This is a genomic window from Streptomyces sp. NPDC058198 (assembly GCF_042882605.1).
Lineage (GTDB): Bacteria > Actinomycetota > Actinomycetes > Streptomycetales > Streptomycetaceae > Streptomyces.
In genome coordinates this window covers 380,989-490,259 of the sequence record NZ_JBHVVP010000005.1, presented here as the reverse complement: position 1 = coordinate 490,259, position 109,271 = coordinate 380,989, and the positions used below count along the sequence as shown (strand labels likewise).

Genomic DNA, 109,271 nt, shown 5'->3' with positions numbered 1-109,271 from the left:
ACGCCCGGTTACATTCCGAACCCGGAAGCTAAGCCTCACAGCGCCGATGGTACTGCAGGGGGGACCCTGTGGGAGAGTAGGACGCCGCCGAACAACCTTTATGGGAATGCCCCGCACCGTATGGTGCGGGGCATTTCTGCGTTCACGACTCTTTTCATGGCCACGGTGAATGGGGAGTCCCGGCCGAGGTCAGGCCGGGGCTCCCCATTCGTCAGTTCTCAGAGACGCCCCGCCGCCTTCAGCGCGAGATACGCGTCGGCGAGAGCCGGGGCCAGCTTCTCCGGGGTGGCATCCACGACCGTGACGCCGTGACGCTGAAGCTTTTCTGCTGTACGGCGGCGCTGGGCCTGCGCCTGAGTGCCGGCGGCAGCCTCGTACACCGCGTCCACTGTGCCGCGCCCCGTACTCATCTTTTCGATGTACGGATCGGCGACCGACGCCACGACGACCGTGTGGCGTCGGGTGAGCTGGGGGAGGACCGGGAGCAGCCCCTCCTCGACAGGGGCCGCGTCGAGGCCGGTGATCAGCACGATCAGAGACCGGCGGGGGGCGCTCTTCAGGATGGCCGCGCTGAGGCCGCGGGCATCCGTTTCCACCAGCTCGGGTTCGAGCGGGGCGAGCGCGTTGACCACGGCCGGGAGGACGTCGCCTGCCGAGCGGCCCTGGACCTGGGCGCGTGTGCGGCGGTCGTAGGCGAGAAGGTCCACCCGGTCCCCGGCGCGTGAGGCGAGGGCGGTGAGGAGCAGGGTGGCGTCCATGGCCGCGTCGAGACGTGGCACATCGCCGACCCGGCCGGCCGAGGTCCGGCCGGTGTCGAGGACGACGAGGATGTGCCGATCGCGCTCGGGGCGCCAGGTCCGTACGGTGACGGTCGACTGGCGTGCGGTGGCCCGCCAGTCGATGGACCGGGTGTCGTCGCCGGGCACGTAGGCGCGGAGGCTGTCGAATTCGGTGCCTTCGCCGCGGGTCAGCACGCTGGTGCGGCCATCGAGCTCCCGCAGCCGGGCGAGCCTGGACGGGAGGTGCTTGCGGCTGGAGAAGGGTGGCAGCACGCGCACGGCCCACGGGACGTCGTGACTGCCCTGACGGGCTGCCAGGCCCATCGGTCCGAACGAGCGTACGGTGACACGTTCGGCGTGCCGGTCGCCGCGGCGGGTGGGGCGCAGGAGCGTGGTGATCCGGCGGCGTTCGCCCGCTGGGACGGTCAACGCGCGCCGGGACGAGGCCTCTTCGCTGCCGCTGCCCCAGCTGCTGGGCGGCCAGGCGTCACGAAGGTGCGCGCGGAGGGGGCGGCCCGAGGGGTTGGTGACGGTGAGGTGGACCGCGGCTCCCTCGCCGAGTCGAACAGACGTGTCACCACTTCGGGTGAATTGGAGCTTTCGCACTGGTGCGGCCAGGGCGTAGTCGCACAGAATTGCTACGGAGAGCGGTGCGTTGACGGCAAGGATCCCCGCCCAGCTGGGGCCGAAGACGCCGACGGGGAGCGAGCCGAGGGCGGCGAGGAGTGCGGTTCGTCCGGTGAGGGCCACAGGTCACCGTCTCATCGGGGGACGGGGACGTGGGCGAGGATCGCGGTGATGACGGAGTCGGCGGTGACTCCCTCCATCTCGGCCTCGGGCCGGAGATGGAGGCGATGGCGGAGTGTGGGGAGGGCCAGGGCCTTCACATCGTCCGGGATGACGTAGTCGCGGCCGGTGAGCCAGGCCCAGGCACGGGCGGTGGAGAGCAGGGCGGTGGCGCCTCGTGGGGAGACGCCGAGGGCGAGTGAGGGGGATTCACGAGTGGCACGGCAGATATCGACGACATAGCCCGCGATCTCGGGCGAGACGGATGTCTTGGCCACCGCGGCGCGAGCTGCTTCCAGGTCGGCCGGCCCGGCGACGGGTCGCACCCCCGCGGCCCGGAGGTCACGCGGATTGAAGCCTTCCGCGTGGCGGGTCAGGACATTGATCTCGTCGTCGCGGGACGGCAGCGGCACGGTCAGTTTGAGGAGGAAGCGGTCGAGCTGGGCCTCAGGGAGGGGATAGGTGCCCTCGTACTCGACCGGGTTCTGGGTGGCGGCGACCAGGAACGGATCGGGGAGCGGACGCGCGGTGCCGTCGACCGTGACCTGGCGTTCCTCCATCGCTTCCAGAAGCGATGACTGGGTCTTGGGCGGCGTGCGGTTGATCTCGTCGGCCAGCAGCAGATTGGTGAACACGGGACCGGGCTGGAAGGAGAACTCGGCGGTCCTGGAGTCATAGACAAGAGAGCCGGTGATATCGCTCGGCATCAGGTCCGGGGTGAACTGGACGCGCTTCGTGTCGAGTTCGAGGGACGCCGCGAGTGCCCGTACCAGGAGGGTCTTCGCGACGCCGGGGACTCCTTCGAGGAGCACGTGGCCGCGGCAGAGAAGGGCGACGACAAGCCCGGTGACGGCGGGGTCCTGGCCGACCACCGCCTTCGCGATCTCGGTGCGCAGGGCCTCCAGGGAAGCGCGGGCGCTGTCCGAGTTCTCAGCGGTCTCTGTGGTCAGGGCACTCATGAGGTGCGTACCTCTCTTTCGAGGGCGTCGAGTTGGTCCGCCAGGCGGATGAGAGCGGTGTCGTCGGCCGGGGCCGGGCCGAAGAGCAGAGTACGGAGGTCCTGGGGGGTGTCCTGGAGGCGGGCGGAGACCGCGGGGACGAGGGTCTCGGGGGAGTGGGCCCCGGCGGGAGGGACGCCCAGGAGAAGAGCGAGACGGTCGCGGGTCGCCGAGCGCAGGACCGCGCCGGCGTGGTCCCGGGCGTTCGCGTTGCGGTAGAGGCGGGCGCGGCCCTCGGTGGACTCCGAGGCCCGGATGGCGACGGGGAGCCGTTCGGCCACCAGGGGGCCCAGTCTGCGGGCGCGCCAGAGGGCGGCGAGCACCGCGGCGAGGAAGAGCTGGAAGGTGCCCCAGAGCCAGCCGGAAGGGATCAGATCAAGGAAGCCGCTGTCGCCGCTGTCGGAGGCGGAGGCATCACCGAGCGAAGGGAGGTACCAGACGAGATGAGGCCGGGATCCGAGGAGTTGGAGGGCGAGCGAGGCGTTGCCCTGCTTGTCGAGGCGTTCGTTGTAGAGGAGAGCGGGGGAGCCGAGCAGGACGGTGTCACCGGCGTCCGTGTCCGGGGCCGCGTCCGTGGCGGCCACCTTGAGCAGGGTCGGCAATCCGTCGCTCGGGTAGCAGGCGTCGGCGCCCGGCGCGTCGGTGACGTATCGCTCACCGCCGAGGTCGACGGTGCCCGCTCGGTCGGCGGCGGTCAGCGAACACCGCGGGGCGCGTGCGGAGACCGGTGCCGGGGTGTCCGTACGGACGCCGGGGGCCAGGATGTCGACGGAGGGCGGGCCGGCGCCGAGCAGGACGGTGCGGCCACCGGAGGGCGCTGTCGCGTCGTGCAGGGACCGCTGCTGGTGGTGGGTCAGCAGGTCGGGGTTGGTGACCAGGAGCGTGGTGTCCGGGCCGGTCGCGGCGGTGGCCTCGTCCAGGGTGGTCACGACATCGACGGAGACTCCGCTGTTCTTGAGCAGTTCGGCGGCGGCGCGGCTGCCGTGCGCGTCGGCGGAGCGCGGATCGAGGCGGCCGTGCTGGTCACCGGAGCGCAGGGCGGCCATCGCGATTCCGGCCAGCAGAAGGATGACGAGCGCGATGACCAGTCCGCGCCCCCGGTTCCAGACCTGGCGGGCGGTGGGGGAGACCGAGGTGGAGCTGATCGTCGAGGTCACTCGGCGGTTCCTCCGGCCGTGGTGCTCAGCTGCGGCTTTGTCCGCTCCAGGTCGAGGTCCAGTTCCCTCAGACGCAGATACGCCGACCGGTCGGCGGTGCGGCCTCCGTATGCGACGTCGTCGAACTCCCTGGCGGCCGTGCGCAGCCGGTCCGCGTGGCCGGGGAGCGGGCGTCCGGCTTCGGAGGCGGCTTCGTCGGCGGTGCGGCCGGGGCGCGGGTCGAGCAGGGCCCGTTCCTCCAGGGAGCAGACGAGGGCGCGCATCCGTTCCTGGACCGCCTGGTTCCAGCGGCCGGCGGCGGCGTGTGTTTCCGCGGTGGCACGGTGTTCCGCGGCGCTGCGGGGGCCCTCGTCGAAGAGCGAGCCGACCGCGCCCGGTATGCGGCTGGGAGTGCCCAGCCGCCACCAGAGGGCGGCGAGGAGGGCCACGACGACCAGGACGATGACGACAAGACCGAGCGGGCCGCCGGGGGCCGCGCCGGAGAGGGAGTTGAACAGATCGTCGACCCACTCCCAGAAGCGGTCGAGCGCGCGTTGGAGCAGGTTCGGGTCGTTCTCGTGGTACATCGGCTTGGACAGCTCCCGCTCCGCCGCTTCACGGGCGGGGGCGCGGGGGGTGTCCACCGGTATGTCGCTGCTGACGCGGATCGTCAGCCGCGTTGTTGTCGCGCCCCCCGTGATGGACACCGCATCAGCTCCGGGAGGTGTCGGGGCCCGGCTGAGGGGGGCCGTAGCCCGACACGCCCGCGGCCCGCGCCAGTTCGAGGTCGAGGGCTTCGCGGCGGATCCGCTGGTCCACGTAGAGGAGCACGGTCACGCCGGCCGAGATCGGGTAGGTGATCGCGGAGGCGATCACCGTGCCGATGCCGGTGATGATCAGGAAGGGCCAGCCGACGTCCGGGCTGCTGCCGGAGAGCAGCCCGCTGAGACCGTCACTGTCCACCGCGGCCGCCAGGACGGCGAACGGGATGGCGATGACCATCGACACCACGAAGGTCAGCAGCAGGGTGAGGGCCAGCACGCCGAAGGTGCGCCACCAGGCGCCCCCGACGAGCTTGGCGGAGCGGCGCATGGACGGCAGTACGCCCTGCCGCTCCAGCATGAGCGCGGGGGAGGCGAGGCTGAAGCGGACCATCAGCCAGATGATGACCGCGAAGGCGGCAAGGCCGCCCACCAGGGCGAGCGCGATCCCGGGGGCGGAGCCCACCAGCAGGCCGGGGAGGATGCCGACGGTCATGACGGCCGCGCTCATCAGCGGGAGCAGCAGGGTCAGGCCCAGCAGCTGGGGGAGCCGGGGCCGGGCCTCGTGCCAGGCTTCCGAGAGCGTGACGGGGCGTCCCAGCACGGAGCGGCTGATCACCACGGTCAGTACGGCCGTGGTGAAGAGGGTGCCGATCACCGTGATCAGCAGCGACGGGGCGAGGCCGATGAGGCTCGACTGCGCCGAGTCGGCGGCCTGGCTCAGGGCTTCCGAGGGATTCGCCTCGGGATCGAGGGCCACCGGCTCGGGGAGAAGGTAGCGCTGGACGAGGATGTCGCCGATCTGGGAGATCACGGCGACGGCGATGGTGACGCCCAGCACCGTGCGCCAGTGGGCGCGCAGGGTGGACACCGCGCCATCGAGGATCTCGCCGACGCCGAGCGGGCGGAGCGGGATCACACCCGGCTTGGCGGCCGGCGGCCGGCCCCAGCCGGGTCCTTGTCCTCCGCCCTGGGCGTGGCCTCCCCAGCCCGGTGCGGGCCGGGGCGTGGCGGGTCCGGCACCGGGGGCGCTGGGCGGGGACCACTGTCCGGCCGGGGGCTGGGCCTTGGTCCACTTCGAGGGGGAGCCGGTGTCGTCGACGGGCTCGGCGGGCCGGGGCACGGTGGCGTCCTGGCCGTCGGACGGGGCGGATCCGGGCGAGGCCCAGCCCGGAGTGTCGTTCACGGTCGTCCACCTCGTGGATTGGTTGGGTGGCCGACTCGGTTAGCCGGCGCTTCAACAGTGCCTGTCCGCACAGCGGGACGGCGGGCTGGCAGCCATCGTGCCACGCGTAGCGCCGCAGCGGGCCGGGGGCCGTGTCTCCTACTCGCCTTCGTGCTTACCTTCATTGTCCGTGCCGCAGCGGGCAGACTGGGCGGATGGCTGATCAGTACGCACAGACCGCGGCCGGCGCGGAGCCGTCCATGCTCCCCTCACTTCGCTGGGACGAGCCGCCGGAAGGGCCCGTACTGGTACTTCTCGACCAGACGAGACTTCCCGTCGAGGAAGCCGAGCTGGTCTGCACCGATGTGCCCGCTCTGGTCCAGGCGATCCGGACTCTGGCGGTGCGGGGGGCGCCGCTACTGGGGGTCGCGGGCGCCTACGGGGTGGCGCTCGCCGCGGTGCGGGGCTTCGACGTGGAGGACGCGGCGGAGCAGCTGGCGCGGGCGCGGCCCACCGCGGTGAACCTCGGGTACGGGGTCCGGCGGGCGCGAGACGCGTACCGGGCGGCGGCCGACAAGGGGGCGGACCTGGAGCAGGCAGCCGCTGCCGCGCTCGCCGAGGCCAGGCTGCTGCACCGGGAAGATGCCGAGGCCAGCGCGCAGATGGCCACGTTTGGGCTTACGCTCCTCGATGAACTGCTGCCGGGTGGCGGCCACCGGATCCTGACCCACTGCAACACCGGGGCGCTCGTCTCGGGCGGGGAGGGCACCGCGTTCGCCGTGGCGTTGTCGGCCCACCGGGCCGGCCGGCTGCGGCGCCTGTGGGTGGACGAGACGCGTCCGCTCTTCCAGGGCGCCCGGCTGACGGCGTACGAGGCGGCTCGCAACGGGATGGCGTACACATTGCTCACGGACAACGCGGCTGGTTCGCTCTTCGCGGCCGGGGAGGTGGACGCCGTCCTGATCGGGGCGGACCGGATCGCCGCCGACGGCTCGGTGGCGAACAAGGTGGGCAGCTACCCGCTCGCCGTGCTGGCCAAGTACCACCATGTCCCGTTCGTCGTGGTGGCCCCCACCACGACGATCGACCTCGACAGTCCGGACGGGGCGTCGATCGAGGTGGAGCAACGACCGGGGCAGGAGGTGACGGAGCTCACGGCGCCGCAGACTGCGGTGGCGGGAGTGGAGGCGGGAGGTGGGATGCCGGTGGCGCCGCTGGGAACGCAGGCGTACAACCCGGCCTTCGACATCACGCCTCCGGAACTGGTGACGGCGATCGTCACCGAATACGGCGCGCTGTCCCCGGTGACCGGGGGCGGAATCGCGGAGCTGTGTGCCAGGTCACGCCAGGTAACGATTAAGTAATGGGATGATGTCGATATGAAGGGACGTGTCCTTGTCGTCGATGACGACACCGCACTGGCCGAGATGCTCGGCATTGTGCTGCGTGGTGAAGGTTTCGAGCCGTCGTTCGTAGCGGACGGTGACAAGGCGCTCGCCGCGTTCCGTGAGGCCAAGCCGGATCTGGTGCTGCTGGATCTCATGCTGCCCGGACGGGACGGCATCGAGGTGTGCAGGCTCATCAGGGCCGAGTCCGGGGTGCCCATCGTCATGCTCACGGCCAAGAGCGACACGGTCGATGTAGTGGTGGGCCTGGAGTCGGGGGCCGACGACTACATCGTCAAGCCGTTCAAGCCGAAGGAGCTGGTGGCCCGTATCAGGGCGCGGCTGCGGAGGTCGGAGGAGCCGGCGCCGGAGCAGCTCGCCATAGGCGATCTGGTCATCGATGTGGCGGGTCACTCGGTGAAGCGGGAGGGGCAGTCCATCGCCCTGACGCCGCTCGAGTTCGATCTGCTGGTCGCGCTGGCCCGCAAGCCGTGGCAGGTGTTCACCCGTGAGGTGCTTCTGGAGCAGGTGTGGGGGTACCGGCACGCGGCGGACACGCGGCTGGTCAATGTGCATGTCCAGCGGCTGCGCTCCAAGGTCGAGAAGGATCCGGAGCGGCCGGAGATCGTTGTGACCGTCCGAGGTGTCGGTTACAAGGCAGGACCGAGCTGACATGCCGGGCGGCAGCGCTGCTCCGAAGCCCGGCGAGCCGGGAGTCCGTGCGGGGCGGGCTGCCGGCCCCGGACGTGTGCTTTTCCGGTTCGGCCGGCTGTTCCAGAGCGGCCGGCTGCTCCAGGACGGCTCGCCCGGCGGGCCGGTGCTGCGGCTCCTGGTGCGCTGGGTGAGGCGGCCGCTGCTGCCCGCCGTACGGCTGTGGCGGCGCAACATCCAGCTGCGGGTCGTCGCGGCCACGCTGCTGATGTCGCTCGGCGTGGTGCTGCTGCTCGGGTTCGTCGTCATCGGCCAGGTGCGCAACGGCCTGCTCGAAGCCAAGGAGAAGGCGGCCCAGAGCCAGGCGGCCGGCGGCTTCACCGTGGCGAAGGAGAAGGCCGACGCACCGGCGGCGCCCGGCGGGCGGGACGGTGACGGGACGAGCGGCAGGTCGGGGAGGAACTCCGTCAACTGGCGGTCCGACCTCGTCGAGCAGCTCGCCAGTGGCGGCCCCGGTGCCTTCAACGTGGTGGCGCTGAGTCCCGCCTCGGAGGACGCGGCCTCGACCAACCGCGCGCCCCGGGTCTCCGGCGGGGTGGACTTCGCCAGCGTTCCCGTGGATCTGCGGACCCAGGTCGCGAAGGGCACCGGAGCGTTCGAGGCATATGCCCTGATCAAATACACCGGTGCGACCGAGGACCGGGAGCCTGAGCCGGGGCTGATCGTCGGCAAGCGGCTGAACGACATCGACCGCAACGCCTACGAGCTCTACTACATCTTCCCGCTGACGCAGGAGGAGCAGTCGCTCAATCTGGTCAAGGGCACGCTCGCCACGGCCGGGCTCTTCGTGGTCGTGCTGCTGGGAGCCATCGCCTGGCTGGTGGTGCGCCAAGTCGTCACGCCCGTACGGATGGCTGCGGGGATCGCCGAGCGGCTCTCCACCGGCCGTCTCCAGGAGCGGATGAAGGTCACCGGTGAGGACGACATCGCCCGCCTCGGTGAGGCCTTCAACAAGATGGCGCAGAATCTGCAGCTCAAGATCCAGCAGCTGGAGGAGCTCTCCAGGATGCAGCGGCGCTTCGTCTCCGACGTGTCGCACGAGCTGCGCACCCCGCTGACGACCGTGCGGATGGCCGCCGATGTCATCCATGAGGCACGCAGTGACTTCGACCCGGTGACGGCGCGCTCCGCCGAGCTGCTCGGGGACCAGCTCGACCGCTTCGAGTCGCTCCTCTCGGACCTGCTGGAGATCAGCCGGTTCGACGCGGGCGCGGCGGCCCTGGAGGCCGAGCCGATAGATCTCCGCGAAGTCGTCCATCGGGTGATCGGCGGCGCCGCGCCGCTGGCCGAACGCAAGGGCAGCCGGATCCGTGTCCTCGGCGCCGAGCAGCCCGTCGTCGCGGAGGCGGATGCCCGCCGCGTCGAGCGGGTGCTCCGGAATCTGGTCGTCAACGCCGTCGAGCACGGCGAGGGCCGGGATGTCGTCGTACGGATGGGGGTGGCGGGCGGGGCCGTCGCGGTCGCCGTGCGCGACTACGGCGTAGGACTCAAGCCCGGCGAGGCGACCCGGGTGTTCAACCGCTTCTGGCGGGCCGATCCGGCCCGCGCCCGTACGACCGGGGGCACCGGACTCGGCCTGTCGATCGCCGTCGAGGACGCGCGGCTGCACGGCGGCTGGCTGCAGGCCTGGGGTGAGCCCGGAGGTGGCTCCCAGTTCCGGCTGACGCTGCCGCGCACGGCGGACGAGGCGCTGCGCGGCTCGCCGATACCCCTGGAGCCGGAGGATTCCCGGCGCAACCGTGAGCGCTCCGGCCCGGAGGATCTCAAGGAGAGCGCCCACCGGCTGGCGAGCGTGCCGGTCCAGCCGCGCGCGGACCGGTCCGCGCTGTCCGTATCGCCCTGCGCGCCCCCGCCGCCCCGTACGGCGGCCGCGGTGGATCCGACGGCGCTGCCGGGCAGTGGCTCCCGGGTGGTGGCGCGCCCCGCGGGGGAGCGGCCCCCCGGCGCTGAATCACACGACTCTGCACGCCAGGCTCCGGAGCGGGAGGACACGATTCGTGGGCGCTGACCGCCGGCGGTACGGCCAGGGACGTGCGGTGAGGGCGCCGGCCGTGCTGGGGACGCTCGCTCTGCTGCTGACCGGGTGCGCGTCCATCCCGAGCAGCGGCGATGTCGAACCGGTCAAGGCCTCGCCGCCCGGTGAGTCCCAGGTGCGGGTGTATGCCGTACCGCCCCGGGACAAGGCGGAGCCCGACGAGATCGTCGACGGTTTCCTCGAGGCCATGACCAGCGACGATCCCGACTTCGCGATGGCCAGGAAGTATCTGACGAAGCAGGCGTCGCGGAACTGGCAGCCGGAGGCCGGCACCACCGTGCTGAGCGCCGCGCCCGACCCCGCGGGCCCCACGGAGCCGTCAGGCACCGACAGCACCGGTCTCACCTATCCGCTGTACGGCGACCGGATCGCCGACGTGGATTCCACGCACGCGTATGAGCCGATCACGCCGATCCGGTACAACGGCGCCATCCATCTGGTGCAGCAGAGCACCGGGTCGGACAGCAAGGAGTGGCGCATCGACCGCCTGCCGCAGGGGCTGGTGCTCGGTGAGTCGGACTTCCAGCGGAATTACCGCTCCGTGAATAAGTATTACTTCGCGTCCGGGGAGAACTGGCTGGTCGCCGACCCCGTCTACATCCGCCAGCGAATAGATCCCACGACGCGGATGGACCCGGTCACGCAGGCGGTCAAGGTGCTGCTCGACGGGCCGACGAACTGGTTGACGCCGGTCGTCGATTCGCCCTTCCCCGCCGGTACGGCGCTGCAGAAGGGCACCACGTCGCTGGAGTTCGACGACCGGAACGCTTTGAAGGTGCCGCTGAACGGGAAGGCGGCCGGGGCGGGGCGTGAGCAGTGCCGCAAGATGGCCGCGCAGCTGCTCTTCACTCTGCGGGATCTCACCTCCACTCCGGTCGGCCAGGTCGAACTGCTGGCGGACGGATCCTCGCTCTGTGTGCTCAGCGGGGACCAGGCTGAGGAGTTCGCGCCCGACCGCACCACGGGCCGGCTCGACCATCCGTACTTCCTCGACGACCGCGGACGGCTGTCGCTGCTGGAGGCCCGCAGCGACGAGAGCGTCGACCGGACGCGTGTGATCGGGCCCTTCGGCAACGGGGACGTGAAGCTGGGCACGGTCGCGGTGGCCCGCGACGAGAAGCACGCGGCGGGCGTCGCGGACGCCGCCAAGTCGCTCTACGTGTCGTCCATCACCTCGGACAGCGAGCTGGGCGATCCGCTGGTGACCAGCAACGGCGCGCGGGCCGAGGACAGGCTGTCCGCGCCGAGCTGGGACGGACACGGCGATCTCTGGGTCGCCGACCGCGATCCCGCGAAGCCGCGGCTGCTGCGGTTCGCGCAGGGTGTCGGCGCCCCGCGCGAGGTCACGGTCGACGGACTCGACGGCGCGCGGATCGAGGCCCTGCGGGTGTCGGCCGACGGCGTACGGATCGCGCTGCTGCTGACGCGGGACGGGCGGACGACCCTGCAGATCGGCCGGGTGGAGCGGCACGGCTCCGCGGCCGATCCGAAGGTGTCCGTGGCGGAACCGCAGTCGGGGGCGCCGCAGATGGAGACGGTGACGGCGGTGTCCTGGGCCGGACCGAGCCGGCTCGTGGTGGTCGGCAAGGAGGAGGGCGGCGTGCAGCAGGTGCGCTACATCCAGACCGACGGGTCGACCTCGGCGGCCGGTGTGCTGCCCGGACTGAACCAGGTGACGGCCATCGCGGCGGCGGGCGACGACCGGCAGCCGCTGGTGGCCGACTCCGAGGACGCGGGAATCGTCCGGCTGCCCACCGGCGCGAACTGGCAGACGATGGTCGATGTGGGCTCGTCGCCCGTGTACCCCGGATGACCCGGATACCGGCCGGTCGGATCTTTGCCTGAACTAGTTGTCCACAGGGGTGGCCGGGGTGCCTCGGTGGTTGGCACAGTGTGGGGCATGCGGGTGTGGTGGCGAGAGATCACCGGGCTGGTGCTGCCGGTTGCCTGTGGCGGCTGTGGCAGTGCCAGGACTCCGTTGTGCGGCGACTGCGGCCGGGCGCTGTACGGCACGTGGCCGTGCCGGGTGCGGCCGGTGCCGGAGCCCGCGGGGCTGCCGGCGGTCCATGCGGCGGCGCCGTATGAGGACGCCGTACGGGCCGTACTGCTGGCGCACAAGGAGCGCGGCGCGCTCGGGCTGGCGGGGCCGCTGGGCCGCGCGCTGGCCGGGGCCGTACAGGCCGCCGCGCCGCCGGGTACGGGTGTCGCCCCGCTGCTGCTCGTGCCGGTGCCGTCCACGCGCCGTGCGGTCGGAGCGCGCGGGCATGACGCTGCCCGCCGGATCGCGCTGGCCGCCGCCGGTGAGCTGAGGCGTACGGGCCGGCCGTGCCGGGTTCTGCCGGTGCTGCGGCAGCGGCGTACGGTGGCCGACCAGTCGGGCCTCGGTGCCCGCCAGAGGCTGGCGAATCTGTCCGGGGCCCTGGAGGTCGTCGTGGGGGGCGCGCGGCTGCTGGAGGGCGGCCGGGTGGTGCTGGTGGACGATCTCATGACGACCGGCGCCTCGCTCGCCGAGTCGGCCAGGGCACTGCGTGCCGCCGTCAGGCCCGGCATTCCGGGATTCGTACAGGTGAGCGCGGCCGTGGTGGCCGCACCGCCTCTCTCCTTCGAAATAAACCGGAACTGATCGCGATCTTGCATCGTTGGACGGGAACCGGGAAGGAAAACACCTGAACAGGGGTACGCGCCGGTAGCGGGTGCCGACACCCGCCCGGGAGGGCTATGTTCGGTTGTAAGGAATGGCGGAAGCCGTGACTCGCTGAATGCATTGCTCTGCTTCGGGCGTTTTTCAGAACCTCGGAAGTTCGGGGGAGTGGGGAACTCCCCGACGGGGGAGGAGGAGGTGAAAGTCGCCAAGTCCGAGGCCCCTGTGACTACTGGGGTCTGGTGCAACAGGGAGTAACTCCGCAGCGAGGCGGAGTGATCCGGGAACGGAGTTCTGCGTGGACATCGTCGTCAAGGGTCGCAAAACAGAGGTACCAGAGCGGTTCCGCAAGCACGTGGCCGAGAAGCTGAAGCTGGACAAGATCCAGAAGCTCGACGGCAAGGTGATCAGCCTCGACGTCGAGGTTTCCAAGGAGCCCAACCCGCGGCAGGCCGACCGGTGCGACCGGGTGGAGATCACGCTCCACTCCCGCGGCCCCGTGATCCGTGCGGAGGCGGCGGCCGCCGATCCGTACGCGGCGCTCGACCTGGCCACAGGCAAGTTGGAGGCGCGGCTGCGCAAGCAGCACGAGAAGCGCTACAACCGGCGTGGCAACGGTCGGCTGTCGGCAGCCGAGGTCGTCGATGTCGTTCCTGGCGTGGCCCAGTTGAACGCGAACGGCGAGACCGCGGCTCAGGAGGCGGCCGAGGCCGTCCCCACCACCATGATCGGCTCGCTGGAGGTACAGGGTGAAGGACCCCTGGTGGTCCGGGAGAAGACGCACGTAGCCGCGGCGATGACCCTCGACCAGGCGCTCTACGAGATGGAACTGGTCGGGCACGACTTCTACTTGTTCGTCGACTCCGACACGAAGGAACCGAGCGTCGTCTACCGGCGCCACGCCTATGACTACGGCGTGATCCATCTCAGGACCGACCCGCTGGCCGGCTCGGAAGCGGGCGGCGCCGGCGGCGCCCTCGGCGGCTGAGAGCCTGTCGGGTGACCTTCGATCGGAGAGCGGACGCGGTCTGGTGCGTGCGATTCCAAGGCGCCGGGATGTCCTCGTAGCGGAGCTACTAGGGCATTTCGGCAACGCGGGAAGCGTGCGTGCCAGGGCGTGGCCGCCCGATCAGAGGTCACCCGACAGGCTCTGAGAAACGGCTGACGTCCTGCCGGGGTCCTGACACTGTTGGGATCCGTGCTCCGGTGGTGCCCCTGAGCGCCCTCTGTGCCCTCAGGGGCACCATCGCGCGGCCGCAAGGATCCCCGTTGTGCCGTCCGGGCATGAAATCATGGAGTCGCAGGCCAACAGGTGGTCTGCGAACTGCGGTTGGCCGGCCCACAGGAACGTGGGGCCAGGGCCTTCAGGGGGAGAAAAGATGGCGGACAGCTTCGGACCGGTGCACAGCGCGGGCGGTGGAGACGACACGCTCGGTGGCGCCGGATCCGACGCCGACGCGGAGCGGGACGGTTCGCGCAAGGAGCCGATCCGGGTCCTTGTCGTGGACGACCACGCGCTCTTCCGCCGCGGCCTGGAGATCGTCCTCGCCCAGGAGGAGGACATCCAGGTCATCGGTGAGGCCGGTGACGGCGCGGAGGCCGTCGACAAGGCCGCCGATCTGCTTCCGGACATCGTGCTGATGGACGTACGGATGCCCAAGCGCGGCGGTATCGAGGCCTGCACCTCCATCAAGGAGGTGGCCCCCAGTGCCAAGATCATTATGCTGACGATCAGCGACGAGGAGGCCGACCTCTACGACGCGATCAAGGCGGGCGCCACCGGTTATCTCCTCAAAGAGATCTCCACCGACGAGGTGGCCACCGCGATTCGCGCCGTGGCCGACGGGCAGTCACAGATCAGCCCGTCCATGGCGTCCAAACTGCTGACCGAGTTCAAATCGATGATCCAGCGCACCGACGAGCGCAGGCTCGTGCCCGCGCCGCGCCTCACCGAACGCGAGCTGGAAGTCCTCAAGCTGGTGGCCACGGGAATGAACAACCGTGATATCGCCAAGGAGTTGTTCATCTCCGAGAACACCGTGAAGAACCACGTCCGCAATATCCTGGAGAAGCTGCAGCTGCACTCCAGGATGGAGGCCGTGGTCTACGCGATGCGGGAGAAAATTCTTGAGATCCGCTGACGGGTCCGCGGTTTGCGGTTCAGACGCGGGCGAGCGCCTCGGCGAGAGGGGCGCGTAGTCCGGGCGCGTCGACCCGTTCCACGCGGACGTCCGAGCAGCCGACCCACTCCGCCGCCTCCCGCAGCGCCTGTGCCATCGGGAGCACGGCCTTCGGGGTGTCCAGGGACACCTGTTTGGCCACCAGTGTCGTGCCCTCGCGCGCCGGATCGACCCGGCCGAGCAGCCTGCCGCCGGACAGCAGCGGCATCGCGAAGTAGCCGTATACCCGCTTGGGCTTGGGGACGTACGCCTCCAGGCGGTGGGTGAATCCGAAGATCCGCTCGGTGCGGGCCCGCTCCCAGATGAGGGAGTCGAACGGCGACAGCAGCGTCGTACGGTGCCGGCCCCGCGGGGTGGTCGCCAGCGCCTCCGGATCGGCCCAGGCCGGCTTCCCCCAGCCCCCGACCGTCACCGGCACCAGCCCCGAGTCCGCGATCACGGCGTCGACCTGCTCGCCCTTGAGGCGGTGGTAGTCCGCGATGTCGGCGCGCGTGCCGACGCCGAGCGACTTGCCCGCGAGCCGCACGAGCCGGCGCAGACACTCCCTGTCGTCCAGGTCGTCGTGGAGGAGTTCGTCGGGGACGGCGCGCTCGGCGAGGTCGTAGACCCGCTTCCAGCTGCGCCGGCCGGTGCACACGACCTCGCCGTACATCAGCGCGCGCTCGACGGCGACCTTCGCCTCGGACCAGTCCCACCACGGCCCGCCGTTCTTGGCGCCGCCCAGTTCCGTGGCGGTCAGGGGCCCCTCCGTACGCAACTGCTTGATCACCGCGTCGTACGAGCCGTCCGCCAGCTCGTGGTACCACTGCGGACGGGCCCGGTAGGCGCGGCGGCGGAAGGCGAAGTGCGGCCACTCCTCGATGGGCAGGACGCAGGCCGCGTGGGACCAGTATTCGAAGGCGTGCGGCCGCGACGGCGACGCGCCGGGAGGCGAGGGCGTCCAGTAGGCGTCCTCGACCGTCTTGCGGCCGACGGCGCCGAGCCGGGCGTACGGAATCAGCTCGTGCGAGCGCGCCAGGACCGAGATCGTGTCGAGCTGGACGGCGCCGAGATGGCGCAGCACGCCACGGACCCCGCCGCGCCGGTCCCGCGCCCCGAGGAGGCCCTGGGCGCGCAGCGCTATACGGCGGGCTTCGTCGGCGGACAGCTCGGTGGTGGCGGGCGGCAACGTCGTCATGGTCCGCACGATAGACCGCGGCACTGACAGCCGGACCGGGAGAGCGGAGTCCCGGAAAGGGGTGCCCCGGAGATCAGAGGCGTGCGGGCAGATACGGATGGTGGCCCGGCAGGCCCAGGTCGGACGGGAGCAGCGCGCCGACCCAGGCGTCCCGCAGCGTGTCCCTGCTCAGCGGCGCCGCGCGCAGGACGCCCTCCACCACGAAACCGGCCTTCTCGGCGACGGCGCGCGAGCCCGCATTGCCGACCTCGGCCCGCCACTCCAGCCGCTCCGCGCCCAGCACCGTGAAGGCCCAGCGGGCCACCGCCGTCACGGCCTCCGTCGTGTAGCCGCGGCCCCGGTACTCCTTGGCCGTCCAGTAGCCGATCTCCCAGGTGCCCGACTGGCAGTGCGCGTTGACGGCGCCCATCACGGGGCCGCCGCCGAGGGGCACGACGCCGAAGGTGCACATGGTCGAGGTCCGCCAGCCGTCCGGGGCCATCCGCTCGATGAAGTCTGCCGCGTGCCGGCGTTCGTACGGCGAGGGGAACGACGTCCAGCGCTGGATGTCCGGATCCTGGCAGGCCGCCCGGACGTCGTCGGTATCGGCCGGTGTCAGTGAGCGCAGCCGCAGACGCTCGGTGGTGAGAGTGACGGGTTCCATGGACGGATTCTGCTGAACCGCGTCTTGTAGTACGAGTGCTTTTCCTGCCGTACCGGCACCTTCCACGGGTTCCGCGCGTTCTGTTTGTGGGTGACAGCGGGCCCGCGTGACGGCAGCCCTCCCGGCGCGGGCGGGTCCTCGCTTACGATGGCCGTTGCGGTGGGGCCCGCCTGCCGTGCCCGCGCCCGTGTCCGTATACGACCCACGTGCCAGGCCCGACCGGCAAGGAGACCAGCCTCAGTGTCCGTCTTCAACAAGCTCATGCGTGCAGGCGAAGGCAAGATCCTGCGCAAACTGCACCGCATCGCGGACCAGGTCAACTCCATCGAAGAGGACTTCATGACCCTCTCCGACGCCGAGTTGCGGGCGCTCACCGACGAGTACAAAGAGCGGTTCGCCGACGGTGAGAGCCTGGACGACCTGCTTCCCGAGGCCTTCGCGACCGTCCGTGAGGCCGCCAAGCGCGTCCTCGGTCAGCGTCACTACGACGTACAGCTGATGGGCGGCGCCGCGCTGCACCTCGGCTTCGTCGCCGAGATGAAGACCGGTGAGGGCAAGACCCTCGTCGGTACCCTGCCCGCCTACCTCAACGCACTGTCCGGCAAGGGCGTCCACCTGATCACGGTGAACGACTACCTGGCCGAGCGCGACTCCGAGATGATGGGCCGCGTCCACAAGTTCCTGGGCCTCGACGTCGGCTGCATCCTGGCCAACATGACGCCGGCCCAGCGTCGCGAGATGTACGCCTGCGACATCACGTACGGCACGAACAACGAGTTCGGCTTCGACTACCTGCGCGACAACATGGCGTGGTCCCAGGAAGAGCTGGTCCAGCGTGGCCACAACTACGCGATCGTCGACGAGGTCGACTCGATCCTGGTCGACGAGGCCCGTACGCCGCTGATCATCTCCGGCCCCGCCGACCAGGCCACCAAGTGGTACGGCGACTTCGCCAAGCTGGTCACGCGGCTGACCAGGGGCGAGGCCGGCAACCCGCTCAAGGGCATCGAGGAGACCGGCGACTACGAGGTCGACGAGAAGAAGCGCACCGTGGCCATCCATGAGCCGGGTGTCGCGAAGGTCGAGGACTGGCTCGGCATCGACAACCTCTACGAGTCGGTGAACACCCCGCTCGTCGGTTATCTGAACAACGCCATCAAGGCCAAGGAGCTCTTCAAGAACGACAAGGACTACGTCGTCATCGACGGCGAAGTCATGATCGTCGACGAGCACACCGGCCGTATCCTCGCCGGCCGCCGCTACAACGAGGGCATGCACCAGGCGATCGAGGCGAAGGAAGGGGTGGACATCAAGGACGAGAACCAGACCCTCGCCACGATCACCCTGCAGAACTTCTTCCGCCTCTACGGCAAGCTCTCCGGCATGACCGGTACGGCCATGACCGAGGCCGCCGAGTTCCACCAGATCTACAAGCTGGGCGTCGTACCCATCCCGACGAACCGGCCGATGGTCCGCATGGACCAGTCCGACCTGATCTACCGCACCGAGGTCGCCAAGTTCGCGGCGGTCGTCGACGACATCGCGGAGAAGCACGACAAGGGGCAGCCGATCCTGGTCGGCACCACCTCGGTCGAGAAGTCCGAGTACCTCTCGCAGCAGCTCAGCAAGCGCGGCGTCCAGCACGAAGTGCTCAACGCCAAGCAGCACGACCGGGAGGCGACGATCGTCGCCCAGGCCGGCCGTAAGGGTGCTGTCACCGTCGCCACGAACATGGCGGGACGTGGTACGGACATCAAGCTCGGTGGCAACCCCGACGACCTGGCGGAGGCGGAGCTGCGGCAGCGCGGCCTGGACCCCGTCGAGCATGTCGAGGAGTGGGCGGCGGCCCTGCCGGCCGCGCTGGAGAAGGCCGAGCAGGCCGTCAAGGCGGAGTTCGAGGAGGTCAAGGACCTCGGCGGGCTCTATGTCCTGGGCACCGAGCGGCACGAGTCGCGCCGTATCGACAACCAGCTGCGTGGTCGTTCCGGACGTCAGGGCGACCCGGGCGAGTCCCGCTTCTACCTGTCGCTCGGCGACGACCTGATGCGGCTGTTCAAGGCGCAGATGGTCGAGCGCGTGATGTCGATGGCCAACGTGCCGGACGACGTGCCCATCGAGAACAAGATGGTGACGCGCGCCATCGCCTCCGCCCAGTCGCAGGTCGAGCAGCAGAACTTCGAGACGCGTAAGAACGTCCTGAAGTACGACGAGGTCCTCAACCGGCAGCGTGAGGTCATCTACGGCGAGCGCCGCCGCGTCCTGGAGGGCGAGGACCTGCACGAGCAGGTGCGCCACTTCATGGACGACACGATCGACGCGTACATCCAGGCGGAGACCGTCGAGGGCTTCGCCGAGGAGTGGGACCTGGACCGGCTGTGGGGCGCCTTCAAGCAGCTCTACCCGGTGAAGGCCACCGTCGAGGAGCTGGAGGAGGCGGCCGGCGACCGCGCCGGGATCACCGCCGAGTTCATCGCGGAGTCCATCAAGGACGACATCCACGAGCAGTACCAGGACCGCGAGGACTCGCTCGGCTCGGACATCATGCGTGAGCTGGAGCGGCGCGTGGTGCTGTCCGTCCTGGACCGCAAGTGGCGTGAGCACCTCTACGAGATGGACTACCTGCAGGAGGGCATCGGCCTCCGTGCGATGGCGCAGAAGGACCCGCTGGTCGAGTACCAGCGCGAGGGCTTCGACATGTTCAACGCCATGATGGAGGGCATCAAGGAGGAGTCCGTCGGCTATCTGTTCAACCTGGAGGTCCAGGTCGAGCAGCAGGTCGAGGAGGTCCCGGTGCAGGACTCGGCCGAGCGCACCTCCCTCACCAAGGAGGACGCGGTGCCCGCGGGCGCCTCCCGTCCGGAGATCCGCGCGAAGGGCCTGGACGCTCCGCAGCGCCCGGACCGGCTGCACTTCTCCGCTCCCACGGTGGACGGCGAGGGCGGCATCGTCGAGGGCGACTTCCAGAACGCGGACGGGCCGACGCGGTCCACGTCCGACGGGCTGACGCGCGCCGAGCGCCGTAAGGCCCAGAAGGGCGGCAACGGCGGACGCCGCCGCAAGAAGTAGGGCGCCGGAGTTCCGGATCGTCTGATCGCCGGGGTACGGGCCGGGGAGCGCACTCGCTGTGCGCGCCCCGGCCCGTCCTCATGTCCGGCGCCTTATGTCCCGTGGCTCATGTCCGGTGCCTCATGTCGTGATCCGTGCCGGCCGTGATCCGCTCGCCGCCGAGCTCGACCGCGGCGCAGCGCCAGCGCAGATCGGCGCCCTGCTCCAGGCGGAAGGCCATGGCACGTACCTGTTCGCCCGCGGCGATGCTGGCGGACGCCTCGACCACGCCGGGGCGTGGCTGGAAGCCGCGGCAGGTGCGGATGACAGGGCGCACGCCCCTCGCCCTGAGCGGGGTGCCGGGCGCGAGGCGGACGAGCTGTTCGTACGCCTGCCCGACGGTCTGGCCGAGCATCCAGTGCACGGGGCGATGGCCGCTGAGGACGGCGAGCAGACGCTCCGCGAAGAGTTCCTGCGGCGGGATGTGCGGGCGCCGCCGCGGGCGGCCGGTGCCGGGCCCGCGCTGGTCACGCCGGCCCGGGGGCCTGGCCCCGGCGATCGTCCTGGCCGCGGCTCGGTCGGTCGCTGCGCCGTCCGTGGCGCGGGTGGAGGTGGTGGTGCCCGTGATGGTCATGCAGATCGCCCCCGTTCTGCCCGTCCGGTCGGATACCGGGCGGTAACTTCTGATGGGGGATCTTTTACGGGCCTTTGGGGCACCGTCGCAAGGCGGGTACGCCGTCGGAGCGCGGGCCGACGGAATCACCTATCCGGGTGGTCCCCGCCCCCTGCCGGGCCCGGCAGCGAGGTGGGGCGGGGTTCTCGGTGGACGCCTGAGGGCTTCCTGAGCGTCACCCCGAAGAGGGACTCCCGCACGTATCCTTAGGTGTTTTCCGACTACGAAAGCGGCCTGCCCATGCGCGTCTACGTCCCCCTGACCCTTCCTGGTCTCGCCGAGGCGCACAAGACGGGCGAGCTGGGGCCAGGGCCGCTGACCGCGTACGCCGTGACCCCCGGACTGCGTGAGTGGTACGTCTCCGACGACATCGAGGAGCTGGAGTACGCGGCGCTCAACCGGGCCGCGGCGGGCTCGCTCCGGCTGCTCGCCGCGGACCCGGGTGCCGCCAGGCGCCGGGTGGTCCTCGCGCTCGACGTACCGGACAAGGACGCGGTCGCGGACCCCGACCGGGGGATGGACGCCGGCGGGGTGGGTGAGGTGCGGATCGCCTCGGCGGTCGCGCTGACGAAGGCGGCGGCGGTGCACGTCGACTCCGACGACGCGGACGGCGATGTGTCGGCCGCGGCGGCCGCGCTGGGGGCGGCCGACCACGGCGACGACGACGCGCAGTTCACGGTGGACGGCGCGGAGGATCATGAGCTGCTCTGGTACGGCGTCCAGGAGATCCCCAACCTCATCGACTGACGCCGCGTTGTCAGACCCGGCCGGTACGGTTCTCGGCATGGGGAAGCGGAACACGCATCTGGTCTGGGACTGGAACGGCACCATCCTCGACGACATCCAGGCGGTCTTCGGCGCGACCAACGCGTCCTTCGCGGAGATCGGGATCGAGCCCATCACGCTCGAGCGCTACCGCGAGCTGTACTGCATACCGATCCCGGTGTTCTACGAGCGGCTGATCGGCCGCGTGCCGAGCGACGCGGAATGGGCCGTCATGGACGAGTCCTTCCACCGGCACTACACGGAGCGGCGCGTCGCCTGCGGGCTGACGGAAGGCGTCAAGGAGCTGCTGGCGCAGTGGCAGCTGGCGGGCCGCAGCCAGTCGCTGCTGAGCATGTACGGGCACGAGCAGCTGGTCCCGGTCGTGCGGGGGTACGGGATCGAGAGCCACTTCATCCGGGTCGACGGGCGGACGGGACCGTCCGGCGGCAGCAAGGCGCTGCACATGGAGCGTCATCTGGCCGCGCTGGCCCAGGCGGGCGCGATATCGGCCGAGCACACGGTGGTGATCGGCGACGCGGTCGACGACGCGGTGGCGGCGGCGCACGTGGGCGCGCGTGCGGTGCTCTACACCGGGGGCTCGCACAGCAGGGCCGCCCTGGAGGCGGTGGGTGTCCCGGTCGTGGACAGCCTCGCGGAAGCGGTCGCCCTGGCGCAGAGCCTGCCGGCCTGAGCTGCGGAGCCTGCCGGCCTGAGCTGCGGCGCAGAGCCTGCTGCCCCGAGCTGTGGCGCGGGCCGGCTTCCCGGGTGCGTACCGCTCAGGTCAGCGGTGCCTTCGCTCGCAGGATCTTCAGAAATTCGCGCATCCAGGCCGAGTGGTCGGGCCAGGCGCGGGCGGAGACGAGGGTGCCGTCCACCACGGCCTCGGCGTCCTGGAAGGTGGCGCCGGCCGCCTGCATGTCGAGCTCCAGGGCCGGGTAGGCCGTGACGCGGCGGCCGGCGAGTTCGCCGACGGCGGCCGTGAGCAGGGGGCCGTGGCAGATCTGGGCCACCGGCTTGTCCGCGTCGAAGAAGGACTTGAGGATCTTGCGGAGTTCCGCGTCGCCCCGCAGATACTCGGGGGCGCGGCCGCCCGGGATGACCACCGCGGCGTACTGCGTGGGTTCGACCTCCGAGAAGGCCAGGTCGGCGGGCCAGGTGTAGCCGGGCTTCTCGGTGTACGTGTCGAAGCCCGGTTCGAAGTCATGGACCACGAACCGGAGCTTCTTGCGCGTGGGGGCGGCGATATGGACCTCGTACCCCTCCTCGCGCAGGCGCTGGTACGGATAGAGGACTTCGAGGGACTCGGCGGCGTCGCCGGTGACGATCAGAATCTTGGCTGCCATGACTGCTCCCGGGAGAATGTGCCGGTCTGTCCCCCTGTCGACCAGTGTGGTCCCGGTCCGCACCGGTCGGCGAGAGCTGAGGGAGGGAGGTGTCCGCCCGTGAGTACGTGCGAGGGCTTCGTGTCGCTGTCCAGAGTGTCAAACTTCCACCCCCGCTTTTGTACACATACGGCTCATGACGGGGCCCGGGTGGAGGGCGATAGCCTTGGGCCCGTGATCAGCGCGATATGCCGTGGGGGCAGCGAAGCCCCCGGCCTGCGCCCGGAGCGCCATAGCGCCCGGGCCATCGATGATCCTCACAGCCCGGGCCGACCGTCAAAATTGGCCAATATGGTCCCGGACATCTCTCATCGCGGCATAACGTCGACTGCGACCGGAAACCCCGCGTCGTGGCGTTGTGTCGCTTCCTTCACCTACGTCACGCAACGGCGCGCGACAGGAGCCAGAGGACATGCAGACCAAGCTGGACGAAGCCAAGGCCGAGCTGCTCGAAAAGGCGGCCCGGGTCGCTGAGAACAGCCCGGCGGGGGGAACCGGGGGTCCGGGGGGTCTCCCCCGGAAGGACGAGGCCTCGGCCGGGTCCGACAGTTCCGACCGCGCGGAGCGTCCCGACCGGGACACGCTTCTCGCGTACCTCCAGCGCTACTACCTGCACACCGCCCCCGAGGACCTGGCCGACCGCGACCCGGTCGATATCTTCGGTGCCGCGCTCTCCCACTACCGGCTGGCCGCGAACCGCCCCCAGGGGACGGCCAATGTACGGGTCCACACGCCCACGGTCGAGGAGAACGGCTGGACCTGCAGCCACTCCGTGATCGAGCTGGTCACGGACGACATGCCCTTCCTCGTCGACTCCGTCACCAACGAGCTCTCCCGCCAGGGCCGCGGCATCCACGCCGTGATCCATCCGCAGATCGTCGTACGCCGTGATGTCACCGGCAGGCTGATCGAGGTGCTCCCCGAGGGAACGGCCACCACGGACCGCCCGCACGACGCGGTCACCGAGTCCTGGATCCATGTCGAGGTCGACCGCGAGACCGACCGCGACGACCTCAGCCAGATGACCGCCGCCCTCCGGCGCATCCTGTCCGACGTCCGGGAGACCGTCGAGGACTGGGACAAGATGCGCGAGTCCGCGCTGCGCATCGCCGAGGAACTGCCGGGCGAGCCGACCGCCGACGACCTCCCCGCCCAGGAGCGCGAAGAGGCCCGTGAGCTGCTGCGCTGGCTCGCCGCCGACCACTTCACCTTCCTCGGCTACCGCGAATATCAGCTGACGGACTCCGACTCCCTGTCCGCCGTGCCCGGCACCGGCCTCGGCATCCTGCGCTCCGACCCGAAGCACAGCGAGGACGACGATCACCCGGTCAGCCCGTCCTTCAGCAGGCTGACCCCCGACGCCCGCGCCAAGGCCCGTGAGCACAAGCTGCTCGTCCTGACCAAGGCCAACAGCCGCTCCACCGTCCACCGGTCCGGCTATCTCGACTACGTCGGCGTCAAGAAGTTCGACGACAAGGGCAATGTCGTCGGAGAGCGGCGCTTCCTCGGGCTCTTCTCCTCGGCCGCGTACACCGAGTCCGTACGCCGGGTTCCGGTCATCCGGCGCAAGGTCGCCGAGGTCCTGGAGGGCGCCGGCTTCTCGCCCAACAGCCACGACGGCCGCGATCTGCTGCAGATCCTGGAGACCTACCCGCGCGACGAGCTGTTCCAGACGCCCGTCGACGAGCTGCGCTCGATCGTCACCAGCGTGCTGTACCTCCAGGAGCGCAGGCGGCTGCGGCTCTATCTGCGCCAGGACGAGTACGGGCGCTACTACTCCGCCCTCGTCTATCTGCCGCGCGACCGCTACACCACCGGGGTCCGGCTGCGGCTGATCGACATCCTCAAGGAGGAGCTCGGCGGGTCCAACGTCGACTTCACCGCGTGGAACACAGAATCGATCCTCTCCCGTATTCACTTCGTCGTCCGGGTTCCGCCCGGCACCCAGCTGACCGGGCTCACCGACGCCGACGCCGACCGGATCGAGGCCCGGCTCGTCGAGGCCGCCCGCTCCTGGACCGACGCCTTCGGCGAGGCGCTGAACGCCGAGTGCGGCGAGGAGCGCGCCGCCGAGCTGCTGCGCTCCTACGGCGGAGCCTTCCCCGAGGGCTACAAGGCCGACCACTCCCCGCGGGCGGCCGTCGCCGACCTGGTCCACCTGGAAGCCCTCGGCACCGCCGACAAGGACTTCTCGCTCTCGCTGTACGAGCCGGTCGGCGCGGGCCCCGGCGAGCGCCGCTTCAAGATCTACCGCTCGGGCGAGCAGGTCTCCCTCTCCGCCGTCCTCCCGGTGCTCCAGCGGCTCGGTGTCGAGGTCGTCGACGAGCGGCCGTACGAGCTGCGCTGCACGGACCGTACGCACGCCTGGATCTACGACTTCGGCCTGCGGATGCCGCTGGGCGGCGCGGACAACGACTATCTCGCCGACGACGCCCGCGAGCGCTTCCAGGAAGCCTTCGCCGCCGTCTGGACGGGCGCCGCGGAGAACGACGGCTTCAACTCCCTCGTCCTGCGGGCCGGTCTGAACTGGCGGCAGGCGATGGTGCTGCGCGCGTACGCCAAGTACCTGCGCCAGTCCGGCTCCACCTTCAGCCAGGACTACATGGAGGACACCCTCCGCATCAACGTCCACACCACCCGGCTGCTGGTCTCCCTGTTCGAGGCCCGGATGTCGCCGGGACGCCAGAGCGCCGGTACGGAGCTGACGGACGGGCTGCTGGAGGAGCTGGACGGAGCACTCGACCAGGTCGCGAGCCTCGACGAGGACCGCATCCTGCGGTCCTTCCTCACCCTCATCAAGGCCACGCTGCGCACCAACTTCTTCCAGAGCGCCGACGGGGCGAGCGGAAAGAGCGGCAAGGGAGGCAAGAGCGGCGAGCAGGCGGCGGGCAACAAGCACCACAGCTATGTGTCGATGAAGTTCGACCCGCAGGCCATCCCGGACCTGCCCGCGCCCCGCCCGGCGTTCGAGATCTGGGTCTACTCCCCGCGCGTGGAGGGCGTGCATCTGCGCTTCGGCAAGGTCGCTCGCGGTGGTCTGCGCTGGTCGGACCGGCGTGAGGACTTCCGTACGGAGATCCTCGGCCTGGTCAAGGCGCAGATGGTCAAGAACACCGTGATCGTGCCGGTCGGCGCCAAGGGCGGCTTCGTCGCCAAGCAGCTGCCCGACCCGGCCGTGGACCGGGACGCCTGGCTCGCCGAGGGCATCGCCTCGTACAAGATCTTCATCTCGGCGCTGCTCGACATCACGGACAACATGGTCGCGGGCGAGGTCGTGCCGCCGGCCGATGTGGTCCGGCACGACGAGGACGACACGTATCTGGTCGTCGCCGCCGACAAGGGCACCGCGAGCTTCTCCGACATCGCCAACGAGGTCGCGGTCTCCTACGACTTCTGGCTCGGGGACGCCTTCGCCTCCGGCGGCAGCGCGGGCTACGACCACAAGGGTATGGGCATCACCGCCCGTGGCGCCTGGGAGTCCGTCAAGCGGCACTTCCGCGAGCTCGGCCACGACAGCCAGTCCGAGGACTTCACGGTCGTCGGAGTCGGGGACATGTCCGGTGACGTCTTCGGCAACGGCATGCTGCTCTCCGAGCACATCCGGCTCGTCGCGGCCTTCGACCACCGGCACATCTTCCTCGACCCGCACCCGGACGCGGCCACCTCGTACGCGGAGCGCCGCCGGCTGTTCGAGCTGCCGCGCTCCTCCTGGGCCGACTACGACAAGCAGCTGCTGTCACAGGGCGGCGGGATCCACCCCCGTACCGCCAAGTCGATCCCCGTCAACGCGCATGTCCGTGAGGCACTCGGCATCGAGCCCGGTGTCGCCAAGCTGACGCCCGCCGAGCTGATGAAGGCGATCCTGCACGCCCCGGTGGACCTGCTCTGGAACGGCGGCATCGGTACGTACGTCAAGGCGTCCACCGAGTCGAACGCAGACGTCGGCGACAAGGCCAACGACGCGATCCGCGTCAACGGCGAGGATCTGCGGGTCAAGGTCGTCGGCGAGGGCGGCAACCTGGGTCTGACCCAGCTCGGCCGGATCGAGTTCGCCCGGCGCGGCGCCGGCGGCGAGGGCGGCAAGATCAACACCGACGCCATCGACAACAGCGCCGGCGTGGACACCTCCGACCACGAGGTGAACATCAAGATCCTGCTCAACGGCCTGGTCACGGACGGCGACATGACCGTCAAGCAGCGCAACAAGCTGCTCGCCGCGATGACCGACGAGGTCGGCGCGCTGGTGCTGCGCAACAACTACGCGCAGAACACCGCGCTCGCCAACGCCGGCGCCCAGTCGCCGTCCCTGCTCCACGCCCACCAGCGGTTCATGCGCCGGCTGGAGCGGGACGGGGACCTCAACCGGGCGCTGGAGTTCCTGCCGACCGACCGGCAGATCCGCGAACTGCTCAACTCCGGCAAGGGTCTGTCCCAGCCCGAGGTCGCGGTGCTGCTCGCCTACACCAAGATCACGGTGGCGGACGAGCTGATCCACACGGAGCTGCCGGACGACCCGTATCTGCGCAAGCTGCTGCACGCGTACTTCCCCCAGCCGCTGCGCGAGCAGTTCGCCGAGCAGATCGACACGCACGCGCTGCGCCGCGAGATCGTCACGACGCTGCTGGTCAACGACACCGTCAACAGCGGTGGTTCGACCTTCCTGCACCGGCTGCGGGAGGAGACGGGGGCGTCGATCGAGGAGATCGTACGGGCGCAGACCTCGGCCCGCGAGATCTTCGGTCTCGGTGCTGTCTGGGACGCCGTCGAGGCCCTGGACAACAAGGTCCCGGCCGCCGTCCAGACCCGGATCCGGCTGCACTCGCGCCGGCTGGTCGAGCGCGGTACACGCTGGCTGCTGGGCAACCGGCCGCAGCCGCTGGAGATCGCCGGGACCATCGAGTTCTTCTCGGCGGGCGTGGAGCAGGTCTGGGCCCAGCTGCCCACGATGCTGCGCGGCGCGGAGCTGGAGTGGTACCAGGCCATCCTGAAGGAGCTGACCGGCGCGGGGGTTCCCGAGGAGGTGGCCCTGCGGGTCGCCGGCTTCTCGTCCGTCTTCCCGACGCTCGACATCGTGGCCATCGCGGACCGTACGGGCCAGGACGCGCTGTCCGTCGCCGAGGTGTACTACGACCTCGGTGACCGGCTGCGGATCGCCCAGCTGATGGACCGGATCGTCGAGCTGCCGCGGGACGACCGCTGGCAGTCCATGGCCCGCGCCTCCATCCGCGAGGACCTGTACGCGGCGCACGCCGGCCTGACGGCGGACGTCCTGTCCGTGGGTGACGGCGGCTCGACGCCCGGGGAGCGGTTCACGGCGTGGGAGCAGAAGAACGCCGCGATCCTCACCAGGGCGCGTGCCACGCTGGAGGAGATCCAGGGCTCGGACGCCTTCGACCTGGCGAACCTGTCGGTCGCGATGCGGACGATGCGGACGCTGCTGCGTACGCACAGCTGACCGCGCCGCAGCGCAGCAGCTGACCGGACATGAGGGGCGCCCGGCTCACCGCGAGCCGGGCGCTCCTATTTCTTGCTGCCCGTGAACTGCTCGTACGCCGCGACGACCTCCGCCGCGGGACCGTCCATCCGCAGCGTCCCCGACTCCAGCCACAGCGCCCGGTCGCAGGTCTCGGTGATCGTCTTGTTGCTGTGGCTGACGAGGAAGACCGTGCCGGCCTCCTCGCGCAGTTCGGTGATGCGCTCCTGGCTGCGCCGCTGGAACCTCGCGTCACCGGTGGACAGCGCCTCGTCGATCAGCAGGACGTCATGGCTCTTGGCGGCGGCGATCGAGAAACGCAGCCGGGCGCCCATGCCCGAGGAGTACGTCCGCATCGGCAGGGAGATGAAGTCGCCCTTCTCGTTGATTCCGGAGAACTCCACGATGTCGTCGTAGCGGGTACGGACCTGCTCGCGCGACATGCCCATGGCGAGCCCGCCGAGGATGACATTGCGCTCGCCGGTCAGGTCGCCCATCAGCGCCGCGTTGACCCCCAGGAGCGAGGGCTGCCCCCGGGTGAAGACCTTGCCCTCCGTAGGAGGCAGCAGCCCCGCGACGGCCTTGAGCAGCGTCGACTTGCCGGAGCCGTTGGAGCCGATCAGACCGATCGCCTCGCCCTTGTACGCGACGAAGCTGACGCCCTTCACGGCGTGCACCTCACGCACTCCGGGCGCCGCCCGCCGCGAGACGATCCGGCTGAGGGCGGAGGTGGCACTGCCCCGGCCGCCGCGCGTGCCGTGCACCTGATAGGTGATGTGGACCCCGTCGACGACGACGGTGGGGATGCGGTCAGCCACGTCCGTACTCCTCCTCGGCCTTCCAGAAGAACAGGAATCCGCCCACCCCGACGAGCAGCGCCCAGCCGACGGCGACGGCCCAGATGTGCGGGGGCAGCCGGCTGTCGGTGAAGCTGTCGATGAGGGCGAAGCGCATCAGGTCGATGTAGACGGCGGCCGGGTTGCACTCCAGGGCCACCGCGACGGCATGCGGCAGCCGCCCGCCGCCGACGACCTTGTCGACGCTCCACATCACGCCGGACACGTACATCCAGGTGCGCAGGACGAAGGGGGTCAGCTGGGCGATGTCAGGGGTCCTGGCGGCCAGCCTCGCCACGATCATCGAGAGCCCGGTGTTGAACAGCGCCTGGAGGGCCAGGACGGGCACCACCAGCAGCCAGCCGGGTCCGGGGTACTGCCCGAAACAGACCAGGATCACGGCCAGCGCGCCCATGGAGAACAGCAGCTGCTGGAGCTGCTGGAGGGCGAGCGCGACCGGCAGGGCGGCGCGCGGGAAATGCAGTGCCCGTACGAGCCCGAGGTTGCCGGAGATCGCACGGGTGCCCGCCGTGACGGAACTGGAGGTGAAGGTCCAGATGAAGACGCCCGTCACCAGGAACGGGATGAAGTCGGGGACGCCGTCCTTGGTGCGGAGCAGCACACCGAAGATGAAGTAGTAGACCGTCGCGTTGAGCAGCGGGGTCATGATCTGCCAGATCTGGCCGAGCTTCGCCTGGCTGTACTGGGCGGTCAGCCGGGCGGTGGCGAAGGCGGTGACGAAGTGCCGCCGCGACCAGAGCTGCCGGACATAGACGGGCAGCGAGGGACGGGCTCCGCTTACGGTCAGTCCGTGCCGGGCGGCGAGGGCGCCGAGGTCCGTCACGGATGCCGGCGCGGTCACGGGCGCGGGCTCCACGGCCGGTGGGGGCTTTGCGATCTGGCTCACAGGTGGCCCTTTCGACGGTGGCCGGTACGGCGCCGAGGATGGAACGGGTCCGTATCGTCGCTACGTCGAGGGTAGATCTGTCCCACGTCGAAACGCAACCGTGTCGTCGTGACGTCGGCGTGCGGCTATGCTCGGTGCCCATGACCACGGACCCGCGCACCTCACGCCGCGTCCCCGCGGGAGCCGCCGTGCTCCGGGAGGACGTGACCGACGCCATCCGCACGGCCGTCTTCGAGGAGCTGGCCGCGGTCGGCTTCGCCCGGATGTCCATCGAGGGCATCGCGCGCCGGGCCGGGGTCGGCAAGACCGCCGTCTACCGCCGCTGGAAATCCAAGCTGGCGCTGGTCCTCGATCTGGTCTCCGCCTTCGCGGCCCAGGGACTGCCCGCCCCCGCGACGGGTTCGCTGTACGGCGATGTGCGCGCCCTGCTCGAAGTGGCCTCGCACGCCCTGCGCCACCCGGTGGCCTCGCAGGTCATCCCGGACCTGCTGGTGGAGGCGGCCCGTAATCCCGAGATCTCCGACGCGATCAAGGCGGCGCTGCTGGACGGGCAGCGGGGCATCGCCGCCGTGATCGTCCGCGAGGCGGTCGAGCGCGGTGAGCTTCCCGAGGGCGCGGACCCCGACCGGGCCCTGGATCTGATCGTCGGACCGCTCTACTGGCGGCTGGTGGTCGTGCGGAGCGACCTGCCCGAGGGGTATCTGGACGATCTGGCGGCCTCGGCCGTCGCGGCGCTCGGCCGAAGCTGAGGGTGAGGCTGAGGCTGAGGGTGAGGGCCCGCCGTCACCGAGGCCGAGGGCCCGCCGTCACGCACAAAGCCGGAGAGGACCGGCCGTCACGCGACCGATCCTCCCCGGCTGTTCCCACAGGCTGTGCCGGATGGCTACTTGACGGCTCCCGCCATCGCACCCGTGACGAACTGCCGCTGGAACGCGAAGAACACGACCAGCGGAATCACCATCGAGACGAAGGCGCCGGGCGCCAGGACATCGATGTTGTTGCCGAACTGCCGTACCTGCTGCTGGAGTGCGACAGTGATCGGCGGGTTCTCGGAGTCCGCGAAGATCAGCGCGACCAGCATGTCGTTCCAGACCCAGAGGAACTGGAAGATGCCGAGCGAGGCGATGGCGGGACCGCCGAGCGGCATCACGACACGCGTGAACAGCCGGATCTCGCCCGCCCCGTCGAGCCGGGCGGCCTCCAGCAGCTCCCTCGGGATCTCCGCGAAGAAGTTCCGCAGCAAAAAGATCGCGAAGGGCAGACCGAAGGCGACGTGGAAGATGACCACGCCGAAGGTCGTCTCGAAGATGCCGATGGAGCCGAACAGCTTCGAGACCGGGACCAGTGCGACCTGTACGGGGACCACCAGCAGCCCGACGACCACCAGGAACCACCAGTCGCGGCCGGGGAACTCCATCCAGGCGAAGGCGTATCCGGCGAGCGAGCCGATCACCACGACCAGGAGCGTTGCGGGGACGGTGATCATGATCGTGGAGAACAGCGAGTTGGTGATGGTTTCGTTGTCGAGCAGCCGCGAGTAGTTCTCGGTGGTCAGCTGGGCGGGGGCGGAGAAGACCTTCCACCAGCCGCTCGCGCTGATGTCCGAGGGGTCGCGCAGCGAGGAGACCAGCAGTCCGAGTGTCGGCATCAGCCAGAAGAGGCCGACCAGGATCAGGAAGACCTGCATCGCACCGCCGCCCAGACGGGCCGCGATCCGGCCCGCCAGGGACTGCTTCGCCTTGACCGCACCGTCGTTCGTGGTCATCGGCGAGTCTCCCTTCGCATCCTGCGGACGTTGAACAGCATCACCGGAATCACCAGCAGGAGCAGCAGTACGGCGATGGCGCTGCCGACCCCGAGATCCGCGTCCGTGCCGAACGACGAGCGGTAGAGCTGGAGCGCCAGCACATTCGCGTCGTCCTGGGACGACCCCGGCGCGATGATGAAGACCAAGTCGAAGATCTTCAGGACATTGATCATCAGCGTGACCATGACGACCGCGAGAACCGGTGCCAGCAGCGGCACGGTGACCCGGCGGAAGACCTGCCACTCATTGGCGCCGTCCATCCGGGCGGCCTCCATGAGTTCACGCGGCACACTCGCCAGACCGGCCGCGATCAGCACCATCGCGAACCCTGCCCACATCCACAGATAGCTGCCGATGATGGCCGGGGTGACCAGCGAAGGGCCGAGCCAGTCCACGCCGTTGTACGGCTCGCGGAAGTTCTCCGCGGGCAGTCTGAGCTGGGCGCCGTCGGCCGCCGCCGGCAGGCTGAACGTACCGTCCGCGCCCGCCGTCGCGGAGGCCACGACCTTGCCGTCCTTGACCGCCTCCACCTTGATGCCCTTGAGACCGAGCTCCTTGGCGTCGACGACATTGGGCTTTCCGCCGCCGCCCTTGGTGAAGTCCAGCCAGGCGGTACCGGTGACCCGGCCGTCCTCCGGCTTCGCGGCCTTCGCCGGCTGCGCGTCGGACGGCATCAGCGCCGGCGCCACACCCACCAGCGGCAGCTGGACCTCGGTGCCCGCGCTCACGGGCTCCTTGGTGACGAACGCGCCGCCGCCCTCCGCCTTGAGCGGATGGACGGGCAGCGGGTGCGCCTTGGGGTAGCCCGCCGACTCGTTGAACGTGTCGTGCACGCTCACCGAGACCGCGTTGGCGATACCGCGCTCCGGGTCCTGCTCGTACACCAGCCGGAAGATGATGCCCGAGGCCAGCATCGAGATCGCCATCGGCATGAAGACGATCAGCTTGAAGGCCGTGCCCCAGCGCACCCGTTCGGTGAGCACCGCGAAGATCAGACCGAGCGCCGTGGCGACGGTGGGCGCCACCACCACCCAGATCGCGTTGTTCTGGACCGCGGTGAGGATGGTGTCGTCGGTGAAGATCTCGACGTAGTTGTCGAGCCCGGCGAAGCCGTCGCCCGACTTGTCGAAGAAGGACCGGTAGACCGAGAACCCGATCGGGTAGACCACGAGCGCGCCCAGCAGCACCAGCGCGGGCAGCAGAAAGCCGGCCGCGATGTACTTACGTGTGCCCGTCACGCTCTTGCGTTTGCCTGTGTTGACGGGGGACACCGGTCCGGTGCCCCCCGTGGCCGCCGACTTCACCCGTCAGCTCTGGTACGCCTTGGCCGCGGCCTGCTCCAGCTGCTGCTGGGCACCCGCCACGTCCTTCGGGTTCTTCAGGAAGTCCTGGAGCGCCTTCCACTCGCCCTTGCCGGGCGTACCGCCGAACGACTGCGGCATCTGGTCCGACATGTCGAAGCGGAAGTCGTCGCCCGCGGCGATCAGCGCCTTGGCGATGTCACGCTGGACGTCGTTCGGGTACGAGGCGACGTCCAGGGACTTGTTCGGCGAGACGAAGCCGCCCGCCTCTGCCCAGATCTTCGCGGCGTCCGTGGACGCCAGGAAGGTCAGCAGCGCCTGCGCGCCCTTGGTGTCCTTGAGCGCCACGGCCGCGTCGCCACCCGTCACCACGGGGGAGTCGGTGCCGACCGCCGGGAACGGGAAGACCTTGGCGTCCGTACCGATCTTGGCCTCGGTCTGCGCGATGTTGACGCCCACGAAGTCACCCTCGAAGACCATCGCGCCCTTGGGCTGGTCGCCGCCGGTGAAGGTCTGGGTGACGGACGCGGGGAACTCCGTCTGGAGCGCGCCGTCGGCGCCGCCCGCGATCAGGCTCTGCTTGCCGAAGAGCTGGCCGAGCGTGGTCAGGGCGTCCTTCACGGAGCCGTCGGTCCACTTGATCTCGTGCTTGGCCAGCTGGTCGTACTTCTCCGGGCCCGCCTGGGAGAGGTAGATGTTCTCGAACCAGTCGGTGAGGGTCCAGCCGTCCGCGCCGCCGACCGAGACCGGGGTGACGCCCGAGGCAGAGATGGTCTCGGCCGTCGTCAGGAAGTCCTTCCAGGTCTTCGGGACCGCGGCGCCCGCGTTCTCGAACGCGGCGTTGTTGTACCAGACCAGCGACTTGTTGGCGGCCTTGAAGTACACGCCGTACTGCGTGCCGTCCACCGCGCCGAGGTCCTGCCAGCCCTTGCCGTAGTTCTTCTCGAGCTGGGCCTTCGCCTCGGCTCCGGCCGGCTTGGCCCACTTCTTCGCCACGGCCTGCTGGATGGCGCCGACCTGCGGGAGCATCGCCACGTCGGGCGGGCTGCCACCAGCTATTTTCGTGCCGAGGAAGTTGACGATCGGGTCCTGCGCGGGGACGAACGTGACCGTCGCTCCGGTGCGCTTCTCGAACTCGGTCAGGACCTTGGTGAAGTTCTCCTGCTCGGGTCCGGTCCAGACGGCCGCGACCTCGATCTTCTCCCCGTTCAGTTTGGGGAGCTGGACGCTGGTCGCGGGCTCTTTGCTCGCGCCCGCGTCCTTGTCCTTGGTGTCGTTCGAGTCGCCACCGCAGCCGGTGAGGGCCATGGCACCGACGGCGACGATCGCCACGGCGGCCCTACGGGAGCCGAGCGCTGCCCTGCCGTTACCAAGAGCCTTACCTGCTGTGCGAGTTGTGCGCATTACTGCCCCGTCTCTTCCCGTGCGCGTACGGATCTACGCATGCGGGACCGGCGACGCGGCCGTGACGTGGCGGCGCTGCTCTCGTCCCGTGCGCACAGTCCTACGCCGGGTACCCGGGTGCCGCAATACCGTTTTAGGTGTCAACTCAATGATCGTGATGGGCTCGTGACGTGGCACGACGGGACGTAAGGGGATCTTCAGGGGTGAGCCGGGGTCAGCGGTGCAACCGGTACGGCGTCGACGGAACGGGCAGCGCGCTCCAGCGCGCTGGCGAGCAGTGCGAGATCCGTCGGGCCGTTGCCGAGCTCCCGGACCGGGCGGCGGGCCGGCGGATCGCCCATCCGCTCCCACTCCAGCGGCACCACGGTGGGCCGCAGGGTCGCCGTACGCGGAATGCGGCCCGTGACGCGGCCGCCCTGGAACGGGGTCACCCGGCCGTCCGGATGGCCGAGACGGCCCCGGCCGGGCGCCGGGTCGTCCGGGGCGGGCGCGGCGGCCGGCGCGTCCAGCACGACCCGCAGCCGGGCGCCCTGTGCCAGCTCCGTGTCGACCGTACGGTCCGGGCGGGCCGAGGTCGCCACCAGATGCACGCCCAGGCGCTCACCCTCGCGGGCAACGGCCTCCAGGGCCCGTACGACGGAACCGGCCGCCGGCCGCCCCGGACTGCCGAGCGCCGGCGCGACTAGCGCGTCGAAGTCGTCGACGAGCACGACGAGCCGGGGGAGGGGCGCGGGCCCCTGCTCCTGCTCCGCACGGGCCGAGGTGGTCCTGAGCCTGAGGGTGCCGCTGATGGGCGACTCCAGGTCGCCGCGCTGCTCGCCGCGCCGGTCGCCCGGCTGCTGGTCAGCGCGGGACTGATCGGGACGGAGCTGGTCCGTGCGGAGGTGGACGGTGCGTGACTCGCCCCGCCGGCCGGCCCGTTGCTCGGCGGCGCTCGGCGGGCGCTGGCCGATCATCCGGTCCGACACCTCCTGCCGGCTGTGCCACTCGGCGAAGTCGAGCCGCCCCAGCAGCTCGGCCCGCCGCTTGAGCTCGGCCCCCAGCGCCTGGGCGAACTGCCGCATCCTGACCGGGTCGGAAGCGATCAAATGCTCGGTGACATGCGGCAGTTCCGTACAGGCGGACAGGCCCTCGCCGCGCTCGCCCCCGGCGCCGTCGACCAGCAGCAGCCCCAGCCGGTCGGGCCGGCCCGCGGCCGCCAGCGAGGCGGCCACGGAGCGCAGCAGTTCCGTACGGCCACTGCCCGCGGGCCCCTCGATCAGCAGATGCGGGCCCTCTTCCGTCAGATCGACGCTGACCGGGCCACGCGGCCCGGAGCCGAGCACCGCCGTGCAGTCCCCGGTACGGTCGGCGACGGACGCCCAACGCGCCATCAGGGACGCCGGGGTGGCCCGGGCAAGACCCAACTCGTCGAGCAGCCTGGCCGATTGCGGCAGCGCGGCGGCGGGACGCCCCTGGCTGCTTCCCGCGGCGGCGGTGCGCAGCGGCGCCAGCGCCCGCCCGAAACGCTCCGCCCAGGCCGGCGAGACCGCGTCCACCACGGCGACCGTGCCATGCCCGGCGGGCTGTCCCACCGCCGTACGCAGCAGCCGCAGCGCGGTGGCCACATCGCCGCTCAGCAGGGCGACGGCCCCGCACTCGCGGAAGGGGAGCGAGGCCGCGCACGCCGCCTCATAGGTCGCGGCGACCGGGGAGAGGGGGGAGGCGGCCGGGGTCTCGGCGAGACAGAGGAGATGGATGCCCGCGGCGGCGCCGACGCCGGCCAGCCGCGCCGTCGTCTCGCGCAGCGCGGCGGAACCGGGATCGCCGTCGACGATCACCACCGTGTACGGCCCGTCGTGGCGGGCGGCGGCCTCCGCGACGGCCGCGGGCGCGGCCGAGGCCCAGCCGGGGCCCAGCGGTCCGTCGTCCAGCCGGCGGGTCAGCTCGGCGGTCCTGGCGCCCGCCTGGTCCCGGTCGTAGGCGAGCAGCAGCCGGCAGTCCTGGCCGTGGGCGGGCCGCACCTGCGGCAGCCAGCCGAGCCAGCCCCACTCCTGCCTGCGCTGCTCCAGGCTCCTCGCCCGGTCGGAACTGATCAGCACGATCTCCAGATCGGCGGGGGAGTGCAGCGCGGCGAGCTGGGCCACGACCGATCTGGCCAGCCCGGCCAGCCGCTCCCTGGGGCCGGCCAGACCGAGTGAACCGGCCTCGCGCAGTCCGACCGTCACCGGCACGGCGGGCAGCGCTCCCGCGCCGCCGGAGGCCGGGCGGTCCGCGGTGCCCAGCCGGACGACGAGCGCCTCGGCGTGCGAGCGGTCCCGCTCCCACAGCCGGGGGCCGGGACCGAGGGCCGTCAGCAGCACCGCGGCCGGATCCGGCCAGGTGTCCGGGCGGGGGGCGCGGCCGGCGCCCCCGGCGGCGTGCCGGGGGCCGGGGAGGGTCTCGGGGAGGTCCTCGCCACGGCTTCCGGTGAGCCGCCGCGCCCAGGCGCCTATGCCGCCCCGCCGCCGGGCCGCGGCGTCGAGCGGCTCCGGCCCGTCGGAGGGCGTCCCGTGCGCTCGCGCTCCGGAGGTCCTGCTGTGCGGCTGGGGGCCGTCGTCGGCCGGTCCGCCGCCCGCGTGTGACGCGGCGCCGTCCGCCGGATCCTGCGCGGCCGTCCTGGTGTGTATCCGGTCAGGGTCGCCGGCCACGGGCGAGCGGCCGCCGAAGTGCGTGTCGGCGATATTCCGGGAATCGGCGCTGCGGGGGTCGGGCACGCGCGGCGGGCTGCCCGGCGTGCTGCTGCCGTACTGGAGGCCCGGGGCGGGTCCGTACGACTGGACCGTGCGGCCCTCGGGGCGGCCCTGGGCCTCCCCGGCCGGGGCCGTACCCGGTCCGCCGGCGCCCTGCGCGCCCGGCCCGTGGGCGGCGCTGTCCGTGCCGTACGCGCCCGCCGTGGAACCTCCGGTGCCGCGGTCCCGGTCCTGGGCGCCGCCCTCGGTGGCGTACGGGACAGGCCCCGGGCCGTCCGCGCCCGGCCGGACGATCCGCAGATGGCCCTCGCCGTCCGGGGCTGTCGCCAGCGCGGCCGTACGGTCGCCCGCGGTGAGCCGGAGCGCGGACTCGCCGAGCCGCAGCAGCGCGCCGGGGGCCAGGCGGACCGGCCTGTCGCCCACCTCGGCGCCCTCCAGCACCGTGCCGTTCGTGGAGCCGAGGTCCGCGACCGAGACCCGGCCGTCCTCGGCGACCGTCACCGCGCAGTGGAGCCGCGAGACATCGGGGTCGTCCAGGGGGACATCCGCGTCGGCGGAGCGGCCGATCCTGATCTGCCCGCCGTGCAGCAGATGGACACCGCCCGCGTCGGGGCCCGCGACCACATGGAGCTGGGCCGGGGCGTCGTCCTCGGCGGGAGCGTCGTCCTCGCCGGGGACCTGGAGGGAGAGCACCGCTCCGTCGAGCAGCGGCGGCTCGCCCAGGGCGCAGCGCTGTGCGTCGAGCCGCTCCCGGCCGGCGTACAGGACGACGGCGCTGGAGGCGTCAGGTCCCGAGGCGGCGGTGGCGAGGCCGGAGGCGACGGCGGCGAGCGCCGTCCCGGCCGGGGCGGTGACGAGCACGTCGCACGCGCGCCCGGCGGCATGGCCGCTGCGCGGCGCGAGGACGGTCAGCCGGATCTGCATCGCCGTCAGCGGTCCCTTCATGCGCGGGGTGCCCGGCAGAGGAAAAGCCCTGTGATTCCCCCCACCACGCACCGACGCGTCGTCCGGTACAGGTCGGCACGGACGGTGCGGCCCCCCACCGCACACCTCCCGCGCTGGGGGCATCCTCGCACCTGACACTGACAACACGCCCGGGGGTTCTCAATAAATGATCTTGAATGGTCGGCTGTGGGGGTAAAAGTGCCTGCTTGGGTTCTGCTTCCACGCGCCTCGGGACCGTCCGGGACGCCCCGGACGAGGCCGTTCGGCAACCAACCGCACGACGCGGGCGTCTTTCTTCCGAACCCGACCGGCGTGTACCTGAAGATGACAGACCGGTGTTTCGTCCGGCCGGTCTACAGTTGGTCGGGGATCCCGAGCCCGGGACCATGAGGAGACCACGACCAGCAGGGAGCGCATGACGTGCGGCCGGTAGGCAGCAAATACCTGCTCGAGGAGCCGCTCGGACGCGGCGCCACGGGCACCGTCTGGCGAGCCCGCCAGCGCGAGACCGCGGGCGCCGAGGCGGCCGTGGCCGGTCAGCCCGGCGAGACCGTCGCGATCAAGGTCCTCAAGGAGGAGCTGGCGAACGACGCGGACGTGGTGATGCGCTTCCTGCGCGAGCGCTCCGTCCTGCTCCGCCTCACCCACCCCAATATCGTGCGTACCAGGGACCTGGTCGTCGAGGGCGATCTCCTCGCGCTCGTCATGGACCTGGTCGACGGTCCCGACCTGCACCGCTATCTGCGCGAGAACGGCCCCTTCAGTCCGGTCGCGGCGTCCCTGCTGACCGCGCAGATCGCGGACGCGCTCGCCGCCAGCCATGCCGACGGCGTCGTGCACCGGGACCTCAAGCCCGCCAACGTCCTACTGAAGAACGACGGCGAGCGGCTGCACCCGATGCTCACCGACTTCGGTATAGCGCGCCTCGCGGACTCCCCGGGCCTGACCCGTACGCATGAATTCGTCGGTACCCCGGCCTATGTCGCGCCGGAGTCCGCCGAGGGCCGCCCGCAGACCTCCGCCGTCGACATCTACGGCGCCGGCATCCTGCTGTACGAGCTGGTCACGGGGCGCCCCCCGTTCGCCGGCGGGTCGGCTCTGGAGGTGCTCCACCGCCATCTCAGCGAGGAGCCCCGCCGCCCCAGCACCGTGCCCGAGCCGCTGTGGACGGTCATAGAGCGCTGCCTGCGCAAGAACCCGGACCAGCGGCCCAGCGCCGAGAACCTCGCCCGTGGCCTGCGGACCGTCGCCGCCGGTGTCGGCGTGCACTCGACGCCCGCCCAGGTCGACGCCGCGCTCGGCGTCGGCGCGCTGCTCGCCCCTGACCCGGCGCCCGCGCCGGTGCCCGAGACACCGGGCGCCGCCGACCTGACGCAGGTCCTGCCGGGCAACGCGGGCTCCTACGACCCCAACGCGGCGACCAGCGTCATGCCCTCCACCGGCCCCGGCGGCCACGGATCCGGCCCGGGCGCCGACCCGACCTCGGTCATGCCGCCCGTACCGCCGCGCCCCGGCGGACAGCCGGAGCCCGAGGGCCCGCACCCCTGGCAGGGCCAGCTGCAGGCCGCTCGCGACCGCAACGAGCAGACCCAGGTCCAGTACCTCGACCCGAACCAGGACCCGCTGCGCCGACGTCCGCAGCGGCCGCAGGGCCCCCGGCAGCCGCAGCAACAGCCGCCGCAGCAGCAGCCCGGGCGCCAGCAGCAGCGGCCCCAGCGGCAGCCCCAGCAGCCGTACGCGCCGCAGCCTCAGCAGCGGTATGCCCCGGCGCCTCAGCAGCAGCAGTACGCGCCGCCGCAGCCGCAGCAGCCGGACCGTCGACAGCAGCGCGAGCCACGCCCGCCCAGGCAGCGCAGCGCGAATCCGATGCGGATCCCCGGCCTGGGCTGCCTCAAGGGCTGTCTGTTCACGCTCGTCCTGTTCTTCGTCGCCGGCTGGCTCATCTGGGAGCTGACCCCGCTCCAGGACTGGGTCGACCAGGGCACGAGCTACTGGACCATGATCGGTGACACGATCTCGAAGGTGACGAACTGGTTCTCGGAGCTGGGCAGTTCGAACTCGGCAAATTGATCTTCCGGGGGTGGTCCGGGGGGAAAGCGACCCCCCAGACCGTTATATTTCCCCCGTGGAGGTGAGGGCCGGCGCCAACCGGGGCACGGAACACCCCGATACCCGCGTACTTTGATGGGCAACGCCAGCCGCTGAGGGAGCAGTCTTGGCACGGAATATCGGCAGCCGGTACACCGCCCATCAGATTTTGGGGCGGGGCAGCGCCGGCACGGTGTGGCTCGGCGAAGGGCCCGAAGGCCCCGTCGCCATCAAGCTGTTGCGCGAGGACCTCGCGTCCGACCAGGAGCTCGTCGGGCGCTTCGTCCAGGAGCGCACCGCCCTGCTCGGTCTCGACCACCCCCGGGTGGTCGCCGTCCGCGATCTCGTCGTGGACGGCAATGACCTGGCGCTCGTCATGGAGCTGGTCAGAGGCACGGATCTGCGCACCCGGCTGGACCGCGAGCGCCGGCTCGCCCCCGAGGCGGCGGTCGCGATCATCGCCGACGTCGCCGACGGTCTCGCCGCCGCACACGCCGCGGGGGTCGTCCACCGCGACGTCAAGCCCGAGAACATCCTGCTCGACATGGAGGGCCCGCTCGGCCCCGGCGGCGCGCACCCCGCCCTGCTCACCGACTTCGGTGTCGCGAAGCTGATCGACACCCCGCGGCGCACCAAGGCCACCAGGATCATCGGCACCCCCGACTATCTGGCGCCCGAGATCGTCGAAGGCCTGCCGCCGCGTGCAGCGGTCGACATCTACGCGCTGGCCACCGTTCTGTACGAGCTGCTCGCCGGCTTCACCCCGTTCGGCGGCGGCCACCCCGGAGCCGTACTGCGGCGCCATGTCACCGAGTCCGTCGTCCCACTGCCCGGCATCCCCGAGGAGCTGTGGCAGCTCCTGGTCCAGTGCCTGGCGAAGGCCCCGGCCTCCCGGCTGCGCGCCTCGGAGCTGGCGGCCCGGCTGCGCGAACAGCTGCCGCTCCTCGCGGGCATCCCCCCGCTGGACGTGGACGAGCCCGACGCGGAGCCGGCGGAGCAGCCGTACGAGGATCCGCGTCCCGCCGGCCACGAGGAGCCGCGCCGCCGCGGGGCGGTCCCGCTCGTGCCCGGCCCCGCCCCGGACTCCAACCGGGACACCCATACGAGCATGCGCGTCCCGGCCCCCGACGAACTGGCGGGCGGCGCCCGCGGCACGGCCCGCGCGCCCCGCTCCCCCGGCCAGCGCCGACCGGGATCGGCCCGCCACAAGGCGGGGGCGGTCCGCAAGCGCCGTATCACCCTGGGGGCGGCGACGGTCCTGCTGATCGCGGCCCTGGGCGTGGGCGGCTGGCTGGCCACAAGCAGCGACGGCACGGACGAAGCCCCTCAGGACTCCAAGCAGACAACCTCCCCAGTGCCGTAGCCGCCCGGCCGCCCGTCTCCACGACCGCCGGCGAGTGAGCCGAGCACGGTCGACTGTCGACATTGGCATAGAGCGCCCCGGAGGCGAACCGAGCCCCCAAAAGAGGGGGTGCGTGAGCCGAAGGGGCGGGCCGCCGTCGAAGGGGAGAACGAGCCCCCGTCTCCACGACCGCCGGCGAGTGAGCCGAAGGGGCGCGCCGCTGTCGAAAGGGAGAACGCGCACAGGCCCCGAGGAACGAGGGGCCGAGCACGATCGACCGTCGACAGTGGCTTAAAGCGCCCCGGAGGCGAACCGAGCCCTTAAAAAAATGGTGGTGGCCGGGTTCCTTCGCTCAGCCGTTACGCTGGACCCGTGGCAGTCGTCGATGTATCCGAAGAGCTCAAGTCCCTCTCCTCGACCATGGGGTCGATCGAGGCCGTCCTGGACCTCGACAAGCTGAGGGCCGACATCGCCGTGCTCGAGGAGCAGGCCGCGGTCCCGTCCCTCTGGGACGACCCGGATGCGGCGCAGAAGATCACCAGCAAGCTTTCGCACCTGCAGGCCGAGGTCCGTAAGACCGAGGCGCTGCGCGGGCGTATCGACGACCTGGAAGTGCTCTTCGAGCTGGCCGAGGCCGAGGACGACGCGGACACCCTCGCCGAGGCCGAGTCCGAGCTCGTGTCGGTGCGGAAGGCGCTGGACGAGATGGAGGTCCGTACGCTCCTCTCCGGCGAGTACGACGAGCGCGAGGCGCTCGTCAACATCCGCGCCGAGGCGGGCGGCGTCGACGCCGCGGACTTCGCCGAGCAGCTCCAGCGCATGTATCTGCGCTGGTCCGAGCGGCACGGCTACGGCACCGAGGTCTATGAGACGTCGTACGCGGAAGAGGCCGGCATCAAGTCGACCACCTTCGTCGTCAAGGCGCCGTACGCCTACGGCACGCTCTCCGTGGAGCAGGGCACCCACCGCCTGGTCCGTATCTCGCCCTTCGACAACCAGGGCCGCCGGCAGACCTCCTTCGCGGGGGTCGAGGTGCTCCCGGTCGTCGAGTCCAGCGACCATGTCGAGATCGACGAAACCGAACTGCGCGTGGATGTCTACCGCGCCTCGGGCCCCGGCGGACAGGGCGTCAACACCACCGACTCCGCGGTCCGGATCACGCATATCCCGACCGGCATCGTGGTCTCCTGCCAGAACGAGCGCTCCCAGATCCAGAACAAGGCGAGCGCCATGAACGTCCTCCAGGCGAAGCTGCTCGAACGCCGCCGCCAGGAGGAGCAGGCCAAGATGGACGCCCTCAAGGGCGACGGCGGCAACTCCTGGGGCAACCAGATGCGTTCGTACGTCCTGCACCCGTACCAGATGGTCAAGGATCTGCGGACGGACTTCGAGGTGGGCAATCCGCAGGGAGTGCTCGACGGCGAGATCGACGGTTTCCTCGAGGCCGGAATTCGCTGGCGCAAGCAGCAGGAGAAGTAATTTCGCGCTTTGTCGACAAGGGAACTGCCGCCTGTGGGGCGGCAGTTCCCTTTTATGTCACAGTTGCGTGCCCGCCGGCGGACAACTGACGCGTTTTCGGTCATCGCACGCGCAACGACCTTGACGGGTATCTCAAAACTCGGAATGGTGGCGCGTGGCATGCGTATTTCTGGGGCGCGTGCGACCGGGGGCGGAGCACACGGACCCCCAGGGCCGCTGCCCCGGACGCTGCACCAATGACGAATGAGCTACTGGGGGTAGCAAGCAGATGACCAAGAAGACGCGGATCCGCGTAGCGCGCATAGCGGCCGGCGCGGTGATCGCCGCGGGTGCTTCGCTGACCGCCGCGGGCGCCGCTCAGGCCGCCGGTATCGGCGTGTCCGTCGAGACCGGCCTGGTCGACGTCGGTCTCGGTATCGGAAATGACGACGGTGGCGCCGACGCCGGCCAGGACGGCGGCGGCGACCCGGGTGGGGTCGACGGCGGCACGGACGCCGGCCAGGACGGCGGCACGGACGCGGGCCAGGACGGCGGCACCGATGCCGGCCAGGACGGCGGCACGGACGCCGGTCAGGTTGGCGGCACCGACGCGGGCCAGGACGGTGGCACCGATGCCGGCCAGGTCGGCGGTACCGACGCGGGCCAGGTCGGCGGCACGGACGCCGGTCAGGTTGGCGGCACCGACGCGGGCCAGGACGGTGGCACCGATGCCGGCCAGGACGGCGGCCAGGACGGTGGCACGGATGCCGGCCAGGACGGCGGCACTGACGCGGGTCAGGACGGCGGCCAGGACGGTGGCACGGATGCCGGCCAGGACGGCGGCCAGGACGGTGGCACCGACGCGGGCCAGGACGGCGGCCAGGACGGCGGCACCGACGACGGTGCCGGCACCTGCACCGTCGACCTCGACGGCGCCGAGTGCGCCGACAACACCGACACCGACAGCGCCGGCTCCCAGCCGGTGCAGCAGGGTGCGGCCAAGGAGGAGCTGGCTGAGACCGGCGCCGCCGAGACCTCGTTCCTGCTGATCGGTGCGGCGACCATGATCGCGGGTGGCATCGGCTTCCGGATGCTGCCGCGTCTGGTCGGCGGTGGCCGTACCGCCGTCTGACCACGGGCGCGTACGACACGTAGTACCCAGTACGACACGTAGCACCCAGCACGTAGTACGACCTGTAGGACCCAGCACGTAGGACGACCCGTACCTCACGTGCGGAAGGGCCCGGACGCTCCACCAGCGTCCGGGCCCTTCTCTGTGCACATGTGCGGGGTGGGTGTTACGCGGGCTGGTGTGCCGCCACCAGCGCCACCGCCGCCACCAGCAGGACCAGCAGCGTCAGCAGAGCCACCGGGCTCAGGCCTCCCAGGGGGCCCTGCTGCTGGAGACGCTCTCTGTGGGCGCGGCAGACGCGGCACCTGCCTTCGCTGACAGGTCCCGCGCAGTTGGCGCACACCAATCGGTCGTAGGTCATGCGCATTCCTCCTCACCGCGCGGCGGAGCCGCTTCAGTGTCTCTCCGCTCAACGCTCGGGGGAACACGACCGTTCCCCCTACCACTGTGCCAGTTCCCGGCGGTTTCGGCGCGGCCGACCGGATTCCGTACGGCCCGGCAGGGGTGGCGACCGCCCGGCATCCGTGATAAATCGCCCAAGCCCGGCGTTCGGTCCCGGACGCGGACTGCGCACTCCTGTCGGGTTCGCGTAATGTCTCGCTCACCTACTCCCGGCCGACCGTGGTGCATCCGTGATCCGATTCGACAATGTCTCCAAGACCTACCCGAAGCAGAACCGCCCCGCCCTGCGTGACGTCTCCCTCGAAATCGAGAAGGGAGAGTTCGTCTTCCTGGTCGGTTCGTCCGGTTCTGGGAAGTCGACCTTCCTGAGACTGCTCCTCCGCGAAGAACGCACCAGCCATGGCATGGTGCATGTGCTCGGCAAGGACCTCGCGCGCCTGTCCAACTGGAAGGTGCCGCAGATGCGCCGCCAGCTCGGCACGGTCTTCCAGGACTTCCGGCTGCTGCCGAACAAGACCGTCGCGGAGAACGTGGCGTTCGCGCAGGAGGTCATCGGCAAGTCCCGCGGCGAGATCCGCAAGTCCGTCCCCCAAGTCCTCGATCTTGTCGGCCTCGGCGGCAAGGAGGACCGGATGCCCGGCGAGCTGTCCGGTGGTGAGCAGCAGCGCGTCGCCATCGCGCGGGCCTTCGTCAACCGCCCCATGCTGCTGATCGCGGACGAGCCGACCGGCAACCTCGACCCGCAGACCTCCGTGGGCATCATGAAGCTGCTGGACCGCATCAACCGCACCGGCACCACCGTCGTGATGGCGACCCACGACCAGAACATCGTCGACCAGATGCGCAAGCGCGTGATCGAGCTCGAGAAGGGCCGTCTGGTGCGCGACCAGGCGCGCGGCGTCTACGGCTACCAGCACTGAGCATCGAAAGCTGAAAGGACGCCATGCGCGCCCAGTTCGTCCTGTCGGAGATCGGCGTCGGTCTCCGCCGAAATCTCACGATGACCTTCGCCGTCATCGTCTCCGTAGCCCTCTCGCTCGCCCTGTTCGGCGGCGCGCTGCTCATGCGCGAGCAGGTCAGCCTGATGAAGGACTACTGGTACGACAAGGTCAATGTCTCGATCTTCCTCTGCAGCAAGAACGACGCGACGACCACACCCAAGTGCGCCAAGGGCGCCGTCACGAGCGTGCAGCAGAAGCAGATCGAGACCGATCTGAAGAAGATGGACAGCATCGTCGACACCGTCCACTTCGAGACGGCCGACCAGGCGTACAAGCACTACCGGGAGCAGTACGGCGACACTCCGATCGCCAGCACGATCACCCCGGACCAGATGCAGCAGTCCTTCCGCGTCAAGCTGAAGGACCCCGAGAAGTACCAGGTGGTGGCGACCGCCTTCGCGGGACGGGACGGCGTCCAGTCCGTCCAGGATCAACGCAACATCCTGCAGAACCTCTTCGATCTGATGAACGGCATGAATGTCGCCGCGCTCTGCGTGATGGCGCTGATGCTGGTCATTGCGCTGATGCTGATCGTGAACACCGTTCGCGTATCAGCGTTCAGCCGACGGCGAGAGACCGGGATCATGCGGCTCGTCGGCGCCTCCAGCTTCTATATCCAGATGCCGTTCATCATGGAGGCCGCGTTCGCCGGACTGATCGGCGGTGCGGTGGCCTGCGCGATGCTGATCCTCGGCCGCTACTTCCTGATCGACAACGGCCTTGCCCTGGCGGACAAGATGGAGCTGGTCAACTTCATCGGCTGGGACGCGGTGCTCGCGAAGCTCCCGTTGGTGATCGCCATCGGGCTGCTGATGCCCGCCGTGGCCGCCTTCGTCGCGTTGCGCAAGTATCTCCGGGTGTGACAAGTACCCCTGGCGTCGTCTCGACAAGCACCGTTCGGCTGCCAGGGGTTGTCCTAGACTCAACGCCATGTCGGGCTCCGAGTCGCACCACAGCGCCCGCGGTTTCCGCCGCGGGGCGGCCCTGACATTGGTCTTCGCGAGCGTGCTCGCCACGGCCGCGGCGACGAACTCCCTGCCGGGCGCCGACGAGAAGCCGCGCCGCGTGCCCACGCGTTCCGTGGCCTCGACGGTCGACAGCGACGATGTCACGAGGGCCGCCGCCGAGGCCATGGCCGACGGCAAGTCCGGCGCGGACGCGGCCGAGGAGGTCGTCAGCCGCAGCGGTGACCGCTGGGGCGCGGTCTACGACAAGCGGGAGTACGAGGAGTTCGAGCAGGCCCTCGACGGTGAGTACACCGGCGTCGGGCTCTCGGCCAGGCGCACCGCGGACGCTCTGATCGAGGTGGTCAGGGTCCAGCCGGGCGGCCCCGCGGAGAAGGCCGGCATCAGGTCCGGCGACACCATCCGGGACATCGACGGAAGCGGCGTCGCCGAGCGGCCCGTCACCGAGGTCATGGCGCTGCTGCGCGGCGACTCCGCGCGCGCGAGGACCGGCGCCACCGTCGTCGGCACCTCGGTCGTCCTGGGGCTGGAGCGGGACGGGTACCGCTGGACTCTGAGCCTGCGCCGGGCCAGGCTCGCCACCGAATCCGTCATGGTCGACTCGATCGGCGGCGACACGCTGCGGATCAGGGTCGACTCCTTCACCAAGGGGACGGGCAAGCGGGTACGGGACGCGGTCCTGGACGCCCCCCGGGGCGCCGGTGTCCTGCTCGATCTGCGGGGCAATGGCGGCGGGCTGGTCACCGAGGCGGTCACCGCCGCCTCCGCCTTCCTCGACGGCGGTCTCGTCGCCACGTACGACATACGGGGCGAGCAGCGCGCCCTGTACGCGGATCCCGGCGGTGACACCGACCGGCCCGTGGTGGTGCTGGTCGACGGTGGCACGATGAGCGCAGCCGAGCTGGTCACCGGCGCTCTGCAGGACCGCGGCCGGTCCATCACTGTCGGCTCCCGCACCTTCGGCAAGGGCTCGGTCCAGATGCCGAGCCGACTGCCCGACGGCTCCGTCGCCGAGCTGACCGTCGGCCACTACCGCACACCGGCCGGCCATGGCGTGGACGGCCGTGGTGTCACTCCGGATCTGCTGGTGAGCGAGCGCGCCGAGGAGCGGGCGCGGACCGTACTGAGCGGCCTCGGGGGCACGCCGTAAAGAAGTTGCGCCGAGGTGCGAAAATGGCGGGACTATGGCTAAGGAAACAGGGCGCAAACTGATTGCGCAGAACAAGAAGGCCCGGCACGATTACCACATTCTCGACACCTACGAGTGTGGGCTCGTGCTGACCGGTACCGAGGTGAAGTCGCTCCGTCAGGGACGGGCCTCGCTGGTGGACGGCTTCGTCCAGATCGACGGGCACGAAGCGTGGCTGCACAACGTGCATGTGCCCGAGTACAGCCAGGGGACCTGGACCAACCACACCGCCCGGCGCAAGCGCAAGCTCCTGATGCACCGGCTCGAGATCGACAAGCTGGAGTCCAAGTCGCAGGAGACGGGTCACACGATCGTGCCCCTGTCCCTGTACTTCAAGGACGGCCGGGCCAAGGTCGAGATCGCGCTGGCGCGGGGCAAGAAGGAGTTCGACAAGCGCCAGACGCTGCGGGAGAAGCAGGACCGGCGCGAGACGGACCGCGCGGTCTCGGCGGTGCGGCGGCGGCAGCGGGCCTGACCCGGCGGAATAAGCTGGCACCGTCGTGCGTTTGTCACGTACGATGGCACTCGCACCTCACGGCGGTTACCCGCTCGAAAATGAGCACCGCCCGATGGGTGTCTAATTCAATAGTGGCAAAAACATGGGGATGATCGGTTTCGACAGCGGATGTCGAAGCAGGGGAAGCGAGCCGAGGAAGCGGCAATGATCTCGTTAACCATATGTCGCAAACTATAATCGCCAATTCTAAGCGCGATTCCTCCGCCTTCGCACTTGCTGCCTAATTAGCAGCTAGCGAAGACTCTGCGGAGTGTCAGCCCGGGGCTGTTCCCGACCCGGATCCTGGCATCAGCTAGGGGACTAAACCTCTGAGCCCGGTCACGGGGCCCGGAGGGAAATCAAACAGTGACTGAGCCCGTCGGAGACTTGTCCGCGAGATCTCCGGGGCCGAGAAAATCACAGCGGACTGCGCTCGGAGAAGCCCTGGTTCTGCACCGTTGGACGCGGGTTCGATTCCCGCCATCTCCACAATTCCCATGTTCGCGGTAAACGAAGGCCCCGCTGCCCTGGCAGCGGGGCCTTCGTCGTGCCCGGCCGCTTTCTCAGCCGACACCGGGCGCCCTGCGGATGAGGCGTGAGGCCGCGACGGCTGTCAGCAGGGCGAGGATCGCGGCGCAGAGCGGAATGACGTACCCGTAGGCGGGGTCGGTGCGTTCCACGGTCCAGCCGCCGGCCGCCGAGCCGGCCGCGATACCGGCCAGCAGGGCGGTGACCGCCAGGGTCATTCCCTCGTTCAACCGGCTCTCGGGGGTGAGCCGCTGGACGAGCGTCATCCCCGTCACCATCGTCGGAGCGGTCGCGGCGCCCGCGACCAGCAGTCCGCAGGCGAGCAGGGGCAGCGACCCCGACGACCCCGACGCGGCCGCGAGCAGCGGCAGCGTCAGCAGCGCCGACATCCCGGCGAGGCAGAGCACCAGCCGGCGGACGATGCGGCGGGCGGGGCGCAGGGAGCCGAGCAGCAGGCCCGCTCCGCACGACCCCGCGGCCTGGAGCGCGAGCACCAGCCCGGACCAGGCCTGATGTCCGCGGTCGTCCGCGAAGGCGATCGTGACGACCGAGGTCGAGCCGAAGACCGCGCCCGTGGCGAGGAAGACGGCGAGGAGCGCGGTCAGCGCGGGCGAACGCATCGGGGCGCGTGACGCTTCCGTACGGCCGCTGGCGGGCGGCTCGGTGGAGCGCTGCGCCGCGAAGATCAGTACGCCGGTCAGCAGCAGGATCGCGCCGGTCAGGGTGCCCGCCTCGGGAAAGAGCGCGGTGCACAGGAAGGCCGCGATCACCGGGCCCAGCATGAAACAGAGTTCGTCGGCGGCCTGTTCGAAGGAGTTGGCGGTGTGCAGGGCCGCCGCGTTCGCGGGTGTGGCCGCCTTCGGGGCCGCCTCCGCCTCGCGATGGAGATGGGCCCAGCGGGCGCGGGACATACCGCCGAGGTTCGGGGTGGTGGCGGTCGCGGCGTACGCGGCGAAGAGCGTCCAGTCGGGGGCGCCGTAGCGTACGCACAGCAGCAGGACGAGCGAGCCGAGCGCGGCGAGCGCGGTGGCGGGCACGGCGATACGGGCCTGTCCGTACCGGTCGATGAGCCGCGCGGTCCACGGCGCGACCAGGGCGGTGACGACGAGACCGGTGGCGGTGACGGCGCCGGCGAGCGCGTACGAGCCGCGCGATCCGGCGATCATGATCACCGCGCTCACGCTGAACATCCCCATCGGGAGCCGGGCGAGGAGATTGCCCGCGGTGAAGGCGCGGGCGCCGGGGATCGCGAAGAGCCGGGCGTACGGGTTGGTGCGGGTGCGGGTGCGGGTGCGGGTGCGGGTGCGGCGCGGTCCGGGCGTGTGGCCGGGGTCGAACCGCGGCGCCAGGACCAGGGTGTCGCCCGTGACGGTCATCAGCGGAGGGTCGGGTGAGTGCGGCATGGCTTCACCCTCCTCGCCCGCCGCGCTCCCGGTCCAACACCTGATCCGTGGCCATTCACGCGGCCGTGTTGTGAAACGTGGCGGTCCCCGGGTTGAATACGGCGTGCCCCGAGACATCGATCCCCGGCTGCTGCGCGCCTTCACCGCCGCCGCGGAAGAGCTGCACTTCACCCGCGCCGCCGCCCGGCTGTACATCGCTCAGCAGGCCCTCAGCCGTGACATCCGCCGGCTGGAACGGGAGCTGGGCGCCGACCTGTTCGTACGGACCACCCGGCAGGTGACGCTGACGGCGGACGGCGAGCGGCTGCTGCCGTACGCCCGGCGGGTGCTGGCGGCCCAGGACGAGCTGCTGGCCGCCTGCGCGGGCGAGGAGCGACCGCTTCTCGTCGACCTCAACAGCGAGGGCATGGTGTCGGGGCGGGTGCTGGCCCGGGCCCGCGAACTCGCCCCGCGACACGAGCTGATGGCCCGCTTCGAGAGCGGTCTCACCGGCGCCGCGGCCGCGATCCTCGCCGGCCGGCTCGATGCCTCCTTCGGCTACTTCGAGGGGCTCACTCCCGCGTTGCGCTCCGGGCTCTCGCGCCAGCTCGTGCGCTACGAGCCGATGGCCGTGCTGCTTCCGTACGACCACCCCCTGGCCGAGCGCGCCGAGGTGCCGCTCGACGCACTCGCCGGCGAGTACGTGTACGCGGGGGCGGGCAATCCGGGGACCGTGGAGTGGACGGAGCTGGCGCGGCAGCTCTTCGCGGGGCGCTCCATCGAGGTGGCCCCGCCGGCGCCGATGGCGGTGGGGGCGGAGGAATTCCGGCGGGTGATGGAGAAGCACCGCACGCCGGTGCTCGCCGTACTGGATTTTCCCGCGATGCCGGGCGCGGTGCTGCGTCCGCTCGTCGACCCCGTACCCCTGTCACCGCTGTCCCTGGTGTGGCGCAAGGGACCGAATCACCCTGGAGTCGCGGCCCTGCGAGCCGCCGCGGCCGGACTCGCCGCCGAGGAAGGATGGCTGGAGCGTCCGCCCGGGAGCCGGCTTCATACCACCGTCACTCCTTCGATGCACAGCAACCCCTGAAGCAGAACTCGGGCGTCGTCGGCGTGCGCTACATTCTTGGTCCGGGTGCGGTGTGGTAGGGGGCGTTCGGTTCGGGTGGGGGCCCGGTCGACGGCATATCCGGCCAGCCGTATGCGCACCCAATACTGTCAGTGGTGGGGGATGTGCGTGCTGCAGTGAACAATTGGCAAGAAGATGCCCGAACCGGGCGTATGCATGAGCCGAGCGATGTCACCGTCGAACTCGACGGACTGGGCCGCCAGCTCTCGGAGTTGCCCGCGGGAACCCGTACCGCGCAGGAGTCAGGTCCCGCGCGGGAAGCCGGACCCGAAGGTTCGGACCGCCCCGTGTTCGTCGATGCCAGCGGCCGCCGGAGCAAGAAGTTCCGCCGGGCCGGCTGGGTCGTGGCCATCGCCTGTGCCTGCTATGCCATGACGCTGGTGGCCGCCCTGGTCGGTGGGAACTCCAGCGCGCCCTGGCTCCAGATACCCGGTCTCGCGGACAAGAAGAAGCCGGATACGGTCGAGATCCAGCCCGCTCCCACCACCAGCGTGTCCGTGGGAGTGACGCCCGGTGCGTCGGCGCCCACGCCCACGGCGACGGACGCGAACGGCGCGGTCATCCCGCTGCCTTCGGACAGCGCCACCCCGGGTGCCTCGGGCGAGCCCGAGCCGGGGACGTCGGTCTCGGCGAAACCGCCCAAGGCCTCGCCCGGCGCGGGCGGTACGAAGCCCGACCCGGGGACGTCCGTCGATCCCGGCTCCGATCCGGGCGGGGATCCCGGCACCACGGGCGGCACGGGCGGCGAGCCGCAGCAGCCGGATCCGCCCGTCGATTCGGGCTCCCCGACCGCCGACCCGAGCCCTTCCGCCGAGCTTCCGTCCGCACAACAAGGCGGCCAGCCGATGGCCGTGGAAGGCGCACCCTAGATGACTTCCTCAGGCAGACGGGCCCGTCCGCGCACCGGCGGGCTCGTCAGGCGGCGCAGGCTGCCCATGCGCTATCTGCTGCCCTCTCTCATCCTGGTCGCCCTGCTCGCGATGCTGATGCTGCGCGGTTATGTGCACAGTGAGATCCTCGCCGACCACCGCGTCCGTCCCGCGGCCGCCACCGACGAGGTGCCGGACCGGATACTCGGCGGCGGCCCGGTCATCGACGCGCGGGGCTCGGCCCCCGCCAAGTCGCTGAGCATCCCGGACCACAAGCTCGTCCTGACCTTCGACGACGGCCCCGACCCGGTGTGGACCCCCAAGGTCCTCGACAAACTGAAGGAGTACGACGCCCACGGCGTCTTCTTCGTCACAGGCACGATGGCCTCCCGCTACCCGGCTCTGGTGAAGCGGATGGTGGACGAGGGCCACGAGGTCGGCCTGCACACCTTCAACCACCCCGACCTCTCGTACCAGACCAAGTCCAGGATCGACTGGGAGCTCTCGCAGAACCAGCTGGCGCTGGCGGGCGCGGCCGGGATCAGGACGTCCCTCTTCCGGCCGCCGTACTCCTCGTTCGCCGACGCGATGGACAACAAGTCCTGGCCGGTCGCCCAGTACCTCGGCAGCCTCGGCTACATCACGGTGCTCGACACCACCGACAGCGAGGACTGGAAGCGCCCGGGGGTCGGCGCGATCAGCCGTAACGCCAGCCCGAAGCACGGCAAGGGCGCGATCGTGCTGATGCACGACTCCGGTGGCGACCGCTCGCAGACCGTTGCCGCGCTCGGCCACTTCCTGCCGAAGATGCAGAACAAGGGGTACGAGTTCGCCAACCTCACCGAGGCACTCGGCGCCCCCAGCGCCCACACCCCGGTCACCGGCACGAACCTCTGGAAGGGCAAGGCCTGGGTCGGCGCCGTCGCCCTCTCGGACAACATCACCGGCGCCCTGGTCGTCGGGCTCTCCGTGATCGGCGTCCTGGTCTTCGTACGGTTCGGCCTGATGCTGCTGCTCTCCTTCGCGCACGCGCGCAAGGTGCGCCGCCGCGGCTTCCGCTGGGGCCCGCCCGTCACCGAACCGGCGACGGTGCTGGTGCCCGCGTACAACGAACGCGAGTGCATCGCCAACACCGTGCGCTCGCTGATGGCCAGTGATCATCCGATCGAGGTCATCGTCATCGACGACGGCTCGACCGACGGGACCGCCGACATCGTCGAGGAGCTGTGGCTGCCGAACGTCCATGTCGTACGGCAGCCGAACTCCGGCAAGCCCGCCGCCCTCAACAACGGCATCGCGCACGCCCGTCACGACCTGGTCGTGATGATGGACGGCGACACCGTCTTCGAGCCGTCCACCGTGCGTGAGCTGGTACAGCCGTTCGGCGATCCGCGCGTCGGCGCGGTCGCGGGCAACGCCAAGGTCGGCAACCGCGACACCCTCATCGGGGCCTGGCAGCACATCGAGTACGTGATGGGCTTCAACCTCGACCGGCGGATGTACGACATGCTCCGCTGCATGCCCACCATCCCGGGCGCGGTCGGTGCCTTCCGGCGCCAGGCGCTGGACCGGGTCGGCGGCATGAGTGAGGACACCCTCGCCGAGGACACCGACATCACCATGGCCATGCACCGCGACGGCTGGCGTGTCGTGTACGCGGAGCGCGCCCGCGCCTGGACCGAGGCCCCGGAGTCCGTGCAGCAGCTGTGGTCCCAGCGCTACCGCTGGAGCTACGGCACGATGCAGGCGATCTGGAAGCACCGCCGCGCGCTCATCGAACGCGGCCCGTCCGGCCGCTTCGGCCGCGTCGGTCTGCCGCTGGTCGCGCTCTTCATGGTGCTGGCGCCGCTGCTGGCCCCGCTGATCGACGTATTCCTGCTGTACGGCCTGGTCTTCGGCCCCACCCAGAAGACCGTCGTCGCCTGGCTGGGCGTCCTGCTGATCCAGGCCGTCTGCGCCGCGTACGCCTTCCGGCTCGACCGCGAGCGGATGACCCATCTGATCTCGCTGCCCCTCCAGCAGATCCTCTACCGGCAGCTCATGTATGTGGTGCTGCTCCAGTCCTGGATCACCGCGCTCACCGGCGGCCGGCTGCGCTGGCAGAAGCTGCGCCGTACCGGCGTGGTGGAGGCGCCCGGCTCGATTCCGGGCCCGCGCGGACGCGGCACCGATCGGAGGCCCGTGGCGTGACCACTCATCCCGCTGGCACCGGGGGCGTCCCCCGGGCCAGACACAAGGCGGCCTCCGGGCCGACGGGGCCGGATCCCGTACCGGCCGCCGCGGCCCCGGGCGACGCGCCCGCCAGGCCCGGCCGGGACCGCTATCTGGATCTGCTGCGGGCCGTCGCGCTGGTGCGTGTCGTGGTCTTCCATATTTTCGGCTGGGCCTGGCTGACGATCCTCTTCCCGTCCATGGGCGTGATGTTCGCGCTGGCCGGATCGCTGATGGCCCGGTCGCTCTCGCGGCGGTCGGGCGCGAGCGTCATCCGCGGCCGGCTGCGGCGGCTGCTGCCCCCGATGTGGGCCTTCGCACTTGTCATCGTGCCGCTGATGTTCGTGCTGGGCTGGCAGCCGGCCAGGGAGGAGGGCCTGTGGTGGTTCATCAGACTGGCCAACTACCTCGTCCCGTTCGGCGCCCCGCCGTACCCCTTCGAGAGCGGTGACCCGGGCGGCTGGCTGGACCAGTCCTGGGCGGACCAGGCGGCAGGACCGCTCTGGTACATCCGCGCCTACCTCTGGTTCGTCATCGCCTCACCGCTCCTCCTCCGGGCCTTCCGTAAGGTCCCGTGGGCGACGCTGGCCTTCCCGGTCGCCCTCACCGCCGTCATCGGCACGGGCCTGGTGGAGGTCCCCGGCGAGGCGGGGCTCGCGCTGACCGACTTCGCGGTCTACGGCGCCTGCTGGGTGCTCGGCTTCGCCCACAACGACGGGATGTTCCAGAAGATCCCGCGCTACCTCACCGTCTCGCTGGCCACCTTCTCCATGGCCTTCGGCCTGTGGTGGGCCTCCGGCCATCTCGGCCCGGAGGGGTGGAACTTCGACGAGATCCCGCTCGCCGAGGCGACCTGGTCGCTGGGCTTCGTCGCGATCCTGCTTCAGTACTCCCCGTCCTGGCAGAGACTTCCCGGCAGGCTGGCGACGTACGACTCGGTGATCACCCTCGCCAACAACCGTGCCGTGACGATCTATCTGTGGCACAACCTGCTGATCATGGCGACGGTTCCGCTCATCGACCAGCTCTGGAACATCCCCGGGATAGACGCCTTCTCGGCGGAGCTGGACGCGTCGTACTCCGTCCTGACCCTGGTCCTCGTCTGGCCACTGATCGCCCTGATGATCCTCGCCGTGGGCTGGGTTGAGGACGTGGCGGCCCAGCGCCGGCCGCGCCTGTGGCCGAACGGCTCGACCCCCGCGCGGCCACGGGCGGCGGGCTCGCACACGCGCTGACGCGCCGGCGTGGGGATCACGGCCGGACCGCGTGCGCGGAACTCTCCCGGACGATCAGCTCGGGTGTCAGCAGGACGTGTTCCGGGGCTCCTTGCGGATCCTTTATCCGGCTGAGGACAAGCCGGGTACAGGCCCGGCCGACCTCGTCCAGGGGCTGCCGGAGACTGCTCAGGCCGGGGGAGAGCAGCGCGGCCGCGGAGGAGTCGTCGAAGCCGACGACGGCGACGTCTTGTCCGGGTGTCCGGCCGCTGTCCCGCAGCGCCCGGTAGCAGCCGAGGGCGAGGGTGTCGCTGGCCGCCACCACCGCCGTGATGCCCTTCGGGAGGAGCGGTCCGACCGCGTCCCGGGCCGCGTCGACGTCGTCCAGCGCGGTGACCCGCAGGTCGCGCACGGACAGACCGTGCCGGCGCATCGCCTCGCGCCAGCCCAGCGCCCGGTCGTCGCCGACGCCGGAGCCGCGGGGCCAGCCGAGGAAGGCGATCCTGCGGTGGCCGAGACCGACGAGATGGTCGACGGCGGCCGCGGTCCCATGGGCGCCGTCGACGTCCACCCAGTCCCCTACGGAGCGGGCCGACCAGGGGCGGCCGAACGCGACGAAGGGGATACCGCGCTTGTGCAGCCAGCCGGGGCGGGGGTCGCCGCGGTGGGTGTTGCTCAGGACGAAGGCGTCCACCGACTGTTCGCGTAACAGCTCGGCGTAGCAGTCGGGTTCGTCCTCGGTGCGGGCGGGCGCGGCGAAGAGCAGGACCCGGTATCCGGTCTGGTTCGCCGAGTCCGAGAACGCGTGCAGGAAGTGCTCCATCACCGGCCCGGACACCGCGTCGACCGCCGCCTGGACGCCGTAACCGATCAGCCGGCTGGACCGGGTGCGCAGGGAGCGGGCGGCCTGGTGAGGCCGGTAGTCCAGCTCGGTGATGGCCCTGCGGACCCGCTCCAGGGTCCGCGGGGCCAGCAGGTCGGGGGAGTTGAGCGCGTTGGACACCGTCTGAGGCGATACTCCCGCCCGCTGGGCGACCAGTGCCAGCGTGGCCGGCCTGTCCCCGCGCCCACCGGACGTCGTCGTACGTGCCATCAGTCGTCTCCGTCTCTGGATGCCGTGCGAGCCGCCACATCCCTTACTGGCCGCGCCAGTTCAGGGTTTCATGCGGGAAAACGGTTCGTGCCATGGTTTTTCGCCGCTTGCGGGAATAGTGAGGAGCAGCGGGGAAATCCCGGCGAACCGAGCCCCGGCAATGACGATCCCGTCCGGCGCGAGCGAGCGGGACGAGGGACCTGGGCACGACCTTCACGATCGGGGTCACGGCCGCCCGGCGGGCCGACGAGCCAGGCCCTGTCCGGCGGATCTTCGCGGGCCCGGGCGCGCTGCTCCGGCGCCGCGGCGGCTCCGTCGTCCACGCCCCCGTGCTGCGGATTGTACCGCCCGCCGACGACGCCGGGTTTCTCTGCCGCGCGCCCAACGGACCTGCGCCTGAACGCTGTTGCGTCTCACCGGGGCCCCGGGCCACGGGGACCGCCGGGTCCGGGGCCCGATCACGTCGGTACGGTACGGAGATGGCCAACGACTCCTCCATCCGCCTCCGGCCCGCGACCCCGGACGACGCCGAACTCGTCGCCGAGGCATTCGTCCGCAATCGCGAACATATGCGCCCCTGGGAGCCGTACCGTCCCGCCGACTTCTTCACCCCGCGGGCCCAGGCCAACCGGCTCGCCGATCCGTCCGTCCGGCGCTGGCATCTCGCCGACGGCGGGCGCATCGTCGGCGAGGCGACGCTCTCCGGCATCGCCCTCGGGCACTTCCGCAACGCGCATGTCGGCTACTGGACAGATGCCGCGTACACCGGCCGCGGCCTGGCGACCCGCGCCGTCGAGGAGGCCTGCCGCGCGGCCCGCGAGGACCTGGGCCTGCACCGCGTCGAGGCGGCCACGGTGCTCGCCAACGGCGCGTCGCAGGCGGTTCTGCGTAAATGCGGCTTCGAGGTGATAGGCACCGCGCCGCGCTATTCGCATATCGACGGGGAGTGGCGCGACGTCTATCTCTTCCAGCGCATCCTGCACGACGGCCCGCCGAACGCCGCGCCTTAGGCCCTGTGCGGGCCCAGTCCGGGCCCCTGTGCGGGCAGTGGCACCGGTAGCAGGGGTTCCGGCCGGGCCCCGGGGCGGGCACTCTGAGGAGGACGGCACGCACCGGTGATCCCGAGGCGGTGACAGGCACATGACGGCGGGCATGGGCTCGTACGAGTGGCGGTTCGACTCCGGGCGGGTCTGCCTGGATCTGGTGGCCACCGGAGAACCGACCACCAGAGGGCGGGAACAGCTCGACGGTGCCGTACCGCTCGGCCATTGGCTGATCGGGGCCGGACTGGTGCCGCAAGGCACTCCGCTCGCCGCGGTCGACGCCCGCTGGGTGCGGTCCTTCGCCGCACTCCGTGACGGCGTGGGCCAGCTGGTACGCGCCGAGATCGACGGCCGGGACGCGGCCGCCGCCCTGGAGCGCGTCAACGCGCTGGCCGCGGGGGCGCCGCCGGGGATCAGGGCCGTACGGGGCGAGGGCGGTGATCTCGTACGGGCGCTGAGCGCCGAGCCCGAGTGCGACGCGCTGCTGGCCGTGGTCGCCAGGGACGCGGTGGAGCTGCTCACCGACCCGGCCGCGCGGGCCCGGCTGCGGCAGTGCGAGGGCGACAGCTGCCGCCGGGTGTATCTGGACACCTCGCGGGGGCGGCGGCGCCGCTGGTGCTCCAGCGAGGTGTGCGGCAACCGCGAGCGGGTCGCCAGACACCGCCGCCGGGTGGCCCTCGCCCGCGCCTGAGCCCGGAGGCCGTGAGTCCGGATCCCTGAGCCCCGGGGCCGCGCGGCCGTGGCGAAAGATCTGAAAGTTTTTCCCCGGCCGTTGAGTGCCCGCTGCCGATCTTCCGTAGTGATGGGGGAGAAGCAGCCATGAAGGTCTCGACCGGGAGGTTCAGGTGCGCAAGGATGCGGCCGTGGCCGATGACCGTCCTCACCGTGCCCGGCACCGGAGCGAGGCACCGCGCACCAACCTCTCGCCTCCTGATGAGGAGCTGATGCGCGCCCTGTACCGGGAGCACGCCGGACCGCTGCTCGCGTATGTACTGCGTCTCGTCGCGGGCGACCGCCAGCGGGCCGAGGACGTCGTGCAGGAGACGCTCATCCGTGCCTGGAAGAACGCCGGTCAGCTCAACCGGGCCACCGGCTCTGTCCGACCCTGGCTGGTGACGGTCGCCCGGCGTATCGTCATCGACGGCCACCGCAGCCGGCAGGCCCGGCCGCAGGAGGTCGATCCGTCGCCGCTGGAGGTCATGCCCGCGGAGGACGAGATCGACAAGGCGCTGTGGCTGATGACGCTCTCTGATGCGCTCGACGATTTGACCCCTGCCCACCGGGAAGTGCTCGTAGAGACGTACTTCAAGGGACGTACGGTCAATGAGGCGGCCGAGACGCTCGGCATACCCAGCGGGACCGTGCGTTCACGGGTGTTCTACGCACTGCGTTCCATGAAGCTCGCGCTGGAGGAGAGGGGGGTCTCGGCATGACCACGCACGAGCAGTACGGACTGGGCGACGAAAGTACTGTGCATGATGCCGTCGGTGCGTATGTCCTCGGCATTCTCGACGATGCCGAAGCCACCGCCTTCGAGGAGCATCTCGCCGGCTGCCCGCTGTGCGCCGTCCGTCTGGAGGAGTTCTCCGGGATGGAGCCGATGCTGGCCATGCTGGCGGACAACCCGGCCCCCTTCGCCGGTCCCGGCCCGTCCGCCACGCCCTTCGCGCAGCTGCCGACGCCCGCCGTCTCCGTACAGCCGAGTCCACGGCTGCTCGACCGGCTGGTCGACGAGGTCGCCGTCAAACGCGCCCAGCGCAAGCGCCGGGGGATGTACCTGGTCGCGGCGGCCGCGGCGCTGATCATCGGCGGACCCGCGGTGGCCTATGTCGCCTCCTCGGGCGACGGCGGCACCGCCAATGAGGCCACGGCGGAGCCGCACCCCACCAGCCCGGCCGAGGACGCCTTCTTCAACCACATGGCGGAGAAGGTCCGGGCCACCGACGCCACCACGAAGGTCAGTGCGACCATCGGGATGGAGCCGAAGGGCTGGGGGACGCACACCGTCCTGGAGCTGAAGAACGTCAAGGGTCCGCTCAAATGCAGCCTGGTCGCCGTCTCCAAGACCGGCGAGGAGGAGGTCGTCACCTCCTGGTCGGTGCCCGCATGGGGGTATGGGATCGCCGACAGCCCGCACAAGGTGTCCAAGAGTCCGCTGTACGTCCACGGCGGTACGGCCATGGAGAGCAACGAGATCGATCACTTCGAGGTCCGTACGTTCGACGGCAAGCGACTGGTGGAGGTCGGCGCCTGACATACCCGCCCCCTTCGCGTACGGTTGACGGCTGCCCGATGCACGTCATGAAGGGGGCCTCGGTGGCCGCGCAGGATGCCGCTGTTGAAACCGCTGGACCCGCCGTCGATCCCGTACGCGACACGGAGCACGACTCCGTACGCGCACGCGAGATCGGCGTCGAACAGCACCATCTGGACCAGGTGTACCGCCGCCTCGAGGAGAAGATCCACGAGGCGGAGTTCCTGATGAACGACGCCGCCAAACGGGGGCAGGTCGGCACACCCGGAGCCCTCGCCGAGCGCGACGCCCAGGTTTTCCGGGCCGGGATCCATCTCAACCGGCTCAACAACGAGTTCGAGGACTTCCTCTTCGGACGGATCGATCTGCTGCCCGGGAAGGACGGAAAGAAGGGCCCGGACGGCGCGTACACCTCGGTGGAACCCGCCGACGACGCCATCAGGGCCGACCGCACGGCCGATATCGCCGAGACACTGCACATCGGCCGGATCGGGGTCCTCGACTCCGACTACTCGCCGCTGGTCATCGACTGGCGCGCGCCCGCCGCCGCGCCCTTCTACCGGGCCACGCCGGTGGACCCCGGCCGGGTCGTACGCCGGCGGGTCATCCGCTCCAAGGGCCGCAAGGCCCTCGGGGTCGAGGACGACCTGATGCGCCCGGAGCTGACCGCGTCGCTGGACGGCGTTCCGCTGGCCGTCATCGGTGACGGCGCGCTGATGGCCGCGCTCGGCCAGGCCCGCAGTCACACGATGCGGGACATCGTCTCCTCCATCCAGGCGGAGCAGGACCTGGTGATCAGGGCCCCCGCGGCCTCCGTCACCGAGGTGATGGGCGGTCCTGGCACGGGCAAGACCGCGGTCGCGCTGCACCGCGCCGCGTACCTGCTCTACCAGGACCGGCGGCGCTACGCGGGCGGCATCCTGGTCGTCTCGCCGACGCCGCTGCTCGTCGCGTACACGGAGGGCGTGCTGCCCTCGCTGGGCGAGGAGGGGCAGGTCGCGATCCGCGCCGTGGGGTCGCTGGTGGACGGCGCGGAGGCCACGGCGTACGACGAACCGGCCGTGGCCCGTGTGAAGGGCTCGGCGCGGATGCTGAAGGTGCTGCGCAACGCGTCCAGGGGCGCGCTGGAAGGGGCCACGACGGCCGCCGGGAACCGGGGAGGACGGGGCGGACGGGGCAGGCATCAGGCGGGCCGTGCAGGTCAGGCGGGGCAGCCGGCCCAGCTGGCCTTCGGCGACGACGAGGCGTCGGGGACGGGATCGGGAACGGCGTCGGGGATGCCGGGTGGCGGTCGCGATGACATGCCCGCCGGGCCCGTACCGGCCGACCGGCTCCGGGTCGTCGCCTTCGGCCGCAGGCTGGAGCTGGAGGCCGAAGAGCTCCACCGCATCCGGCACTCCGTCCTCAGCGGCACCGCGCCCGTCAACCTGCTGCGCCCACGGGCCAGAAGACTGCTCCTGGACGCCCTCTGGGCGAAGTCCGGCGCCGCAGCGCGGGCCGGCGAGTACGTGTCGAAGGGAGACGCCGAGCTGGCCGCCGAGCTGCGCGGCGGCTTCGACGACGACATCACGTCCGAGGACAGCTTCCTGGAGTTCCTGAACGCCTGGTGGCCCGAGCTGACCCCGCGCGGGGTGCTCGCCGCGATGGCCGACGAGCGGCGCCTCGGCCGCTGGTCCCGCCGTGTCCTCAACCAGGGCGAGACCCGGCGCCTGGCCCGCTCGCTCAAGCGGCTCGGCCCCGACGGCAAGGGCCCGCTCTCCGTGCACGACGTGGCGCTGCTGGACGAGCTGGAGACGCTGCTCGGCTCGCCGCCGCGGCCCAGGAAGCGGCGTGAGCTCGACCCGCTGGACCAGCTCACCGGTCTGGAGGAGCTGATGCCGCAGCGCGAGGAGTCGCAGCGTGAGCGGGCCGAGCGGCTGGCGGCGGAGCGTACCGAGTACGCGCACGTCATCGTCGACGAGGCGCAGGACCTGACGCCCATGCAGTGGCGGATGGTCGGCCGCCGTGGCCGGCACGCCACCTGGACGGTCGTCGGCGACGCCGCGCAGTCGTCCTGGTCGGACCCGGACGAAGCGGCGGAGGCCCGTGACGAGGCGCTCGGCACCCGTCCGCGCCGCCGCTTCACCCTGACCGTGAACTACCGCAACCCGGCCGAGATCGCCGAGCTGGCGGCGAAGGTCCTGGCGCTCGCCATGCCCGGCATGGAGTCCCCGAGGGCGGTGCGCTCCACCGGCGTGCGGCCCCGGTTCCGGGTCGTACAGGACGGGGATCTCGCCGGGACCGTACAGGCGGAGGCGCGGCGCCTGCTGGAGCGGGTGGACGGCACCGTTGGTGTCGTCGTCGCCATGAACCGGCGCGAGCAGGCGGCGCGCTGGCTGGCCGGGCTCGGCGAACGGGTGGTGGCGCTCGGCAGCCTGGAGGCCAAGGGGCTGGAGTACGACGCGACGGTCGTGGTCTCCCCGGCGGAGATCGCGGACGAGTCGCCGGCCGGTCTTCGCCTGCTGTACGTGGCGCTGACCCGGGCGACGCAGCAGCTCACGGTGGTCTCGGCGGCCCGGGACGAGCCCGACGCGGAGGGAGTACCGGACCTGCTCCGGGATTGATTCCGAGTCAACTCGCGATGCGGGAATCGCTTACCGGGGTGGTTTGTTAGCCTGGTGTTGGCACCGGCTCGATCCAAGCCCCCGGGCCCAACCTTAGTCGCTTCGAGCGACCACTTGCCGCGAGGCGAGCATGGCGGGTCGGTGCCACCTTTTCCGTACGGAAGCAGGTCCTCACCAGCAACGGTGGGGACCTGTTTCCGTTGCGCGCACCGCTGCTAGTGTTTCTCGCCTGGCGGAATAAACCTTCCGAAGGTACCCGCCTTTACCTGCTACCCGCAGGTAGGTGCGACCATCGGATGGCACCGCCGGGACGAGGGCCGGGCGGGGCGGCAATGCGGCTAGGGAAAGAAGAGGAACTCGGTCATGGCAACGGCGCCCAGCGTCTCGTACTCGATGACGGTCAGGCTGGAGGTGCCCGCGAGCGGTACCGCGGTCTCTCAGCTGACCACGGCCGTGGAATCCTCCGGCGGCTCAGTGACCGGTCTGGACGTGACCGCCTCCGGCCACGAGAAGCTCCGGATCGACGTCACGATCGCCGCGTCCTCCACCGGGCACGCGGATGAGATCGTCAAGGAGCTGCGGGAGATCGAGGGCGTCGTCCTCGGCAAGGTCTCCGACCGTACGTTCCTGATGCACCTCGGCGGCAAGATCGAGATGCAGTCCAAGCACCCCATCCGCAACCGTGACGATCTCTCGATGATCTACACCCCGGGCGTGGCCCGGGTCTGCATGGCCATCGCGGAGAACCCCGAGGACGCCCGGCGCCTCACCATCAAGCGCAACTCCGTCGCGGTCGTGACGGACGGCTCCGCCGTGCTGGGCCTGGGCAACATCGGCCCCATGGCGGCGCTGCCGGTGATGGAGGGCAAGGCGGCCCTGTTCAAGCGCTTCGCCGGTATCGACGCCTGGCCGATCTGCCTGGACACCCAGGACACCGACGCCATCGTCGAGATCGTCAAGGCCATCGCCCCCGGCTTCGCGGGCATCAACCTGGAAGACATCTCCGCGCCCCGCTGCTTCGAGATCGAGGCGCGGCTGCGTGAGGCCCTGGACATCCCGGTCTTCCACGACGACCAGCACGGCACCGCGATCGTGGTGCTCGCGGCCCTGACCAACGCGCTGCGCGTGGTGGACAAGGCCGTCGGAGACGTACGCGTCGTCATGTCGGGCGCCGGCGCGGCCGGTACGGCCATCCTCAAGCTGCTGATCGCGGCGGGCGTCAAGCACGCGGTGGTCGCCGACATTCACGGTGTGGTGCACGCGGGCCGCGCGGACCTGATCGAGGCCGCCCCCGAGTCGCCGCTGCGCTGGATCGCCGACAACACCAACCCCGAGGGCGTCACGGGCACGCTGAAGGAGGCCGTGGTCGACGCGGACGTCTTCATCGGTGTCTCCGCCCCGAACGTGCTCGACGGCGACGATGTCGCGGCCATGGCGGAGGGAGCGATCGTCTTCGCGCTCGCGAACCCGGACCCGGAGGTCGACCCGACGATCGCCCGCGAGACGGCGGCAGTTGTGGCCACAGGCCGCTCCGACTTCCCCAACCAGATCAACAATGTGCTGGTCTTCCCCGGTGTCTTCCGCGGGCTGCTGGACGCCCAGTCCCGTACGGTGAACACGGAAATGATGCTCGCCGCGGCGGCCGCCCTCGCGGATGTCGTCACGGAGGACGAGCTCAACCCGAACTACATCGTTCCCTCGGTCTTCAACGACAAGGTCGCGGGCGCGGTGGCGGGCGCTGTGCGCGGCGCCGCCAAGGCGGCCGGCGCGACGGTGTGACGGCCCCCACGTCCGTCTGACGCCCGGCGCGTCGCGATTCGCCGGGCCCCACGGGCCCCTCTAGGGTGGCGGACCATGAGCCCACCCGCTCCAGGGAGGTTTTCAGGGCCTCCGGGGGGTTCAGGGCCCCAGGCTCCAAGGAGTCTCCACAGAGTCGACGGAACGTCACGACGACGAGGCAGTGGCGCTTTTCGTGTGACTCCGGAGGGTGCCGGATTGGCTTTCCCGCCGCTGGTGGGGGCAGGATGCGTATTCGGGCGCGAGGGTCTGTCAGCAGACCCGGGTCCGGGGACTGTCCGAGGGCCCTGGCAGCATCGGCTTCGATCTCACGCCTTACAGGCAAGAAGAACACGGGAGTAACAACATGAACCGCAGTGAGCTGGTGGCCGCCCTGGCCGACCGTGCCGAGGTGACTCGCAAGGACGCCGACGCCGTGCTGGCCGCTCTCGCCGAGACCGTCGGCGAGGTCGTCGCCAAGGGCGACGAGAAGGTCACCATCCCCGGCTTCCTGACCTTCGAGCGCACCCACCGTGCCGCTCGCACCGCTCGTAACCCGCAGACCGGCGACCCGATCCAGATCCCGGCCGGCTACAGCGTGAAGGTCTCCGCGGGCTCCAAGCTCAAGGAAGCCGCCAAGGGCAAGTAAGACCCATAGGCACAGCACAGGGGCGGCCACCCGGACCGGGTGGCCGCCCCTGATGTATCTACGTGCGTCCATCAGGCGTCTCCAGGGGCGTCCGTACGTTTCCGCAGGCCCCTGGAGACGCCTGATGGCCCCGCTCCGGGGAGCGGGGCCATCAGCGGGCCGATCCGGGCCGTGAACCGGTCGCAGACAGGTCAGGGCAGGTCAGAGCAGGTCAGACGAGTGCGCCGCCCGGCAGCTCGACCTTCGCGCCCAGCTCGATGAGCTTGTCCATGAAGTTCTCGTAGCCACGGTTGATCAGATCGATGCCGTGCACGCGGGACGTGCCCTGCGCCGCCAGCGCCGCGATCAGATACGAGAAGCCGCCCCGCAGGTCGGGGATGACCAGATCCGCGCCCTGGAGCCGCGTCGGACCCGACACGACCGCGGAGTGCAGGAAGTTGCGCTGGCCGAAGCGGCAGTCCGAGCCGCCCAGGCACTCCCGGTAGAGCTGGATGTGCGCGCCCATCTGGTTGAGCGCGGAGGTGAACCCGAGCCGCGACTCGTACACCGTCTCGTGGACGATGGAGAGGCCCGAGGCCTGGGTCAGGGCCACCACCAGCGGCTGCTGCCAGTCGGTCTGGAAACCGGGGTGCACGTCCGTCTCCAGCGCGATGGCGTTGAGCGAGCCACCCGGATGCCAGAAGCGGATGCCCTTGTCGTCGATCTCGAAGGCGCCGCCGACCTTGCGGTAGGTGTTGAGGAAGGTCATCATCGACCGCTGCTGCGCGCCGCGGACATAGATGTTGCCCTCGGTGGCCAGCGCCGCCGAGGCCCAGGAGGCGGCCTCCAGACGGTCCGGGAGCGCCCGGTGCGTATAACCGTCGAGCCGGTCGACACCGGTGATCCGTATCGTCCGGTCGGTGTCCATGGAGATCATCGCGCCCATCTTCTGCAGTACGCAGATGAGGTCCTCGATCTCCGGTTCCACCGCGGCGTTCGACAGTTCGGTGACGCCCTCGGCCAGCACGGCCGTCAGCAGCACCTGCTCCGTCGAGCCGACCGACGGGTACGGCAGCCGGATCTTGGTGCCGCGCAGCCGCTGCGGGGCTTCCAGGTACTGGCCGTCCGCCCGCTTCTCGATCGTCGCGCCGAACTGGCGCAGCACGTCGAAGTGGAAGTCGATCGGCCGGCCACCGATGTCACAGCCGCCCAGACCCGGGATGAAGGCATGACCGAGCCGGTGCAGCAGCGGTCCGCAGAAGAGGATCGGGATGCGCGACGAGCCCGCGTGGGCATCGATGTCAGCGACGTTGGCACTCTCGACGTGGGTCGGGTCGAGGATCAGCTCGCCCGGTTCGTCGCCGGGGCGGACGGTCACTCCGTGCAGCTGCAGCAGTCCCCGGACCACCCGTACGTCACGGATGTCCGGCACATTGCGCAGCCGGCTCGGTCCGCTGCCGAGCAGCGCGGCGACCATGGCCTTCGGCACCAGGTTCTTCGCGCCGCGGACGCGGATCTCGCCCTCCAGCGGGGTTCCGCCGTGGACAAGCATTACATCGTCTGTGCCGGTCATGAATCTCGCGTTCCGGAGTGGGCGGGCAGATGGCCAATCATCAAAGGGTAAGGGCCCGGAGCCCCTGTCCCGTAAGGCCTGGGGGCCACCGGACTTGGAAAAGAACCCGCCGCGCCACGCACGGTGGAGCATTCCTCGCACAGAGTCACCGTCCCCCGGTCCGCCCGGCCGTGCGCTCCCGCTGCCGCAGTGCGCCCTGAGCTGCGCGCACACCCACTCTGCCGGGCCCTCCCCGCGGAAGCCGAATATGCGAGATCATGTCTCGCATGACCGAGGTGTCCTCGCTCACAGGGCGGCTGCTTGTCGCGACACCCGCCCTCACCGACCCGAATTTCGCTCGCGCGGTGGTCCTGCTGCTCGATCACGACGACGAGGGTTCCCTCGGCGTGGTCCTCAACAGGCCGACCCCGGTGGGTGTTGAGGACATCCTGGAGCCCTGGGGGGAGTTGGCGGGGGAGCCCGGGGTGGTCTTCCAGGGCGGTCCCGTCTCGCTCGACTCGGCGCTCGGTCTCGCCGTCATCCCGGGCGACGAAGGGCCGCTGGGCTGGCGCAGGGTGTACGGCGCGATCGGTCTCGTCGATCTGGAGACGCCGCCGGAGCTGCTCGCGCGGGCGCTCGGCTCGCTGCGGATCTTCGCCGGATACGCGGGCTGGGGGCCCGGCCAGCTGGAGGACGAGCTGCGCGAAGGGGCCTGGTACGTCGTCGAGTCGGAGCCGGGCGATGTGTCGTCCCCACGGCCGGAGAGCCTGTGGCGGGCGGTGCTGCGCCGGCAGCGCAGCGAGCTGGCCATGGTCGCGACATATCCGGACGATCCCTCGCTCAACTGACCGCTCGGCCGGCCCCGGGGCGGGGCGTACACGGCGTGTCGGCGCGATGCGTGAGCGGATGGCTCCGGAGTGCACGGACCCAGGGACTCCGCGAGGCCCCGAGCGTGGGTACCCTTGGCGCTTATGAGCACTCTTGAGCCCGAGCGCGGGGCAGGTACGGGCACCCTCGTGGAGCCGACACCGCAGGTGTCGAACGGCGACGGTGACCACGAGCGCTTCGCCCACTACGTCCAGAAGGACAAGATCATGGCGAGCGCCCTCGACGGCACTCCCGTGGTGGCACTGTGCGGGAAGGTCTGGGTACCGGGGCGCGACCCCAAGAAGTATCCGGTCTGCCCGATGTGCAAGGAGATCTACGAGTCCATGGGCCCCGGCGGGGACAAGGGCAAGGACAAGGGCGGTAAGGACAGCAGCAAGAAGTAGCGGCTGGTCCTCCGTCGGACGGCCTCCGGGACGCGCGTGTGCCGCGCGTCGCGGAGGCCGTTCGCGTTGTGTGGAGTGCCGTTCGCGGTCGGTGGAGTGCCGTGCGCGGTCACAGAGTGGTTGAGACCACTTGTCGGCGTGTTCCGGACGTGCTCGGATGAAGCGCTCTCCTGGAATCGCGGCCCCGGTCGCGGCACTTCAACGCCAAGGACGGACGAGATGGATCTGATCCCGGACCCCCGGCGGGCGTGGCCGGAGCAGCCAGGAGCGGGCCCGTTCCCGCTCGACAGCGACACCCGGATCGAGGCGCACCCCGGCACGGAGGGCGTCGCCCGCTGGCTCCGTACGGCCGTCGGGGCCGCGACCGGCCTGCCGTTCGCGGACAGTGCCGACGGGGGCGGTGCGGATGTGTACGGCGCGGACGGGGGCGGTGACAACGGGGGCGGCGTCGGTGGCGACAACGTGATCGTCCTGGAGATCAGCGACGCCGTCGAACGGGAGTTGGGCCCCGAGGGCTACCGGCTCACCGTCGACGCCTACGCGATCCGCGTCGACGGCGGCAGCGCGGCCGGGGTCTTCTGGGGCGCGCAGACCCTCCGTCAGCTGCTCGGTCCCGACGCGTACCGGAAGGCCCCGGTCGGTTCCGGGCGGGAGTGGACCGTACCGATGACCGTCATCGAGGACGCGCCCCGCTTCGCCTGGCGGGGCCTGATGCTCGACGTGGCACGCCACTTCATGCCCAAGGACGGCGTCCTGCGCTATCTGGACCTGCTCGCCGCCCACAAGCTGAATGTCTTTCACTTCCATCTCACCGACGACCAGGGCTGGCGGGTCGAGATCAAGCGCCACCCGAAACTGACGGAAGTCGGCGCCTGGCGCTCACGCACCAAATGGGGCCACCGCGCCACCGAACTGTGGGACGAGAAACCGCACGGCGGTTACTACACCCAGGACGACATTCGCGAGATCGTCGCGTACGCCGCCGAGCGGCACATCACCGTCGTCCCCGAAATCGACATCCCGGGCCATTCGCAGGCGGCCATCGCCGCATACCCGGAGCTCGGCAACACCGACGTCGTGGACACGGCCTCCCTCGCCGTCTGGGACACCTGGGGCATCAACGCGAACGTACTCGCCCCCACCGACCACACCCTGCGCTTCTACGAGGACGTGTTCGAGGAACTCCTCGGACTCTTTCCCTCCACGTTCATCCATGTCGGCGGGGACGAATGCCTCAAGGACCAGTGGAAGGAGTCCCCGACCGCGCAAGCCCGCATCAAGGAACAGGGTTTGGCCGACGAGGACGGGCTCCAGTCCTGGTTCATCCGGCACTTCGACAGCTGGCTCACCGCGCGGGGACGGCGCCTCATCGGCTGGGACGAGATCCTCGAAGGCGGCCTGGCGCCCGGCGCCGCCGTCTCGTCATGGCGCGGCTACCGGGGCGGGATCGCCGCCGCCAAGGCCGGCCACGACGTCGTCATGTGCCCCGAGCAGCAGGTGTATCTGGACCACCGTCAGGCGGCGGGCGAGGACGAGCCGATGCCCATCGGATACGTCCGCACCCTGGAGGACGTCTACCGGTTCGAGCCCGTACCGCCGCAACTCAGCGCCGCGGAGGCGGCCCATGTCCTCGGCACCCAGGTCAACGTCTGGACCGAGGTGATGCAGGACAGCTCCCGGGTCGACTACCAGGTCTTCCCGCGGCTGGCCGCGTTCGCCGAGGTCGCCTGGTCGACCCTCCCGGCCCCCGCCGAACGGGACTTCGCCGATTTCGAGCAGCGCATGGCCGAGCACTACGGGCGGCTGGACGCCCTCGGCGTCGGATACCGGCCGCCCGGCGGCCCGTTGCCCTGGCAGCGGCGTCCCGCCCCTAATGGAGTCGACGCCAGCCTCGGACGTCCGATCGAGGGGGCGCCCCCGAACGTGTGAGCCCGGCGTGAGGTGTGTGCCCCGCAGCCGTGTCCCTGGCACCGTGGTGGTCCGAGGACAAGTCGTACAAGGACCGCCGAAGGGTGGCATTCCGTATGTGACGGCGAAGAGGTGCGAAACCGGACCTTCCCCCTGGTCGGGGACGGATACGTCCTTCGTGGACCCTCGCGGCGGACGGCGCGGAAGATGTGCCAGAGTTGCCACGTCCGGGCTGTGAGCACGTACGGTACGGCAACACAGGCGGACAGCCGGGACTCCGGAAAGGGGCAGCTGGGTTGACCACGCACGCACCGCAGACGGCGCAGTTCGTGACTCTGCCGGCCTCGCTCGACGAGGCTGTGGCGGCGCTCACCGCGATGCCTGCCGCCGTGCCCGTCGCGGGCGGAACCGATCTGATGGCGGCCGTCAACAAGGGCCAGCTGCGGCCCGCGGGACTCGTCGGCCTCGCCCGGATCAGTGAATTGCGCGGCTGGCACTACCAGGACGGTCACGCCCTCCTCGGCGCCGGTCTCACCCACGCGCGCATGGGCAGACCCGACTTCGCGGCCCTCATCCCCGCGCTCGCCGCCTCCGCGCGCGCCGCCGGTCCGCCCCAGATCCGGAACGCCGGGACGCTCGGCGGCAATATCGCCACCGCCGCCCCGACCGGGGACGCCCTGCCCGTGCTGGCGGCCCTGGAGGCCGACCTGGTGATCGCGGGCCCAGGCGGCGCGCGCCGTGAGATCCCCGTCTCGCACCTGCTGGCCGGCCGGGAGATGCTGGAGCCCGCCGAGCTGATCGGTTTCGTACGGGTGCCCCTGCTGCACGCCCCGCAGGTCTTCCTCAAGGCGACCGGGCGGACCGGACCCGGCCGCGCCACCGCGTCCGTCGCCATCGTGCTCGACCCGGCGCGGCGCGGGGTGCGCTGCGCGGTCGGCGCCATCGCCCCGATGCCGCTGCGCCCGCTGGAGGCGGAGCGCTGGATCGCCTCGCTGATCGACTGGGACGGCGCGCGCGGGCTCACGGCGGAGGCGCTCGCCGCCTTCGGTGAGTACGTCGCCGCCGCCTGTATCCCGGACCCGGCGCCGCCGGCCGACGGCGCGGAGGCGCCCCCGCTGGCGCCCGCCGTGCTCCATCTGCGGCGTACCGTCGCCGCGCTGGCCCGACGAGCACTGGGGAGGGCGCTGTCGTGACCACCAACGAGAATTCCGGTTCCGGGGCGCAGCAAGGGCAGGGCGGCTGGCAGCCGATCCCGCAGGGTGGCGAGTACGACGGCGAGTCGACCGCGTTCGTACAGCTGCCCCCGGAGGACGCCTTCGACGCGCCGCTGGCCGCACCGGGGCACGGATACGTACCGCCGCAGATCGCGCAGCCGACGCAGACTGATCCCGCGCTGAACGATCCGTCCGCGGGGGGCGGCTGGGCGCCGCACCCGCAGGCGGGCGGCGTGCAGTGGCCGGACCCGCAGCAGGGCGGAGGGGGGCAGGCCCAGGCTCCGTACGACCCGCGCGGCTACGACCCGCAGATGACGGGCCAGTGGACCTACGGCGACGCCGGTACGGGCGCTGACCAGGGCGGGGGCGACCACGGCGGGGGCGCCGAGGGAGCCGGAGGGCCTTCCGAGCTGACCGGCCAGTGGACCATCCCGGTCGCCCAAGGCGATCTCCCTGACGAGTCGGGTGAGTTCAGCACCTCGATGCTGGCGTCCCAGTGGGGCGGCGGCGCCCCGCCGACGACCCTGCCGGGCGGAGCCGCCGCGCCGTGGGCGCAGGAGCCGGCCGCCGTTGAGCCCGCCGTACCGGACGACGGCACCGGCCCGGAGGGCGCGGAGCCGCCCGTCCCCGACGGCGCTCACGCGGCCTGGCAGCCCGAGGCGGGGGCTCCCGACCAGGCTGATCCGACCGGTGAGGCCGGGCTCGACGCCGTACACGATCTTGATGCCGGGCACGAGTCCGGTGCCGTACACGAGCCGGGCGAGGAGCCCGAGGCCGCCGCCGAGCCCGTACCGGAGGCGGAGCCCGAGCCCGAGCCGGAACCCGAGCCGCTCACCAGCAGCAACGACAGCCCCGAACACCCCTCCGGCTCCTACGTCCTGCGCGTCAACGGCGCCGACCGCCCCGTCACCGACGCCTGGATCGGCGAGTCGCTCCTGTACGTGCTGCGCGAGCGCCTCGGCCTCGCCGGCGCCAAGGACGGCTGCTCCCAGGGCGAGTGCGGCGCCTGCAACATCCAGGTCGACGGCCGGCTCGTCGCCTCCTGCCTCGTACCCGCCGCCACCGCGGCCGGTTCCGAGGTCCGTACGGTCGAGGGCCTGGCCGCCGACGGCGAACCCTCCGACGTCCAGCGGGCGCTGGCGAAGTGCGGGGCGGTGCAGTGCGGTTTCTGTATCCCCGGCATGGCCATGACCGTCCATGACCTCCTGGAGGGCAACCACGCCCCCAGCGAGCTGGAGACCCGCCAGGCACTCTGCGGCAACCTCTGCCGCTGCTCCGGCTACCGGGGCGTACTCGACGCGGTGAGTGAAGTCGTCGCCGAACGCAGGGCCGGCGCGGAGGCCGCCGCAGCCGCCTCCGAGGAAGCCCGAATCCCGCACCAGGCACCCCCAGGGGCAGGCAGCGCCCAGCCCCCGCATTCGTCCGACGGAGGCATGGCGTGACCAACGACGCGGCCGCCGAGACCCCGCTCGACGGCCCCCAGCAGGAGCCGCCGGCGCTCGGCCTCGGCGCATCCCTCGCCCCGGCCGACGCGCGCGCGAAGACCGAGGGCACGTTCCCGTACGCCGCCGACCTGTGGGCCGAGGGCCTGCTGTGGGCCGCGATCCTGCGGTCCCCGCACCCGCACGCCCGTATCGTCTCGATCGACACCGCGGCCGCCGCCGGGATGCCGGGCGTACGGGCGGTCGTCACACACGAGGACGTCCCCGGCGACTCGGCGTACGGACGCCGCATCGCCGACCGTCCCGTCTTCGCCTCGGAGGTCGTCCGCCACCACGGCGAGGCGATTGCCGCGGTCGCCGCCGACCACCCCGACACGGCCCGGCTCGCCGCGGCCGCCATCGCCGTCGAGTACGAGGTGCTCGACCCGGTCACGGACCCCGAGAAGGCGTTCGCCGCCGAGCCGCTGCACCCCGACGGCAACCTGATCCGCCATATCCCGCTGCGCTACGGCGATCCGGAGATCGCGGGCGAAGTGATCGTGGAGGGGCTGTACCGCATCGGCCGCCAGGACCCCGCCCCCATCGGCGCCGAGGCCGGCCTCGCCGTGCCGAGACCCGACGGTGGCGTCGAGATCTACACGGCCTCCACCGACCCCCACACCGACCGTGATCTGGCCGCCGCCTGCTTCGGCCTCGACCCCGACCGGGTGAAGGTCGTCGTCACCGGCGTCCCCGGCGCCACCGGCGACCGCGAGGACCCGGGCTTCCAGATCCCGCTCGGCCTGCTCGCCCTGCGCACCGGCTGCCCGGTCAAACTGGCGGCGACCCGCGAGGAGTCCTTCCTCGGCCACGCCCACCGCCACCCCACGCTGCTGCGCTACCGCCACCACGCGGACACCGAAGGCCGGCTGGTCAAGGTCGAGGCCCAGATCCTGCTGGACGCGGGGGCGTACGCGGACGACTCGTCCGAGTCCCTCGCGGCGGCGGTGGCCTTCGCCTGCGGCCCGTACGTCGTCCCGCACGCCTTCATCGAGGGCTGGGCCGTACGCACCAACAATCCGCCCTCGGGCCATGTCCGGGGCGAGGGCGCGATGCAGGTGTGCGCGGCGTACGAGGGCCAGATGGACAAACTGGCCGCCAAGCTCGGCATCGACCCCGCCGAACTGCGCCTCCGTAACGTCCTCGCCACCGGCGACATCCTCCCCACCAGCCAGACCGTGACCTGCCCGGCGCCGGTGGCGGAACTGCTCCGCTCCGTACGCGACTTCCCGCTGCCCCCGCTCCCCAAGGACACCCCGGAGGCGGCCTGGCTGCTGCCCGGCGGCCCCGAGGGCGCGGGCGAGCCGGGCGCGGTACGCCGAGGCGTCGGCTACGCCGTCGGCATGGTCCACATGCTCGGCGCCGAGGGCGCCGACGAGGTCTCCACCGCCACCGTCAAGGTCCACGACGGCGTGGCCACGGTCATCTGCGCCGCGGTCGAGACCGGTCAGGGCTTCTCCACCCTCGCCCGCCAGATCGTGCAGGAGACGCTGGGCATCGAAGAGGTCCACGTCGCCTCGGTCGACACGGACCAGCCCCCGGCGGGCCCGGCCGCCCACGGCCGCCACACCTGGGTCTCCGGCGGCGCGGTCGAGCGGGCGGCGAAGATGGTCCGTACGCAGCTGCTGCAGCCACTGGCCCACAAGTTCGGGATGTCCACCGAGCTGCTCCAGATCACCGACGGCAAGATCACCTCGTACGACGGTGTGCTGTCCACGACGGTCACGGAGGCGATGGACGGCAAGGAACTCTGGGCGACGGCCCAGTGCCGCCCCCACCCCACCGAGCCCCTCGACGAGTCGGGCCAGGGCGACGCCTTCGTCGGCCTCGCCTTCTGCGCGATCCGCGCGGTCGTCGACGTCGACATCGAACTCGGCTCGATCCGGGTCGTCGAGATGGCCGTGGCCCAGGACGTCGGCCGCGTCCTCAACCCGGCCCAGCTGGCCACCCGTATCCAGGCGGGCATCACCCAGGGCATCGGCACGGCCCTGACGGAGAACCTCCGCACCACCCGCGGCCTGGTCCGCCGTCCCGACCTCACGGGCTACGCCCTCCCGACATCCCTGGACGCCCCGGACATTCGCATCGTGAAACTCGTGGAAGAGCGCGACGTGGTAGCCCCCTTCGGCGCCAAACCGGCCAGCGCGGCCCCTGTGGTCGCCTCCCCCGCGGCAGTCGCCTCAGCGGTCCGCGCAGCCACCGGCCGCCCCATCAGCCGCCTCCCGATCCGCCCGCAGGCAGCGGTGGCAGCCGCCAACTCGTAGTACTGCCGGCTTCATTGAGCCCCACCCAGCCGCACTCCGCCCCATTGCACGTGCAAGCGCGGGGATGCGGAGTGTCACCGGCGCTCGATAAGATGACCTCTGCAGCCATGTGCGACGGGGAGGCAGCAATGGCGGAGGACAACGGGGCGGGATGGCTCTGGGGTGGGGTGGTCCGGGTGGCTGAGGCCGCCCAGGACCTCATCTACGAGCTGGGGGAGCTGGACTCCTTCAAAAAACGGATCGACGAGCTGCTGACCAAGCTCAACGCGTCCGAAGCGGCCCCCGACAAGGTCGGCCAGGACCGCCTGGCCAGGGCCCAGCTCGGGGGCAGCGGGTTCAGGGAAGCAGAGTTCCTCTACACCTCGTACAACACGGTTCACGATGAACTCGAGAACCTTTCCAAGGTGCTGGGTCTACAGATAGAGAGCATGCAGCTCGCTGTGCGTGCCTCGGGACAGGACTACGACAGCCTCGACGAGGACATCCTCCGGCGCATGCGCACGCTGAACGCCGAGATCGAGGCCCACTACGACAAGGACCGCGATCCGCACGCGGCCAGGGGTGGCGACGGCACGGCCAACGCCCCCGCACCGGAGAGCCGGTCGGGCGACGGCGGCACGGGCGACGGCGGCACGAGCGGCGGTTACGGATGAACCAGCGGGCGTACACGGGGATGATCTGACATGGGTGAGCGGAAGGGCGGGAAACCGTCGTCGGGGGAGACTCCTTTCGAGTCCATGACGCACGCGGAGCTGACGGCTCTGCTGTCGTCGGCCAGCAAGGAAACGGCGATGATGCTCGCCGGGAAGCTGACCGCGGCGGCCGCGACGATCAATGACATCGGCGAAGACCTCAAGGCACGCGTCAGGATCGTGCGATGGGACGGGCAGGCCGGCGACAACTTCAGGGAGTGGGGCGACCAGACAGCCAACGCCACACTGCTCCTGGGCAGTTACGCCGAGAACGCCGCCACGTGGATGACCCAGGTCACCCAGGCGATCACCGAGGCACACGCCAACATGCCTCTGACGTCCGACACCGAGACCGCGCAGGCAAGCCTGCGCACGGCGGAGAAGAACCTGGCCGCGGCCACGGACCCCAGGAGCCGGAACGACCCCGACGCGCGCACGGCGGCCCAGACATCCCGGTCGGACGCCGCGAGCGCCCAGGCATCGCTGGACGCGACGCACGCGGAAGCCGTGCGGCAGATGCGGAAGCTGGCCGAGACCTATGTGCAGTCGGGCGAACAGATAAACCTGGTCACGCCGCCTACGTTTCCGCCGCCGGCGGGCTACCTGGGCAAGGAATGGGACGCCCCCGAAGGCTATAAGGCGTTGCCGGGCCAGACGTATGAGGGCGGCACGTCGGCGGGTGCGGGTGGCAGTGCGGCGTACGGACGCGGCGGGACCTCGGACGGCTCCGGTAGTGGTGACTACGCGGCGTCGGGTGGTGTGGGCAGGGTCGGAGCCGATCGACCAGTCGGCGCGACTCCCGTGGGCATGGAAATCGACAGCGTGGCGGCGTTGCCCGACGTTTCTGTGGCGCCGTCTGTCACGCCCCCCGCGAATCAGCCGGTGACCAGGCCCGACGGCCCGATCTCACCGATTCCGGGTGCCATACCACCTGCGTTCAGCGGTGGTTCGGGCCTGCCAGGTACAACAGGGCCCGGACGGATGGCTCCCGGAGTGCGCGGGCCCGCCCTCCCAGGGCAAGGCGGACTCAATCCCCGCATGCCGATGGCGCGCGAAAGCGGCATCGTCGGGGGCCGCCCGGTCCCGCCGAGTTCGGGCCGTCCCGCAGGTGGGATCCCCCGGGGCACGGTGGTCGGAGGCGAAGGAACCCAAGGCCGTGGGCCCATGGGACGTGGGGCGGGGCCAGGCATGGGCGGTATCGGCGCCGGGGGCGCCGGCCAGAGCGGTCTCGCCGGTGGGCGTCGACTGGCCTCCGAGAGTGGTGGTGTCGTCGGAGGACGGGCTCAGCAGCCAGGAAAGAGCAGCGCGCGACCGTTCACCCCCGGCGGATCGGGACTGGTTCGTGGCGGCGCGAACTCCGGTACGGGCTCTCAGGCAGGACCCCTGGGCCGTGGCGGAGCCGTTCCGCCGGGCGGGCGCGGTACGAAGCCTCCTGGTGACGACAGGGACGGCGAACGCCCCGACTACCTGACTGAGGACGAAGAGACCTGGCAGCAGGGCAGCCGGCGGATCGTGCCGCCTGTCATCGACTGATCTCGTACGGATGGGCTTGAGGGGAAAATGCATATCAACTGTGGGCGGTCGGCCGGTTTCAGGTGCGCTGTGTCGACCGGCCTGGGGCTGATGCTGCTGGGTGTCGCAGCAACCCCCGCTCATGCCGAGACCGTGCGCGAACAACAGTGGCACTTGGATGCCATGAAAGCCGATGAGATCTGGAAGATCAGCACAGGCCGCGGGATAACCGTCGCTGTGATCGATTCCGGAGTTGACGACTCTGTTCCTGATCTCCGTGGGCAGGTGCTGGAGGGGGAGGATCTCTCAGGCTTGTCGGGCGACGAGAACAACGACGTCGACAACCACGGCACGGCAATGGCGGCACTGATTGCGGCGACGGGAAAGCGTGGTCCGACGCAGGGCTCTTACGGACTTGCTCCGGGCAGCAAGATCCTCCCTATTCGGTTCCCCTACGCAGAGGAGCGGTGGGGGGCGAAAGGAGCCAAGGAAAGCTTTGCGGAAAGCATGAGCAAGGCAATTCGATTCGCCGCCGATTCCGATGCCAAGGTCATCAACATTTCTGTGGGAAACGATGAGGGCGGAGCTCCCGAACTCACCGAGGCTGTGAAGTACGCCCTCGACAAGGACAAGCTGATCTTTTCCTCCGTGGGCAACGACGGAGCCAAGGGGAACCAGATCCAATATCCGGCGGCTACACCGGGAGTCGTTGGAGTGGGAGCCCTTGATCGGAACGCCGCACGTACGAGCGTCTCGCAGTGGGGTCCGCAGGTTGATCTCTCAGCCCCGGGCGAGGACATCACCAACGCTTGTTCGGGCGGTACCCAACTCTGTGAAGGCACGGGTACGAGCCCTGCGACCGCCCTCGCCTCCGCCTCCGCCGCCCTGATCTGGTCCAAGCACCCGGACTGGACGAACAATCAGGTTCTCCGCGTCATGCTCAACACGGCGAGTGGCGTCAAGGGCGGTGCCAAGCGCAGCGACCAGGTCGGTTACGGCGCTGTACGCCCGCTTCTCGCGCTGACGGCTCCGGGCGACCCGGGCCCGGCCGACGAGTATCCGCTGCCCGACCTCGCGGCTGCCGCGCCCAAGCCATCTGCCCCCGAGGCATCTAAGGCGCCGGGCGGCACCGACGGCGATCAGCAGAGCGAGCCGCCTGCGGCGGCCGCCGCGTCGGACGACGGCGGTAACAGCGGGCTCTGGATCGGTCTGGGCATCGGCGCGGCGCTCGTCATCGGCGCCGCCGTCGCAGTCCCGATCGTCCGCTCCCGCCGCCGCGCTGCCGTGCTCCCGCAGCCCCAGCCGCCGGCTCCCGGCTTCGCCCCGTACCAGCAGCAGCCGTACCAGCCCCAGCCGTACCCGCACCAGCAGCAGAACGGCCCGTATCCGCCCTACACCCCACCGCAGCCCGGCCAAGGCCAGCACGCACCGCACGCCGACCCCCGGGGCCCCGGCTATCCGGGCTGAGCCAGAAGCCGAAGCGGCTATCTCCCTGGTCCTTCGGCCGCGCGACGTGTACGGCCGGAGCAAATCGCGCAAGCCGCTACCTGTGAAGGCCCTGCGGAGGCTGTGAAGGTGGCCAACACCCGCCCGTGTGAAGTGCGTTGCACGTGCAACCCGGGGATAGGTAGTGTCACCGCCCTTGGCTAAGGTGATCTGCGAAGCATTGGCAAAACGGGGGAGGCGTCTGTGCTGATCGCGGACGGTGGTGGGTCGGGGCCGGCACCGATGAGTGACGAAGATGCCCTGCGCAGGGTCAATCCTGCGATGGCTTCTGTGCTCTACGACCCTGAGTCGATGGTGGCCTTCAAGAAGCGCGTCGACCAGCTGATCATCAATCTCAACGGCTCGGCGGCAGGCCCGGACAAGGTGGGCGCCGAGCCGGTGGGCCGGGGCCAGTTCGGCGGTGGCGGACCTGGGTGGATCGAAGCGGCCGGCCTGTCCGACGCCTACACCACGGTCATCGACCAGCTGAAGCAGCTGTCGAAGCTCCTGGCGGATTCGCTGGAGGGGATGGGCATCGCGGTGGTGGCGTCCAAGGACGGCTTCGGGCAGCTCGACGACGACATCGGCAGGCGCATGCGCGCCATCCAGGAGAGCGCGAAAGAGCACTACGATCCGCGTCGCGATCCGACGGTGCCGGACCAGCACCAGGACACGACGCAGCAGGGGCAGCCGGACGACACCTCCGGTGGCCAGATTCAGTAGCGGCGTGGCAGGGATTACGGGGATAGGCAGGGCGTCGAAATGGAATACAGGGAGAGCGGCGGGGTCGACGGCACAACCGCCTTCGAGAGCATGTCCCACGAGGAGATGCTCGTCTGGCTGGACCAGGCGGAGAGCGGGATGGTGCAGGGCGCCGCGGACAGGCTCGCCGCGGCGGCCGGAGAGATCCGTGACATCGCCCAGCAGCTCAAGTTCCGCCCGGAGCGCGTCGAATGGACGGGCGAGGGCAATCAGGCCTTCATCGACTGGGGCGCGAGCCTGGCCAGTGCGACGTACCGGCTGGCCGACTACAGCGACGAGGCCTCGAAGTGGATGGGGCGTGCCTCCGATGCCATCGCCGAGGCCCAGAGCGCCATCCCGCGTGACACCGCGGGCGCGAAGGCCAATCTGACTGCGGCCGCCGAGGCACGCAACGACCCGGACTCGGCGGCCGTGACCAGCAAGTCGCTGGAGACGCTGGCGGCGGGCGCGGAGCGGAACCGCATCGAGGCGGCGGCCCAGATGCGGAAGCTGGCGCAGTCGTACCAGCAGTCCCAGACGCAGATGGGCAAGCTGGAGGTACCGACGTTCCGGCCGCCGCCGTCGGAGTTCGTGCCGGAAGGTACGGACGGCATCAACGGCTCGCAGGATCTGGCTCGCGACGGCGGCGGAGGCGGCGGAAGCACGTCCGCGGACGGTGGGTACGCGCCGCAGAGCCGCGCACGCGTAACCACTTCGGACCTGACCGGTAGCGGTGGACTCTCTCCCGGCACGGCCCGGCCCGACCGGCCCGTCGATATGGGAATCGACAGCGTGGCCACTCTGCCGTCCCCACCGACGGTCTCCGCCACCCCACCGGGAGTCTCGCCGGCAGCCGGTCGGCCCGAGGGGGGCTGGGGACCTGGGACAGGGATGTTCCCCCCACCCGTGCTCGGAGGCTCCGGTTCAGCGCCGCCCCCCGTCGGCAGCGGCCGCCCCGCTGTTGGCGCGAGGCCCCCGCTGTCGCCCGGCCAGAACTCGATCGGCGCCGGATCCACCAGCCGTATGCCACGCGATGGCGGAATCGTCGGTGGCCGGCCCGTCCCGCCCGACTCCGGCCGGCCCATGGGAGGCATCCCGCGCGGGACGGTCATCGGGGGCGAGGGCATGCACGGGCGCCCGCCGATGGGACATGGCGCCGGCGGGGGAATGGGTGGAACGAGCCCCGGCCAGAACGGACTTGCCGGGGGCCGTCGTCTCGCCGGAGAAACCGGCGGCATCGTCGGAGGCCGCCCGCAACAGCCTGGCCGTACGAGTGCGCGCCCGTTCACCCCGGGTGGCTCCGGCCTGGTTCGCGGCGCGGCCGGTGAAGGCAGGCAGGCAGGCGGTCAGATGGCACGCGGTGGAGCGATTCCGCCGCGTTCCAACGGTGCGCAGGCGCGTCAGGACGACACGAGAGGCGAGCGGCCGGACTACCTCACCGAAGACGAGGAGACCTGGCGGCAGAGCGGTCGACGTGTAGTACCTCCGGTCATCGAATAATCTCGCAGGGAAGCGGTGTAGAGAGCAGATGCGTACCAGCAGCCCCCGAAGGGGCCGAAGCGGGACCACTGTCTTGGCTGTACTGGCGGTGCTGCTGGTGGGCGGCGCGGGGACGCCGGCGTACGCGGACTCGATCCGCTCGCAGCAGTGGCATCTGGATGCCATGGGCGCCGAGGAGATCTGGCAGATCAGCAAGGGCCAGAACATCACCGTCGCGGTGATCGACAGTGGAGTCGACGATACGAACCCCGACCTTCGTGGCCAGGTCCTCAAAGGCAAGGACCTGGCTACGAAGGAGTCCGGCGACGAGCACACCGACTATGACGGCCACGGCACCGGAATGGCCGGGCTGATCGCAGGCACAGGCGAAAGTGGTGGCGGCGACGGCGCCTTCGGGCTCGCTCCCGGAGCCAAAATCCTGCCCATCCGCATGCCGGGAGCCGGCGACGACAAGAACCAGGCGGATGGGATCACGCGGTTCAACGAGTCTGCCCCCGAAGCCATCCGGTACGCGGCGGATTCCGGCGCGAAAATCATCAACATCTCCCTCAGAACGTATGAGGGATCACCGCGATTGACCGACGCCGTGCGCTACGCCCTGGACAAGGGCTCCCTGATCTTCGCCGGAACAGGAAATGACGGCGGCTCGGTACCGGTCTACCCCGCCAGCACCCCGGGCGTCGTGGGTGTCGGGGCCATCGGTAAGGACCTGAAGAAGACCGACGAGTCCCAGTACGGTCCGCAGGTGGACCTGTCGGCGCCCGGCGACGAGATGGTGCATGCCTGCGGCGGCAAGACCGGCCTGTGTACATCGCACGGCACCAGCGATGCCACCGCCATCGCCTCCGCGTCCGCCGCGCTGATCTGGTCCAAGCATCCGGACTGGACCAACAACCAAGTCCTTCGGGTCATGCTCAACACCATCGGCGCCCCGACGAGCGGCAATGAGCGCAACGACCACATCGGTTACGGCGTGGTCCGCCCCCTCCGCGCGCTGAAGACCCCGGGCGACCCGGGGCCGGCCGACGAGTATCCGCTGCCCGACCTCGCGGCCGCCGCTCCCGCGGCGCCTGCTCCTGAATCCTCCAAGGCCACGGGCGGCGACGAGGACGACAAGCAGCCGCCCGCAGCGGCCGGCGCCGCCTCCGACGACGGTGGCAACACCGGCCTCTGGATCGGTCTGGGCATCGGCGCGGCCGTGCTCCTGGGCGCTGCGGTGGCGGTCCCGCTCGTCCGCTCCCGCCGACGCGCCGCCACACCTCCCCAGCCCCCGGCCCCCACTTTCCCCCCGTACCACCAGCAGCCGCACTACCCGCCGCCCTACAGCCCCCCGCAGCCCGGCCAGAACCCGACCGTGCCCCAAGCCAACCCTCCGGGACCTGGCTATACGAACTGAACCGAATACCAGGAGGAATTCCCTCCCGGCTTCTAGCACTGAGAAGATGTCAAACCCTGGGGGAAGGGCGCATGTCGTTCGAAGAGGAATGGGCCGCAGTCCGGGCCGATGCGGTGAAGCAGCAGGACACCCGCATGCAGCTCAACAGCCATCCAGCCGGAGACGGTCCGCGTGGCGGTGGGAAGAAGCTCCATGTCACCTCAAGCGAGCTGCAGGGCCGAGCGGACAAAGCCGACACCGTCCGCAGTGACTTCACGGATGCGGACAACGCGACGATGAAGGAAACCGAGCAGGTCGGGGCGAGTCTGAAGGGCTTCAAGTCCGGGCCGGCCTTCACGGTTTTCCAAGCCCGATGGCGCAAACAAATGTCCTACGTCGAAGGCTTGTTGACGAAGGATGTGGCGGGAGCCCTGCGTGCTTCGGCCGTTGACTTCGAGGTGCGGGAAAAGGCAGAGGCGGACCGGCACAAGGGCAAGGGCCAAGGCAAGGGCGAAGACAAGGCCGACGACGGACGACACCTGAAGTGAAGGTGTGAGGAGCACAACAGAACATGCTGGACTATCAGAACCTCCTCCATGCGAACTTCACCGAACTGTCTCAAGCGGTGGCCAAATGGGCCAAGTTGCCGGAGGCATTCACGAAGGTTGGCACGCAGTACGACAACACGGTGAAGAAGGGCTTGGCGAACTCCGACTGGGAGGGGGAGGCAGCCGATGCCGCCCTCGACAAGATCGAGGCGGTGGGCAAGCAGATCGGTGCGGCGTCCGAAGAAGCCGCGGACATTTATAAGCTTCTCGATGACGCTCATGAGATTTTCACCGGCGCGCAGAATCAGCTGAAGCGTCTCACGACAGATATTGAAGAAGACAAATATCTCTCCATCAAGGCAAATGGTGAGGTGTGGTTCGATCCGCCGAAGGATACTCCGACCGAGCATCACGCGGCGCTCAACAAGAGCTATCAGGAGTCGATCCAGGCCTACCGGAGCAGCATCAAGAAGCAGGTGGACTCGGCCAATGAGGCTGACGAAATCCTTCACTGGGCGCTGAGCCAGGACTTCAATGGTCACAAGTCAGGCTTCGACTCGAATACGTATAACAGCATCGAGGGCGCCGCCAAGGGGCGGGCTGAAGCCGACAAGGATCTCAAGGAGCTTACGAAACTGGCGAGTTTCAAGGGCCAGATGAGTGTTGATCAGCTCAAAAAATTCAACGGCACACTTGCACAGCATGAGGGTGACCCATACTTCGCCGAGAAGTTCGCCACCACCCTGGGGCCCAAGGGGACCATCGAGTTCTGGACCAGGGTCGCTGACCGGACTCAGTACGGTGATGACCGGACGAAGATATCGGCCGAGCTGCAGAAGTCCCTCAGCTTCACTCTGGCTACCGCTTCCCACTCCGGTAGCGATGCCATGGATAAGTGGAAGACGGGAATGATCGACCTCGGCAGCAAGCGTGTCGAAATGGTCGACATGAATGCGGGAATCATCAATAAGGGCCCCTACGGATATCAGGTGATGAGCAGCCTGATGCGTTTCGGGGAGTACGACAAGGGTTTCCTGAAGGATTACGGTACCCACCTCATCGACTTCGAGAAGGACCACAGCAAGACAAAGCTCAAGGAGCTGTGGCAGCCGGACGGTTACGAGACCTACCTCAACTTCGGTAAAGACGAACACGGCAAGGACCCCATGGCCGGCTACATGGAAGCGTTGGGCCACAACCCGGAAGCGGCGAAGGAGATGTTCCACTCCAACGGCTGGGAGAAGTCGGACGGAAAGTTGGATCCGGAACTCAAATACCTTCTCAAGGACCGCGACTGGCCCAACGGAAACTACTTCGCGGAGGGTAAGTCAGGCTACGGACACGAAGAACTTGGGCACGCGCTCGAAGCCGCGACGTTGGGCGTTCCGTACGATCAGCCGGAACTGGGCCTGAATAGGGACGCACACACTGCCAATGTAATGTCGCAGGTGGCAAGCATGGTGTCCGGCGACTCGGGAATTGTTGACGACAAGCCCGGGATCGTTACGAGTATGGCCAAGATCGGCGCCGGCTACATCGATGACCTCGATTGGGCCACATCGAACTTCGGCGACGGTAAGGATGATCAAGATTTTCGCGACGCCACCTTCAACCACAACGGCCCAGGGCATGCTCATCTCTCGAACGAGACGGCGCAGAACTTCCTCTCTACGGTCGGCAAGCATGAAGGCGGCTACGAAATTCTCTCGCAGGCCCAATTGGACTACACGACGAGTGCGCTGAAGGCCTATCCCAATCCGGATGAAGCGCTCGCGAAGATCATTGAGACTGGAGCCACCACACACGGCATTCTTGACCAGGCCCGAGTGAGTGATATCAACCACGCCTATGGTGAGGCCACTGATGAGGCGAACAGGAAGATCGCCGAGGCCGCAGAATGGAAGAAGTTCGGGGTCAGTCAGGGTATTGGCCTCGGTGTCGGGTTGGCCGTGTTGCCCTTCGGTGGCCCGGCTACGTCGGCTGCGGTCGCCTTTGCGGTGCCGACGATTATAGAAGGTGTCGGCGGGGCCATGGAGACAAGTCAAGGTATTGACATCGACCGGGAGGTGAAGAAGCAAGAGGCGGACTTCGATCAAAAGGAGGCGATGGAGAAGGGAGAGTTTGCCAACCTGGGCCGGAGGCGTGCGCATGATCCGCTCGAGGCATACATCGCTGTCCATCCGGAAGTCGAAGGAAGTCAGTGGCACAGGGACATGCAGGCCGCTCTTCGAGGGGCGTACAACGATGGTGACAACGAAACCGACCAGACTGATGCGGACTAGTGATGAATAAAAACCTTTCCGGCCGGGTGGCCGCTGCTGCTCTGGCGGCGGGGTCCGTTATCTTTGCTGCGGGCTGTAGTGGAAGCGGTGAGAGTCCGGAGGAGCCTCCCGCGAAGAATAGTTCACTGACCTCGCTGAGTGAAATCTGTGAGGGGATATTCGATTCGAAGACGGTCGCCGAAGTCGAGAAGTCTATTCAAGTAACAGACGTATATCAAGGGGAAATTGATAAAGCCGAGTTTTCTTCTGCCAAGGTGGGAGGGAAGCTGGGTCGGGAGATGGATGCCGGTGGGCTCGGAACCCCTGTGTGTTTCTTCGATGACAAACTCGGCGGTAAGAAGCAGCTGGAGATCACGTTTGGTTGGGGCTTTGACGCCTTTCCCTCGGATAAGGACCGGGACGGCAGCTCGACAACGTACAGAATTGGAGCGGAGGGGCGACCTGCGACGACCACCATGCTGGTGAACTGTCAGCGCCCCGACTTGGTGGAGCAGGGAGAGGAGATGCATCCGGTGGAGGCCACGTTGGATGATCGAATGGGCCTCAGCACGCAAGCTCGGATCACGCTTCTGCACGCGTCGGCACAGAAAGTTCTGTCGGCAATGAAATGTCAGAACGAGATTGATTTTCCCGATCCCGCAAGCATCAAGCCTGTTGCCTGATCGTGTTGCCCACGAGCTGGGAGTTGAAATCAATCTCCCCGAAGTTTCGAGCATGAAGCCACTGCCAAGGGGGTGACAACGGGCGCGCACGCGTCAAGGCGCCCTACGCCTCTGCGGCGAAAGCCCTGGCCACCTTGGACTGTCAGCACCAAGTGATCCCCCCACGTACGGGCAGTAGGCCCGTGGATCGAGGTAGAGACCGATGAGTCAGCCGCCGTATCCTCCTCCGCCCGACGGCTTCGGGGCGCCTCAGGGGCAGCCGGGTCAGCAAGGGCAGCCGGGTCAGCCGGGGCAGTACAGGCAGCCCGGGCCCCATTCGTTTCCGCCGCCGGTGCAGCCTCCGCAGGGCGTGCCCGTCGAGGCCAACCCGTATGCGCAGCAGCCGCCTTACTACGGCCCGCAGGATCCGGCCGCCGTTCAGCAGTACGGCGGGTATCCGCCTCCCCCTCCGCCGCCGCAGAGCAGCCCTGGCTCCGGTGGCCGAGGTCCTGGTGGGCGCAGGACAGCTGTGTTGATCGGTGCGGCGGTGGCGGCTGTGCTCGTCGTCGGGGGTGGGGTCTGGTTCGCGACCAGTGGCGGGGGCGGTGGTGAGAGCGATGGCAAGGATGCCGCGTCGAGCGCCGGCCCCAGCGTGACCCCCAGCGATGAACTCTCCCCGAGCGAGGAGGTCGCCGAGCCGACTCCTTCCGAGGAGCAGACGGACGACATAGGCGCCGCCCCCACCGGCACCGGTATCGAAGGCATGTGGCGGTCGGATTCCGGTGGCGGAATGCTCGGGATGCTGGAGGGCGAGGACACCACCGCGCCGGACAAGATCTCGGTCGTGCTCGTCCATTCCGGGCTCGAGTGCAGGGGTGTGCGCAAGGTCGAGGAGGCGGGTAAGAAGTACCGCATCGCGCTGCTCTGCGAGCGGGGCGGGGAGCGGGTGGAGTCCGAGGACCGCAGTGGCGACCTCACCTTCAGCGGCGGTTCCATCAGCGTCGTATGGACGGCGGGCGGTACCGGTACCGAGACCTTCCAGCGGTACTCCGACATGCCCGAGGACTGACGGCCCCGCGCGCGATGGCGATACGGTCCGCGGCATGGTCGAGAACGCCCCGCAGCCCGGCAGTTCGCATCCCGGCGGCCCGCAGCACAGCGGCCCGCAGCCCGGCACGCTCGCTTCCGCCGTGGTGCTCGTCACCGGGATCATGGCGGCCGGGAAGTCCACCGTCGCCCAGGCGCTCGCCGAGCGGCTGCCGCGGGCCGTGCATGTGCGGGGGGACGTCTTCCGGCGGATGGTCGTCTCCGGGCGGGAGGAGATGGTGCCGGGGGCGAGCGAGGAGGCCGCCGCCCAACTGCGGCTCCGGTACCGGCTCTCCGCGAGCGTCGCCGACACCTATGCGGGTGAGGGCTGGGCCGCCGTGGTCCAGGACATCGTGATCGGTGCGGACCTGGCGGAGTACGTCGGTCTCGTACGGACCCGGCCCCTCTATGTCGTCGTGCTGGCGCCGGGCCCGACGGCCGTCGCGGTCAGGGAAGCGGGGCGCGGCAAGACCGGATACGGGGCGGGCTGGACCGTCGAGGCCCTGGACCGGGTGTTCCGGGAGGAGACTCCGCGTATCGGGCTCTGGCTGGACACGGCCGACCTCGGCGTGGCGGAGACCGTCGACGCGATTCTGGCCGGGCTGGACACGGCCCGCGTCGAGGACGGTGACCTGCCGGGGCGGTAGGAAACGCCGGGGGCGCGCATAAAGGACAGTCACGGTCTCAAGGCGGACGATGTGCTCAGCCAGAATCTGGACAAGGGCGAGCGGCCGCAGGATTGAGGAAAGTGGCTTTGAACAGAACCCGACGCATGCTGATCCCCGCCGTGTGCGCCTTCGTGCTGCTCGGTGCGCAGGGCTGTACGGAGGACCCGAAGGCCGGAGAGGGCGTCGAGGCGGCCGACCAGTGCGACGGAAGCCTGTCGCCCGCGGCGGCCGAGGCGCTGGAAAAGATCACCGAGACGAAGTCCTTCACCCCGACAACCGGCGGCGAGAGCGTCTCGGAGGTCGCCGGGCGGACAGCCGAGGAGTACGAGCGGCTGGGGCCGGTCAACAAGGGGAGCGGCCTGCGCGACTCCTACGATCTCTGTCTGGTCTATCCCCGCGGCATCCGGGACCGTGCGGATATCAGGATCAGCTTCGAGCTGGCGGATCCCGCGGACGCCGAGGGGGACGAGATCCCGCCGGGCTGGGCCGGCTATCCCATGGGGAGCAAGGCGCTTGCCTCCAAACGGAAGTCGCTGCTCTTCTTCGAGTGCGACGCCTCCAGGATGAAGGACGGCGGCGGCGATCCCCCGATGATCCTCGGCAGTCTGCGCAAGCGTTCCGAAGCCGCCGGGAGCGGGAGCGAGTTCATGAAGGCGAACATGACCGTCCTGCACTCGGCTTCGCTGGCGCTGGCCAAGGAGCTGGGCTGCGCGGCGAACGGCGATCTCCCCGAGACGCCGGCCCTGGAGTCTGTCGCGTAGCGGGCGCGGCGCTCCACCGCAGGCACCACCGGCACCGCAGGCCGAAGCGGCCGTCCCCGTCCCCCGGGGGCGGCCGCTGTCGCGTCCGTGGAGGCCGTGACCGGAATCGAACCGGCGTAACTCGCTTTGCAGGCGAGTCCCTCAACCACTCGGGCACACGGCCGTGTCTTTCACCATTCATGACCGTAGGGGGGTGGCGAGCGGGGCTCAAGGCTTCCGGGCGTCACGCAACGCGACTGCCACACTCCGTTCACGGTCGGCCGAAGGGGCGGTCAGGAGTGTCCGGGACTGGCAAGGACCCGCCAGAACCAGCCGGGAGCAGGCGGAAGCGGATGGAAGTGGCCGGAACCGGCCGTAACGGCCCGAACCGGCGCCTCAGGACGCCTGGTCGTACGACCAAGGGACCAGGGCCGTTCCGTCCCGCGACAGGGCTCAACAGTGGCTACGCCCCTTACGCTGAGGCCATGACCGCCCTGGAACCCGGCGACGCCGACGTCGCTCCCGCCGACCTGTCCGCCGTAACCCCGCTGCCTGCCGTATCCGGCATCGCCGCGACCTCCCCGGACCTCGGCCTGGACGGCATGCCGGGCCTGAGCGGTGGCGTCCTGGGCCCGAAGCACCGGGCTCTCAGCATCGGCATCGTCTCGGTCGTCCTCCTCATCGCCTTCGAGGCGACCGCCGTCGGCACCGCGATGCCGGTGGCCGCGCGTGAGCTGGACGGCATCCCGCTGTACGCCTTCGCCTTCTCCGCGTACTTCACCACCAGCCTCTTCGCCATGGTGCTCTCCGGCCAGTGGGCCGACCGCAGCGGCCCGCTCGCGCCGCTCGCCGCCGGGATCAGCGCCTTCGCCGCCGGGCTGGTGGTCGCCGGCACGGCCGGCACGATGTGGCTGTTCATCCTCGGCCGGGCCGTCCAGGGGCTCGGTGGCGGACTGGTCATCGTCGCGCTGTACGTCGTCGTCAGCCGCGCCTATCCGGAGAAGCTGCGGCCCGCGATCATGGCCGCGTTCGCCGCGTGCTGGGTGATTCCCTCCGTGGTGGGACCGCTCGCCTCCGGCACCGTCACCCAACATCTCGGCTGGCGCTGGGTCTTCCTCGGCATTCCGGCCCTCGTCGTGCTGCCGCTGGCGCTCGCCCTGCCCGCGATCCGGCGGATGGCGTCCGGCCCCGCCGACCCCACGGCGCCCGCCGCAGCCTTCGACCGGCGCAGGATCCGGCTCGCCCTCGGGATCTCGCTGGGTGCGGCGCTGCTCCAGTACGCGGGCCAGGACCTGCGCCCGCTCTCGCTCGTCCCGGCCGTCGCGGGCGTCGCGCTGCTCGTCCCCGCCGTCCTCGGGCTGCTGCCGGGCGGCACCTGGCGCGCGGCCCGCGGGCTGCCGTCCGTGGTGCTGCTGCGTGGCGTCTCCGCCGGGGCCTTCATAGCGGCGGAGAGCTTCGTCCCGCTGATGCTGGTCACCCAGCGCGGGCTGTCGCCGACGATGGCCGGGCTCTCGCTCGCGCTCGGCGGCGCGACCTGGGCGCTCGGCTCGTACGTACAGTCCAGGCCGCGCATGGAGCCGTACCGCGAGCGGCTGATGGCCGGCGGGATGGTGCTGGTCGCGCTGGCCATCGCGACCGCGCCGAGCGTGCTGATCGAGTCCGTGCCGGTATGGATCCTCGGCGCCGCCTGGGGCGTCGGCTGCCTCGGCATGGGCGCGGTGATCGCCTCCACGAGCGTGCTGCTGCTCAAGCTCTCGGCCCCGGAGGAGGCCGGCGCGAACTCCGCCGCGCTCCAGATCTCCGACGGGCTGTCGAACGTACTGCTGCTGGCGGCGGGCGGTGCGGCGTTCGCGGCGCTGGGCGGTGGCGCGGTGGGCGGCCACGCGGTGGCAGGCGCGGCGGGTACGACGGGCTCGCACCCGGCGGCCTTCGCGGCGGTGTTCCTGCCGATGGCCGCGGTGGCGCTGGTGGGGGTATGGGTGGCGACGCGGGTACGGGTGCGCTAGGCAGTTACAGGTCCGGCCGTGGTGCCGGTCCGACCCCACGTGGGCCACGGGCCGGTTGGACGAGGTGAAGGCCATCTCGGCGTGGCTCCGGGATCTGTCGGCCCCGGAAATGTGACCGCTGTCGCATCCGCCCGCTCGGGGCGTCGCTGGTACGAGGAAGCTGTCGCGCCGCCGGTAGGGTGGCCCGGTTGTCGTACGTAACCCCACGTCCGAACCGGAGACCGTGACTACTACAGCCTCCTCCCACCACCTCTCACCCGCCTTCCCGGGCCGCGCTCCCTGGGGCACCGCCAACAAGCTGCGCGCCTGGCAGGAGGGTGCCCTCGGCCGATATCTCCAGGAGCAGCCACGTGACTTCCTCGCCGTCGCGACCCCCGGCGCCGGAAAGACGACCTTCGCGCTGACCCTCGCCTCCTGGCTGCTGCACCACCATGTCGTCCAGCAGGTGACCGTCGTCGCGCCGACCGAGCACCTCAAGAAGCAGTGGGCGGAGGCGGCCTCGCGGATAGGGATCAGGCTCGATCCCGACTACAGCGCGGGGCCGGTGAGCAAGGACTACCACGGCGTCGCCGTCACGTACGCCGGTGTCGGGGTCCGGCCCATGCTGCACCGCAACCGCTGCGAGCAGCGCAAGACCCTCGTCATCCTCGACGAGATCCACCACGCGGGCGACTCCAAGTCCTGGGGCGAGGCCTGCCTCGAAGCCTTCGAGCCCGCCACCCGGCGCCTCGCGCTGACGGGTACGCCGTTCAGGTCCGACACCAACCCCATCCCCTTCGTGGCGTACGAGGAGGGCAACGACGGCATCCGGCGTTCGTCCGCCGACTACACGTACGGATACGGGAACGCCCTCGGCGACGGCGTCGTCCGGCCCGTCATCTTCCTCAGCTACAGCGGCAACATGCGCTGGCGCACCAAGGCCGGTGACGAGATCGCGGCCCGGCTCGGCGAGCCCATGACCAAGGACGCCATCTCCCAGGCGTGGCGCACCGCGCTCGATCCGCGCGGCGACTGGATGCCGAACGTGCTGAGCGCTGCCGACCGGCGGCTCACCGAGGTCCGCAAGGGCATCCCGGACGCCGGCGGTCTTGTCATCGCGAGCGACCAGGACTCGGCGCGCGCGTACGCCAAGCTCATCCGCGAGATCACCGGTACGAAGGCGACCCTCGTCCTCTCCGACGACACCGGCGCGTCGAAGCGGATCGATGACTTCAGCGAGAGCGAGGACCGCTGGATGGTCGCGGTCCGCATGGTGTCGGAAGGCGTCGACGTGCCGCGCCTCGCCGTCGGCGTGTACGCGACGACCATCTCGACCCCGCTCTTCTTCGCGCAGGCCGTCGGCCGTTTCGTACGGTCCCGGCGCCGCGGCGAGACCGCGTCCGTCTTCCTGCCCACCATCCCTGGCCTGCTCGGCTTCGCGAGCGAGATGGAGGTCGAGCGCGACCACGTACTCGACAAGCCGAAGAAGACCGGCGAGGAGGACCCCTACGCCGAGTCCGAGAAGGAGATGGCGGAGGCCGAGAAGCTGCAGGACGAGGACACCGGGGAGCAGGACGCGCTGCCCTTCGAGGCCCTGGAGTCCGACGCCGTCTTCGACCGGGTGCTGTACGACGGCGCCGAATTCGGCATGCAGGCGCATCCGGGCAGCGAGGAGGAGCAGGACTATCTGGGCATTCCCGGCCTGCTGGAGCCCGACCAGGTGCAGTTGCTGCTCCAGAAGCGGCAGGCCCGGCAGATCGCGCACAGCCGCAAGAAGCCGGACTCCGAGGCGGACCTGCTCGAACTGCCCGCCGAGCGGCGGCCCGTGGTGTCCCACAAGGAGCTGCTGGAGCTGCGCAAACAGCTGAACACGATGGTCGGCGCGTACGTACACCAGAGCGGCAAGCCGCACGGGGTGATCCACACGGAGCTGCGCCGGGTGTGCGGCGGGCCGCCGAGCGCGGAGGCGACGGCAGGGCAGATCCGGGAGCGGATCGCGAAGGTCCAGGAGTGGGCCACCCGGATGCGCTGACGCCGTACCCGTAGCTGTTCCTCTCCTCTCCTCACCCCATCTTTTCTTTTCTGTGGCCGCTGCCTGATCCGGGCAGCGGCCACTCGCGGCTGTCGGGACCAACTTTCCTTCTGTGACCGGATTCTGGACGAGGTCTTCCGCTCAGCGGTGCCGCTCGCTACTGTCCCGGCACATGTAAACGCTCCGTTGCGCATCCGCAGCGGAGCGCAGCCGGTGTGCCAGGGCCGCCGGCGGCCTCTCCGTGCGGTGCCGATGGGACCGGCGCCGCGGCCTTCGTGAGAGTGCCGTCGTCACTCACTCCGAAGGAGAGGGCGTCGTGACCGCGGAGACCTCCCAGACGCTCGACCGGGGACTGCGCGTCCTCAAACTGCTCGCCGACACCGACCACGGCCTGACCGTCACCGAGTTGTCCAACAAACTCGGGGTCAACAGGACCGTCGTCTACCGACTACTCGCCACGCTCGAACAGCACGCTCTGGTCCGCCGCGACCTGGGCGGCCGCGCCAGGGTGGGCCTCGGTGTGCTGCGCCTCGGCCGCCAGGTGCATCCGCTGGTACGGGAAGCCGCCCTGCCCGCGCTGCGCTCGCTCGCCGAGGACATAGGTGCCACCGCGCATCTGACGCTCGTCGACGGAGCCGAGGCCCTGGCCGTCGCGGTCGTCGAGCCGACCTGGACCGACTACCACGTCGCCTACCGGGCCGGCTTCCGCCATCCGCTCGACCGGGGCGCCGCGGGCAAGGCGATACTCGCCGCCCGGCAGAGCTCCTTCACCGAGCCGCGCTGCACCCTCACCCATGGCGAACTGGAGGCGGGCGCGAGCGGCGCGGCCGCCGCGCTGGTCGGGGTGACCGGGGTCGAGGGGAGCGTGGGCGTCGTGATGCTCGCGGACTCCGTACCGGAACGGGTGGGTCCGCGGGTCGTCGACGCGGCCAGGGAGGTGGCGGACGCCCTGCGCTGACCTGGGTGAGGCCCTGCGACATCCCCCGCTGACCTGCTGCGACACCCCGCGCTGACCTGCTGCGACATCCCGCGCCCGGCGTGCGGCGCGGGATCGTCCCCGGCGTGCGGGGACGTTCCGGACGGAGCCCGGGACCGGCCGTCCCGGGCGGCCGCTACATTGACACCGTGTTCTCTCGTCTCTCGCGCCCCAGCGCCCTCGTCCTCTGCGCGCTTCCGATCGTCGTGCTGTTCGTCATCGTCGGCGTCGCCCCGCTGCCGTACGCCGTGGCGCAGCCCGGTCTGACCGCGGATGTCCTCGGGGCCAACCAGGGCCGGGAGGTCATCACGATCAGCGGGGTGCCCGCCCGCGAGACCAAGGGCGAGCTGCGGATGACGACGATCGTGGCGACCGGTCCTTCCGCCGATGTCGACTTCGGCGATGTGATCGACGGCTGGTTCCGCACGGACCGTGCCGTGCTGCCGCGCGAGGCGGTCTATCCGTCGGGACAGTCCGACCAGCAGATCGAGAAGCACAACGTCCGCGACATGGTGCGGTCGCAGGACACCGCGACCCAGGCGGCCCTCGGCTATCTGCACAAGGACCCGAAGACGGTCCGCGTCAGTCTGCATCTCGCCGACGTCGGCGGCCCCAGCGCCGGGCTGCTCTTCGCCCTCGGCATCATCGACAAGCTCGACGGTGACGGCTCGGGCGGCGATCTGACCGGCGGCCGCACGATCGCAGGTACGGGCACGATCACCGGCAGCGGCAGGGTCGGCGCGGTCGGCGGGGTGTCCCTCAAGACGCAGGCGGCGGGCCGCGACGGCGCGACCGTCTTCCTCGTCCCGGAGGCGGAGTGCGCGGACGCCAAGTCCGAGCTTCCCAAGGGGATGCGGCTGGTGCCCGTTACGACGCTGAAGGGCGCGGTGTCCGCGCTCCGGGCGCTGGAGAAGGGCAGCCGGGTTCCGAGCTGCTGACGTCGTCGATGACCGCGCCGCCCGCCTTACCGCCCGCCCCACCGCCGACCTCGCCGCCGGTCATTGCGCCGGCCTCGACGTTCAGGCCGCGCCAGGCAGGGAACACCAGCGGGCTCAGCGTCGCCAGCAGATAGGCCCCACCCACCAGCAGCAGCGCCGGACCCACCCCCGAGCCCTCGACCAGCAGGCCCGCCGTCAGCCCGCCCAGCGGCATGGTCAGCTCGCAGCCGGCGGTCATCGCGCCCGACACCCGGCTGCGCAGTTCCAGCGGTACGCGCTCGTAGATCACTGTCGTGAGGATCGGGTTGAGCGTCCCGCCCGCGAGTCCGGCCGCGCCCATCGTCACCCCGAGCGCCCACGTGGAGTCCGTGAGCCCCGCCACCGCGAAGCGCGGCGCACCGCAGACCAGCGCGCACACGGCGAAGACGGCATGGCGTGAGAAGCGGTGCCCGACAGCGCCGTACAGCAGCGCGCCCAGCAGTCCTCCGGCGCCGAACGTGGCGGTGAGCAGGCCCAGTTCCGTCGCTCCGCCGAGATTCCGCTCGGCGTGCACGGGCAGCAGGACCGCGTTCCAGCCCTGGTCGAGGCCGTTGATGGCCATCACCATCAGGACGACGGCCAGCAGAAGCGGGGTGCGCAGCAGGAAGGCGTATCCCTCGCGCAGTTCGGTCCTGTACGTGCGGAAGGAGACGGGCGCCGCGCCCTTCACCGGCTCCGCGGCGCGGATGCCGTGCAGTCCCGCCGTGACCAGCAGGGCGGATGCCCCGAAGGTCGCCGCGTCCATCAGCAGCGCGGACTCCGCGCCGATCAGCGCGATCAGCAGACCGGCGAGCGCGGCCCCGACCATCCTGGCCCCGCGCTCGACGGCGTCGAAGAGGCTCGCGGCGCGCGGGAGAGTCATGCCCGCGTGCGTGGCGAGATCCGGCAGGAGGACATAGCGCGCGGTCCTGCCCGGCGTATGGGCGAGACCGTTGACGGCGACGAGCGCGCAGAGCATCCAGAATTCCAGTACGCCCGCGTAGTGCAGCAGCGGAACCGCGCCGACGGCCGTGGCGCACAGCAGGTCGGAGGCGATGGAGATCCGCCGCCGCCCGATCCGGTCGATGACGGGGCCACCGATGACGGCGGCGATGATGATCGGCAGTGTGGCGCAGAAGGCGACGACACCCGCGCGGCCCGCGCTGCCGGTGGTCTGCAGGACGAACCAGGGGATGCCGATCAGGCTCAGGGCCGTCCCCGCGGCCGAGACGGCGTTGGCGGCCAGGACGGCCGCGAGCGGTTTTCGCTGTCCCCCCGCGCCGGTCACGCGAGCCGGGCCTTGGACGGCGCCGGTCGGTTGACGAGACGCAGCCCCAGCTCGACCAGGGTCCAGCCCAGTCGGGTACGGAGGGCGGCGCGGTAGTCGGTACGGAGCCCGGCACGGGGAGCGGGGCGGACGGCAGGGTGGAGGTCGGGGCGGCCGGCGGCCTCCCGGCGCAGCTCGTCGGCGCGGAGGGCGTGCAGCTGGAGATGGACGTCGGAATGCATGACAGATGGGCCCTTTCAGTCGGTCGCGCGCGGGAACAGGTGCAGATGGACGCGGACCTGGGCGGCGTCCTCCGCCCCCTCCGTGCCGTCCGCCGGAGCGAGGTCCCGGTAGCTGTTGACGAGTTCGTGCACCTTCCGGTCCAGCTCTTCCGCGAGCCCCGGCGTCAGCCGCAGCGTGAAATTGCTCAGGTCCGAATTCCTGGCCCAGCTGTCGGACCACTCGCGCCTGGTGCCGAGCCAGGTGCTCAGTTCCTGGGTGTGCAGGTTCGCCACTTCATGCATGTAGAAGTCCACGGCGCCGCGGACCTCGGGGTCCTGGTCGGAGTAGAGGGAGTCGCCGAACGTCAGGCCTTGATGGACGGACTTCCACCAGCGCTCCCGCCCCTTGCCGCGCTCCGGGTCGTCCTCGATGAAGCCGTACGCGGCGAGCTGGCGCAGGTGATAGCTGGTGGCACCGCTGGACTCGCTCAGGCGGTCGGCCAGTTGGGAGGCGGTGGCGGGGCCCTGGTGCCGCAGGGAGTTGAGCAGCCGCATCCGCAGGGGATGGGCCAGCCCGCGCAGGGATCGCGGGTCGAGCGTGAACAGTGTGGGCTCGGGGGAGCCGGGGGCGCCGGGGGATGCGGGCGCATCGGGGGTGTCGGACATGGCACCACCCTAAAGTTGCAAAGAATCCGTTGCAACCCTTTATTTGCAACGGACCCTTTGCAACCTCGCTCTCACTCGAACCGGCTAGGACCGGACCGGACCGGACCTAGCCCCGGTCGGAGTCCTCCGCCGCCTGCTCCACCAGCGGGATGATCCGCAGCGGTACGGGGTTCTCCATGACGATCGCCGTGGAGGCCCGCACAATGCCCTCGAAGCCGAGGACCCGGTCGATCACCCGCTGAAGGTCGGCGTTGGAGCGGGCGACCAGCCGGCAGAGCATGTCCCCCTGGCCGGTGGTGGTGTGCAGTTCCAGCACCTCGGGGACGGTCGCCAAGTGCGCCCGTACGTCCGTGCCCTGCCCCTGTTTGATCTCCAGCGTGGCGAAGGCCGTGACCGGATAGCCGAGGGCGGCGGGGTCGACGGTCGGCCCGAACCCCCGGATGACTCCGTTCGACTGAAGCCGGTCGAGCCGCGCCTGAACGGTCCCGCGCGCCACTCCGAGCCGGCGCGAGGCCTCCAGCACCCCGATCCGGGGTTCCTGTGCCAGCAGCACGATGAGCCTGCCGTCGAGTCCGTCGATGCTCATGACCGTCCCCCTCAGATCGTGGGCCGTGTGATCGTGGCCCGTCGCGCTGTAGTCATCCTGTGCAGATAGCCCCGCCATTCTCCCGATCCACTGTGCACAGTGCTCAGCGAATGCGCGAACTGTTGCGCACCTTGTGGAACGGCGGGAGCCTGAGGCCATGGCTGACACCTCGATGAACCTCGACACCGCCCCCGACACCGCACGCGAAGCCGATCCCTTCCCGGTCAAGGGCATGGACGCGGTCGTCTTCGCCGTCGGCAATGCCAAGCAGGCCGCGCACTACTACTCCACGGCCTTCGGCATGAAGCTCGTCGCCTACTCCGGACCGGAGAACGGCAGCCGCGAGACCGCGAGTTACGTCCTCACCAACGGCGCGGCCCGCTTCGTGTTCACCTCCGTCATCAGGCCGTCCACCGAGCGGGGCCGCTTCCTCGCCGAGCATGTCGCGGAGCACGGCGACGGCGTCGTCGACCTGGCCATCGAGGTGCCGGACGCGCGGGCCGCGTACGCCTACGCCACCGAGCACGGCGCCCGTGGCGTCCAGGAGCCGTACGAGGTCAAGGACGAGCACGGCACCGTCGTCCTCGCCGCCATCGCCACCTACGGCCAGACCCGCCACACCCTGGTCGAGCGCTCCGGCTACGACGGTCCGTACCTCCCGGGCTTCGGCGCCGCCGCTCCGATCGTCGAGCCCGCCGCGAAGCGCACCTTCCAGGCCATCGACCACTGCGTGGGCAATGTCGAGCTCGGCAGGATGAACGAGTGGGTCGGCTTCTACAACAAGGTCATGGGCTTCACCAACATGAAGGAGTTCGTGGGCGACGACATCGCCACCGAGTACTCCGCGCTCATGTCGAAGGTCGTCGCGGACGGCACCCTCAAGGTGAAGTTCCCGATCAACGAGCCCGCCATCGCGAAGAAGAAGTCACAGATCGACGAGTATCTGGAGTTCTACGGCGGGGCCGGCGTCCAGCACATCGCGCTCGCCACGAACGACATCGTCGCCTCCGTCACGGCGATGCGGGCCGCGGGCGTCCAGTTCCTCGACACCCCCGACTCGTACTACGACACCCTCGGCGAGTGGGCCGGCGAGACCCGGGTGCCCGTCGAGACCCTGCGCGAGCTGAAGATCCTGGTCGACCGTGACGAGGACGGCTATCTGCTGCAGATCTTCACCAAGCCCGTTCAGGACCGGCCGACCGTCTTCTTCGAAATGATCGAGCGGCACGGTTCCATGGGCTTCGGCAAGGGCAACTTCAAGGCGCTCTTCGAGGCGATCGAGCGCGAGCAGGAGAAGCGCGGCAACCTCTGACGCGCGGCGCCCGAGCGCGACCCGGCTGTGGAGCGGCCCCACGGAAACCGACCCGTGGGGCCGCTCCACGTCCGCGCCGAATGCCGGGCGGTGCTCGCGGACAGCCCTTAGGGTGCGGTCATGGCGAGGATGAATGACGTGGGCGGCATGCAGGGCTTCGGGCCGATCGACACCACCGACGACACCGAGCCCTTCCACGCGGACTGGGAGGCGCGGGTGTTCGCCCTCAACCGCGCTCTCATCGCCGGGAAGGTCTTCAACCTTGACGAGTTCCGCGACGCCGTCGAGTCCATGCCGCCCGGCGAGTATCTGGCCGCCTCGTACTACGAGCGGTGGTTCCACGCGATCCGTACGCTGCTGGAGCGCAAGGGCGTCATCGAGGCGGGCGAGCTCGATGAATGAGCGCGTGGCCGGTGAGCGGGCGGCCGGTGAGCGGGCGGTGCGAGCGGCGGGTGGTGAGGCGCGCGACCGCTTCGCGATCGGGGCGTCCGTACGCACCCTGCACCACGACCCGCCCCACCACACCCGGCTGCCGCGCTACGCCCGCGGCAAGCACGGCACGATCGTGGAGCCCGAGGGCCGCGCGCCGCTCGCCGACATCAACGCCCAGGGGCGCGGGGACGCGCCCGTGGAGCAGGTGTACGCGGTCAGCTTCGCCGCCCGCGAGCTGTGGGGCGACGGCGACCACCGGGTCGTACTGGACCTGTTCGAGAGCTATCTGGAGGACGACCCGCAGTGAGCGGTACACACACCGACGCCCGGATCTCCCGGCAGGTACGGCGCCTGGAAACCCTTCTCGAAGAGCGCGGGATCGTGGCCGGCGCCGCGCTCGACGAGGTCATCGACGCGTTCCTGTCCGGTGCCTCGCCGGCCAACGGCGCCCGGGTGGTGGCACGGGCCTGGACCGACCCGGCCTTCCGCGAACGGCTGCTCGCCGACGGGACCACCACCATCACCGAACTCGGACTGGCCGCCGGGGGAGTGCAGCCGCAGCGGCTGCGGGTCGTCGAGAACACCGCGCACACGCACAACGTCATCGTCTGCACCCTCTGCTCCTGCTATCCGATCCGGCTGCTCGGCCCCTCGCCCAGCTGGTACAAGAGCGAGGCTTACCGGTCCAGGGTCGTCCGCGAACCGCGCGCCGTCCTCGGGGAGTTCGGCCTCACGCTCCCCGAGGACATGGAGATCACCGTGTGGGACTCCACCTCGGAGACCCGCTACATGGTCCTGCCGCGCCGCCCCGAGGGCACGGAAGGGCTGGCCGAAGAGGAGCTGGCCGCGCTGGTCACCCGTAACGCGCTGATCGGCACGGCGGCGGTCTGACGGCGCGCGCCGGCCGGCCGAAGGTCCACGGCGCGCGCCAGCGGTCCACGGCGCGCGCCCCGGCGACCGGTCGCGCGCTCAGCCTCGGCCGTACGTCGCGGGCGACGGCTTCGCCGGGGCCACCGTCCCCACCGGAGCGTGCAGGCCCGGTGTGGTCGGGGTCGGGGTAGCGGACTCCGCCTTCCTGGACGGGGCGCCCGAGCGCCCCGGCGCGGGCTTCCGGGCCGGTACGAGCTCGACTTCCTCCTCCTCACCGTCCCCGTACATGTTCTCCGGCCCGCCCTCCGGCATCTCGCCCAGCTCGTTCAGCGCCTCCCGCGCCCTCGGCGCCAGCAGCGGCGAGAAGGAGGGATTCAGCCGCAGCGCCTCCCCGATGTGGCGGCGGGCGGATCCGTCCATGCCCAGCGACCGCTCGATCTCCCCCCGGTGGTACAGGAACAGCGCGCGCCCCTGCCCCTGCTCCGTCGCCCTCTTCGCGTACTTCAGCGCCTCGTCGTCCTCACCCGCCTCGTACAGCGCCCACCCCAGCGCGTCCGCGACCTCCATGCTCCGGTGCCGCTGCTCCCACTCCGTCCGCAGCCGCGCGACCGCCGCCTGCGGATCCCCGTGCGCGGTCTCGTACCGGGCGAGCACCAGGTCCTCGTCCACCCCGTCCCCCTGTGCCTCTCTGGCCCGGGCGAGCACCGTCGCGTACTGGCTCTGCGCATCACCGCTCAGGCCCAACGAGTCGTACAACTCGCCCAGCTCCAGGGCGTATTCGGGCTCCGGCAGCTTCTCAAGCGCGGTCTGGTAGTCGCGGTACGCCTCTTCCGTCCTGCCCAGCGCGGCCAGCGCCCTCGCCCGCCCGGCCCGCGAGGCGTAGTGTCCGCTCGCCGCCGCCAGCGCCGCGTCGTAATGTCCCAGCGCCTCCTGCGGCTCACCCCGGTCCCAGGCCAGCTCACCCAGCATGGACAGCGCTTCCGCCTTCTCCGTCGGGGCCCCGGCGCCCGCCACCGCCTCGGTCGCCTTCGCCATGGCGTCCTCACGCCAGCCGCGGGCGCGGTAGACCTGGGCCGAGCGCTCCAGCACCGGCCCGTCGGACCGCAGCTCCTTCAGCTTGTCCAGGGCCTTGGCCGCCGCCTTGTAGTCGCCGAGACCGCTGTACGCGTCGATCAGCACCGGATACGCCATCCACTGCGCGGGCTCCTGATTCCGTACCGTCTCGCCCCACTTCTTGGCGGCGGCGAAGTCGTTCCTGGCGTTGGCGAGCGAGCCGAGACCCACCAGCGCCATGAGATTCCCGCGCTCGGCCGGCCGGACCGCGAGCGAGCGCTGGAGCGCCTGGTCGGCCTTCGGGTACGACGCCGAATCCGCCCCGCTCATCCCGCGCTCCACATAGGCCGCGCCGAGCACGGACCACGACTGATCGTCCTCGGGATGGGTGCGCAGCCAGGTCTCCCGGTTGCTGATGAGCGCGGTCAGGTCCGGGACCGCGGCCGGCGCCCCCGCGCCCACCGCGATCATCGCCCGTGCCTCGGGGCTCGGCGGGGGCACGGGGCCCTGGTCGGGGACGAACAGCAGGACGCCCCCGACCAGCGCGGCACCCACCCCGACCGCCAGGGCCGCCTTTCTGACTTGCCTGACCTGCTCCGTCTTCATGGCGTTCATGCTGATTACTGTGCGTCAATATGAAGAACACACCCGGTCTTGCGGTGTGGATCGCAGACGGGTTCACACCGATGGCCCCGGGTGCGACGCTGGGATCATGGACGACCTTCTCGCACAGCTACGGGCCGGGCTCCCCGCCGAAGCCCTGATCACCGATCCGGACGTCACCGCCTCCTACGCCAACGACATGGCGAGCTTCTGCGAGGCGGGCACGCCCGCGGTGGTCGTCCTGCCACGCTCGGTCGAACAGGTCCAGCACGTCATGCGCACCGCGACCGCGCTGCGCGTCCCCGTCGTCCCGCAGGGGGCCCGTACGGGACTGTCGGGCGCCGCGAACGCCTCGGACGGGTGCATCGTCCTCTCCCTGACGAAGATGGACCGGATCCTGGAGATCAATCCGGTCGACCGGATCGCCGTCGTCGAACCGGGCGTCATCAACGCGACCCTCTCCCGCGCCGTCGGTGAGCGGGGCCTCTGCTACCCGCCGGACCCGTCCAGCTGGGAGATGTGCACCATCGGCGGGAACATCGGGACCGCCTCCGGCGGGCTGTGCTGCGTCAAGTACGGCGTCACCGCGGAGTACGTCCTCGGGCTGGACATCGTCCTCGCCGACGGCCGTCTCCTCACCACGGGCCGCCGTACCGCCAAGGGTGTCGCCGGCTATGACCTGACGCGGCTCTTCGTGGGCTCCGAGGGCAGCCTCGGCATCGTCGTCAAGGCCGTCCTGGCACTCAAGCCCCAGCCGCCCCAGCAGCTCGTCCTGGCGGCCGAGTTCGGCTCCGCGGCCGCCGCCTGTGAGGCCGTCTGCCGCATCATGGAGCGCGGGCACACCCCGTCCCTGCTCGAACTCATGGACCGTACGACCGTCCGCGCCGTCAACGCGATGGCGAACATGGGCCTCCCCGACACCACCGAGGCTCTGCTGCTGGCGGCCTTCGACACCCCGGACCCCGCGGCCGATCTGGCGGCGGTCGGCGCGCTGTGCACCGAGGCCGGCGCCACGGAAGTGGTGCCCGCGGAGGACGCGGCCGAGTCGGAACTGCTGCTTCAGGCCCGCCGGCTGTCGCTCACCGCGCTGGAGGCGGTCAAGGGCACCACCATGATCGACGACGTGTGCGTACCGCGCTCGCGCCTCGGCGACATGCTTGAAGGCGTGGAGCGCATCGGCGAGAAGTACGGGCTGACGATCGGCGTCTGCGCCCACGCGGGCGACGGCAACACGCACCCCACCGTCTGCTTCGACGCGGCGGACCCGGACGAGTCCAGGCGGGCGCGTGAGTCCTTCGACGAGATCATGGCTCTCGGGCTGGAGCTGGGCGGCACGATCACCGGAGAGCATGGCGTCGGTGTGCTGAAGAAGGAGTGGCTGTCGCGCGAACTGGGTCCGGTGGGGCTGGAGTTGCAGCGAGGTATCAAGCAGACATTCGACCCGCTGGGGCTGCTGAACCCCGGGAAGCTGTTCTGAGCTGTACGAGCCGGCGGCCGGTGCGGCGCTCTCTGGGGTACGCCCTACGCCTCACCGTCCGCGGACTCGTCCGACGGCCAGGGATCCCGCAGCCACAGATCGTCGGCCGGGGTCCGCGCCAGCAGCTCGGCCAGCGCGTCGTCGATGCCGAGCCGCTCGGTCTCCGTACCCGCGGGCACGACCCGCAGCGTCCGCTCCACCCACGAGAACACCGTCGCTGAGGGCGCCTCCAGCAGGGCGTCGCCGTCGGGCGAGGAGAGCGCGATACAGAGGACTTTGCGCCCGCCGACCTGCGTCGGCCAGATGCGGACATCCCCCTGGCCACACGGTCTGAACGCCCCCTCCACCAGCAGCTCGCGGGCGAAGGTCCATTTCACGGGGGTCTCCGAGCGGATATGGAAGGTGATCTGCACGGCGAACGGTTCGTCCGTGCGATAGGTCAGCCGAGCCGGAACGGGGATGCCGCGCTCGGGCGACAACACCAGATTCAGCTCCAGCTCGCGTTCCACAACGGTATGCATGAGCAGCACTTCCTCTCCTGGCAAGGGGCCCTGCGGTGGGGCCGTACCAGATGAGAGGCTCTACCCCGCCGTTCATGACGCGACTTTCGGTAAGGACTTTCTGTGTCCATTCCGTGACAGGAAAGTGCCCGAGCCGCAGGGCGGCGCGGGGGCCGGCTCCCGGGGGCCGACAAGGCTGCCGCAGCAGCCCTAGGGCGTGTTGCGAAAGTCCCGCCTGGCTCGCGACGCCCGGCGCGCACGCTCGCCGCGTTGTCGGAGTCGTCCAAGTACGTCCAGTACGAGGACGATCCTCCGCCTTGCGATCGCACGCACCGGACGCCGCGAGCCCCGCCCTGCGGGCGGACGGCGCTACTTTCGCAACACGCCCTAGGCACTCGTGTCCTACTTTTCGTACGTCCGAGCGGGTGGATCCTGCTTCCGGAGCCCCGCGCTGCGCCGTGACGTCTTCAGTAAGCCGCACGAACGCGGGCATTCTGTTCGTCTCCTTCTTACGGGCCCCCCGTTCTTCGTTAATGTCTTCCTTGGACAAGCGGAGGTACGCGCCCGGTCGCCGCTGCGGCATGTGCCACGCGAATCCCGTGGCCCGGACAGGTCAAACGTGTGGTGAGTGAACGGAGTTGGGGTCAGTGGCTACTCCTCCTGGTGATGGTGGGAACGCACCCCGGGAAGGGTTCTATCCAGATCCGTCCATCCCTGGATACGTCCGGTACTGGAACGGCGCCGCCTGGGTGCCCGGTACGAGCCGGCCCGCGCCCGAGGGCAGCGAGGTGCCGCCGGCCGGCGAGGGGATGCCGGGCGGCCCGATGGCCGCCCCCACGTCGCCCGCCGTCGACGAGACGGGGCCGATGTTCCTCGACGAGGATCCGCCCGAGGAGCACCGGCAGGAACCGGCGTCCGTGTGGCAGGCCGACGCCTCGCGGCAGACCGGCTTCGGCGGGGAGCGCGACAACCGCGTCTCCTGGGGAGCGGCGGCCGGCCAGGACCCCCGTGTGCCCGACCCGGCGCCCGCGCCCACCGCGACGCCTCATGACGTACCGCCGCCCACGCCCGGAGATCCGACCGGCGGCGCCCTGCCCGGCGTACGCGCCCTGGGGCCCGGCCCGGACGACGGCCGGCCGCCCACCGACGGAACGATCGCGATCCGCGCCATGCGACGCGGCATCAGACCCGCCTCGGGAGCGGGCACCGGGACAGGTACCGGTCAGGGATCCGGCGGCGCGGGATCCGGAGCCGGTACGGACCGGCCGGACGCCGGCCAGGACGCCGCGGGTACGCGCCGGCCGCATACGCCCCGCGAGACCAGCCAGCCGCCCGTCGACAGCACCGTCGCCATCCGCGCCCTGCGCGCCGCCCGCCGGGCGAAGGACGAGGACGCCGCGGCCGGCCGTACGGGACAGCCCGAGGGCACCATGGCGATCCGCGCGCTGAACCCGGGCGCCTCCGGCAGGGGCGCGGCGCCCGCGCAGCCTCAGCCGCAGCTCCCCGCGCAGTCGCAGCCGCAGTCGCAGCCCGTCAGCCCCGGTGCCGGCGGCGGCGCCGCGTCCTGGGCCCAGCAGGTGCACCAGCTCGCGCAGCCCGATCAGCCCGTCGTGCCGTGGAAGCCCCCGGTCAACGACCCGTTCCTGCAGGCCGCGCAGGCCCAGGCGGCGGCCAGGCCCGCGGGTCTCGGCAAGCGGTTCGTGGCCCGCCTCATCGACACCGTCGTACTGGGAGCGGTCGTCGGCGCCGTCGCCGTCCCGCTCGTCTCCAAGGCCCGTACCCATATCGACGGGAAGATCGAGGCGGCGAAGCAGACCGGTGAGACGGTCACCGTCTGGCTGCTCGACGGGACGACGGCCGGTTACCTCGGCGGCGTACTCGCCGCACTGCTGGTCATCGGAGTGCTCTACGAGGCGCTGCCGACCGCCAAGTGGGGGCGCACGCTGGGCAAGAAGCTCTGCGGTCTCGAGGTACGGGACATCGAGTCGCACGAGGCCCCGGCCTTCGGTGCCGCCCTGCGCCGCTGGCTGGTCTACGGCGTGCTGGGGGTGCTCGTCGTGGGCGTCGTCAATGTGCTGTGGTGTCTGATCGACCGGCCGTGGCGCCAGTGCTGGCACGACAAGGCGGCCCGTACCTTCGTGGCGGGCTGAGGGACGGGCTGAAGGGCGGTCGGAACCCGTCGGCGGGACGCGTTCCCCCGAACGGACGGTGAGCCGTTGCGGCCCCCTGTCCGGCGCGGTGCACTGCCCCCATGAGTAACGACCCGCCGCCGCCCGGCCAGCCCCCCGAGGACGATCCGTTCCTCAAGAAGCCGCAGGAGCCTCCGCCGTCGGAGGGCTCGCCGCACGGCTCGGCGCAGGAGCCCCCGCCGGAGCCTCCGCAGGGTCCTCCGTCGGGATCCCCCTACGGCGATCCTTATGGCTCGCCTCATGGCTCTCCGTACGGCTCTCAGCCCGGCGGCGGTCAGCCCCCGCCCTATGACCCGAACGCCTTCGGCGGAGGCCCGTACGGCGGCACGGACCCCCTCGCCGGGATGCCCCCGCTCGCGCCGTTCGGCAAGCGGTTCGTGGCCCGGGTCGTCGACGCCCTCATCGTCTTCATCCCGCTGGCGATCCTGTCGGTGTTCGTCGGCGGCTGGAGCACATCGTCGGCGAGCACCGGCGGCTGGAACGATTTCACCAATCAGGTGAATACGGGCAGGCAGTGGCTCTGGTCGGTCATCTCGATCATCGCGTACGTCGGCTACGACACCCTGATGATGCGAAAGACCGGGCAGACCCTCGGCAAGCGCTGGATGAAGCTGCGGGTCGCGATGCTGAACAACGGCACGGTCCCGGACACCGGCGCGTCGGTGCTGCGCGCGGCCGTGCTCTGGCTGCCGGCGCTGATCTGCTGCCTCGTTCTCTGGTGGGTCATCATCATCGTGACGATCCTGGCCAGCAGGCCCTACCGACAGGGCCTGCACGACAAGGCCGCCAGGACGGTCGTGGTGTCAGCGGCGCAGTGAGTGCTGTCCGACCCTGGCCTCCGCACCCGCGTGCGAGCGCGCGGCGGACATCGGGGATCCAGCCGACCGGGCATCCGTGGGCGCCGCCGTCCGATGGGCGCGGGCGGTACGCGCCGCCTTGGACCTGCGCGGCAGGGGCACGGTCAGGGCGACCAGAAGGCCCAGGCCGAGCGCGGCGATTCCGATCACCGCGACACCGATACCGGTGGTGGTACGGGAGAGCAGCAGCATGGCGAGCGTGGAACAGACAACGGTGGCGGAACCGTAAGCGAGCTGTGCGGCAGTCGGACGCGGCATGGCGGTATCCGTCCCTCGGAGCATGGGTGTTGGGGGGTGTCTCGCGTATCTCGCACATAGGTCGCACTCTCCAGCGACTCTACGACGGTGGATGCCCGGGAGGAACAGGTAGTAAGCGTGACCTAACCCACGGTGCCGGTGCACGGGGGGCGCATCGAGTCACTCCCCCTGTTAACGGGCTGAAAATGTGCGCCCGTTGTCCGAATTTCTCCCCGTCCGGATACCGGGGCCGGGCTTTCACATAGTGCACTTGACCAGTTCAAGTCAAGGTCTGTCTTTTCTCCTTCAACTCCGGTCCAATGTCGTCACTTATGACGCGCATACGCGCGCGGATCCCTCACTCCCGGTCCGCGGATCGCGTGCGCCAGGGAGGACAAGCATCAAGTGAGCAGCATTTCACGGGCGAGAAGAGTGTCCGCGGTGATCGTGGCTCTGGCCGCGACCGCCGCGACGGCCTCAGCCTTCACCACCGCACAGGCCGAGGACAACCCCGCATCCGGTCCCTCGGGGATTGAGCGCCGTGACCCGGCGCCGCAGAAGGGCCAGGTCGAACACGACCTTGAAGGCCCGTTCAGCAAGCAGCAGTCGGAGCAGCGCGACGCGGCGCTCCAGCAGGTCATCTCCGGTGACGCCAAGCTGGAGAAGCGCGGCGCCTCCAAGGTCGTGAAGCTCAGCGACAAGAAGTACGTCGAGCTCGGCCGGGAGAAGACCGACAAGATCTTCACCATCCTCGTGGAGTTCGGCGACGACGTCGACAACACCACGATGTACGACCCGGACGGCGCCGACGGCCCCCAGCCGCCCGTCGCCAAGTTCGGCGGCGAGCCCGGCCCGCAGCACAACGAGATAGCCGAGCCCGACCGGAAGGTGGACAACTCCACCGCCTGGCAGGCCGACTACAACCAGCAGCACTTCCAGGACCTCTACTTCGGTGAGGGCAAGGACAAGAAGGGCCAGCAGAAGGAGTCGCTGAAGACCTACTACGAGAAGACGTCCTCCGGGCGCTACTCGGTCGACGGCGAGGTCTCCGACTGGGTCAAGGTCAAGTACAACGAGGCCCGTTACGGCTCGAACTACTGTGGCAGCTCCAACTGCGCCAACGTCTGGGACGCGGTGCGTGACGGTGTCACCGCCTGGACCGCCGACCAGAAGGCCCAGGGCAAGACGGACGCCGAGATCAAGGCGGACCTCACTCAGTACGACCAGTGGGACCGCTACGACTTCGACACCGACGGCAACTTCAACGAGGCCGACGGCTACATCGACCACTTCCAGATCGTCCACGCGGGCGAGGACGAGTCGGCCGGCGGCGGCGCCGAGGGCACGAACGCGCTGTGGGCACACCGCTGGTACGCCTACGGCACCCAGGCGGGCAGCACCGGCCCGTCGAACAACAAGGCCGGTGGCACCCAGATCGGCGACTCCGGCATCTGGGTCGGTGACTACACCATGCAGCCCGAGAACGGCGGCCTCGGTGTCTTCGCGCACGAGTACGGCCACGACCTCGGTCTGCCGGACCTGTACGACACCGCGGGCGGTGACAACTCCACCGCCTTCTGGACCCTGATGTCGTCGGGTTCCTGGCTCGGCACCGGCAAGAACGCGATCGGCGATCTGCCGGGCGACATGACCGCCTGGGACAAGCTGCAGCTCGGCTGGCTGGACTACGCCGAGGCCAAGGCCGCGACGAGCTCCACCACCAAGCTGGGTGTCTCGGAGTACAACACCAAGAACCCGCAGGCGCTGATCGTCGAGCTGCCGAAGAAGAGTGAGACCACCTCTGTGGTGAAGCCCGCCGAGGGCTCCAAGCAGTGGTGGAGCGACATGGGTGACGACCTCAAGAACACCCTCACCCGCTCGGTCGACCTGACCGGCAAGTCCACGGCGGCGCTGGAGCTCCAGGGCTGGTGGGACATCGAGGCCGACTACGACTACCTGTACACCGAGGTGTCGACGGACGGTTCCAACTGGACGCCTCTCGAGGGCACTGCCGACGGCAAGGCCATCACCCGTGACTCGGCCGACAAGCCGGCGCTCACGGATGTCTCGGGCGGCTACAAGAAGCTCGTCTTCCCGCTGGACGCCTACGCGGGCCAGAAGTTCGACCTCCGCTTCCGCTACCAGACGGACGGCGGCGTGGCCGGCAAGGGCTTCACCGCGGACGCGATCAGCGTGACCGCCGACGGTTCGGCGCTGTTCACGGACAACGCCGAGGGTGACGACGCGGGCTGGACCTCGAAGGGCTTCTCGCACATCGGCGAGTCCTTCACCCTGGACTACCCGCAGTACTACATCGCCGAGAACCGCCAGTACGTCTCGTACGACAAGACCCTCAAGGTCGGCCCGTACAACTTCGGCTTCGCGGCGCCGAACGACAGCAAGGTGGAGCACTTCCCCTACCAGACCGGTCTGCTGATCTGGCTGTGGGACACCTCGCAGAAGGACAACAACACCAGCCAGCACCCGGGTAAGGGTCTGGTCCTGCCGATCGACGCTCACGCCAAGGCGCTGAAGTGGTCGGACGGCACGCTGATGCGTAACCGGATCCAGGCGTACGACTCGACGTTCAGCTGGTGGCCGACTTCCGGTCTGACGCTGCACAAGGCGGACAAGGCCACGCGGATCTCTCCCCAGCTGGGTGCGCCGGTCTTCGACGACCGCAAGGGCACGTACTGGAGTGCGGACAACCCGCTCGGAAGTGTCCAGGTAGCTGACACCAACACCCGGATCAGCATCCTCAGCCAGCCTCTGGATGGCCAGACGATGACGGTCCACGTGGGGCCCTCCACTAGGTAACCACGAGTAATCGCAGGTCAAAGCATGATCGGCCGTCGCCCTCTAGCGGGCGGCGGCCGATCGTGTTTAGGTGCGTCCTACGGATCTCTTATTGACACGACGTCTCACGGGGGAGATGAAGGACATGGCAGGCGGAGGCTTCAGCAAGCTCCCGAACGGCAGGGTGGTGGTGGCGCTGACGCTGCCGAGCCCGGCCGCCGAGGGCGATACGGTGCGCGTTCTCGTGCACGCGGCGAACCGTGCCCGCGCCCTGACCAGGCTGCGGAATCTGGGTCTGCGGGCGGTCTACCTCCGTGGCAACGCGGAGCCCCCGACGCCGGACGAGATCACCGCGGTGCTCCACCACCCGGACGGTCTGCTGTGGCGGACCACACCGGAGTGCCTGGAGCAGCTCTGGCAGCCGATACGGGCGCTGCTGAGGCCGCGGGCGACGGTGCCCCTGCCGGAGCAGCGCCGCCCCCCGCAGGACGTCCTGCGGGCCTGAGGGTCCTGCGGGTCTAAGAGGTCTCCAAGGGCGTGTTCCGGAGGACCGGCTTGCCGGTCAGTTCGACGCCCGCCGTGCGCAGCTCCGCCAGGGCGCGGCCGGTGGTCTCCTGCGACACCCCCGCCGTCAGGCCGAGCAGCACATGCGTGGTGAAGCCCTCACGGACCGCGTCCAGCGCCGTCGCGCGGACGCAGTGGTCCGTCGCGATGCCCACCACATCGACCTCGGCGACCTCGCGCGCCCGCAGCCAGTCGACCAGGGTGACGCCGTTCTCGTCGGTGCCCTCGAAGCCGCTGTACGCCGCCGCGTAGGCGCCCTTGTCGAAGACCGCGTCGATCGCGC

At 70.3% G+C, this 109,271-nt stretch carries 89 protein-coding genes, 1 tRNA gene, 1 rRNA gene and 1 other RNA gene (1 of these 92 running past the window's edge); 64 read left to right on the top strand and 28 right to left on the bottom strand.

The window, feature by feature from the left end; genetic code table 11:
- A 5S ribosomal RNA gene (rrf, locus tag ACFVWW_RS21125) occupies positions 1 to 93 on the top strand; the annotation flags it as partial.
- Positions 94 to 218: 125 nt separating this feature from the next.
- On the opposite strand, the gene ACFVWW_RS21120 is transcribed toward rrf, so the two are convergent.
- From ACFVWW_RS21120 to ACFVWW_RS21100, 5 genes are read right to left on the bottom strand one after another with little or no spacing between them, the layout of a single operon-like run.
- Positions 219 to 1,529, bottom strand: coding sequence for a DUF58 domain-containing protein (locus tag ACFVWW_RS21120; RefSeq protein WP_386877708.1), 1,311 nt, complete (start codon positions 1,527 to 1,529; stop codon positions 219 to 221).
- 11 nt (positions 1,530 to 1,540) lie between these two features.
- Complete coding sequence (locus ACFVWW_RS21115; RefSeq protein ID WP_384189167.1) at positions 1,541 to 2,524, bottom strand: AAA family ATPase; 984 nt, start codon at positions 2,522 to 2,524, stop codon at positions 1,541 to 1,543.
- Positions 2,521 to 3,720 carry a DUF4350 domain-containing protein gene (locus ACFVWW_RS21110; RefSeq protein WP_386877707.1) on the bottom strand — a complete coding sequence of 400 codons (1,200 nt, stop codon included), beginning with the start codon at positions 3,718 to 3,720 and terminating at the stop codon, positions 2,521 to 2,523. Before ACFVWW_RS21110 ends, ACFVWW_RS21115 begins: the two co-directional genes overlap by 4 nt.
- Positions 3,717 to 4,406 (bottom strand): DUF4129 domain-containing protein, encoded by a 690-nt coding sequence (locus ACFVWW_RS21105; protein WP_386877706.1) that lies wholly within the window; start codon positions 4,404 to 4,406, stop codon positions 3,717 to 3,719. Before ACFVWW_RS21105 ends, ACFVWW_RS21110 begins: the two co-directional genes overlap by 4 nt.
- Positions 4,407 to 4,410: 4 nt before the next feature.
- Entirely contained in the window at positions 4,411 to 5,646 is a 1,236-nt protein-coding gene (locus tag ACFVWW_RS21100; RefSeq protein ID WP_384189172.1) for a hypothetical protein, read from the bottom strand.
- 194 nt (positions 5,647 to 5,840) lie between these two features.
- Here ACFVWW_RS21100 and mtnA point away from each other — a divergent pair, with 194 nt between their 5' ends.
- The 7 genes from mtnA to ACFVWW_RS21065 all read left to right on the top strand — a co-directional run bounded on the left by mtnA (position 5,841) and on the right by ACFVWW_RS21065 (position 14,538).
- A complete protein-coding gene (mtnA, locus tag ACFVWW_RS21095) occupies positions 5,841 to 6,989 on the top strand; it encodes an S-methyl-5-thioribose-1-phosphate isomerase (RefSeq protein WP_384189174.1) in 1,149 nt (382 codons plus the stop codon).
- A 15-nt stretch (positions 6,990 to 7,004) separates the two neighbouring features.
- The gene (mtrA, locus tag ACFVWW_RS21090; RefSeq protein WP_005486885.1) at positions 7,005 to 7,682 is read left to right on the top strand and encodes a two-component system response regulator MtrA; all 678 of its coding nucleotides are present in this window, start codon (positions 7,005 to 7,007) and stop codon (positions 7,680 to 7,682) included.
- Between the two features lies 1 nt (position 7,683).
- Entirely contained in the window at positions 7,684 to 9,729 is a 2,046-nt protein-coding gene (mtrB, locus tag ACFVWW_RS21085; protein WP_384335925.1) for an MtrAB system histidine kinase MtrB, read from the top strand.
- Positions 9,719 to 11,569 carry an LpqB family beta-propeller domain-containing protein gene (locus tag ACFVWW_RS21080; RefSeq protein WP_386877705.1) on the top strand — a complete coding sequence of 617 codons (1,851 nt, stop codon included), beginning with the start codon at positions 9,719 to 9,721 and terminating at the stop codon, positions 11,567 to 11,569. The genes mtrB and ACFVWW_RS21080 overlap by 11 nt, the downstream gene beginning before the upstream one ends.
- Before the next feature lie 87 nt (positions 11,570 to 11,656).
- Complete coding sequence (locus ACFVWW_RS21075; protein ID WP_386877735.1) at positions 11,657 to 12,379, top strand: ComF family protein; 723 nt, start codon at positions 11,657 to 11,659, stop codon at positions 12,377 to 12,379.
- Between the two features lie 316 nt (positions 12,380 to 12,695).
- Entirely contained in the window at positions 12,696 to 13,385 is a 690-nt protein-coding gene (gene hpf / locus ACFVWW_RS21070) for a ribosome hibernation-promoting factor, HPF/YfiA family (RefSeq protein WP_384189180.1), read from the top strand.
- A gap of 391 nt (positions 13,386 to 13,776) precedes the next feature.
- Entirely contained in the window at positions 13,777 to 14,538 is a 762-nt protein-coding gene (locus ACFVWW_RS21065) for a response regulator (protein ID WP_384189181.1), read from the top strand.
- Between the two features lie 19 nt (positions 14,539 to 14,557).
- Here ACFVWW_RS21065 and ACFVWW_RS21060 read toward each other — a convergent pair whose 3' ends face one another.
- Complete coding sequence (locus ACFVWW_RS21060; protein WP_386877704.1) at positions 14,558 to 15,754, bottom strand: winged helix-turn-helix domain-containing protein; 1,197 nt, start codon at positions 15,752 to 15,754, stop codon at positions 14,558 to 14,560.
- 73 nt (positions 15,755 to 15,827) lie between these two features.
- Positions 15,828 to 16,397, bottom strand: a complete 570-nt coding sequence (locus tag ACFVWW_RS21055; RefSeq protein WP_386877703.1) for a GNAT family N-acetyltransferase — start codon at positions 16,395 to 16,397, stop codon at positions 15,828 to 15,830.
- A gap of 240 nt (positions 16,398 to 16,637) precedes the next feature.
- On the opposite strand from ACFVWW_RS21055, the gene secA reads away from it, so the two are divergent.
- Complete coding sequence (gene secA / locus ACFVWW_RS21050; RefSeq protein ID WP_384189187.1) at positions 16,638 to 19,463, top strand: preprotein translocase subunit SecA; 2,826 nt, start codon at positions 16,638 to 16,640, stop codon at positions 19,461 to 19,463.
- A gap of 106 nt (positions 19,464 to 19,569) precedes the next feature.
- Here the strand turns inward: secA and ACFVWW_RS21045 are convergent, their stop codons facing one another.
- A complete protein-coding gene (locus ACFVWW_RS21045) occupies positions 19,570 to 20,076 on the bottom strand; it encodes an Rv3235 family protein (protein WP_386877702.1) in 507 nt (168 codons plus the stop codon).
- 279 nt (positions 20,077 to 20,355) lie between these two features.
- Between ACFVWW_RS21045 and ACFVWW_RS21040 the strand changes: the two genes are divergently transcribed.
- Both ACFVWW_RS21040 and ACFVWW_RS21035 read left to right on the top strand, forming a co-directional pair.
- Positions 20,356 to 20,862: a DUF6912 family protein gene (locus ACFVWW_RS21040; protein WP_384189240.1), complete on the top strand. Its 507-nt coding sequence runs from the start codon at positions 20,356 to 20,358 to the stop codon at positions 20,860 to 20,862.
- Positions 20,863 to 20,899: 37 nt separating this feature from the next.
- Positions 20,900 to 21,571, top strand: coding sequence for an HAD family hydrolase (locus tag ACFVWW_RS21035; RefSeq protein ID WP_386877701.1), 672 nt, complete (start codon positions 20,900 to 20,902; stop codon positions 21,569 to 21,571).
- Positions 21,572 to 21,656: 85 nt separating this feature from the next.
- On the opposite strand, the gene ACFVWW_RS21030 is transcribed toward ACFVWW_RS21035, so the two are convergent.
- The gene (locus tag ACFVWW_RS21030) at positions 21,657 to 22,223 is read right to left on the bottom strand and encodes a DJ-1/PfpI family protein (RefSeq protein ID WP_384189193.1); all 567 of its coding nucleotides are present in this window, start codon (positions 22,221 to 22,223) and stop codon (positions 21,657 to 21,659) included.
- A 451-nt stretch (positions 22,224 to 22,674) separates the two neighbouring features.
- On the opposite strand from ACFVWW_RS21030, the gene ACFVWW_RS21025 reads away from it, so the two are divergent.
- Positions 22,675 to 27,717, top strand: a complete 5,043-nt coding sequence (locus ACFVWW_RS21025; RefSeq protein WP_386877700.1) for an NAD-glutamate dehydrogenase — start codon at positions 22,675 to 22,677, stop codon at positions 27,715 to 27,717.
- A gap of 65 nt (positions 27,718 to 27,782) precedes the next feature.
- Here ACFVWW_RS21025 and ACFVWW_RS21020 read toward each other — a convergent pair whose 3' ends face one another.
- Together ACFVWW_RS21020 and ACFVWW_RS21015 are read right to left on the bottom strand one after the other, a co-directional pair.
- Complete coding sequence (locus ACFVWW_RS21020; protein ID WP_386877699.1) at positions 27,783 to 28,553, bottom strand: ABC transporter ATP-binding protein; 771 nt, start codon at positions 28,551 to 28,553, stop codon at positions 27,783 to 27,785.
- On the bottom strand, positions 28,546 to 29,433 hold the full coding sequence (locus ACFVWW_RS21015; RefSeq protein ID WP_384189197.1) for an ABC transporter permease: 888 nt from the start codon (positions 29,431 to 29,433) through the stop codon (positions 28,546 to 28,548). The genes ACFVWW_RS21020 and ACFVWW_RS21015 overlap by 8 nt, the downstream gene beginning before the upstream one ends.
- A 185-nt stretch (positions 29,434 to 29,618) precedes the next feature.
- Between ACFVWW_RS21015 and ACFVWW_RS21010 the strand changes: the two genes are divergently transcribed.
- Positions 29,619 to 30,227 (top strand): TetR/AcrR family transcriptional regulator, encoded by a 609-nt coding sequence (locus ACFVWW_RS21010; protein WP_384335933.1) that lies wholly within the window; start codon positions 29,619 to 29,621, stop codon positions 30,225 to 30,227.
- Positions 30,228 to 30,361: 134 nt separating this feature from the next.
- On the opposite strand, the gene ACFVWW_RS21005 is transcribed toward ACFVWW_RS21010, so the two are convergent.
- From ACFVWW_RS21005 to ACFVWW_RS20990, 4 genes are all read right to left on the bottom strand, one after another.
- The gene (locus ACFVWW_RS21005; protein ID WP_384189201.1) at positions 30,362 to 31,243 is read right to left on the bottom strand and encodes a carbohydrate ABC transporter permease; all 882 of its coding nucleotides are present in this window, start codon (positions 31,241 to 31,243) and stop codon (positions 30,362 to 30,364) included.
- Entirely contained in the window at positions 31,240 to 32,589 is a 1,350-nt protein-coding gene (locus ACFVWW_RS21000) for a carbohydrate ABC transporter permease (protein ID WP_384189203.1), read from the bottom strand. The genes ACFVWW_RS21005 and ACFVWW_RS21000 overlap by 4 nt, the downstream gene beginning before the upstream one ends.
- Before the next feature lie 3 nt (positions 32,590 to 32,592).
- Positions 32,593 to 33,894: an ABC transporter substrate-binding protein gene (locus ACFVWW_RS20995; RefSeq protein ID WP_384336001.1), complete on the bottom strand. Its 1,302-nt coding sequence runs from the start codon at positions 33,892 to 33,894 to the stop codon at positions 32,593 to 32,595.
- Between the two features lie 293 nt (positions 33,895 to 34,187).
- Complete coding sequence (locus ACFVWW_RS20990) at positions 34,188 to 37,625, bottom strand: FHA domain-containing protein (RefSeq protein ID WP_386877734.1); 3,438 nt, start codon at positions 37,623 to 37,625, stop codon at positions 34,188 to 34,190.
- A gap of 441 nt (positions 37,626 to 38,066) precedes the next feature.
- Between ACFVWW_RS20990 and ACFVWW_RS20985 the strand changes: the two genes are divergently transcribed.
- The 4 genes from ACFVWW_RS20985 (at position 38,067) to ACFVWW_RS20970 (ending at position 43,666) form a co-directional block, all read left to right on the top strand.
- On the top strand, positions 38,067 to 39,716 hold the full coding sequence (locus ACFVWW_RS20985) for a serine/threonine-protein kinase (protein ID WP_386877698.1): 1,650 nt from the start codon (positions 38,067 to 38,069) through the stop codon (positions 39,714 to 39,716).
- 145 nt (positions 39,717 to 39,861) lie between these two features.
- Positions 39,862 to 41,097 carry a protein kinase gene (locus tag ACFVWW_RS20980; RefSeq protein WP_386877697.1) on the top strand — a complete coding sequence of 412 codons (1,236 nt, stop codon included), beginning with the start codon at positions 39,862 to 39,864 and terminating at the stop codon, positions 41,095 to 41,097.
- Between the two features lie 351 nt (positions 41,098 to 41,448).
- Positions 41,449 to 42,555, top strand: a complete 1,107-nt coding sequence (gene prfB, locus ACFVWW_RS20975) for a peptide chain release factor 2 (RefSeq protein WP_386877696.1) — start codon at positions 41,449 to 41,451, stop codon at positions 42,553 to 42,555.
- A 268-nt stretch (positions 42,556 to 42,823) separates the two neighbouring features.
- Positions 42,824 to 43,666 carry a hypothetical protein gene (locus ACFVWW_RS20970; RefSeq protein WP_386877695.1) on the top strand — a complete coding sequence of 281 codons (843 nt, stop codon included), beginning with the start codon at positions 42,824 to 42,826 and terminating at the stop codon, positions 43,664 to 43,666.
- Positions 43,667 to 43,832: 166 nt separating this feature from the next.
- On the opposite strand, the gene ACFVWW_RS20965 is transcribed toward ACFVWW_RS20970, so the two are convergent.
- Positions 43,833 to 44,027 carry a hypothetical protein gene (locus ACFVWW_RS20965; RefSeq protein WP_384189211.1) on the bottom strand — a complete coding sequence of 65 codons (195 nt, stop codon included), beginning with the start codon at positions 44,025 to 44,027 and terminating at the stop codon, positions 43,833 to 43,835.
- 271 nt (positions 44,028 to 44,298) lie between these two features.
- Between ACFVWW_RS20965 and ftsE the strand changes: the two genes are divergently transcribed.
- The 5 genes from ftsE to ssrA all read left to right on the top strand — a co-directional run bounded on the left by ftsE (position 44,299) and on the right by ssrA (position 48,211).
- Positions 44,299 to 44,988: a cell division ATP-binding protein FtsE gene (ftsE, locus tag ACFVWW_RS20960; RefSeq protein WP_360174845.1), complete on the top strand. Its 690-nt coding sequence runs from the start codon at positions 44,299 to 44,301 to the stop codon at positions 44,986 to 44,988.
- A gap of 23 nt (positions 44,989 to 45,011) precedes the next feature.
- The gene (ftsX, locus tag ACFVWW_RS20955; RefSeq protein ID WP_384189213.1) at positions 45,012 to 45,932 is read left to right on the top strand and encodes a permease-like cell division protein FtsX; all 921 of its coding nucleotides are present in this window, start codon (positions 45,012 to 45,014) and stop codon (positions 45,930 to 45,932) included.
- A gap of 67 nt (positions 45,933 to 45,999) precedes the next feature.
- Positions 46,000 to 47,184 carry a S41 family peptidase gene (locus tag ACFVWW_RS20950; RefSeq protein ID WP_386877694.1) on the top strand — a complete coding sequence of 395 codons (1,185 nt, stop codon included), beginning with the start codon at positions 46,000 to 46,002 and terminating at the stop codon, positions 47,182 to 47,184.
- A 34-nt stretch (positions 47,185 to 47,218) separates the two neighbouring features.
- A complete protein-coding gene (smpB, locus tag ACFVWW_RS20945; RefSeq protein ID WP_384189217.1) occupies positions 47,219 to 47,698 on the top strand; it encodes an SsrA-binding protein SmpB in 480 nt (159 codons plus the stop codon).
- Between the two features lie 126 nt (positions 47,699 to 47,824).
- Positions 47,825 to 48,211, top strand: a transfer-messenger RNA (tmRNA) gene (ssrA, locus tag ACFVWW_RS20940).
- A gap of 71 nt (positions 48,212 to 48,282) precedes the next feature.
- On the opposite strand, the gene ACFVWW_RS20935 is transcribed toward ssrA, so the two are convergent.
- A complete protein-coding gene (locus tag ACFVWW_RS20935) occupies positions 48,283 to 49,650 on the bottom strand; it encodes an MFS transporter (RefSeq protein ID WP_386877693.1) in 1,368 nt (455 codons plus the stop codon).
- 103 nt (positions 49,651 to 49,753) lie between these two features.
- Here ACFVWW_RS20935 and ACFVWW_RS20930 point away from each other — a divergent pair, with 103 nt between their 5' ends.
- The 4 genes from ACFVWW_RS20930 to ACFVWW_RS20915 all read left to right on the top strand — a co-directional run bounded on the left by ACFVWW_RS20930 (position 49,754) and on the right by ACFVWW_RS20915 (position 55,073).
- Entirely contained in the window at positions 49,754 to 50,719 is a 966-nt protein-coding gene (locus ACFVWW_RS20930; protein ID WP_386877692.1) for a LysR family transcriptional regulator, read from the top strand.
- A gap of 191 nt (positions 50,720 to 50,910) precedes the next feature.
- A complete protein-coding gene (locus tag ACFVWW_RS20925) occupies positions 50,911 to 51,627 on the top strand; it encodes a hypothetical protein (protein WP_384189222.1) in 717 nt (238 codons plus the stop codon).
- A gap of 66 nt (positions 51,628 to 51,693) precedes the next feature.
- A complete protein-coding gene (locus ACFVWW_RS20920; protein WP_386877733.1) occupies positions 51,694 to 53,817 on the top strand; it encodes a bifunctional polysaccharide deacetylase/glycosyltransferase family 2 protein in 2,124 nt (707 codons plus the stop codon).
- Positions 53,814 to 55,073 carry an acyltransferase gene (locus ACFVWW_RS20915; protein ID WP_386877691.1) on the top strand — a complete coding sequence of 420 codons (1,260 nt, stop codon included), beginning with the start codon at positions 53,814 to 53,816 and terminating at the stop codon, positions 55,071 to 55,073. The genes ACFVWW_RS20920 and ACFVWW_RS20915 overlap by 4 nt, the downstream gene beginning before the upstream one ends.
- A 16-nt stretch (positions 55,074 to 55,089) precedes the next feature.
- Here ACFVWW_RS20915 and ACFVWW_RS20910 read toward each other — a convergent pair whose 3' ends face one another.
- On the bottom strand, positions 55,090 to 56,145 hold the full coding sequence (locus ACFVWW_RS20910; RefSeq protein WP_384189225.1) for a LacI family DNA-binding transcriptional regulator: 1,056 nt from the start codon (positions 56,143 to 56,145) through the stop codon (positions 55,090 to 55,092).
- Positions 56,146 to 56,624: 479 nt separating this feature from the next.
- Between ACFVWW_RS20910 and ACFVWW_RS20905 the strand changes: the two genes are divergently transcribed.
- The 7 genes from ACFVWW_RS20905 to ACFVWW_RS20875 all read left to right on the top strand — a co-directional run bounded on the left by ACFVWW_RS20905 (position 56,625) and on the right by ACFVWW_RS20875 (position 64,470).
- Positions 56,625 to 57,155, top strand: a complete 531-nt coding sequence (locus tag ACFVWW_RS20905; RefSeq protein WP_384335945.1) for a GNAT family N-acetyltransferase — start codon at positions 56,625 to 56,627, stop codon at positions 57,153 to 57,155.
- Between the two features lie 130 nt (positions 57,156 to 57,285).
- Positions 57,286 to 57,879 (top strand): CGNR zinc finger domain-containing protein, encoded by a 594-nt coding sequence (locus ACFVWW_RS20900; RefSeq protein ID WP_386877690.1) that lies wholly within the window; start codon positions 57,286 to 57,288, stop codon positions 57,877 to 57,879.
- 154 nt (positions 57,880 to 58,033) lie between these two features.
- Entirely contained in the window at positions 58,034 to 58,621 is a 588-nt protein-coding gene (locus tag ACFVWW_RS20895) for a sigma-70 family RNA polymerase sigma factor (RefSeq protein ID WP_384189230.1), read from the top strand.
- Positions 58,618 to 59,442, top strand: a complete 825-nt coding sequence (locus tag ACFVWW_RS20890; protein WP_384335949.1) for an anti-sigma factor family protein — start codon at positions 58,618 to 58,620, stop codon at positions 59,440 to 59,442. The genes ACFVWW_RS20895 and ACFVWW_RS20890 overlap by 4 nt, the downstream gene beginning before the upstream one ends.
- Before the next feature lie 62 nt (positions 59,443 to 59,504).
- Positions 59,505 to 62,045, top strand: a complete 2,541-nt coding sequence (locus ACFVWW_RS20885) for a HelD family protein (RefSeq protein WP_386877689.1) — start codon at positions 59,505 to 59,507, stop codon at positions 62,043 to 62,045.
- 363 nt (positions 62,046 to 62,408) lie between these two features.
- Positions 62,409 to 63,824: an NAD-dependent malic enzyme gene (locus ACFVWW_RS20880; protein ID WP_384189236.1), complete on the top strand. Its 1,416-nt coding sequence runs from the start codon at positions 62,409 to 62,411 to the stop codon at positions 63,822 to 63,824.
- 364 nt (positions 63,825 to 64,188) lie between these two features.
- Positions 64,189 to 64,470: an HU family DNA-binding protein gene (locus tag ACFVWW_RS20875; protein ID WP_004571953.1), complete on the top strand. Its 282-nt coding sequence runs from the start codon at positions 64,189 to 64,191 to the stop codon at positions 64,468 to 64,470.
- A 211-nt stretch (positions 64,471 to 64,681) separates the two neighbouring features.
- On the opposite strand, the gene murA is transcribed toward ACFVWW_RS20875, so the two are convergent.
- On the bottom strand, positions 64,682 to 66,022 hold the full coding sequence (murA, locus tag ACFVWW_RS20870; RefSeq protein ID WP_384192138.1) for a UDP-N-acetylglucosamine 1-carboxyvinyltransferase: 1,341 nt from the start codon (positions 66,020 to 66,022) through the stop codon (positions 64,682 to 64,684).
- A gap of 266 nt (positions 66,023 to 66,288) precedes the next feature.
- Between murA and ACFVWW_RS20865 the strand changes: the two genes are divergently transcribed.
- The 18 genes from ACFVWW_RS20865 to ACFVWW_RS20780 all read left to right on the top strand — a co-directional run bounded on the left by ACFVWW_RS20865 (position 66,289) and on the right by ACFVWW_RS20780 (position 87,430).
- Positions 66,289 to 66,849 (top strand): YqgE/AlgH family protein, encoded by a 561-nt coding sequence (locus ACFVWW_RS20865; RefSeq protein WP_384192141.1) that lies wholly within the window; start codon positions 66,289 to 66,291, stop codon positions 66,847 to 66,849.
- A 123-nt stretch (positions 66,850 to 66,972) separates the two neighbouring features.
- Positions 66,973 to 67,272, top strand: coding sequence for a DUF3039 domain-containing protein (locus ACFVWW_RS20860; protein WP_384192144.1), 300 nt, complete (start codon positions 66,973 to 66,975; stop codon positions 67,270 to 67,272).
- Positions 67,273 to 67,491: 219 nt separating this feature from the next.
- A complete protein-coding gene (locus ACFVWW_RS20855; RefSeq protein ID WP_386877688.1) occupies positions 67,492 to 69,201 on the top strand; it encodes a beta-N-acetylhexosaminidase in 1,710 nt (569 codons plus the stop codon).
- A 275-nt stretch (positions 69,202 to 69,476) separates the two neighbouring features.
- Positions 69,477 to 70,373, top strand: coding sequence for an FAD binding domain-containing protein (locus ACFVWW_RS20850; RefSeq protein ID WP_384192150.1), 897 nt, complete (start codon positions 69,477 to 69,479; stop codon positions 70,371 to 70,373).
- Positions 70,370 to 71,836, top strand: a complete 1,467-nt coding sequence (locus tag ACFVWW_RS20845; protein ID WP_386877687.1) for a 2Fe-2S iron-sulfur cluster-binding protein — start codon at positions 70,370 to 70,372, stop codon at positions 71,834 to 71,836. The genes ACFVWW_RS20850 and ACFVWW_RS20845 overlap by 4 nt, the downstream gene beginning before the upstream one ends.
- Positions 71,833 to 74,139, top strand: a complete 2,307-nt coding sequence (locus tag ACFVWW_RS20840; RefSeq protein WP_384192155.1) for a xanthine dehydrogenase family protein molybdopterin-binding subunit — start codon at positions 71,833 to 71,835, stop codon at positions 74,137 to 74,139. Before ACFVWW_RS20845 ends, ACFVWW_RS20840 begins: the two co-directional genes overlap by 4 nt.
- A 92-nt stretch (positions 74,140 to 74,231) precedes the next feature.
- Positions 74,232 to 74,792, top strand: coding sequence for a hypothetical protein (locus tag ACFVWW_RS20835; protein ID WP_386877686.1), 561 nt, complete (start codon positions 74,232 to 74,234; stop codon positions 74,790 to 74,792).
- A gap of 30 nt (positions 74,793 to 74,822) precedes the next feature.
- On the top strand, positions 74,823 to 76,364 hold the full coding sequence (locus ACFVWW_RS20830; RefSeq protein WP_386877685.1) for a coiled-coil domain-containing protein: 1,542 nt from the start codon (positions 74,823 to 74,825) through the stop codon (positions 76,362 to 76,364).
- A 27-nt stretch (positions 76,365 to 76,391) separates the two neighbouring features.
- Entirely contained in the window at positions 76,392 to 77,810 is a 1,419-nt protein-coding gene (gene mycP / locus ACFVWW_RS20825) for a type VII secretion-associated serine protease mycosin (protein WP_386877684.1), read from the top strand.
- Positions 77,811 to 78,110: 300 nt separating this feature from the next.
- Positions 78,111 to 78,551 (top strand): hypothetical protein, encoded by a 441-nt coding sequence (locus ACFVWW_RS20820; RefSeq protein WP_384192167.1) that lies wholly within the window; start codon positions 78,111 to 78,113, stop codon positions 78,549 to 78,551.
- A gap of 39 nt (positions 78,552 to 78,590) precedes the next feature.
- Positions 78,591 to 80,069, top strand: a complete 1,479-nt coding sequence (locus ACFVWW_RS20815; RefSeq protein ID WP_386877683.1) for a hypothetical protein — start codon at positions 78,591 to 78,593, stop codon at positions 80,067 to 80,069.
- Between the two features lie 28 nt (positions 80,070 to 80,097).
- Positions 80,098 to 81,465: a type VII secretion-associated serine protease mycosin gene (mycP, locus tag ACFVWW_RS20810; protein ID WP_386877682.1), complete on the top strand. Its 1,368-nt coding sequence runs from the start codon at positions 80,098 to 80,100 to the stop codon at positions 81,463 to 81,465.
- A 71-nt stretch (positions 81,466 to 81,536) separates the two neighbouring features.
- Positions 81,537 to 81,992, top strand: a complete 456-nt coding sequence (locus ACFVWW_RS20805; RefSeq protein ID WP_384335965.1) for a hypothetical protein — start codon at positions 81,537 to 81,539, stop codon at positions 81,990 to 81,992.
- A 23-nt stretch (positions 81,993 to 82,015) separates the two neighbouring features.
- Positions 82,016 to 84,274 (top strand): hypothetical protein, encoded by a 2,259-nt coding sequence (locus ACFVWW_RS20800; RefSeq protein ID WP_384335967.1) that lies wholly within the window; start codon positions 82,016 to 82,018, stop codon positions 84,272 to 84,274.
- Positions 84,275 to 84,276: 2 nt separating this feature from the next.
- Positions 84,277 to 84,936: a hypothetical protein gene (locus ACFVWW_RS20795; protein ID WP_384335969.1), complete on the top strand. Its 660-nt coding sequence runs from the start codon at positions 84,277 to 84,279 to the stop codon at positions 84,934 to 84,936.
- 508 nt (positions 84,937 to 85,444) lie between these two features.
- Complete coding sequence (locus ACFVWW_RS20790; protein ID WP_386877681.1) at positions 85,445 to 85,984, top strand: hypothetical protein; 540 nt, start codon at positions 85,445 to 85,447, stop codon at positions 85,982 to 85,984.
- A 34-nt stretch (positions 85,985 to 86,018) separates the two neighbouring features.
- The gene (locus ACFVWW_RS20785; protein ID WP_386877680.1) at positions 86,019 to 86,648 is read left to right on the top strand and encodes an AAA family ATPase; all 630 of its coding nucleotides are present in this window, start codon (positions 86,019 to 86,021) and stop codon (positions 86,646 to 86,648) included.
- 107 nt (positions 86,649 to 86,755) lie between these two features.
- On the top strand, positions 86,756 to 87,430 hold the full coding sequence (locus tag ACFVWW_RS20780) for a hypothetical protein (protein ID WP_384335975.1): 675 nt from the start codon (positions 86,756 to 86,758) through the stop codon (positions 87,428 to 87,430).
- A gap of 88 nt (positions 87,431 to 87,518) precedes the next feature.
- On the opposite strand, the gene ACFVWW_RS20775 is transcribed toward ACFVWW_RS20780, so the two are convergent.
- Positions 87,519 to 87,593, bottom strand: a tRNA-Cys gene (locus ACFVWW_RS20775).
- Between the two features lie 301 nt (positions 87,594 to 87,894).
- Between ACFVWW_RS20775 and ACFVWW_RS20770 the strand changes: the two genes are divergently transcribed.
- From ACFVWW_RS20770 to ACFVWW_RS20755, 4 genes are all read left to right on the top strand, one after another.
- Positions 87,895 to 89,415 (top strand): MFS transporter, encoded by a 1,521-nt coding sequence (locus ACFVWW_RS20770; RefSeq protein WP_384335981.1) that lies wholly within the window; start codon positions 87,895 to 87,897, stop codon positions 89,413 to 89,415.
- A gap of 223 nt (positions 89,416 to 89,638) precedes the next feature.
- Entirely contained in the window at positions 89,639 to 91,426 is a 1,788-nt protein-coding gene (locus ACFVWW_RS20765) for a DEAD/DEAH box helicase (RefSeq protein WP_384192188.1), read from the top strand.
- Positions 91,427 to 91,742: 316 nt separating this feature from the next.
- Positions 91,743 to 92,384 carry an IclR family transcriptional regulator gene (locus ACFVWW_RS20760; RefSeq protein ID WP_384192191.1) on the top strand — a complete coding sequence of 214 codons (642 nt, stop codon included), beginning with the start codon at positions 91,743 to 91,745 and terminating at the stop codon, positions 92,382 to 92,384.
- Positions 92,385 to 92,551: 167 nt separating this feature from the next.
- Entirely contained in the window at positions 92,552 to 93,340 is a 789-nt protein-coding gene (locus ACFVWW_RS20755; RefSeq protein ID WP_384335985.1) for a S16 family serine protease, read from the top strand.
- Here the strand turns inward: ACFVWW_RS20755 and ACFVWW_RS20750 are convergent.
- The 4 genes from ACFVWW_RS20750 to ACFVWW_RS20735 all read right to left on the bottom strand — a co-directional run bounded on the left by ACFVWW_RS20750 (position 93,270) and on the right by ACFVWW_RS20735 (position 96,098).
- A complete protein-coding gene (locus ACFVWW_RS20750; protein ID WP_386877679.1) occupies positions 93,270 to 94,646 on the bottom strand; it encodes an MFS transporter in 1,377 nt (458 codons plus the stop codon). The two genes, ACFVWW_RS20755 and ACFVWW_RS20750, sit on opposite strands and share 71 nt — an antisense overlap.
- Positions 94,643 to 94,867 carry a hypothetical protein gene (locus ACFVWW_RS20745; protein ID WP_384335989.1) on the bottom strand — a complete coding sequence of 75 codons (225 nt, stop codon included), beginning with the start codon at positions 94,865 to 94,867 and terminating at the stop codon, positions 94,643 to 94,645. The genes ACFVWW_RS20750 and ACFVWW_RS20745 overlap by 4 nt, the downstream gene beginning before the upstream one ends.
- Positions 94,868 to 94,882: 15 nt before the next feature.
- A complete protein-coding gene (locus ACFVWW_RS20740; protein WP_384335991.1) occupies positions 94,883 to 95,512 on the bottom strand; it encodes an ArsR/SmtB family transcription factor in 630 nt (209 codons plus the stop codon).
- 106 nt (positions 95,513 to 95,618) lie between these two features.
- The gene (locus ACFVWW_RS20735; protein WP_384192205.1) at positions 95,619 to 96,098 is read right to left on the bottom strand and encodes an Lrp/AsnC family transcriptional regulator; all 480 of its coding nucleotides are present in this window, start codon (positions 96,096 to 96,098) and stop codon (positions 95,619 to 95,621) included.
- 172 nt (positions 96,099 to 96,270) lie between these two features.
- Between ACFVWW_RS20735 and hppD the strand changes: the two genes are divergently transcribed.
- The 4 genes from hppD (at position 96,271) to nthA (ending at position 98,733) form a co-directional block, all read left to right on the top strand.
- A complete protein-coding gene (gene hppD, locus ACFVWW_RS20730) occupies positions 96,271 to 97,410 on the top strand; it encodes a 4-hydroxyphenylpyruvate dioxygenase (protein ID WP_384192214.1) in 1,140 nt (379 codons plus the stop codon).
- 120 nt (positions 97,411 to 97,530) lie between these two features.
- Positions 97,531 to 97,812 carry a hypothetical protein gene (locus ACFVWW_RS20725; RefSeq protein ID WP_384192208.1) on the top strand — a complete coding sequence of 94 codons (282 nt, stop codon included), beginning with the start codon at positions 97,531 to 97,533 and terminating at the stop codon, positions 97,810 to 97,812.
- Positions 97,805 to 98,149, top strand: coding sequence for an SH3-like domain-containing protein (locus tag ACFVWW_RS20720; protein WP_384335993.1), 345 nt, complete (start codon positions 97,805 to 97,807; stop codon positions 98,147 to 98,149). Before ACFVWW_RS20725 ends, ACFVWW_RS20720 begins: the two co-directional genes overlap by 8 nt.
- Positions 98,146 to 98,733, top strand: a complete 588-nt coding sequence (nthA, locus tag ACFVWW_RS20715) for a nitrile hydratase subunit alpha (RefSeq protein WP_384335995.1) — start codon at positions 98,146 to 98,148, stop codon at positions 98,731 to 98,733. The genes ACFVWW_RS20720 and nthA overlap by 4 nt, the downstream gene beginning before the upstream one ends.
- A 78-nt stretch (positions 98,734 to 98,811) precedes the next feature.
- On the opposite strand, the gene ACFVWW_RS20710 is transcribed toward nthA, so the two are convergent.
- Positions 98,812 to 100,380: a tetratricopeptide repeat protein gene (locus ACFVWW_RS20710; protein WP_384185058.1), complete on the bottom strand. Its 1,569-nt coding sequence runs from the start codon at positions 100,378 to 100,380 to the stop codon at positions 98,812 to 98,814.
- A gap of 97 nt (positions 100,381 to 100,477) precedes the next feature.
- On the opposite strand from ACFVWW_RS20710, the gene ACFVWW_RS20705 reads away from it, so the two are divergent.
- Entirely contained in the window at positions 100,478 to 101,845 is a 1,368-nt protein-coding gene (locus ACFVWW_RS20705; RefSeq protein ID WP_386877678.1) for an FAD-binding oxidoreductase, read from the top strand.
- 44 nt (positions 101,846 to 101,889) lie between these two features.
- Here the strand turns inward: ACFVWW_RS20705 and ACFVWW_RS20700 are convergent, their stop codons facing one another.
- Positions 101,890 to 102,366, bottom strand: coding sequence for an SsgA family sporulation/cell division regulator (locus ACFVWW_RS20700; RefSeq protein ID WP_384185053.1), 477 nt, complete (start codon positions 102,364 to 102,366; stop codon positions 101,890 to 101,892).
- 626 nt (positions 102,367 to 102,992) lie between these two features.
- On the opposite strand from ACFVWW_RS20700, the gene ACFVWW_RS20695 reads away from it, so the two are divergent.
- Together ACFVWW_RS20695 and ACFVWW_RS20690 are read left to right on the top strand one after the other, a co-directional pair.
- Positions 102,993 to 104,495 (top strand): RDD family protein, encoded by a 1,503-nt coding sequence (locus tag ACFVWW_RS20695; protein ID WP_384185050.1) that lies wholly within the window; start codon positions 102,993 to 102,995, stop codon positions 104,493 to 104,495.
- Positions 104,496 to 104,596: 101 nt separating this feature from the next.
- On the top strand, positions 104,597 to 105,352 hold the full coding sequence (locus tag ACFVWW_RS20690; RefSeq protein WP_384185048.1) for an RDD family protein: 756 nt from the start codon (positions 104,597 to 104,599) through the stop codon (positions 105,350 to 105,352).
- On the opposite strand, the gene ACFVWW_RS20685 is transcribed toward ACFVWW_RS20690, so the two are convergent.
- Entirely contained in the window at positions 105,338 to 105,649 is a 312-nt protein-coding gene (locus tag ACFVWW_RS20685) for a hypothetical protein (RefSeq protein ID WP_384185045.1), read from the bottom strand. The two genes, ACFVWW_RS20690 and ACFVWW_RS20685, sit on opposite strands and share 15 nt — an antisense overlap.
- Before the next feature lie 384 nt (positions 105,650 to 106,033).
- On the opposite strand from ACFVWW_RS20685, the gene ACFVWW_RS20680 reads away from it, so the two are divergent.
- On the top strand, positions 106,034 to 108,445 hold the full coding sequence (locus ACFVWW_RS20680; protein WP_384185043.1) for an immune inhibitor A domain-containing protein: 2,412 nt from the start codon (positions 106,034 to 106,036) through the stop codon (positions 108,443 to 108,445).
- A 124-nt stretch (positions 108,446 to 108,569) separates the two neighbouring features.
- Positions 108,570 to 108,929, top strand: a complete 360-nt coding sequence (locus ACFVWW_RS20675) for a hypothetical protein (protein WP_384185040.1) — start codon at positions 108,570 to 108,572, stop codon at positions 108,927 to 108,929.
- A gap of 13 nt (positions 108,930 to 108,942) precedes the next feature.
- Here ACFVWW_RS20675 and ACFVWW_RS20670 read toward each other — a convergent pair whose 3' ends face one another.
- Positions 108,943 to 109,271, bottom strand: the 3' portion of a protein-coding gene (locus ACFVWW_RS20670) for an isochorismatase family protein (protein ID WP_384185038.1). 289 nt of this gene lie beyond the right edge of the window; 329 of the gene's 618 nt are visible here — the last part of the coding sequence; its start codon lies beyond the right edge, outside the window; it ends in the stop codon at positions 108,943 to 108,945.

Bases quoted from the DNA above. Each gene is read 5' to 3' on its own strand.
- ACFVWW_RS20720 (WP_384335993.1), top strand. From the start codon at position 97,805: ATGAATGAGCGCGTGGCCGGTGAGCGGGCGGCCGGTGAGCGGGCGGTG.
- ACFVWW_RS20805 (WP_384335965.1), top strand. From the start codon at position 81,537: ATGTCGTTCGAAGAGGAATGGGCCGCAGTCCGGGCCGATGCGGTGAAG.
- ACFVWW_RS21065 (WP_384189181.1), top strand. From the start codon at position 13,777: ATGGCGGACAGCTTCGGACCGGTGCACAGCGCGGGCGGTGGAGACGAC.
- ACFVWW_RS20745 (WP_384335989.1), bottom strand. From the start codon at position 94,867: ATGCATTCCGACGTCCATCTCCAGCTGCACGCCCTCCGCGCCGACGAG.
- ACFVWW_RS20925 (WP_384189222.1), top strand. From the start codon at position 50,911: ATGCATGAGCCGAGCGATGTCACCGTCGAACTCGACGGACTGGGCCGC.
- ACFVWW_RS21030 (WP_384189193.1), bottom strand. From the start codon at position 22,223: ATGGCAGCCAAGATTCTGATCGTCACCGGCGACGCCGCCGAGTCCCTC.
- ACFVWW_RS21035 (WP_386877701.1), top strand. From the start codon at position 20,900: ATGGGGAAGCGGAACACGCATCTGGTCTGGGACTGGAACGGCACCATC.
- ACFVWW_RS20950 (WP_386877694.1), top strand. From the start codon at position 46,000: ATGTCGGGCTCCGAGTCGCACCACAGCGCCCGCGGTTTCCGCCGCGGG.
- ACFVWW_RS20735 (WP_384192205.1), bottom strand. From the start codon at position 96,098: ATGAGCATCGACGGACTCGACGGCAGGCTCATCGTGCTGCTGGCACAG.
- ACFVWW_RS20905 (WP_384335945.1), top strand. From the start codon at position 56,625: ATGGCCAACGACTCCTCCATCCGCCTCCGGCCCGCGACCCCGGACGAC.
- ACFVWW_RS20860 (WP_384192144.1), top strand. From the start codon at position 66,973: ATGAGCACTCTTGAGCCCGAGCGCGGGGCAGGTACGGGCACCCTCGTG.
- ACFVWW_RS20800 (WP_384335967.1), top strand. From the start codon at position 82,016: ATGCTGGACTATCAGAACCTCCTCCATGCGAACTTCACCGAACTGTCT.
- ACFVWW_RS21005 (WP_384189201.1), bottom strand. From the start codon at position 31,243: ATGACCACGAACGACGGTGCGGTCAAGGCGAAGCAGTCCCTGGCGGGC.
- ACFVWW_RS21115 (WP_384189167.1), bottom strand. From the start codon at position 2,524: ATGAGTGCCCTGACCACAGAGACCGCTGAGAACTCGGACAGCGCCCGC.
- ACFVWW_RS20690 (WP_384185048.1), top strand. From the start codon at position 104,597: ATGAGTAACGACCCGCCGCCGCCCGGCCAGCCCCCCGAGGACGATCCG.
- murA (WP_384192138.1), bottom strand. From the start codon at position 66,022: ATGACCGGCACAGACGATGTAATGCTTGTCCACGGCGGAACCCCGCTG.
- hppD (WP_384192214.1), top strand. From the start codon at position 96,271: ATGAACCTCGACACCGCCCCCGACACCGCACGCGAAGCCGATCCCTTC.
- ACFVWW_RS20830 (WP_386877685.1), top strand. From the start codon at position 74,823: ATGGGTGAGCGGAAGGGCGGGAAACCGTCGTCGGGGGAGACTCCTTTC.
- ACFVWW_RS20700 (WP_384185053.1), bottom strand. From the start codon at position 102,366: ATGCATACCGTTGTGGAACGCGAGCTGGAGCTGAATCTGGTGTTGTCG.
- ACFVWW_RS20900 (WP_386877690.1), top strand. From the start codon at position 57,286: ATGACGGCGGGCATGGGCTCGTACGAGTGGCGGTTCGACTCCGGGCGG.
- ACFVWW_RS20835 (WP_386877686.1), top strand. From the start codon at position 74,232: ATGACCTCTGCAGCCATGTGCGACGGGGAGGCAGCAATGGCGGAGGAC.
- ACFVWW_RS21055 (WP_386877703.1), bottom strand. From the start codon at position 16,397: ATGGAACCCGTCACTCTCACCACCGAGCGTCTGCGGCTGCGCTCACTG.
- ACFVWW_RS20965 (WP_384189211.1), bottom strand. From the start codon at position 44,027: ATGACCTACGACCGATTGGTGTGCGCCAACTGCGCGGGACCTGTCAGC.
- ACFVWW_RS20705 (WP_386877678.1), top strand. From the start codon at position 100,478: ATGGACGACCTTCTCGCACAGCTACGGGCCGGGCTCCCCGCCGAAGCC.
- ACFVWW_RS21075 (WP_386877735.1), top strand. From the start codon at position 11,657: ATGCGGGTGTGGTGGCGAGAGATCACCGGGCTGGTGCTGCCGGTTGCC.
- ACFVWW_RS20855 (WP_386877688.1), top strand. From the start codon at position 67,492: ATGGATCTGATCCCGGACCCCCGGCGGGCGTGGCCGGAGCAGCCAGGA.
- ACFVWW_RS20970 (WP_386877695.1), top strand. From the start codon at position 42,824: ATGACCAAGAAGACGCGGATCCGCGTAGCGCGCATAGCGGCCGGCGCG.
- ftsX (WP_384189213.1), top strand. From the start codon at position 45,012: ATGCGCGCCCAGTTCGTCCTGTCGGAGATCGGCGTCGGTCTCCGCCGA.
- ACFVWW_RS21025 (WP_386877700.1), top strand. From the start codon at position 22,675: ATGCAGACCAAGCTGGACGAAGCCAAGGCCGAGCTGCTCGAAAAGGCG.
- ACFVWW_RS20890 (WP_384335949.1), top strand. From the start codon at position 58,618: ATGACCACGCACGAGCAGTACGGACTGGGCGACGAAAGTACTGTGCAT.
- ACFVWW_RS20875 (WP_004571953.1), top strand. From the start codon at position 64,189: ATGAACCGCAGTGAGCTGGTGGCCGCCCTGGCCGACCGTGCCGAGGTG.
- ACFVWW_RS20935 (WP_386877693.1), bottom strand. From the start codon at position 49,650: ATGCCGCACTCACCCGACCCTCCGCTGATGACCGTCACGGGCGACACC.
- ACFVWW_RS20920 (WP_386877733.1), top strand. From the start codon at position 51,694: ATGCGCTATCTGCTGCCCTCTCTCATCCTGGTCGCCCTGCTCGCGATG.
- ACFVWW_RS21010 (WP_384335933.1), top strand. From the start codon at position 29,619: ATGACCACGGACCCGCGCACCTCACGCCGCGTCCCCGCGGGAGCCGCC.
- ACFVWW_RS20710 (WP_384185058.1), bottom strand. From the start codon at position 100,380: ATGAACGCCATGAAGACGGAGCAGGTCAGGCAAGTCAGAAAGGCGGCC.
- ACFVWW_RS20995 (WP_384336001.1), bottom strand. From the start codon at position 33,894: ATGGCCCTCACCGGCTGCGGTGGCGACTCGAACGACACCAAGGACAAG.
- ACFVWW_RS20865 (WP_384192141.1), top strand. From the start codon at position 66,289: ATGACCGAGGTGTCCTCGCTCACAGGGCGGCTGCTTGTCGCGACACCC.
- mycP (WP_386877684.1), top strand. From the start codon at position 76,392: ATGCATATCAACTGTGGGCGGTCGGCCGGTTTCAGGTGCGCTGTGTCG.
- ACFVWW_RS20990 (WP_386877734.1), bottom strand. From the start codon at position 37,625: ATGCAGATCCGGCTGACCGTCCTCGCGCCGCGCAGCGGCCATGCCGCC.
- ACFVWW_RS20795 (WP_384335969.1), top strand. From the start codon at position 84,277: ATGAATAAAAACCTTTCCGGCCGGGTGGCCGCTGCTGCTCTGGCGGCG.
- ACFVWW_RS20815 (WP_386877683.1), top strand. From the start codon at position 78,591: ATGGAATACAGGGAGAGCGGCGGGGTCGACGGCACAACCGCCTTCGAG.
- ACFVWW_RS21045 (WP_386877702.1), bottom strand. From the start codon at position 20,076: ATGACCATCACGGGCACCACCACCTCCACCCGCGCCACGGACGGCGCA.
- ACFVWW_RS20740 (WP_384335991.1), bottom strand. From the start codon at position 95,512: ATGTCCGACACCCCCGATGCGCCCGCATCCCCCGGCGCCCCCGGCTCC.
- smpB (WP_384189217.1), top strand. From the start codon at position 47,219: ATGGCTAAGGAAACAGGGCGCAAACTGATTGCGCAGAACAAGAAGGCC.
- mycP (WP_386877682.1), top strand. From the start codon at position 80,098: ATGCGTACCAGCAGCCCCCGAAGGGGCCGAAGCGGGACCACTGTCTTG.
- ACFVWW_RS20675 (WP_384185040.1), top strand. From the start codon at position 108,570: ATGGCAGGCGGAGGCTTCAGCAAGCTCCCGAACGGCAGGGTGGTGGTG.
- ACFVWW_RS21040 (WP_384189240.1), top strand. From the start codon at position 20,356: ATGCGCGTCTACGTCCCCCTGACCCTTCCTGGTCTCGCCGAGGCGCAC.
- ACFVWW_RS21060 (WP_386877704.1), bottom strand. From the start codon at position 15,754: ATGACGACGTTGCCGCCCGCCACCACCGAGCTGTCCGCCGACGAAGCC.
- ACFVWW_RS20725 (WP_384192208.1), top strand. From the start codon at position 97,531: ATGGCGAGGATGAATGACGTGGGCGGCATGCAGGGCTTCGGGCCGATC.
- ACFVWW_RS20820 (WP_384192167.1), top strand. From the start codon at position 78,111: ATGGCTTCTGTGCTCTACGACCCTGAGTCGATGGTGGCCTTCAAGAAG.
- ACFVWW_RS20685 (WP_384185045.1), bottom strand. From the start codon at position 105,649: ATGCCGCGTCCGACTGCCGCACAGCTCGCTTACGGTTCCGCCACCGTT.
- ACFVWW_RS20785 (WP_386877680.1), top strand. From the start codon at position 86,019: ATGGTCGAGAACGCCCCGCAGCCCGGCAGTTCGCATCCCGGCGGCCCG.
- ACFVWW_RS20770 (WP_384335981.1), top strand. From the start codon at position 87,895: ATGACCGCCCTGGAACCCGGCGACGCCGACGTCGCTCCCGCCGACCTG.
- mtrB (WP_384335925.1), top strand. From the start codon at position 7,684: ATGCCGGGCGGCAGCGCTGCTCCGAAGCCCGGCGAGCCGGGAGTCCGT.
- ACFVWW_RS20880 (WP_384189236.1), top strand. From the start codon at position 62,409: ATGGCAACGGCGCCCAGCGTCTCGTACTCGATGACGGTCAGGCTGGAG.
- mtrA (WP_005486885.1), top strand. From the start codon at position 7,005: ATGAAGGGACGTGTCCTTGTCGTCGATGACGACACCGCACTGGCCGAG.
- ACFVWW_RS20910 (WP_384189225.1), bottom strand. From the start codon at position 56,145: ATGGCACGTACGACGACGTCCGGTGGGCGCGGGGACAGGCCGGCCACG.
- mtnA (WP_384189174.1), top strand. From the start codon at position 5,841: ATGGCTGATCAGTACGCACAGACCGCGGCCGGCGCGGAGCCGTCCATG.